112 protein-coding genes and 1 pseudogene (1 of these 113 cut by a window edge) are annotated in these 112420 nt (G+C 66.6%); 63 read left to right on the top strand and 50 right to left on the bottom strand.

The features are described 5' to 3' along the window. Positions 1-209: pseudogene (locus HWX76_RS29045) on the bottom strand (sel1 repeat family protein); the annotation flags it as partial. A gap of 361 nt (positions 210-570) precedes the next feature. Here HWX76_RS29045 and HWX76_RS29050 point away from each other — a divergent pair. From HWX76_RS29050 to atsR, 3 genes are all read left to right on the top strand, one after another. Continuing rightward, positions 571-1443, top strand: coding sequence for a helix-turn-helix domain-containing protein (locus tag HWX76_RS29050; RefSeq protein WP_050017877.1), 873 nt, complete (start codon positions 571-573; stop codon positions 1441-1443). Between the two features lie 69 nt (positions 1444-1512). Next, positions 1513-2016, top strand: coding sequence for a molybdopterin-dependent oxidoreductase (locus tag HWX76_RS29055; protein ID WP_050017878.1), 504 nt, complete (start codon positions 1513-1515; stop codon positions 2014-2016). 1 nt (position 2017) lies between these two features. Beyond that, the gene (gene atsR, locus HWX76_RS29060; protein ID WP_176016716.1) at positions 2018-3838 is read left to right on the top strand and encodes a hybrid sensor histidine kinase/response regulator AtsR; all 1821 of its coding nucleotides are present in this window, start codon (positions 2018-2020) and stop codon (positions 3836-3838) included. Positions 3839-3928: 90 nt separating this feature from the next. Here the strand turns inward: atsR and HWX76_RS29065 are convergent, their stop codons facing one another. Further along, on the bottom strand, positions 3929-4348 hold the full coding sequence (locus HWX76_RS29065; protein WP_050017880.1) for a secondary thiamine-phosphate synthase enzyme YjbQ: 420 nt from the start codon (positions 4346-4348) through the stop codon (positions 3929-3931). A gap of 10 nt (positions 4349-4358) precedes the next feature. After that, positions 4359-4685 carry a thioredoxin family protein gene (locus HWX76_RS29070; RefSeq protein ID WP_050017881.1) on the bottom strand — a complete coding sequence of 109 codons (327 nt, stop codon included), beginning with the start codon at positions 4683-4685 and terminating at the stop codon, positions 4359-4361. A 232-nt stretch (positions 4686-4917) separates the two neighbouring features. Between HWX76_RS29070 and HWX76_RS29075 the strand changes: the two genes are divergently transcribed. From HWX76_RS29075 to HWX76_RS29090, 4 genes are all read left to right on the top strand, one after another. Next, positions 4918-5622, top strand: a complete 705-nt coding sequence (locus tag HWX76_RS29075; protein WP_176016717.1) for a flavin reductase family protein — start codon at positions 4918-4920, stop codon at positions 5620-5622. Positions 5623-5808: 186 nt separating this feature from the next. Next, positions 5809-6141: a DUF2322 family protein gene (locus tag HWX76_RS29080; RefSeq protein ID WP_050017883.1), complete on the top strand. Its 333-nt coding sequence runs from the start codon at positions 5809-5811 to the stop codon at positions 6139-6141. Positions 6142-6251: 110 nt separating this feature from the next. Beyond that, positions 6252-7121 (top strand): PASTA domain-containing protein, encoded by an 870-nt coding sequence (locus HWX76_RS29085; RefSeq protein WP_050017884.1) that lies wholly within the window; start codon positions 6252-6254, stop codon positions 7119-7121. Positions 7122-7269: 148 nt separating this feature from the next. After that, the gene (locus tag HWX76_RS29090) at positions 7270-7902 is read left to right on the top strand and encodes a LysE family translocator (protein WP_124639182.1); all 633 of its coding nucleotides are present in this window, start codon (positions 7270-7272) and stop codon (positions 7900-7902) included. A 34-nt stretch (positions 7903-7936) separates the two neighbouring features. Here HWX76_RS29090 and HWX76_RS29095 read toward each other — a convergent pair whose 3' ends face one another. From HWX76_RS29095 to HWX76_RS29105, 3 genes are all read right to left on the bottom strand, one after another. Next, positions 7937-8611 (bottom strand): YebB family permuted papain-like enzyme, encoded by a 675-nt coding sequence (locus tag HWX76_RS29095; RefSeq protein ID WP_124556758.1) that lies wholly within the window; start codon positions 8609-8611, stop codon positions 7937-7939. A gap of 148 nt (positions 8612-8759) precedes the next feature. Continuing rightward, positions 8760-9329: a hypothetical protein gene (locus HWX76_RS29100; RefSeq protein WP_050017887.1), complete on the bottom strand. Its 570-nt coding sequence runs from the start codon at positions 9327-9329 to the stop codon at positions 8760-8762. A gap of 226 nt (positions 9330-9555) precedes the next feature. Next, positions 9556-10014: an Lrp/AsnC family transcriptional regulator gene (locus HWX76_RS29105; protein WP_039322714.1), complete on the bottom strand. Its 459-nt coding sequence runs from the start codon at positions 10012-10014 to the stop codon at positions 9556-9558. Positions 10015-10139: 125 nt separating this feature from the next. On the opposite strand from HWX76_RS29105, the gene HWX76_RS29110 reads away from it, so the two are divergent. The 3 genes from HWX76_RS29110 (at position 10140) to surE (ending at position 12082) form a co-directional block, all read left to right on the top strand. Beyond that, positions 10140-10874 carry an AzlC family ABC transporter permease gene (locus tag HWX76_RS29110; protein WP_176016718.1) on the top strand — a complete coding sequence of 245 codons (735 nt, stop codon included), beginning with the start codon at positions 10140-10142 and terminating at the stop codon, positions 10872-10874. Then, the gene (locus HWX76_RS29115) at positions 10867-11175 is read left to right on the top strand and encodes an AzlD family protein (RefSeq protein WP_050017889.1); all 309 of its coding nucleotides are present in this window, start codon (positions 10867-10869) and stop codon (positions 11173-11175) included. The genes HWX76_RS29110 and HWX76_RS29115 overlap by 8 nt, the downstream gene beginning before the upstream one ends. Before the next feature lie 127 nt (positions 11176-11302). Then, complete coding sequence (surE, locus tag HWX76_RS29120) at positions 11303-12082, top strand: 5'/3'-nucleotidase SurE (RefSeq protein WP_050017890.1); 780 nt, start codon at positions 11303-11305, stop codon at positions 12080-12082. 63 nt (positions 12083-12145) lie between these two features. On the opposite strand, the gene HWX76_RS29125 is transcribed toward surE, so the two are convergent. From HWX76_RS29125 to HWX76_RS29145, 5 genes are all read right to left on the bottom strand, one after another. Then, the gene (locus tag HWX76_RS29125; protein WP_089489997.1) at positions 12146-12979 is read right to left on the bottom strand and encodes an SDR family oxidoreductase; all 834 of its coding nucleotides are present in this window, start codon (positions 12977-12979) and stop codon (positions 12146-12148) included. 115 nt (positions 12980-13094) lie between these two features. Beyond that, the gene (locus HWX76_RS29130; RefSeq protein WP_124594904.1) at positions 13095-13562 is read right to left on the bottom strand and encodes a cupin domain-containing protein; all 468 of its coding nucleotides are present in this window, start codon (positions 13560-13562) and stop codon (positions 13095-13097) included. A 183-nt stretch (positions 13563-13745) separates the two neighbouring features. Then, entirely contained in the window at positions 13746-15098 is a 1353-nt protein-coding gene (locus HWX76_RS29135) for a pyridoxal-dependent decarboxylase (protein ID WP_050017893.1), read from the bottom strand. A gap of 20 nt (positions 15099-15118) precedes the next feature. Further along, positions 15119-15418 carry a metalloregulator ArsR/SmtB family transcription factor gene (locus HWX76_RS29140; protein WP_050017894.1) on the bottom strand — a complete coding sequence of 100 codons (300 nt, stop codon included), beginning with the start codon at positions 15416-15418 and terminating at the stop codon, positions 15119-15121. Between the two features lie 177 nt (positions 15419-15595). Continuing rightward, positions 15596-16477, bottom strand: a complete 882-nt coding sequence (locus tag HWX76_RS29145) for a LysR family transcriptional regulator (RefSeq protein WP_124556766.1) — start codon at positions 16475-16477, stop codon at positions 15596-15598. 126 nt (positions 16478-16603) lie between these two features. Here HWX76_RS29145 and HWX76_RS29150 point away from each other — a divergent pair, with 126 nt between their 5' ends. Beyond that, a complete protein-coding gene (locus HWX76_RS29150; protein WP_124654333.1) occupies positions 16604-17641 on the top strand; it encodes an aldo/keto reductase in 1038 nt (345 codons plus the stop codon). An 18-nt stretch (positions 17642-17659) separates the two neighbouring features. Here the strand turns inward: HWX76_RS29150 and HWX76_RS29155 are convergent, their stop codons facing one another. After that, positions 17660-18037 (bottom strand): hypothetical protein, encoded by a 378-nt coding sequence (locus HWX76_RS29155; RefSeq protein WP_176016719.1) that lies wholly within the window; start codon positions 18035-18037, stop codon positions 17660-17662. A 98-nt stretch (positions 18038-18135) separates the two neighbouring features. Here HWX76_RS29155 and HWX76_RS29160 point away from each other — a divergent pair, with 98 nt between their 5' ends. Then, positions 18136-18399: a helix-turn-helix transcriptional regulator gene (locus HWX76_RS29160; protein ID WP_089489994.1), complete on the top strand. Its 264-nt coding sequence runs from the start codon at positions 18136-18138 to the stop codon at positions 18397-18399. 2 nt (positions 18400-18401) lie between these two features. Then, positions 18402-19322 (top strand): HipA domain-containing protein, encoded by a 921-nt coding sequence (locus tag HWX76_RS29165; RefSeq protein WP_089489993.1) that lies wholly within the window; start codon positions 18402-18404, stop codon positions 19320-19322. 114 nt (positions 19323-19436) lie between these two features. On the opposite strand, the gene HWX76_RS36980 is transcribed toward HWX76_RS29165, so the two are convergent. Continuing rightward, positions 19437-19568 carry a hypothetical protein gene (locus HWX76_RS36980; protein WP_256975834.1) on the bottom strand — a complete coding sequence of 44 codons (132 nt, stop codon included), beginning with the start codon at positions 19566-19568 and terminating at the stop codon, positions 19437-19439. A gap of 196 nt (positions 19569-19764) precedes the next feature. On the opposite strand from HWX76_RS36980, the gene HWX76_RS29175 reads away from it, so the two are divergent. The 3 genes from HWX76_RS29175 to HWX76_RS29185 all read left to right on the top strand — a co-directional run bounded on the left by HWX76_RS29175 (position 19765) and on the right by HWX76_RS29185 (position 22925). Next, on the top strand, positions 19765-20766 hold the full coding sequence (locus HWX76_RS29175; RefSeq protein ID WP_050017899.1) for a hypothetical protein: 1002 nt from the start codon (positions 19765-19767) through the stop codon (positions 20764-20766). Between the two features lie 222 nt (positions 20767-20988). Next, complete coding sequence (locus tag HWX76_RS29180; protein WP_050017900.1) at positions 20989-21579, top strand: DUF4410 domain-containing protein; 591 nt, start codon at positions 20989-20991, stop codon at positions 21577-21579. A 536-nt stretch (positions 21580-22115) separates the two neighbouring features. Continuing rightward, positions 22116-22925, top strand: coding sequence for a TlpA disulfide reductase family protein (locus HWX76_RS29185; RefSeq protein WP_089489991.1), 810 nt, complete (start codon positions 22116-22118; stop codon positions 22923-22925). A gap of 78 nt (positions 22926-23003) precedes the next feature. On the opposite strand, the gene HWX76_RS29190 is transcribed toward HWX76_RS29185, so the two are convergent. From HWX76_RS29190 to HWX76_RS29200, 3 genes are all read right to left on the bottom strand, one after another. After that, positions 23004-24188, bottom strand: a complete 1185-nt coding sequence (locus HWX76_RS29190) for a porin (RefSeq protein WP_176016720.1) — start codon at positions 24186-24188, stop codon at positions 23004-23006. Between the two features lie 55 nt (positions 24189-24243). Continuing rightward, entirely contained in the window at positions 24244-25038 is a 795-nt protein-coding gene (locus tag HWX76_RS29195; protein WP_089489989.1) for an ABC transporter substrate-binding protein, read from the bottom strand. Positions 25039-25108: 70 nt separating this feature from the next. Continuing rightward, positions 25109-26278 (bottom strand): M20 aminoacylase family protein, encoded by a 1170-nt coding sequence (locus tag HWX76_RS29200; RefSeq protein ID WP_176016721.1) that lies wholly within the window; start codon positions 26276-26278, stop codon positions 25109-25111. A 156-nt stretch (positions 26279-26434) separates the two neighbouring features. Between HWX76_RS29200 and HWX76_RS29205 the strand changes: the two genes are divergently transcribed. Together HWX76_RS29205 and HWX76_RS29210 are read left to right on the top strand one after the other, a co-directional pair. Then, entirely contained in the window at positions 26435-27397 is a 963-nt protein-coding gene (locus HWX76_RS29205) for a LysR substrate-binding domain-containing protein (RefSeq protein ID WP_176016722.1), read from the top strand. Between the two features lie 86 nt (positions 27398-27483). Then, positions 27484-28320: an ion transporter gene (locus tag HWX76_RS29210; RefSeq protein ID WP_124639190.1), complete on the top strand. Its 837-nt coding sequence runs from the start codon at positions 27484-27486 to the stop codon at positions 28318-28320. Between the two features lie 58 nt (positions 28321-28378). On the opposite strand, the gene HWX76_RS29215 is transcribed toward HWX76_RS29210, so the two are convergent. The 7 genes from HWX76_RS29215 to HWX76_RS29245 form a co-directional block, all read right to left on the bottom strand. After that, entirely contained in the window at positions 28379-28759 is a 381-nt protein-coding gene (locus HWX76_RS29215; RefSeq protein WP_176016723.1) for a PIN domain-containing protein, read from the bottom strand. After that, positions 28756-28962: a type II toxin-antitoxin system VapB family antitoxin gene (locus HWX76_RS29220; protein ID WP_050017908.1), complete on the bottom strand. Its 207-nt coding sequence runs from the start codon at positions 28960-28962 to the stop codon at positions 28756-28758. The genes HWX76_RS29215 and HWX76_RS29220 overlap by 4 nt, the downstream gene beginning before the upstream one ends. A gap of 108 nt (positions 28963-29070) precedes the next feature. Further along, positions 29071-29742 (bottom strand): MarC family protein, encoded by a 672-nt coding sequence (locus HWX76_RS29225; protein ID WP_050017909.1) that lies wholly within the window; start codon positions 29740-29742, stop codon positions 29071-29073. 247 nt (positions 29743-29989) lie between these two features. Continuing rightward, complete coding sequence (arsH, locus tag HWX76_RS29230) at positions 29990-30712, bottom strand: arsenical resistance protein ArsH (protein WP_050017910.1); 723 nt, start codon at positions 30710-30712, stop codon at positions 29990-29992. Continuing rightward, the gene (arsB, locus tag HWX76_RS29235; protein WP_089489984.1) at positions 30709-31806 is read right to left on the bottom strand and encodes an ACR3 family arsenite efflux transporter; all 1098 of its coding nucleotides are present in this window, start codon (positions 31804-31806) and stop codon (positions 30709-30711) included. The genes arsH and arsB overlap by 4 nt, the downstream gene beginning before the upstream one ends. Before the next feature lie 65 nt (positions 31807-31871). Further along, positions 31872-32366, bottom strand: a complete 495-nt coding sequence (locus tag HWX76_RS29240) for an arsenate reductase ArsC (RefSeq protein WP_089489983.1) — start codon at positions 32364-32366, stop codon at positions 31872-31874. A gap of 21 nt (positions 32367-32387) precedes the next feature. Further along, on the bottom strand, positions 32388-32735 hold the full coding sequence (locus HWX76_RS29245; protein WP_176016724.1) for a metalloregulator ArsR/SmtB family transcription factor: 348 nt from the start codon (positions 32733-32735) through the stop codon (positions 32388-32390). A gap of 682 nt (positions 32736-33417) precedes the next feature. Here HWX76_RS29245 and HWX76_RS29250 point away from each other — a divergent pair. Together HWX76_RS29250 and HWX76_RS29255 are read left to right on the top strand one after the other, a co-directional pair. Next, a complete protein-coding gene (locus tag HWX76_RS29250; RefSeq protein ID WP_089490028.1) occupies positions 33418-33753 on the top strand; it encodes a SymE family type I addiction module toxin in 336 nt (111 codons plus the stop codon). Continuing rightward, entirely contained in the window at positions 33753-34073 is a 321-nt protein-coding gene (locus tag HWX76_RS29255; RefSeq protein WP_124631449.1) for an XRE family transcriptional regulator, read from the top strand. Before HWX76_RS29250 ends, HWX76_RS29255 begins: the two co-directional genes overlap by 1 nt. A 162-nt stretch (positions 34074-34235) precedes the next feature. On the opposite strand, the gene HWX76_RS29260 is transcribed toward HWX76_RS29255, so the two are convergent. From HWX76_RS29260 to HWX76_RS29270, 3 genes are all read right to left on the bottom strand, one after another. Next, on the bottom strand, positions 34236-34436 hold the full coding sequence (locus HWX76_RS29260; protein ID WP_176016725.1) for a hypothetical protein: 201 nt from the start codon (positions 34434-34436) through the stop codon (positions 34236-34238). A 292-nt stretch (positions 34437-34728) separates the two neighbouring features. Further along, positions 34729-36438: a 2-isopropylmalate synthase gene (leuA, locus tag HWX76_RS29265; RefSeq protein WP_176016765.1), complete on the bottom strand. Its 1710-nt coding sequence runs from the start codon at positions 36436-36438 to the stop codon at positions 34729-34731. A gap of 509 nt (positions 36439-36947) precedes the next feature. Then, on the bottom strand, positions 36948-37202 hold the full coding sequence (locus HWX76_RS29270; RefSeq protein WP_124631451.1) for a hypothetical protein: 255 nt from the start codon (positions 37200-37202) through the stop codon (positions 36948-36950). Positions 37203-37400: 198 nt separating this feature from the next. Here HWX76_RS29270 and HWX76_RS29275 point away from each other — a divergent pair, with 198 nt between their 5' ends. The 3 genes from HWX76_RS29275 (at position 37401) to HWX76_RS29285 (ending at position 39645) form a co-directional block, all read left to right on the top strand. After that, positions 37401-37790, top strand: a complete 390-nt coding sequence (locus HWX76_RS29275) for a fucose-binding lectin II (protein WP_050017095.1) — start codon at positions 37401-37403, stop codon at positions 37788-37790. A 123-nt stretch (positions 37791-37913) separates the two neighbouring features. Then, positions 37914-38735 carry a fucose-binding lectin II gene (locus HWX76_RS29280; RefSeq protein ID WP_089489980.1) on the top strand — a complete coding sequence of 274 codons (822 nt, stop codon included), beginning with the start codon at positions 37914-37916 and terminating at the stop codon, positions 38733-38735. A gap of 175 nt (positions 38736-38910) precedes the next feature. Further along, the gene (locus tag HWX76_RS29285; protein ID WP_050017098.1) at positions 38911-39645 is read left to right on the top strand and encodes a fucose-binding lectin II; all 735 of its coding nucleotides are present in this window, start codon (positions 38911-38913) and stop codon (positions 39643-39645) included. A gap of 90 nt (positions 39646-39735) precedes the next feature. Here the strand turns inward: HWX76_RS29285 and HWX76_RS29290 are convergent, their stop codons facing one another. Then, positions 39736-41106 carry a M23 family metallopeptidase gene (locus HWX76_RS29290; protein WP_176016726.1) on the bottom strand — a complete coding sequence of 457 codons (1371 nt, stop codon included), beginning with the start codon at positions 41104-41106 and terminating at the stop codon, positions 39736-39738. A 277-nt stretch (positions 41107-41383) separates the two neighbouring features. On the opposite strand from HWX76_RS29290, the gene HWX76_RS29295 reads away from it, so the two are divergent. The 4 genes from HWX76_RS29295 to dbpA all read left to right on the top strand — a co-directional run bounded on the left by HWX76_RS29295 (position 41384) and on the right by dbpA (position 46323). Further along, a complete protein-coding gene (locus HWX76_RS29295) occupies positions 41384-42253 on the top strand; it encodes a mechanosensitive ion channel family protein (protein ID WP_050017101.1) in 870 nt (289 codons plus the stop codon). A gap of 530 nt (positions 42254-42783) precedes the next feature. Then, positions 42784-44445 carry a malate dehydrogenase (quinone) gene (mqo, locus tag HWX76_RS29300; RefSeq protein ID WP_176016727.1) on the top strand — a complete coding sequence of 554 codons (1662 nt, stop codon included), beginning with the start codon at positions 42784-42786 and terminating at the stop codon, positions 44443-44445. 286 nt (positions 44446-44731) lie between these two features. Beyond that, the gene (locus HWX76_RS29305; RefSeq protein WP_006483193.1) at positions 44732-44929 is read left to right on the top strand and encodes a hypothetical protein; all 198 of its coding nucleotides are present in this window, start codon (positions 44732-44734) and stop codon (positions 44927-44929) included. Further along, positions 44926-46323: an ATP-dependent RNA helicase DbpA gene (gene dbpA / locus HWX76_RS29310; RefSeq protein ID WP_124556785.1), complete on the top strand. Its 1398-nt coding sequence runs from the start codon at positions 44926-44928 to the stop codon at positions 46321-46323. The genes HWX76_RS29305 and dbpA overlap by 4 nt, the downstream gene beginning before the upstream one ends. Positions 46324-46373: 50 nt before the next feature. Here dbpA and HWX76_RS29315 read toward each other — a convergent pair whose 3' ends face one another. Beyond that, positions 46374-47198: a PhnD/SsuA/transferrin family substrate-binding protein gene (locus tag HWX76_RS29315; protein ID WP_176016728.1), complete on the bottom strand. Its 825-nt coding sequence runs from the start codon at positions 47196-47198 to the stop codon at positions 46374-46376. Between the two features lie 243 nt (positions 47199-47441). Between HWX76_RS29315 and HWX76_RS29320 the strand changes: the two genes are divergently transcribed. Further along, entirely contained in the window at positions 47442-48467 is a 1026-nt protein-coding gene (locus tag HWX76_RS29320; protein WP_176016729.1) for a fatty acid desaturase, read from the top strand. 175 nt (positions 48468-48642) lie between these two features. Then, positions 48643-49845: a benzoate/H(+) symporter BenE family transporter gene (locus HWX76_RS29325; RefSeq protein WP_176016730.1), complete on the top strand. Its 1203-nt coding sequence runs from the start codon at positions 48643-48645 to the stop codon at positions 49843-49845. A gap of 21 nt (positions 49846-49866) precedes the next feature. Here the strand turns inward: HWX76_RS29325 and HWX76_RS29330 are convergent, their stop codons facing one another. The 3 genes from HWX76_RS29330 to HWX76_RS29345 all read right to left on the bottom strand — a co-directional run bounded on the left by HWX76_RS29330 (position 49867) and on the right by HWX76_RS29345 (position 53176). Then, positions 49867-50754 (bottom strand): NAD(P)H-binding protein, encoded by an 888-nt coding sequence (locus tag HWX76_RS29330; RefSeq protein WP_176016731.1) that lies wholly within the window; start codon positions 50752-50754, stop codon positions 49867-49869. Positions 50755-50888: 134 nt separating this feature from the next. Further along, complete coding sequence (locus tag HWX76_RS29335) at positions 50889-51812, bottom strand: AraC family transcriptional regulator (RefSeq protein ID WP_089489976.1); 924 nt, start codon at positions 51810-51812, stop codon at positions 50889-50891. A gap of 410 nt (positions 51813-52222) precedes the next feature. Then, the gene (locus HWX76_RS29345) at positions 52223-53176 is read right to left on the bottom strand and encodes a LysR family transcriptional regulator (protein WP_034203040.1); all 954 of its coding nucleotides are present in this window, start codon (positions 53174-53176) and stop codon (positions 52223-52225) included. Between the two features lie 100 nt (positions 53177-53276). Here HWX76_RS29345 and HWX76_RS29350 point away from each other — a divergent pair, with 100 nt between their 5' ends. The 3 genes from HWX76_RS29350 (at position 53277) to HWX76_RS29360 (ending at position 57204) form a co-directional block, all read left to right on the top strand. Next, the gene (locus tag HWX76_RS29350; protein WP_176016732.1) at positions 53277-54635 is read left to right on the top strand and encodes an NAD(P)/FAD-dependent oxidoreductase; all 1359 of its coding nucleotides are present in this window, start codon (positions 53277-53279) and stop codon (positions 54633-54635) included. Between the two features lie 326 nt (positions 54636-54961). Next, positions 54962-55396: a phosphatase gene (locus HWX76_RS29355; protein WP_050017113.1), complete on the top strand. Its 435-nt coding sequence runs from the start codon at positions 54962-54964 to the stop codon at positions 55394-55396. A 182-nt stretch (positions 55397-55578) separates the two neighbouring features. Further along, positions 55579-57204: a histidine-type phosphatase gene (locus HWX76_RS29360; protein WP_176016733.1), complete on the top strand. Its 1626-nt coding sequence runs from the start codon at positions 55579-55581 to the stop codon at positions 57202-57204. 74 nt (positions 57205-57278) lie between these two features. Here HWX76_RS29360 and HWX76_RS29365 read toward each other — a convergent pair whose 3' ends face one another. Further along, the gene (locus HWX76_RS29365) at positions 57279-57809 is read right to left on the bottom strand and encodes a YcxB family protein (RefSeq protein WP_089489973.1); all 531 of its coding nucleotides are present in this window, start codon (positions 57807-57809) and stop codon (positions 57279-57281) included. Positions 57810-58144: 335 nt separating this feature from the next. Here HWX76_RS29365 and HWX76_RS29370 point away from each other — a divergent pair, with 335 nt between their 5' ends. Next, positions 58145-58453, top strand: a complete 309-nt coding sequence (locus tag HWX76_RS29370; protein ID WP_050017116.1) for a hypothetical protein — start codon at positions 58145-58147, stop codon at positions 58451-58453. 22 nt (positions 58454-58475) lie between these two features. Here HWX76_RS29370 and HWX76_RS29375 read toward each other — a convergent pair whose 3' ends face one another. Beyond that, the gene (locus HWX76_RS29375; RefSeq protein WP_050017117.1) at positions 58476-58772 is read right to left on the bottom strand and encodes a hypothetical protein; all 297 of its coding nucleotides are present in this window, start codon (positions 58770-58772) and stop codon (positions 58476-58478) included. Positions 58773-59197: 425 nt separating this feature from the next. Between HWX76_RS29375 and HWX76_RS29380 the strand changes: the two genes are divergently transcribed. Then, positions 59198-60802, top strand: coding sequence for an EAL domain-containing protein (locus HWX76_RS29380; RefSeq protein ID WP_089490026.1), 1605 nt, complete (start codon positions 59198-59200; stop codon positions 60800-60802). Positions 60803-60820: 18 nt separating this feature from the next. Here HWX76_RS29380 and HWX76_RS29385 read toward each other — a convergent pair whose 3' ends face one another. Next, complete coding sequence (locus HWX76_RS29385) at positions 60821-61180, bottom strand: hypothetical protein (RefSeq protein ID WP_235356287.1); 360 nt, start codon at positions 61178-61180, stop codon at positions 60821-60823. A 221-nt stretch (positions 61181-61401) separates the two neighbouring features. On the opposite strand from HWX76_RS29385, the gene kdgT reads away from it, so the two are divergent. The 4 genes from kdgT to HWX76_RS29405 all read left to right on the top strand — a co-directional run bounded on the left by kdgT (position 61402) and on the right by HWX76_RS29405 (position 66632). Further along, positions 61402-62421, top strand: coding sequence for a 2-keto-3-deoxygluconate transporter (gene kdgT, locus HWX76_RS29390; protein ID WP_050017119.1), 1020 nt, complete (start codon positions 61402-61404; stop codon positions 62419-62421). Between the two features lie 196 nt (positions 62422-62617). Continuing rightward, positions 62618-62857 (top strand): hypothetical protein, encoded by a 240-nt coding sequence (locus tag HWX76_RS29395; RefSeq protein ID WP_244138030.1) that lies wholly within the window; start codon positions 62618-62620, stop codon positions 62855-62857. Positions 62858-62936: 79 nt separating this feature from the next. Further along, complete coding sequence (locus HWX76_RS29400) at positions 62937-65321, top strand: DNA polymerase II (protein WP_176016734.1); 2385 nt, start codon at positions 62937-62939, stop codon at positions 65319-65321. A 180-nt stretch (positions 65322-65501) separates the two neighbouring features. Next, positions 65502-66632 carry a J domain-containing protein gene (locus HWX76_RS29405; RefSeq protein ID WP_176016735.1) on the top strand — a complete coding sequence of 377 codons (1131 nt, stop codon included), beginning with the start codon at positions 65502-65504 and terminating at the stop codon, positions 66630-66632. 51 nt (positions 66633-66683) lie between these two features. On the opposite strand, the gene HWX76_RS29410 is transcribed toward HWX76_RS29405, so the two are convergent. From HWX76_RS29410 to HWX76_RS29435, 6 genes are all read right to left on the bottom strand, one after another. Beyond that, on the bottom strand, positions 66684-67589 hold the full coding sequence (locus tag HWX76_RS29410; protein WP_050017138.1) for a LysR family transcriptional regulator: 906 nt from the start codon (positions 67587-67589) through the stop codon (positions 66684-66686). Between the two features lie 61 nt (positions 67590-67650). After that, positions 67651-68895 (bottom strand): acyl-CoA dehydrogenase family protein, encoded by a 1245-nt coding sequence (locus HWX76_RS29415; protein WP_176016736.1) that lies wholly within the window; start codon positions 68893-68895, stop codon positions 67651-67653. A 38-nt stretch (positions 68896-68933) separates the two neighbouring features. After that, positions 68934-69692 (bottom strand): glucose 1-dehydrogenase, encoded by a 759-nt coding sequence (locus HWX76_RS29420; protein WP_050017140.1) that lies wholly within the window; start codon positions 69690-69692, stop codon positions 68934-68936. A gap of 7 nt (positions 69693-69699) precedes the next feature. Continuing rightward, the gene (locus tag HWX76_RS29425) at positions 69700-70464 is read right to left on the bottom strand and encodes an SDR family oxidoreductase (protein ID WP_050017141.1); all 765 of its coding nucleotides are present in this window, start codon (positions 70462-70464) and stop codon (positions 69700-69702) included. 50 nt (positions 70465-70514) lie between these two features. Beyond that, positions 70515-71546 carry a phosphotransferase gene (locus HWX76_RS29430; protein WP_176016737.1) on the bottom strand — a complete coding sequence of 344 codons (1032 nt, stop codon included), beginning with the start codon at positions 71544-71546 and terminating at the stop codon, positions 70515-70517. A gap of 19 nt (positions 71547-71565) precedes the next feature. Further along, positions 71566-72240, bottom strand: coding sequence for a histidine phosphatase family protein (locus HWX76_RS29435; protein ID WP_124594872.1), 675 nt, complete (start codon positions 72238-72240; stop codon positions 71566-71568). Between the two features lie 172 nt (positions 72241-72412). On the opposite strand from HWX76_RS29435, the gene HWX76_RS29440 reads away from it, so the two are divergent. Together HWX76_RS29440 and HWX76_RS29445 are read left to right on the top strand one after the other, a co-directional pair. Then, on the top strand, positions 72413-72619 hold the full coding sequence (locus tag HWX76_RS29440) for a DUF1737 domain-containing protein (protein ID WP_023474879.1): 207 nt from the start codon (positions 72413-72415) through the stop codon (positions 72617-72619). A gap of 119 nt (positions 72620-72738) precedes the next feature. Continuing rightward, on the top strand, positions 72739-72894 hold the full coding sequence (locus HWX76_RS29445) for a DUF3309 family protein (RefSeq protein ID WP_006483086.1): 156 nt from the start codon (positions 72739-72741) through the stop codon (positions 72892-72894). A 125-nt stretch (positions 72895-73019) separates the two neighbouring features. On the opposite strand, the gene HWX76_RS29450 is transcribed toward HWX76_RS29445, so the two are convergent. The 3 genes from HWX76_RS29450 to HWX76_RS29460 all read right to left on the bottom strand — a co-directional run bounded on the left by HWX76_RS29450 (position 73020) and on the right by HWX76_RS29460 (position 75610). Continuing rightward, the gene (locus HWX76_RS29450; protein WP_176016738.1) at positions 73020-73388 is read right to left on the bottom strand and encodes a BON domain-containing protein; all 369 of its coding nucleotides are present in this window, start codon (positions 73386-73388) and stop codon (positions 73020-73022) included. A 57-nt stretch (positions 73389-73445) separates the two neighbouring features. Continuing rightward, on the bottom strand, positions 73446-74435 hold the full coding sequence (locus tag HWX76_RS29455; protein WP_176016739.1) for a LysR family transcriptional regulator: 990 nt from the start codon (positions 74433-74435) through the stop codon (positions 73446-73448). Positions 74436-74572: 137 nt separating this feature from the next. Beyond that, positions 74573-75610 carry an NAD(P)H-quinone oxidoreductase gene (locus HWX76_RS29460; RefSeq protein ID WP_176016767.1) on the bottom strand — a complete coding sequence of 346 codons (1038 nt, stop codon included), beginning with the start codon at positions 75608-75610 and terminating at the stop codon, positions 74573-74575. A gap of 194 nt (positions 75611-75804) precedes the next feature. On the opposite strand from HWX76_RS29460, the gene HWX76_RS29465 reads away from it, so the two are divergent. Beyond that, positions 75805-76677 carry a LysR family transcriptional regulator gene (locus tag HWX76_RS29465; protein WP_027813897.1) on the top strand — a complete coding sequence of 291 codons (873 nt, stop codon included), beginning with the start codon at positions 75805-75807 and terminating at the stop codon, positions 76675-76677. Positions 76678-76693: 16 nt separating this feature from the next. Here HWX76_RS29465 and HWX76_RS29470 read toward each other — a convergent pair whose 3' ends face one another. Together HWX76_RS29470 and HWX76_RS29475 are read right to left on the bottom strand one after the other, a co-directional pair. Next, a complete protein-coding gene (locus HWX76_RS29470; protein WP_176016740.1) occupies positions 76694-79459 on the bottom strand; it encodes a LuxR C-terminal-related transcriptional regulator in 2766 nt (921 codons plus the stop codon). A 298-nt stretch (positions 79460-79757) separates the two neighbouring features. Further along, entirely contained in the window at positions 79758-81425 is a 1668-nt protein-coding gene (locus tag HWX76_RS29475) for a fatty acid--CoA ligase (protein WP_176016741.1), read from the bottom strand. 360 nt (positions 81426-81785) lie between these two features. On the opposite strand from HWX76_RS29475, the gene hchA reads away from it, so the two are divergent. From hchA to HWX76_RS29535, 12 genes are all read left to right on the top strand, one after another. Further along, positions 81786-82667 (top strand): glyoxalase III HchA, encoded by an 882-nt coding sequence (hchA, locus tag HWX76_RS29480; protein WP_011548634.1) that lies wholly within the window; start codon positions 81786-81788, stop codon positions 82665-82667. 122 nt (positions 82668-82789) lie between these two features. Then, positions 82790-83527, top strand: coding sequence for a response regulator (locus HWX76_RS29485; protein WP_050017144.1), 738 nt, complete (start codon positions 82790-82792; stop codon positions 83525-83527). Continuing rightward, positions 83524-84609, top strand: a complete 1086-nt coding sequence (locus tag HWX76_RS29490) for an ATP-binding protein (RefSeq protein WP_089489966.1) — start codon at positions 83524-83526, stop codon at positions 84607-84609. The genes HWX76_RS29485 and HWX76_RS29490 overlap by 4 nt, the downstream gene beginning before the upstream one ends. Before the next feature lie 189 nt (positions 84610-84798). After that, the gene (locus HWX76_RS29495; RefSeq protein ID WP_124639220.1) at positions 84799-86073 is read left to right on the top strand and encodes a sugar ABC transporter substrate-binding protein; all 1275 of its coding nucleotides are present in this window, start codon (positions 84799-84801) and stop codon (positions 86071-86073) included. Then, the gene (locus HWX76_RS29500; RefSeq protein ID WP_239468949.1) at positions 86057-87016 is read left to right on the top strand and encodes a sugar ABC transporter permease; all 960 of its coding nucleotides are present in this window, start codon (positions 86057-86059) and stop codon (positions 87014-87016) included. The genes HWX76_RS29495 and HWX76_RS29500 overlap by 17 nt, the downstream gene beginning before the upstream one ends. Then, positions 87004-87831 carry a carbohydrate ABC transporter permease gene (locus HWX76_RS29505; protein WP_089437418.1) on the top strand — a complete coding sequence of 276 codons (828 nt, stop codon included), beginning with the start codon at positions 87004-87006 and terminating at the stop codon, positions 87829-87831. Before HWX76_RS29500 ends, HWX76_RS29505 begins: the two co-directional genes overlap by 13 nt. A gap of 10 nt (positions 87832-87841) precedes the next feature. Then, positions 87842-88876, top strand: a complete 1035-nt coding sequence (locus HWX76_RS29510; RefSeq protein ID WP_176016742.1) for an NAD(P)-dependent alcohol dehydrogenase — start codon at positions 87842-87844, stop codon at positions 88874-88876. A 3-nt stretch (positions 88877-88879) separates the two neighbouring features. Then, positions 88880-90073: a sn-glycerol-3-phosphate ABC transporter ATP-binding protein UgpC gene (gene ugpC, locus HWX76_RS29515; protein ID WP_124631466.1), complete on the top strand. Its 1194-nt coding sequence runs from the start codon at positions 88880-88882 to the stop codon at positions 90071-90073. 29 nt (positions 90074-90102) lie between these two features. After that, complete coding sequence (locus tag HWX76_RS29520; RefSeq protein WP_176016743.1) at positions 90103-91038, top strand: AraC family transcriptional regulator; 936 nt, start codon at positions 90103-90105, stop codon at positions 91036-91038. Continuing rightward, positions 91035-92501, top strand: a complete 1467-nt coding sequence (xylB, locus tag HWX76_RS29525) for a xylulokinase (protein WP_176016744.1) — start codon at positions 91035-91037, stop codon at positions 92499-92501. The genes HWX76_RS29520 and xylB overlap by 4 nt, the downstream gene beginning before the upstream one ends. An 82-nt stretch (positions 92502-92583) precedes the next feature. Continuing rightward, positions 92584-93639 (top strand): MerR family transcriptional regulator, encoded by a 1056-nt coding sequence (locus HWX76_RS29530; RefSeq protein WP_176016745.1) that lies wholly within the window; start codon positions 92584-92586, stop codon positions 93637-93639. Between the two features lie 31 nt (positions 93640-93670). Then, positions 93671-93958 carry a barstar family protein gene (locus HWX76_RS29535; protein WP_124654272.1) on the top strand — a complete coding sequence of 96 codons (288 nt, stop codon included), beginning with the start codon at positions 93671-93673 and terminating at the stop codon, positions 93956-93958. Between the two features lie 46 nt (positions 93959-94004). On the opposite strand, the gene HWX76_RS29540 is transcribed toward HWX76_RS29535, so the two are convergent. Continuing rightward, entirely contained in the window at positions 94005-94283 is a 279-nt protein-coding gene (locus HWX76_RS29540) for a hypothetical protein (protein ID WP_176016746.1), read from the bottom strand. A gap of 59 nt (positions 94284-94342) precedes the next feature. On the opposite strand from HWX76_RS29540, the gene HWX76_RS29545 reads away from it, so the two are divergent. Continuing rightward, on the top strand, positions 94343-95299 hold the full coding sequence (locus HWX76_RS29545; RefSeq protein ID WP_176016747.1) for a hypothetical protein: 957 nt from the start codon (positions 94343-94345) through the stop codon (positions 95297-95299). 42 nt (positions 95300-95341) lie between these two features. Next, positions 95342-95779, top strand: a complete 438-nt coding sequence (locus tag HWX76_RS29550) for a GNAT family N-acetyltransferase (RefSeq protein WP_089489961.1) — start codon at positions 95342-95344, stop codon at positions 95777-95779. A gap of 31 nt (positions 95780-95810) precedes the next feature. Here the strand turns inward: HWX76_RS29550 and HWX76_RS29555 are convergent, their stop codons facing one another. The 3 genes from HWX76_RS29555 to HWX76_RS29565 form a co-directional block, all read right to left on the bottom strand. Further along, positions 95811-96641: a peptidyl-prolyl cis-trans isomerase gene (locus HWX76_RS29555; protein WP_176016748.1), complete on the bottom strand. Its 831-nt coding sequence runs from the start codon at positions 96639-96641 to the stop codon at positions 95811-95813. A 287-nt stretch (positions 96642-96928) separates the two neighbouring features. Beyond that, positions 96929-98863 (bottom strand): SMP-30/gluconolactonase/LRE family protein, encoded by a 1935-nt coding sequence (locus tag HWX76_RS29560; RefSeq protein WP_050017155.1) that lies wholly within the window; start codon positions 98861-98863, stop codon positions 96929-96931. Between the two features lie 453 nt (positions 98864-99316). Next, entirely contained in the window at positions 99317-100615 is a 1299-nt protein-coding gene (locus tag HWX76_RS29565) for a dicarboxylate/amino acid:cation symporter (protein WP_050017156.1), read from the bottom strand. A gap of 480 nt (positions 100616-101095) precedes the next feature. Here HWX76_RS29565 and HWX76_RS29570 point away from each other — a divergent pair, with 480 nt between their 5' ends. Both HWX76_RS29570 and HWX76_RS29575 read left to right on the top strand, forming a co-directional pair. After that, positions 101096-102250 carry a glycosyltransferase gene (locus tag HWX76_RS29570; RefSeq protein WP_060733715.1) on the top strand — a complete coding sequence of 385 codons (1155 nt, stop codon included), beginning with the start codon at positions 101096-101098 and terminating at the stop codon, positions 102248-102250. Between the two features lie 103 nt (positions 102251-102353). Then, positions 102354-103088, top strand: coding sequence for a polysaccharide deacetylase family protein (locus tag HWX76_RS29575; protein WP_050017165.1), 735 nt, complete (start codon positions 102354-102356; stop codon positions 103086-103088). Positions 103089-103275: 187 nt separating this feature from the next. On the opposite strand, the gene HWX76_RS29580 is transcribed toward HWX76_RS29575, so the two are convergent. Further along, positions 103276-105357: a hypothetical protein gene (locus HWX76_RS29580; RefSeq protein WP_176016749.1), complete on the bottom strand. Its 2082-nt coding sequence runs from the start codon at positions 105355-105357 to the stop codon at positions 103276-103278. 246 nt (positions 105358-105603) lie between these two features. On the opposite strand from HWX76_RS29580, the gene HWX76_RS29585 reads away from it, so the two are divergent. From HWX76_RS29585 to HWX76_RS29605, 6 genes are all read left to right on the top strand, one after another. Then, positions 105604-106722, top strand: a complete 1119-nt coding sequence (locus HWX76_RS29585) for a helix-turn-helix transcriptional regulator (RefSeq protein ID WP_050017167.1) — start codon at positions 105604-105606, stop codon at positions 106720-106722. Positions 106723-107148: 426 nt separating this feature from the next. Next, a complete protein-coding gene (locus HWX76_RS29590; RefSeq protein ID WP_050017168.1) occupies positions 107149-107535 on the top strand; it encodes an ectoine synthase in 387 nt (128 codons plus the stop codon). A 107-nt stretch (positions 107536-107642) separates the two neighbouring features. Next, positions 107643-108863 (top strand): MFS transporter, encoded by a 1221-nt coding sequence (locus HWX76_RS29595; RefSeq protein ID WP_050017169.1) that lies wholly within the window; start codon positions 107643-107645, stop codon positions 108861-108863. Then, positions 108853-110376, top strand: coding sequence for a class I adenylate-forming enzyme family protein (locus HWX76_RS36545; RefSeq protein WP_200891640.1), 1524 nt, complete (start codon positions 108853-108855; stop codon positions 110374-110376). Before HWX76_RS29595 ends, HWX76_RS36545 begins: the two co-directional genes overlap by 11 nt. Further along, positions 110271-111410, top strand: coding sequence for a class I SAM-dependent methyltransferase (locus tag HWX76_RS36550; protein ID WP_244138032.1), 1140 nt, complete (start codon positions 110271-110273; stop codon positions 111408-111410). Before HWX76_RS36545 ends, HWX76_RS36550 begins: the two co-directional genes overlap by 106 nt. Before the next feature lie 47 nt (positions 111411-111457). Then, positions 111458-112420: the 5' portion of an acyl-CoA dehydrogenase family protein gene (locus HWX76_RS29605; RefSeq protein ID WP_244138033.1), read on the top strand. The gene runs 222 nt beyond the window's last position; the window shows 963 of its 1185 coding nt (coding positions 1-963); the start codon lies at positions 111458-111460; the stop codon falls past the right edge of the window.

Raw genomic sequence — 112420 nt, forward strand, 5'->3', positions numbered from 1 at the left:
TGGGTCTTCGCGGTTTGCTTGAGCGCGGCGATGCGTGGATCGTCCCGGTCTTCCGCATCGTCCCTTTTTTGATAGGAGACCTGATCTTTAGGACGATAGGAACAACCTGTGTCGTCGCAGATCCGTACCGTGCCGGCGGTAACCGACGGATCCTGCGCGCACGCAGCCAGCAGCAACAGCAGCCCCGGTGCGAGTAAACGGCGATACATGGGTACTTTCCTCAAGTTTTATCGGCGCCGCAATGCTTCGAGCTATTCCACCCCGCGAGCTCGTACCCGGTTTGCGCGCGGCGCAGCGGATACAATTCCATCCGCCAACGCCGACACGCATCCCTAGGCTCTCTCAGGCTCTCTTCGAATCGTTCCGTCACTGTTTCATTGCCGCCGCTTTTCGCTGCCCCGACTGTGCCGGCATCGCGCTCCAAACATGACGCGACAAACAATAGTGACGTGGTGAGCAATAATAATGGAGAAAAATGGCATGTCAAGGCCCTTCGCGTGTTTAAAGTTTGCGTGACGCGTCAGCTTTGATATGCTCTTCCTCACCAAAACCCTTGGAGACCCCATCGAGATGTCCACCACCGAGCAGGCCAACGTCGATCTCATCACCGCCAACAAGGTGCGCGATCTCCTGAACCGGAACGGCATTCCGCCGCGAAGTCACAACACGACGATCGCGAACGTGCTCGGCCTGAGCTTCTCGGTCGTCACGCGCAAGATGAAGGGCCTGATCCCGTGGAACCTGTCGCAGTTGCAGGACATCGCGACGCACTTCGGCGTGCCGCCCGCGATCCTGCTCGACGACAAGGGCACGCAGCCGGCCGCGGCCGAGATGATCGACGCGACGTTCGTGATCGAATCGAAGCGCTTGCGCTGCCGCGCGGCAATCTCGACGAAGGCCACCAGCCAGATCGAAACGGACTTCGTCGCGCTGCAGTGGCAGGGCGAATGGATCGTCACCGAACGCCAGCACGCACGCGAGGGCCGCACGTATCCGGTCGACGTGATCGAGCTGCGCTCCGCGCAGCCGAACGTGTATGCGGCGCGGATCGCCGTGGTCGACGATTCGCACGACGTCGCCGAAACGGTCTGTGAATATTTCATCGAGAAAGGCGTGAACGCGATTCCGTACTTCGACGGCGCGAGCTTCCGCAAGGCGCTGGAAGTCGAGGATTTCGACGGCTACATCCTCGACTGGATGCTCGGCGACCAGACGGCCGCCGAACTCGTGCGCGGCATCCGCTCGAGCGAGAACAGCGGCGCGCCGATCTTCCTGCTGACCGGCAAGATCTCGACCGGCGAAGCGAGCGAGGACGAGATCGCGCACATCGTGTCGCACTACAACGCGCGCTGCGAAGAAAAGCCGGTGCGCCTGCCGATCCTGTTCGCGGAAGTCGCCCGCGAGCTGAAGCTCACGCTGCCGGCGGCGACGGCGACGAACTGAGAACCGGGCGCCGGGAACGGCGACCGGCGCGACAACCCGCTACACGCATCACCAGACCGAGGAAAAGACATGCGCGTTTCAACCATCTGGACCAAAAGCCTGCTGACGGCCTGCCTGCTCGGGATGGCCGCCGCGACATGGGCCGCGTCGTCGTTCACGTTCACCGTCGACGGCAAGATCAGCAAGAGCAACCAGCAGGGGAAGATGACCTACGTCTTTTCCGAGCAGGCGCTGATGGCGCTGCCGCAACATACGATCGTCACGTCGACGAGCTGGACGCCGAAGGCCGCCTTCACGGGCCCGCGCCTGTCCGACGTGCTGAAGACGGTCGGCGCGCACGGCACGCAGATCGAATTCCGCTGCATCGACGAATACACGTTCACGATTCCCGTGTCCGATGCGGCCAGGTACGGCGTGATCCTCGCGCGGACGATGAACGGCAAGGTGCTCGGCAACGACAACTACGGCCCGCTGTGGATCATGTATCCGCGCGACCAGTATCCCGACGAGCTGAAGACGCCGCTCGGCGAAGCGAAGTTCGCGTGGCAGATCATCGGTCTGACCGTGAAGTGACATGACGCGGCGGCGATGGAAAAATAGAAAGATCATCCTGATCCTCGGCTCGCTGTGGATCATGGGGTTCGCCGCGTGGGCGTTCCTGCTGTGGGATCTCCTTGCCACCTCGGTCAACGAGGGCGTGCTCGAGGGGCCGCGTGAAGGCGTGTTCTGGACCGCCGCGCAATACCGCAACGTCTATACGCGCTTCGACCGGCAGCTGATTCTCTACGCGACGCGCGAGGACGACGATTTCGATCACGTGCAGATGCAGCTCGACAGCCTGTCGGTGTCGTTCGGGTTCCTGCAGCGGCCGTCCGAAGTGTCCCAATACTGGCTGCGCATCCCGCGCGCGCGCAACGAGATCGACGCGCTCGGCGAATTCATGACGCGCCTGAAGCGCGAGGTGCCGCTGCTGCGCGATTCGCCGAAGCAGGCGCGGCAGGTGATCGACGAAGTCAATGCGTACTGGCCGAAGGTCAACGGCCTCGCGAACTACTTCCGCGCGATCGAAATGGCGCAGCGCGATTTCACGTTCCATCAATTGAAGGACAAGCAGCGCGCGATCCTGATCCTCGGCATCGTGCTCGGTGTGATCCTGTGCGCACTGTTCCTGCTGCTGTTCTATACGATGCGCACGCGCGACGACCTGCTCGAACGGCAGAACGCGGCGCTCGATGCGGAACGCAAGGCGTCCGACCGCGCGTTCGAGATGATCGAGGCCAAGAACGCGTTCCTCGGGATGGTCAGCCACGAACTGCGTACGCCGCTGCAGGCGATTTGCGGATCGATCGAGATCCTGCTCGCACGCCCGCAGTCCGACGCGAACCTGAAGACGATCCGGCGGCTGCAGAATTCCGCGCTGTCGCTGGAAGCGCTCGTCAAGGACCTCACCGACTACATCAAGCTGCGCTCGACGAAACGCGTCGCCGAACTGGATACCGTCGGCATCGCGCCGCTGCTTGCCGAGGCGCTCGAACCGCTGCGCGAGAGGATCGCGACGAAACGGATCACGGTCACGCAGCGCGTCGAGCCGCCCGGCCTCGCGATCCGCTCCGATCGCAAGCTGCTGCGGCAGGTGCTGTCGAACCTGATCGAGAACTCGGTCAAGTACACGGCCGGCGGCTCGATCACGGTGGCGATCACGCTCGCCGATGCGCCGGCCGGCCAGCAGGTGAAGATCGCCGTGCGCGATACCGGCGCCGGCATCGCGAAGCAGCATCTGTCGAAGATCTTCGAGCCGTTCTATCGCGCGAACGACGCGGTCGGGCTGCACGTGGACGGGATCGGCATGGGGCTCGCGGTCGTGCGCGAAATCGTGACGACGCTGCGCGGGCATGTGGACGTGCGCAGCGCGGTCGGCGAAGGCAGCGAGTTCGTCGTGACGCTGCCGGTCGAAGTGCCCGGCGTCGATACGGCCGGCACCGCGACCGGCGACGTGCCCGCGCTGCCGCCCGTGCTGCCGCACCGCGACCGGCGCGCGCTGGTGGTCGACGACAACGACAACGCGCGCGAGACGCTTGGCGCGATGCTGTCGGCGCTCGGCGTCGAGGCCGATCTGTGCTGCACCGGGCAGGAAGGCGTCGCACGCTTCGGTACGGGCCGCTACGACCTCGTCGTGCTCGATCTCGAACTGCCGGACCTGAGCGGATTCGACGTGGCGCGGCGCATTCGCGCGGTGGCGGAGCCCGACGACGACGGCCGGCATCCGGCGATTCTCGGCGTCAGCGCGTATGAATCGGCGGCGCTGCGCGAGAACAAGCGGGCGTTCGACGCGTTCCTGCCGAAGCCGGTTCACCTGCGCGAACTCGGCGCGCTCGTCGAGAAGCTGCTCGCCTGAGCCGCGCGCGGGCGCGGCGTTACGCGTTTCCGTCCGCTTGCGTTTCCGTCCGCTTGCGTTTCCGTCCGCTAGCCCGCTCGCCGGCTTTGCCTACTCGCCGATCAGATGCAGCACGATGTCGCGCCGGTGCGCCGCGCGACGATGCTCGAACAGATAGATTCCCTGCCACGTGCCGAGCACCATGCGCCCGTGCTCGACCGGAATCGACAACTGCACCTGCGTGAGCGCGGTGCGCAGATGCGCGGGCATGTCGTCGGCGCCTTCGGTGTCGTGCTCGTAGCGCGTGTCGTCCTCGGGCGCGAGCGTCGCGAAATAGCGTCCGATATCGCGCTGCACCGACGGATCCGCGTTCTCCTGGATCAGCAACGACGCCGACGTATGGCGGCAGAACACGGTGAGCAGGCCGGTGCGGATCGCCTGCTGGTCGACGAACGCACGCACCTGCTGCGTGACTTCGACGAGGCCGCTGCCGCGCGTATCGACGCCGACGTGCGTGATGGCCTGTTGCATCGTCGTGACCTCAGGCCAGCGCGGCGAAGCCGTCGGATTCGATCTGCTTCGCGTCGGCGGGGCGCACGACGCGCGCGACTTCGACCCCATCGCGCAGGAATACCAGCGTCGGCCACAGCTTCACCCCGAACGAGCGACCGAGCGGACGGCCGGGGCCGTCCTCGATCTTCAGGTGCCGCACGGCAGGATGCGCGGAGAACGACGCCGTGATCGCGGGCTGCGCGCCTGCGCAGATCCCGCACCAGTTCGCGCCGAATTCGATGACGGTTGCGCCGCCCAGTGCGTCGACTTCCGCGCGGGTCGGCGCGTTGGCGGTGTAGCGTTGCTCGGTGTCCATCGGGCCCTCGTGTGCGTTGGCGGAACGTGACTGCGCGCGCCCGCGTGATGCAAAGCGGGCGCGGCCTTCGATTTCTTACTGTAGCGGAAAAGCCCGCGCATTGCCGGCTCGGTCCGGCGCGGCGCCGGCGCCTTTTTGCGCACCGTTCGGAATGACACGACAAGATTCGGAGCGCCGTGCCGCCGCGACGGGATCAGCATGAGAACCGATCCCGTCAACGAAGGACTCGACCATGAATGCGCCTCATTGCGTCACCGAACCGAACATCCTCTACTTCGGCACGCCCGTCGTGCTGGTCAGCACGCTGAACGAAAACGGCACGGCCAATCTCGCGCCGATCTCGTCCGCGTTCTGGCTCGGCTGGCGCGGCGTGATCGGCATCGCCGCCAGTTCGCAGACCACCCGCAACCTGCTACGCACCGGCGAATGCGTGCTGAACCTGCCGTCGTCGGCGCAGGCGAACGCGGTCGACCGGATCGCGCGCACGACCGGCACGTATCCGGTGCCCGACGGCAAGCGCGCGAAAGGCTACGTATTCGAACCCGACAAGTTCGGCACGGCCGGGTTCACCGAGGCCGCGTCGCAAACGGTCGCGCCGCCGCGCGCGCTCGAATGCCCGGTTCATATGGAGGCGGTCGTCGCGGCCACATACGGGATCGGCGACGACATGCCCGACCTGCGCGGCCGCATTCGCGTGTTCGAGATGCGCATCCAGCGCGTGCACGCGCACCCCGACCTGCTGATGGACGGTCATCCGGACCGCATCGATCCGGACAAGTGGTCGCCGCTGATCATGAGCTTCCAGAAGTTCTACGGGCTGGCGCCGCGCCAGATGCATCCGTCGCGGCTCGCCGACATTCCCGAGCACGCGTATCGCAGCCCCGACATCGAGCGCGCGCGCGAGGCGGGTGTGCTGACCGGTACCGGGCGGTCATGACGCCGCACGCGTCGGCACGGCGGCATCGCTGGCGAACGTGACGCGGATGATCGACGCGGTATTCGGCGTCGCGATGCCGGGCGCGCTGTACGACGCGTGCCGCGGCGGCGGCGCGACCAAGCCGATCGGATAAGATACGGCCGGCCACGCACCTTGGCCGATGACCGAACCGACGGAGTGTTTTCAGTGATTCAACCGACTCAAGTATTCAAGGACAACCTCGCGCAACTGCCGGCCATCGACGGCATCGCGCGCATCGATCTCGTCGGCGCGAACGGCGACGTGGTCGCGACCATCGAGAACCAGCCGGGCAAGCAGGGCTCGCTCGCGGTGTACCACTATCTGAAGCAGGCGTTCGGCACGCTCGACGCGAAGTCGGCCGAACACGGCCTCGCGGTGTTCGCCGAGCATACGGCCGACGCACGCAATCGTCCGGGCGCTCACCCGAACGTCGATCGTCTCCTGGCGATCGTCGCGGGCGGCGACGCGCTGCGCATCGACGTCGTCGCGAACGGCTGAGAGTCGGCGGCGGCACGTGGGCGTGCCGCCGGGCGGTGCGCGCGACCGTGACATACGGGCGAAAAAGCGCGATTGTCGCGCCCGTTCCACTTTCCCCGGGGACAGTCTGGGTGTTGCTTTCCATTGCGTCACCGCTCATCCGCCATCTTGCTTCGATCGTTTCGATCGCGGTGTTGGCCAGTGCCACGTTCGGTGGCACGGCATCGGCCGAGCCGCTGCGCACGGGCTCCGATATCGCCGGGGCGTCGCTCGTGCCATTCGGCACGCTGCCGCGCTCGCCTGAAAACGGTTCGCTCGATCCGTTCTGCACGCAATATCGCGCGAAAACGACCACGGCGGCCGGCCGCGAGGTCGCGCAGCGCAACTGGATCGTGACGTCCGAGGCACCGCTCGGACGCTACACGGTCGTCACGTTCGCGAGCGGATTCAGCGCCGGCACGAGCGCGATCTGCTTCGCGCGCAACGGCAATATCGGCGTATTCGACGACACGACGCTCGTCGCGCTCGGCTACACCGCACGCAAGGCCAGCTGGCAGCTCGGCTCGGCCGATCGGCTGGAAAGCGGCGCGCTGCTGATCTGGGGCGGCGACGGCCCGGCGCCGCCCGTCGGCGAGCTGCACGAACACAACGGCGAACTGCGGCTGACCCGCGTCGCCGCCGAAAGCACACACTGCAACGGCCACGCGGTCGTGCCGAACGTGTATGGCAAGCCGCTCGACGCGGCACGCAAGATACTGATCGCGCATGGCTGGCAGCCGCTGCGTCCGCGCGAGAAACCGGACGCGATGGACGGCGCAGCGACGCTCGCGAAGCACGGCATCGTCGAAGCCGAAGCGTGTTCGGGCACCGGGATGGGGTATTGCGCGCTGCGCTACCGGAACGCGGCCGGCGTGCTCGGCGTGACGACGGTGGGCGGCGAGCCGGACCGGCCATCCGCGAATACCGTGATCGACTATCAGGTGGCCTGTCGCAAACAGTGAGGGGGGTGCGGGCCGCGCATGCGCATGCGCGATGCACGCGCCACGCGATCCGTGCCGTCCGGCCATCGTCCGTTCGCTCGATTGACCGGCCTCGCACGCCCTCCTAAACTGGGTTCCCTTTTACGCCGCACCAGCAAAAGGGAATGCCATGATCGACTTTTCCACGCTCGCGCTGTTCTCCGGCGCGTGTCTCGCGCTGACCGTTACACCCGGCCCCGACATGTTGCTGATCGCGTCCCGCAGCGTGAGCCAGGGGCGGCGCGCCGGCTTCGCGACGCTCGCGGGCATCCAGGCCGGCACCTACTGTCACGCGCTCGCGGCCGCGCTCGGTCTGTCGCAGCTCTTCGTCGCGGTGCCGCTCGCGTACGACGCGGTACGTTTCGCAGGCGCCGCGTATCTGCTGTATCTCGCGTGGAAGACATTCCGTTCGGATGCGACTGCGCTGTCGCCCGTCGCGTCGCAACGTCAGCGCTCGACCGCGACGATCTTTCGCCAAGGGCTGACGACGAACCTGCTGAACCCGAAGATGGCGTTGTTCGTGCTCGCGCTGTTCCCGCAGTTCGTGCGGCCCGAACAGGGTTCGATCGCCGTGCAGATTCTCGTGCTCGCGACGGTGCTGAACCTGATCGGCATCGTCGTGAACGGCGCGGTGATTCTGTCCGCGAGCCGGCTGAGCCAGCGGATCGGCGCACGCCGCCGGCCGTCGAAGGTGCCGCAGTATCTGCTCGGGTCGGTATTCGTGGGTCTCGCGGCACGGCTCGCGGTGGCGGGGCGCAACTAACCCCGTCGCGAATGCGTAGTACCCGGCCCCTTGTTCACCCATCCGCCTTGCACTCGCGCGTATCCGCCACGACACGCAACTTGTCGCTCTCGAACAAGCTCGCCGGCGTCACCGTGCGGCGACGCCACGGAATCCGGCCGAAGTACCAGATCCTCCAGAGGCCGAGCGGATGACCGGGATTCCGGCGCAGCAGCATGTCGAAGGTCTCGACGTCGCCGAGCACGATCCGCGTGGCATCGCGCACGATCTCGCGCACGAAACGCGAACAGAACTGCCGGCGCGACGCGAGGTTGAAACCCGTGTCGTACACCACGCCGATCCTGCGCCTCGCCGCGTCGACGAGCCGCCGTCGCTGCGCGGCATCGAGCGGCTGCGTCAGCCGCGCGACCACGCATGCGCCGCAGTCGGAACGCGCGACAAACCGCGACATCGTCGTGACGCGCGATAGCGGAAACGTGCTCTCCGCGATCAGCGCCTCGCCGCCGCGCTCGCCGACGACGATTCCAACGTGATTCGTCCATGAGCGCGTCGCGCTCGCCACTTCGAGAAACGGCCGCACGGTGACGCGGATGAAGACGATGTCGCCGATTTCCGGTTCGACCGGCAACGGCATCGCATGCGATTCGGGCGAACCGAAGGAAAAGCGGCGCCCGCGGCGTGCGCCGGGCGAGCGGACCAGAGACGGCTGGCGGCCGGTGTCGACGACCATACGAGCCTCGCGCAAGTGAACATGGAGCGAGCATGGCAGGCGTTGCCGCGCACCGCATCCGGTTCATGCGCGAGGGTGCGAATCCGCGCCGCCGGGTGGCGGATTTCGATACCGGCACGAGGCGCAAGGCGCCGAAGCGTGGAAGCCGTCAGCGCGTCGCCCCCAGCGCGACGCGCAGCCGCTCCATCAATCGCGTGTAGTGCCGCAGCACGTCGTCCTTCGGCACGACGCTCGCGGTCGCGAAACGCTCGGACCACACCGGCTTCCAGGCATACGAGCCGTGCACGCTGCGGTCGCCGTCGGGCGCCTGGATCAGCGAGCGAATCCGCGCGTCGCGGCCCGGCCCCGTATGCATCTCGAACAGCGCATGAATGAACGTGTGATACGCGTCGTACACGTCGTCGTCGAACAGGTAGCGGTAGATGTGGAACGTGCGGTCGAGGTCGCGCTTCGCGCGGATCACGTCGTCCGGCGAGATGTCCTTCCAGTAGCCGATCCACGTGTAGAAGCACAGCAGCGCATTGAGCTGCGGCGCGACCGTGTCGTACAGCGCGAGCCGCTTTTCGATCAGCCGCTGATTGGTCCACTGCACGAGTTCGAGCCGCTTCAGCCGGCGCGCGACGAGCCAGCCGAGACAGGCGACCGACAACGGCGTCAGCACGCCGAGCACGAGCTTGACGATTTCCAGCGAATTCCACGGCGTATTGAATGGCTGCATGTAGGGCTCGACAGGAAGAAACGCATTCGCGGCGACGCACGACCTGGCGCGCTATGCAGCGCCGTTCGGCCGATCGCGTCGGCATTGACCGTTAGTTGCTTGCACATCGACCGGCGTGCGACCGCACCGGCAATCCGTGCGATGCGACTCACCCCGTCAGTTTATCGGGCGATTGTCACCGTGCCATGACCGCTCGTCGACGCATCGCCGCACGCCCCGCCCCGCTTCAGGTTGGTAGCGCCGACGTGAGCTTGACCTTCTGCATCGGAATGTCGGTCTTCACGCTCAGCACGCCGGGAATACGCGTCAGGTATTCCATCTGGAAGCGCCGGTAATCGTCGATGTCGGCCGCGACGACGCGCAGCAGGAAATCGCAGTCGCCGGCCATCAGGTGGCATTCGACGACTTCCGGCATCTGCTGGACGGCCTCGGCGAAACGGTTCACCGATTCCGCGTCCTGCCCCTTCAGCCATACGCGCGTGAAGATCGTCAGCCCCTTGCCGACCTTCGCCGGGTTCAGCACGGCCACGTATTTCTCGATCACGCCGGCTTCCTCGAGCAACCGCACGCGCCGCAGACACGGCGACGGCGACAGCCCGACCTCCTGCGCGAGCTCCACGTTCTGCATGCGGCCGTCGCGCTGCAGCGCGCTCAGGATTCGGCGGTCGATAGCGTCAAGTTTCATTTGGCATCCGATTCCAAAAAATTCTCATATCACACGTTCAATGCCAAATTCTGAGAAAAATCTGGCGACAACGCAACCCGATTCGAGTCAAAAAAGCAGACAATTCCTCCCCCGAAGGAGGAGTAATGAGCAGTAGCGTTTCAACGTCGTCCGGGCTTCGCGACAGGCCCGCCTATGTCGCCGAGATGGGTCGCGGTTTGCGCGCGGCGCTGCCCGTCATGCTGGGTTTCGTGCCGTTCGCGCTCGTGCTGGGCGCGCAGGCCGCGCAGAAAGGGCTGAGCCTGTTCGAGGTGCCGATGATGACGGGCCTGAACTTCGGCGGCGGCTCCGAATTCGCGGCGATCCATCTGTGGACGTCGCCGCCGCACATCGCGCTGATCGTCGCGATGTCGTTCCTCGTGAACTCGCGCCACATCCTGATGGGCGCCGCGTTCGAGCCGACTATCCGCCGCCTGCCGCGCCGCCGCGCGTTCGTCGCGCTGTTCTTCATGTGCGACGAGAGCTGGGCGATGTCGCTCGCCGACGCGCGCGAGCGCTCGGCCACGCATATCAGCGTGCCCTATTACGCGGGCATCTGCGTGGGACTCTACCTGACGTGGATCTCGATGACGACGCTCGGCGCGGCGGTCGGCCCGACGATCGGCGACGTCGAACAGTACGGCTTCGACATGGCGTTCACGGCCGTGTTTCTGGTGCTGCTGCGCGGGATGTGGAAAGGCGTGCGTGCGAGCCGCCCGTGGTTCGTGAGCCTCGTCGTCGCGGCGGCCACCCATCTCGCGCTGCCCGGTGCGTGGTATGTCGCGGCCGGCGCCTGCGCGGGGCTGATCGCCGCGCTGCTGTGGGAGCCTCGCGATGCCTGAGCTTCCGGATTTCGGCACCGTCGCGACGATCGTGCTGATGGCGTCGACCACCTACCTGTCGCGCATTCTCGGCTACGTGCTGCTGCGCAACCGCACGCTGAGCCCGCGAATGGCGTCGGTGATGGAAAACGTGCCCGGCTGCGTGCTGATCTCGGTGATCGCGCCGGCGTTCGTGTCGACGCGCCCGGCCGACCTGCTCGCGCTCGCGATCACGCTCGTCGCGGCGACACGCCTGTCGATCCTGCCGACGGTCATCGTCGGCGTCGCGTCGGCCGGCCTGCTGCGCTACCTGCTCGGCTGAGCGGGTCCGGACTGCCGCACCGGCACGCACCTTCCACGACACGACGATCCTCGCGCCGGAATGCTAGCCTTGTGGCTTGCGCCACACCGCACCTCCCCTGCCATTGCCCTTCACGAGGATCGCCCCGATGCAAGCAACCCGCCCGCTGTTCGACCGTGTCCTGCTCACCAACGACGACGGATTCGACGCTCCCGGCCTCGACATACTCGAACAGGTCGCCACGCAACTCGCGCGCGAAGTGTGGATCGTGGCTCCAGCCGAGGACCAGAGCGGCACATCGCATTCGCTGAGCCTGCATGAACCGCTGCGCGTGCATCGCAAGGGCGAGCGGCGCTTCGCGGTGCGCGGCACGCCCGGCGATTGCGTCGCGATCGCGGTCAGCCACCTGATGAAGGGCGCGCGGCCCGACGTCGTACTGTCCGGCGTGAATCGCGGCGCGAACCTCGGCACCGAAACGGTGTTTTCCGGCACGGTCGGCGCGGCGATGACGAGCATGCTGGTCGGCGTACCGGCCATCGCGCTGAGCCAGGCCTTCACCGACCGCAACGCGGTGCCGTGGGGCACCGCGCTCGCGCATGCGCCGGACGTCATCCGCCGGCTCGTCGCCGCCGGCTGGGACAGCGACGCGTGCCTCAACGTGAATTTCCCGCCGCGGCCAGCCGACGACGTGCGTGGCCTGAAGGTGACGAACCAGGGCGCCGGCACGCTGCAGGGTGTAGAGATCGTGTCGGGACGCGATCCGCGCGAGATCGACTATCACTGGCTGAAGCTCGCGCGCGCACCGCGCGACGACGATGCGGATTCTGAAACGGTTGCGCTCGGCGAAGGGTATATCTCGGTCACGCCGCTCAAGTTCGAGCGCACGCACGATCAGGCGCTCGCGCGGCTGCGGTCGAACCTCGGCTGATCGCAAGCGCCTTCGAATGACCCGGCTGCCACGCGCGCCATACGTGTCCACCGCCTCAGTGCATCACGTCAGATTCAAGCCGCCGTCGAGCATCACGATCTCGCCCGTCACGTAATCGGACGCGACGAGCATCGCGACCGTCTGCGCGATATCGTCCGGCGTCGCCGCGCGGCGCATCGGCGCACGTTCGCGCCAGAGCTGCTGCGCTTCCGTCCAGTCGGCGGTCAGCGGCGTATCGACGAGCCCCGGTGCGACCGCATTGACGCGAATCGCGGGAGCCAGCGTGCGCGCGAGCAGCCGCGTCGTGTGATTGAGTGCGGCCTTCGCGGCCGCATACGGAATCGACGCGCCCTTCGGCCGCATGCCCGCATGCGAGCTGACGTTCACGACGCACCCGGCCCGCCCGCGCGACGCCGACTCGCGCAGCGCGGCTTCCGCTTCGGCGACCAGCCGGAACGGCGCGATCACGTTGATTTCATGCATCTCGCGCCACACGTCGGGCGTGGCCGCTGAGAGGTCGTCATGCGGAATCACGCGGCTGACGCCCGCATTGTTCACGAGCACGTCGAGCCGGCCGTGCACCGCGAGCGCGTCGCGGATCAGCCGCACGCGTTCGGCATCGTCGGCGAGATCGGCTTGCACGTACGCGCCGCCGAGTTCGCGCGCCATCGCGCGGCCGGCGTCGGCCGAGCTGCGCGAATGCAGGATCACCGCGTAGCCGTCGGCCGCCAGCCGACGCGCGACGGCCGCCCCGATCCCCGACGTCGAGCCGGTGACGAGCGCGACCGGCCGGTGCACGCGCGACGCGCGCGGCTCGCCGGCGGCTTCGGCTTCTGGAGCGGTTTCGGTGTCGGTTTCGGCAATCGGGGCAGAGATCGGCGGCAGCGGCGCGTCCATGGCGTGGGACCCTGTCAGTGGCGTTCCCGCATCATAAGCGCGACGGGGCCGCGGGGAAGCGAATTCATCCTCATTGGCCGAACGGCCTGCTCCGGTAATGACGTGCAATCGACCGTCATGGCCGTTTCGGCAGCTCGACATACTCCTCGAGCTCGCCCGCGATATAAAGCCGCTTGCCGATTCGCGGGTATTCGCACACGTCGTGTTCGAGCCGCTGCCCGCCGACGAGCAATTCGAGCGGCGCCTCGCCGGTGTTCTGCACCGTATGCGCTTCGCCGCCGCGCGGAAAGCCGATGAAATCGCCGGGCCCGATTTCATTCGTGCGCTCGCCGATCGTCACCGAGCCCGCGCCGGACAGCACGTACACGAATTCTTCTTCGTACAGGTGACGGTGATATTCGGCCGATTCGTGACCGGGCATCAGCGTGAGCAGGTGAACGCCGAATTGCGTCAGGCCGGTCAGGTCGCTGAGTTGCCGCTTGAGACGCACGGCATTGGGATTGAGCGAATGCACCGCGCGCGTGGGTTCCATCTTCGCGATATCGGCGGCCTTCAGCAATTCCCGGGGACAGGGAGTCGACATGGGGAGCTCGCAAGCGTGAATGCTTCGGTTGGACGCGGTGCCGGCGCGGCCCGCGCGGAATGGCTATTGTCCGATATTTTCACGCTTGCAGACGTGCCGCGAACCCCACCGGCTGCGCTGCATTGCATCGAATGCCAGAACGTTGCACGCGCAACCATTCAGGCGGCAAACGACGCGTGACGCTCACCCCACGTGCACGCCGCGCAGCTTCGTCAGCAATGCGACGAGGCGATCGATGTGCGCATCCTCGGTGCGCCACGACGACACGCTGATCCGGAACGCCGGCCGCCCCTGCCACACGGTCGCGCCGAACCACACGTCGCCCGACGCCTGCGCGGCTTCGAGGATCGCCGCCGTTTCCTCGTCGGTGCCGGCGCGCACGAGCACCTGGTTCAGCACGACGCGGTTCAGCACGTCGTAGCCGGCCGCCCGCAGGCCGTCCGCGACCCGCGCCGCCTGCGCGCAATGCCGCTCGACCATCGTCGCGACGCCGGCACGGCCGAGCGAACGCAGCGCGGCCCACACGGGAATGCCGCGCGCGCGTCGCGAGAATTCGAGGTTCAGGTTCTTCTGCGCATCCTGCGCGCCGCTCAGATATACGGCGTCGCTGTTCATCGCGGTGGCGAGCGCGGCCGCGTCGCGGCAGATCACCATCGCGCCGTCGTACGGCGTGTTGAGCCATTTGTGACCGTCGGTCGTCCAGCTGTCCGCGCCGTCGACGCCGTCCGTCAGCGCGCGCTTCGACGACGCCCGCGCCCACAGGCCGAACGCACCGTCCACGTGCACCCACGCGCCGGCCGCCTTCGCGGGCGGAATCAATGCCGCGAACGGATCGAATTCGCCGGTGTTCACTTCGCCGGCCTGCACGCAGAAGATCGTCATGTCGTCGAGCGGCGGCAACTGCGCCGGGTCGATCCGGCCGTGCGCATCGACCGGCGCGACGACGATGCGCTTCATTCCGAAGCCGAGCACGCGCAGCGCCTTCTTCACCGTGATGTGCGCGAGCGCGGAGATCACGACTTTCACCTCGGGCGCGCCGATCAGGCCGTCCTCGTCGATCTCCCAGCCCTTGCGCGCGAGCAGCGCGCGCCGCGCGGCCACCAGCGCGACGAGCGTGCAGGCCGTCGCGCTCGTGCCGAAACCGACCGCGCTGCCTTCGGGCAATCCGAGCGCCTCGACGACCCAGCGCGCGGCCTGGCGCTCGAGCGTTGCGGCCACCGGCGAATTCGCGTACGACGACGCGCATTGGTCCCACGCGAGCATCAGCCGCTCGGCCGCCGCCGCGGCCGGCAGCGTCGCGCCGATCACGAAGCCGAAATAGTTCGGGCCGTTCGATGCGACCGTTGCGGGCGTGCCGTGCTCGTCGAGCAGGCGCAGCACGTCGTCGGCCGGGCGTCCCGTATCGGGCAGCGCTTCGTCGAACGCCGCGAGGCCGGCCAGCGCGGCCGCATCGGGAAACGCGCGCCGTTCGTTCGTTGCAGCCAGATACGCGTGCGCGCGCCGATCGGCGTCGGCCAGCAGGGCGAGTTCGTCCATGTCGGTTGCCTCGGTCAGGGTCAGAGTTGCGAGAGATCGCGGCCGAGCTGCTGCAGCGCGCCGTCGATCCGCTTGTAGTACGTGAACTTGCCGACGCGGGTCGCCTGCACGAGCCCGGCGTCCGCGAGGATGCGCATGTGCCGCGTCGTCGTGGCCGGCGCGATGCCGAGCTTCTCGGTGATGTACGTGCAGCACACGCCGAGTTCGTCGAAGTCGCCGTGCGGCTGCGGCGGGAAATGCTTGCGCGGCTGCTTGAGCCAGCGCAGCACGGCGAGACGGCTTTCGTTGGCCAAGGCGCTGATGCGGATCACGTCGTCCATGGGGTTCGGCTTCGTTTGACGTTTTGAATATTAGCTAAATGACGAAATGTGGGCAATGGGCTTGAACAGCGGTTTCAGCCTGCGATGCCGCGCGCCCGCACGCACCGTCGCGCATTCGATGCGATCGCGGCGAGATCGCCGTCGCAACGTCTCGCCGGCCGCGCGGGCAACGTGCTGTTACGCGAGCGCCTCCGCCAGCCTGTCGATCAACGCGCGCACACGCCGCGGCTGCGCCGCACTCCCCGGATAGACGATCTGCAGATCCACGTCGCCGGGCGAGAACGCGCCGAGCACCTCGACGAGCGCGCCCGACGCCAGATCCCGTTCGACGTCGACCAGCGATTTCAGCGCGACGCCGTGCCCCGCGACGCACCACGCGCGCACGAGCGCCCCGTCGTTGGCGACGCGCCGGCCGCGCACCACCACGCGCTTCAATGCGCCGTCGATACTGAACGGCCATTCGGCATACAGCTCCTGGCCGAAGCGCATCACGATGCAGTCGTGCGCGGCAAGTTCGTCCGGGTGCATCGGCGTGCCACGTGCGGCGAGATACGCGGGCGCCGCGCACACCACACGCCGCGCACGGCCGAGCGAACGGCTGCGCAACGAACTGTCCGCCAGCGTGCCGCGACGGATCGCGAAATCGAGCCCCTGCCCGACGAGGTCGACATACCCGTCGCCGAGATGCAGGTCGACCGTCACGCCCGGATGCTCGGCCAGGAACGCGTCGAGGACCGGCACGACGCGCTCGCGCCCGAGATCGGCCGGCGCACTCAGCCGCACGGGCCCCGACAGCGTCTGCACGCCCAGCCGCACACGGCTTTCGAGTTCATCGGCCTCGGCCAGCAGGCGTCGCGCACCCTCCGCCAGCGTGCGCCCCTCGTCGGTCAGGCTGATCGCGCGCGTCGTGCGCGTGAGCAGCGCCGCGCCGTAGTGGCGCTCGAGCGCCGTCAGCCGCTCGGACACCGTGGCCGGCGACAGGCCGACTTCGCGGCCCGCCGCGGCCAGCCCGCCCTTCTCCACGATGCGCAGGAACAGCGCGAGGTTGTCGAGCAGCATTGTTCGCTCCTTCCGAAGGATATTTTCGTCGCCTTCTGGATTATCCGGGAAAGCCGCAAACGGTACATTGGTCGCCTGACGATCGACGCGCGGCCGCGCCGCGCTCACACGACGAGAGAAACGCTCATGGAATATCGTACGCTCGGCCGCTCCGGCCTCAAGGTCCCTGTCCTGAGCTTCGGCGCCGGCACGTTCGGCGGCGCCGGCCCGCTGTTTAGTGCCTGGGGCAATACCGGGGTCGACGAAGCACGCCGCCTGATCGACATCTGCGTCGAAGCCGGCGTCAACCTGTTCGACACCGCCGACGTGTATTCCGACGGCGCGTCCGAGCGCGTGCTCGGCGCCGCGCTCAAGGGGCGCCGCGACCAGGTGCTGATCTCGACCAAGACGGGCCTGCCGACCGGCGACGGCCCGAACGACGCGGGCACGTCGCGCGCACGGCTCGTGCGCGCCGTCGACGACGCGCTGCGCCGCCTCGACACCGACTACATCGACCTGCTGCAACTGCACGCGTTCGACGCCGGCACGCCGGTCGAGGAAGTGATGTCGACACTGGACGATCTCGTGCGCGCGGGCAAGCTGCGCTATATCGGCGTATCGAACTTCGCCGGCTGGCAGATCATGAAATCGCTCGCGGCGGCCGACCGGCACGGCTGGACGCGCTACGTGGCGAACCAGGTGTACTACTCGCTCGTCGGCCGCGACTACGAATGGGACCTGATGCCGCTCGGCGCCGACCAGGGCCTCGGCGCGCTGGTATGGAGCCCGCTCGGCTGGGGCCGGCTCACCGGCAAGATCCGGCGCAATGCACCGCTGCCCGAAGGCAGCCGCCTGCATGAAACGGCCAGCTACGGGCCGCCGGTCGACGACGAACGCCTGTACGACGTGGTCGATGCGCTCGACGCGATCGCGGAAGAAACCGGCAAGACGGTGCCGCAGATCGCGCTGAACTGGCTGCTGCAGCGGCCGACCGTGTCGTCGGTGATCGTCGGCGCGCGCAACGAGGAACAGTTGCGGCAGAACCTCGGCGCGGTCGGCTGGGCGCTGACCGATGCGCAGGTTGCGAAGCTCGATGCGGCAAGCGCGGTGGAAGCGCCGTATCCGTATTTTCCGTATCGCCGGCAGGCGGCGTTCGCGCGGTTGAATCCGCCGATGCGCGGGTAAGCCGCGAAGGCATCGGCATCAGGCCAGCACGCGCGCGTGGCCGAGCAGCACGACCTTGTCTGTCGAACCGTACATCGCGCGGGCGCGCGATACGCTGACGCTCGCCACCGGCAGTTTCAGTCCGCGCTCGCCGACCGTCGTGCGAAACCCGTCCCGCAAGCCGTCGATGAACGGCAGGATCGTGGCCTTCGCGGCCGCGTCGTGCAGGCGCTGCGCATCGCGTGGGCGGCCGGAAAAACCCGGGACCAGTTCTGACCGCGCCCCGTCCTGAAAAGGCCCGCGACATGAACGGGGCCTGACCGTACGCGCGGTCCGGGAACAGGACCACCGCCAATGGCTGTCGCCGCAGAACGGCCACAGTAGCCACAGGGATACAAAATCATCCTGTCGGTTCAATTTTGTAGCCCTGCGGACACCAATTTTACATGCGAATTTGTAGCACAAGGGCTACAATATCAGTCAATGTGAGGACTTTTGACGCCCTGGGGCTACAAATGACAACCTTGGCCGATGTTGGAGAGATGCTGAGAGCGGTCCGCCATTCAGCAGGACTTTCTCAGAAAGAGCTGGCCGCGCACGCCGGTGTCGCACGCACGACGCTCGCACGGATGGAGACACTCGCGCGAGGCGACATGAGCGTATCTGCGCTCGTTCGGCTGCTGGAGGCTGCTGGCTATGACTTGCGCGTGGTGAAGCGCGGGCATGGGCGCACCCTCGATGACGTGCTGGCCGAACAGCGCACGATGGGAGACGCGTGACCATGCGGCTTCATGTGTACGTCAAAGGCAAACTCGTTGCGCATCTCTATCGCCAGGCGGACGACTATGCATTGCGCTACACCGCAGACGCACTCGATGCCGACTTTGCCAGTTTGACCATGCCCGTTCGCGAAGATGCCTGGATTTGGCCGCGCGACCTGCATCCCTTCTTCCGGCAGAATCTGCCCGAAGGATTTCTTTTTCAAGTGATTCGCGAGGAGTTCGGCCCTTATCTCGACGGAACCGACCTTTCGCTCCTGGCCGTCATCGGCGGCGCCGGCCTGCTTGGCTTGCCGCCGCACGAGAAGTACCGTCCGTCGACCGAACAGGTTCTCAACGCGACAAAGCCCTACATCGGTCCTGCCAATTGGCGGCGGGAGGCCGAACAACTCGGCTGGCAACTCATCACCAACTACGTCGTGCGCAACGCGGACTGCCACGCGAAGAACATCGCACTCCTCTACTCGAACATCGACGACGTCATCTACACACCTGCCTATGACATAGTCACCACGGAGGCTTATCCGCGCTTTGCGAACAATCCGCCGGGGCTGAGCATCGACGGTCGAAAAACGTGGGCCCCCGGGAAGACGCTGGAGCGTTTTTTCAACACGCGTCTCGGCATCCCGCCGAAGCAATACCGCGAGATGGTCGAAGCACTGTGCGACTCGGCCGTATCGACGGGAAAAGATATCGTCGAAGCAGCAAGGAACGAGACGCGCTGGCATTGGACCGCGAAGCAGATGCTGCATGCATGGAACGAAGGCATGGGATCACTCCGCAGCGCCAAGCCGCAGGTCGCATTCAAAGCGCTCACGCCAGTCATCGAGGCCGCCGGTTTTTCAGACGCCGATCAGGCCGGCAACGCGAAAGCGATCATTGGTCGCTCGGAATTGCTGGCCAATCACGACAAGAAACCCTGACGTCCGTCCGATTCAATCCCCCGGACCCGACCCCGGCCCCACCCATCCCAGCGGCCGCGCCTTGATCCACAAAAACAGCGGCACGCGCGCCCACTGCCTGGGACCTGCTCACGCTCATAACGGGCTTGCGCTGGCCGCGTCGCGCACGCGACCTTCGCCACAGCCAATCTCCGGCTTGCCGGCCCAGCCGATCCATTGGCCGGCAACCCGCGCCCAGTGTTCGGCAATGGCTTTCGTATCGGTCATGCGCCCGCCCTCCCGCTCGATATGCGTCCTTGGCTCAGGATGCACATCGTAAGCGAAGCGGCGAACGGCGTGCACCGATTACCCCATTCGGCCAGTTTCCGTTTCCGGTCACGACGTTCTACAGTTACGACACCGTCATCCGTGCCGCCGCACATCGCCCCGCTCGACGATGCGCGCCCCGATTCCGAGGAAAGCCATGCCGAGTATCTTCGCCGCGCCCGCCGATGCCCCGCCAAGCCCCGTCGCGGCGGAAACGCGCATGGTGCACGACGTAGCAACGCTGAAGCCGTCCGACTACCGGTCGGCGGACGGCGCGTCGTGGGTCATCTCGACCATCACGCCGGCCGCTGACAGCGGCGCGAACGTCACGGGCAAGACGTATTTCGACACCGCCAAAGGCCGGACCGTCCCGGTACCCGACGCGCGCCGCCGCTATGCGAATCGCGGCACGTGGCAGGTCGTCGCGAGTTCGAGCGCTGCCGTCCCCGCGACGGGCCGCTACGACTGGCTCACGCTCGCGTGGCTGCCCATCAACCGGCGGCCGCTGCCGCAAACGCCCGAGCACCTGTATTCGCCGTTCATTCGCGGCGGCACGATCGTCTATCGGTGGAATCCGGCCGCGGAAGGCGGCGAGCAGTTCGGCAACGTGCGGATGATTTTTCCGGAATGGACGCAGCACGTGGCCGATGCGTTGCGGTCTCCGCCCGCTGCGGGGCCGGACGGCGCGTCGTCGGCCCCGCCTGCGCTCGATCGCCTGAAAACAGACATGAACCCGATGGCCGCCGTGCTCGACTTCGACGACGCGCTGCGTGAGGAACCAGTGGGCCCGATCGTTGCGCGACTGCCCACGCTGCTGCGCGGGAAGGACCTGCACGAACTGTCGGCGATCGTGTTCCTGTGCCTGTCCGCAGCGCGCGAAGAGGACCGGCCGCGCTTCGTCGAAACGATCGACGCGACGATCGCGGGCACAGATGACCGCGAACGTCTGCTGGCGATTGCGTACGGGGCGTTCGCCGCGGGGCGGACGCGACCGGTTCCATTCCGCGATAACGCGCTGAACGCACTCATCAACGATGTATTCGGCGCGCTGAAACAGCGCACGACGGCACTCGGCGTGCCGGTCGAGCAAGGGTCGCCGTGGTACGAGTTCTTTACCGCGTATCGGCTCGGTGAAGCACGGGCGGGCAACGGCCAGTAATCGCCCGCGAAGCGATGTCATCGCGAAAGCAGGAGCAAATCTCCAACGCCGCTCATCACTCGCCGCACATTGTCTCGGCGCTTCCTCGGTGCAAACCCGCCGCGCCGTCCCAATACCGAATCGATTTCCCCCGCTATTCGGCGATTTGAATCGGATCGCGCCGTGCTAAATTCCCGCTCGGCCACAAGGCCCATTCAAATAAACTCAATCAAAGACCAAATCATGAAATCTCTTATCCGCCATGCCGCACTGGCATTCGTGACGATCGGCTTCCTGTCGGGCTGCGCCAGCAGCGTGACGCGCGACGCCCGCGATCCGGCAGGGGCCACCGTGACCGCATCGACGCCCCAATTCGGCAAGAAACCCGTGATCGTGAAGGTCACGCTCGACAACGCCGCGCAGGAAGCGTTGAAAGACAACCTGAAGTTCGATGCGAAGAAACTGCAGGAAAAAATCGAACAGGCACTGGACGCACGCAAGCTGCTGGCCAAAGCGGATGCAACCGATGCGATGCACCTGAATGTCGAAGTCACCGGCATTCGCGTGCGCTCGAGTTTCTCGGCCGTCATGTTCGGCTTCATGGCCGGCAGCGATTACGTCGACGGCACCGTCACGTTCGCCGATGCCGACAATCATCCGCTCGACCACTTCAAGGTGTCGGCGTCGTATGCGCTCGGCGGTATCGCGGGCATCGACAGCATGCGCATGGACTGGCTGTACGAGAAATTCACCGAGAAGACGATCGCGACGCTCGATCCGGCGACCGCGGCAACGCAAGGCGACGCGGCATCGACGGCGTCGAAGAAGCTGTAAGACCCGGCGCCCGACGGCTCGTGGATGCGCGGCCCGTCGGGCCATGGCGGCAGCCCTGTGTCGCCGCCAACGAGCGGCCGCGCCAGCCGCCAACCGGGTGCCAGGCAATGCGTAAGTGAATGCCTAGCGCTCGCATCTTGCAGCGTTCCCATCCCGCTGAACCAGCCGATATGCATCGGATGCCGCCGCGCCCACCGACCGCCACAAGATACTCATGCCCGCACGCACCACGCTAAGCACGACGCTAAAAAAGCGGCCGCTCGCGAGCGGAGCGGCCGTCAAGGAGAGATCCCTGTGCGGGATACCGGCGGACACCACACCAGACCGATCTGATTCGCTGCACGTCGGCGTGCACATCACGCAGTCCTGAGCTGCCCCGGGCGCCTGTCGCGATCCGCAACACGCCGTTACGTTCGCGGAGGGAACCCCCATGCGCGGCAACCGGTCGAAACGCCGCACGACCGTCGACCGCTTCATCGTCGCGGCGGACCATCCCGTCTTCTGTCCCGCTCGATCACGTCCATTCTTCCTATTTCATGTTGAGCATCGGTCCCTTCTCGATCCGCGTCGTCGCGGTCGCCGTCGCCGCGCTGCTGGCGTGGCTCGTCGCGCGTGTCATCCAGCGTCGCCCGCCGGACGGGCATCACAAGACCGCGTCAGGCCTGATCCTCGACGCGCTGCTGCTCGGGTTGATTGCCGCGCGTGCCGGTTACGTCGCGCAATGGTGGCCGGACTACGCGGCGTCGCCGCGCGCGATCGTCGCGCTCGGCGACGGCGGCTTCGACGCGCGCATCGGCATCGCGGCCGCGCTGGTGTTCGCCGGCTGGCGTCTGCGCCGCCTGCCCGCGCTGCGTCGGCCGGTGCTGGCCGGCATCGTCGCGGGCCTCGGCGCGTGGGGCATCGCGCAAGGCACGCTGGCGACGTTGCAGCGCGGCGCGCCGCCGCTTGCAACGATGCCGCTCCAGGCGCTCGATTCGACGCCCGTATTGCCCGCGGGCTTCGTCGGCAAGCCGGTCGTCGTGAACCTGTGGGCGACGTGGTGCGCGCCGTGCCGCCGTGAGATGCCGATCCTCGAACAGGCGCAGCGTGACCATCCGGGCATCACGGTCCTGATGCTCAACCAGGGGGAAAACGCGCAAGCCGTGCGCGCGTTCCTCGAACAGCAGAACCTGCGCTTCGATCACGTGCTGCTCGACCCTTCGCTGCACGCGATGCACGCGTATGGCTCGCGCGGGCTGCCGACCACGTTGTTCTTCAATGTGAAAGGCGAACTCGTCGAATCGCATATGGGCGAGCTGACCGCCGCGCGGCTGAAGGATGCCGTCACGCAACGCTTCGGGCAGTAATGACCGGCGACCCCACGCGCCGGGCACGCAGTGCGCGCCCTGCACGATGCCGGCCGCCGGTCTTCCCGCGTCACGCACTCAGAACTTGTGCCGAATCCCCGCATGCACCATCAGTTGCTTCGACGTCGACGATAGATCCGCCGCCCCCGGGATATAGGCCTGATCGAGCGACGAGCCGGTCGCGTCGCCGGCAATCCGCTGGTACGCGCCCATCAGGTAGACGTCGGTGCGCTTGGACAGGTTGGTGTCGGCCATCAGCCCGATCGAATGGATCTTCGGTTTCGCGCTGCCCGTGGTCGCGTCGTAGCGCACGGTCGTGTACACGTACTGCGCGCCCACAAAGAACGCCGGCGTGAACTGATACCTGCCGTTCACTTCGAAGTTCTGGTACTTGATCGCCGTGACCGCGCCGCCCGCGAGCGGCCCTGTCACCGGTTCGATTGTCTCGTCGCCGAACAGGTAGCCGACGTTCGCGGTCGGCCGCGTGACGTTGCTGTTCGTATACGCGAACCCGACCGTCGCGGGCCCTGCGGTGTAGTTGATGCCCGCGCCGAAAATCCGCAATCTCGCCGACGCGAAGTTCGCATCCGCGCCGACCGACCCCGCGCCCGCGATCGCGCCGCCGGCCGTCGCGCCCGGGTTGTCCGCATTCAGGAACGCGGCGCCGACGAGCAGGCCGCCCTGCTCGTACTCCGCACCGACGCTCCATTGCCGGTTGTTCGCGAACCCGGTGTCGTTGCTGAAGCTGTACGTGCCGCCGAACGAGAAGCCGGCAAAATCCGGGCTCGCGTACTTGACCGTGTTGTTCACCCGGAACGTATTGCCGGTGTTGTCGTTGTCGAGCGGATGCGAGAACGGATAGACGCCCCAGCTGCCGTTCGCGGTCGTCGGCGCAAGGAAATCCACGACTGCGTCGTATTGCCGGCCGAGCGTCAGCGTGCCGAAGCGCGTGCTGCCGAGCCCGACGTAAGCCTGCCGCCCGAACATCCGGCCGCCCTGCGCGAGCGTGCCGCTGTTCACGTTGAAGCCGCTCTCGATCTGGAACAGCGCACTGTAGCCGCCGCCGAGATCCTCGGTGCCCTTCAGCCCCCAGCGGCTGCCCTGCGCGAAGCCGCTCGCCATCTGCCACGCGCCGTGCCCGCCGACGTTGTTCGTATAGTCGATGCCCGCATCGATCAGCCCGTACAGCGTGACGCTGCTCTGCGCGAACGCCGGCACCGCACAGAGTGCCGGCATCACGACGAAAAACAATCTCCAGTTCATTCGCCTTCCTTATTGATTTGATTATCCCCACCCGCTCGCTATGATGCGGTGCCGCTTACTTCGCGCCGTAGATGTCGAAGTCGAAGTACTTGCGGTTGATCCGCTGATACGTGCCGTTCGCGAGGATCGTCGCCAGCGCGCGATTGAATGCGTCGCGCAGGTCGGTGTCCTGCTTGCGCAGCCCGAGGCCGTCGCCCTGCCCGAAGTATTTCGCGTCGTCGATCGCCGCGCCGACGAACATGAAGTCCTTGCCCTGCGGCTTCTTCAGGAAGCCGTCGCTGGCCGCGATCGACGCCTGGAACGCCGCGTCGAGCCGCCCCGTCACGAGATCGGCGTACACCTGGTCCTGGTTCTGGTACGACTCGATCTGCACGCCGGCCGGCTGCCAGTTCGCGATCGCATAGTCGGCTTGCGCGGAGCCCTGCTCGACGCCGACGCGCTTGCCCTTCAGCGACGCGGCCGTCGGCAGCAACGGCGAACCCTTGCGCGCGACCAGCCGCGCCGGCGCATTCGAGATCCGGTTCGTGAACGCGATCTGCTGCATGCGTTTCGGCGTGATCGTCATCGACGACGCGATCACGTCGAACTTGCGCGCGAGCAACCCCGGAATCATCCCGTCGAAACTCGACTCGACCCACACGCAGCGCGCATGCAGCTCCGCGCACAACGCGTTGGTGATGTCGATCCCGAAGCCCGTCAGCGTGCCGTCCGGCTGCTTGTATTCGAGCGGCGGGTACGTGGGATCGACCGCGAGGCGAATCTCCTTGCCCGTCCAGTCGCCCGCGTGCGCGGCGCCTGCGATCGTCGTTGCCGTCAGCGCCATTGCGAGCGCGGCCATCCATGGTTTCATTGCCTGTCTCCTTGTTTCCGTCGTTGAAGGTGAATCGAATCCGTATGTCCCGCGTGTCCGCCTGTCCGGCTCACGCGAGGTAGCGCTCCGCGAGCGCGATCCAGTAGCTCGCGCCGATTGCAAGGCACGCGTCGTTGAAATCGTAGCCGGGGTTATGCAGCCCGCAGCCGGCCGCGCCGTCGCCGTTGCCGATCGACAGGTAGCTGCCCGGACACGCGTCGAGCATGAACGCGAAATCCTCGCTCGCCGCGATCGGCCGCAGATGCGGGATCAGCGCGTCGTCGCCGCCCCATTCACGTGCGACGTCCCGCGCGAATGCCGTTTCCGCTGCATGGTTGACCAGCACCGGATAGCCGTAGCGATAGTCGATCTCGGCCATTGCGCCGTAGCTGTCGGCCTGGCCGTGCACGATCGCGCGGATGCGCCGTTCGAGCAGCGCGCGCACGTCCGGCGACAGCGCGCGCACGCTGAGTTCGATATCCGCATGAGGCGGAATCACGTTCGATGCGGTGCCCGCGTGGATCGAGCCGGTCGTCACGATCGCCAGCTCCTGCGGATTCACGTTGCGCGACACGATGGTCTGCAGCGCCATCACGATCGACGCGCAGACCACCACCGGATCGATCGTCGTGTGCGGCGCCGCACCGTGGCCGCCGCGCCCGATCACGCGCACGCGCACCTCGTCGGCCGACGCCATCGCGGGACCGTCGCAGAAGCCGAGCACGCCGGCCGGCAGGCCCGGCACGTTGTGCATCGCGAACACGGCATCGCACGGGAAACGCGTGAACAGCCCGTCGTCGAGCATCCGCTTCGCGCCGCCGAGCCCTTCCTCGGCCGGCTGGAAAATCAGGTTCAGCGTGCCGGTGAAGCGCCCGCGCTCGGCCAGGCACCTAGCCGCTGCGAGCAGCATCGCCGTATGGCCGTCGTGGCCGCACGCATGCATCACGCCGTCGTGCAGGCTTGCATGCGGCAGCCCGGTTGTCTCGCGGATCAGCAACGCATCCATGTCGGCGCGCAGCCCCAGGCGCTTCCCGGCGCCCCGCGCGAGCGTGCCGACCACGCCGGTGCCGCCGACGCCGCGCGTCACCTGATAACCCCATGTTGTCAGGCAGTCGGCGACGAGCGCGCTCGTCGCGTGTTCCTCGAACCCCAGCTCCGGATGCGCGTGCAGCCGGCGGCGCAGCGCGATCATCTCCGCCTCGATAGCCGCCATTTCAGGCGAAATTCGTGCTCGATCCACCCTCGATACTCCTCGATACGTGCCGGTTTCCGATCGCCGGAATGGCGGATCGTGGCGAAATCGTAGGCAGCGAAAAAACCGGCGAACAGCCGCAGTTTCGTTATGATGACAACCTTTCGTTGTCGGCATTCATCCCCTCTCACACCATCCCGCACCATGAGCACGATCAAGCTGCATCAGTTGCAGGCGCTCGTCGCGAGCGCGGAAGCCGGGAGCATCCGTGGCGCGGCGCGCACGCTGGGGCTGTCGCAGGCGGCCGTCACGCGCGCGCTGCGCGAGCTGGAGGCCAGCGAGCGCCTGCCGCTGCTGGTTCGCGCCCCGGAAGGCATCGGCTTCACCGACTACGGGAAGACGCTGCTCACGCACGCGAAGCTCGTGCTCAAGCAGCTCGAGCATGCGCAGAGCGATCTCGAACGGATGCGCGGGCGCGTCGAGGGGCGGCTGAGTGTCGGCGTCACGCCGTGGCTGACGATGACGTTCCTCGCGGAGACCGTGCTGCAGTTTCGCGAGCGGATGTCCGACGTGCGCCTCGAACTCTATGAAGCGCTGATGGCCGTCGCGCAGCCGCTGCTGCGCGACGGCAGCATGGATTTCGCGCTCGGCCACGTGCAGCCCGGCAGCGGCGCGCGCGAATTCGCGTTCGAGCCGCTGCTGCGCTACGACACGTCGGTGATGGTGCGCGCCGGGCATCCGCGCGAGCGCGCGACGTCGGTGCACGATTTGCTCGATTGCGACTGGGTGCTGAATTCGTCGGCCGACGGCCAGGCCGCGCTGATCGACTACCTGTTCACGCGGCACGGCGCGCGGATCGACGAACGGCGCATCGTGCGCGCACAGTCGGTCGCGATGTTGCAGACGATGCTCGAGCAGGCCGGCATGTGCACGTGGTGCCCGACGATCCTCGCCGCGGTGCCGCCATTCGGCGAGCGGATGCGCGTGCTGCCGCTGAAGGAGACCTTCGAGCCGAGCGAACTCGGCATCGTCACGCGGCGCAGCAGCACGCTCGGCGATGCGGCGCGTTGCTTCATCGACTGCCTGTTGCACGTGATCCGCCAGCATGCGCGCTCGGCGCGCAAGGAGGATCTCGCGCTGTTTCACACGCTCACGCTGCTGATCTGACCGCTAGCGCGGCGGCTGGATGCCGCCCGGCTCAAATCAGACATGTCCGATAGGCCCGGCGATACGCGGTCCGTACACTCGGATCCATGATTTCGCTGATCCAGTCCTCCTTCGATACGGCGCGCGATGCCGTCACGCAAGTCGCGCGCCGCCCTTCGTTCCTGCGCAAGCTCGACATCGCGGTGCTCGTGCTGATCGTCGCGAGCGTGCTCGTCGTGATGGCCGACAGCGTGCAGGAGCTGCACCAGCAATACGGCCACGCGCTCTACGCGGCCGAATGGGCGTTCACGCTGCTGTTTTCCGCCGAGTATCTGCTGCGCCTCTGCGCCGCGAAGAAGCCGGCCGCGTATGCGCGCAGCTTCTTCGGCATCGTCGATCTCGTGTCGGTGTTGCCGACCTATCTCGCGTTCTTCTTCCCCGGCCTGCACGCGCTGATCGACGTGCGGCTGCTGCGCCTGCTGCGCGTGTTCCGCATCCTCGGGCTGTCGATCTATCTCGAGGAAGGGCAGTTGCTGATGCGGGCGCTCACGCGCGCGCGGCGCAAGATCTTCGTGTTCATCGGCGGGATGTTCGTGCTCGTCGTGATACTCGGCACCGTGATCTTTCTGGTCGAAGGGCCGGAGCACGGGATCACGAGCATTCCGGTCGGCGTCTACTGGGCGGCCGTGACGATGAGTACGACCGGCTACGGCGACCTGACACCCGTCACGCCGCTCGGCCGGCTGATCACGTCGTGCGCGATCTTGCTCGGCTACGGGATCATCGCGTTTCCGACCGGGATCATGGGCGCGGAGCTGGTTGCATCGGCGATGGAGCGCAAGCGCCCGAATGCTGATACGGATACACGCTGCTGCCCGAACTGCGGCGCGGCGGTTCCGCCGCCCGAGCCAGTTGACGCTGCCGCGCCACGACGACCAGAGTAGGCCCTGTTCTATTCCGATTCCTTCCCTGCGGCCGACGCCGGCGCATGCCGTCTTTAGCTCACTTTGAAGTCGGACGGAATTCGACCGAGAAACGATCCGCCAACGCTGCAAGACGACGATCCAGGGTCCAGAAGCGCGCCCCCGGCGTGATCAACGTGGACGCCAACAAGGTCAGATCGACGAGACCGCACCGCATCCCGTAGAGCTTCTCGCGCTCCACGAATGCCATTACCTCAGACATGCTGGCCTGATTGCATTCCTGAAGCAATCCGAGGTCGTTCAGCGTTCGCAGTCGTGGCGCCGGCGGCGTCCCGCAAGCAAGTTCACCCAGCACCATCGGATGCATCAGTACGGCATCGAGCGCAAGCAGCTCGAAAAGTGTCTGATTTCTGTTTCGAAAGTGATCAACCCAGACTGACGTGTCAATCAACACATTCATTGCGATTCCGGTTCCTGGCGACGTCGCGGAATATCTGCCATGCCGGACATGGATCCGCCCAGTGCTGCCAGGCGTTTGGCGGCCTGGACACGTACAAACGTCTTGATTGCCTCCCTGAACAAGTCCGCCTTATCCATTCCGGGCTCGGCCATTTGGAGGGCCTTCGTGTAGAGCTCGTCGTCGATAGTGACCGTGGTTCGCATTGCCTACCTCCATCAAAATTGATGCGATAACGCACCAATTTTATCACCTTACTCAGTTATAGACGAGCAAACACTTCATGCACGAACGGTCGGCGCCTATGCCATCGGTCACCCCGTCTGCCCGCCCAGCATCTGCACAAACGCGGCGAGTCCCGTCAGCATGATCTGCACGCCCACGCACAGCAGCAGGAACGCGGACACGCGCATCGCGACCTTCGTCCCTTCGCTGCCGAGATAGCGCGCGAGCGTCGTCGCGCGGCTGTAGATCTGCCAGATCGTGAACGCGACGAGCGCCGCGACCGCCACCGACACGATGCCCGACAACACGTAATCGCTCGCCGTATGCGCACGGTTCGCATGCAGCGCGATGCCGGCCGCGATCGAGCCGGGGCCGATGGTCAGCGGGACCGTCAGCGGAAAGAACGCGCGCGACATCAGCTTCGGCAGATCGTCGCCGTGCGCGGCGACATCGCCGCCGGCCGGTACGTCAGGCGCATTCAGCATCGACCAGCCGGCCACCGCCACCGCCAAGCCGCCGCCGATGCGCAGCGCCTCCATCGAGATTCCGAAGAAGTTCAGCACCGGCGCGCCAACGAAAAAGATCACGAGCAGCGTGAAGAACACGTTCGTCGCGAGCTGCTTCGACAGGATCGCGCGCTCGGCTTCGGTCAGCGATTGCGTGCGTTCGAGAAACACGAACGCCATGCCGAATGGATTGATGATGCCGATCAGGCCCGTGAAGCCGAACAGGATTTCAGGGATCAGGCGGTCGAGCTGCATCGCGATCGTGCTCTCCGGTAGCGAACGGGAATAAAAAAGCGGCCAGTCGAGAAGACCGGCCGCAAAAAGGAGATGTCTCCATGATCCGGCACACGGTGTATGCCGGGCCGCAGAAACTGAATTGTCGGGAATCTGAGTCGGGATGGAAATCAGTCGAGTCTGATTTTGCTGAGCGCCGGACAATTCGACGGGCACGCGTAAGGCCGCATGCGCGGCGGGCGACGTCGCCCCCGGCTCGTCAACGATCTCAGATGCTGCGCTGATTGACCCGCTGTGACAGCGCCTCCGCGCTTTCCTTGCGCTCGCTGTACCGGTCGACCAGATAGGGGCCGACGTCGCGCGTCAGCAGCGTGAACTTCACCAGTTCCTCCATCACGTCCACCACGCGGTCGAAATACGCGGACGGTCTCATCCGCCCCGCTTCGTCGAATTCCATGAACGCCTTGGCCACCGACGACTGGTTCGGGATGGTCAGCATGCGCATCCAGCGCCCGAGCACGCGCATCTGGTTCACCGCGTTGAACGACTGCGAGCCGCCGCTCACCTGCATCACCGCAAGCGTCTTGCCTTGCGTCGGCCGCACGGCGCCCGTCGACAGCGGAATCCAGTCGATCTGCGCTTTCATGATCCCGGTCATCGCGCCGTGCCGTTCCGGCGAGCACCACACCATCCCTTCCGACCACATCACGAGCTCGCGCAGCTCGACCACTTTCGGATGACTGTCGGGCGCATCGTCCGGAAGCGGCAATCCGCTCGGATTGAACACGCGTACCTCGGCGCCCATCGCCGTGAGCAGGCGTGCAGCTTCCTCGACCAGCAAGCGGCTGAACGAACGCTCGCGCAGCGACCCGTACAGGAGCAGGAGCCGAGGCGGATGGGTCGATGGCGCGGCAGGCCGCAGTTGCGTGGCGTCCGGCACGCGGAACAGCGTGGCGTCGAGTTGCGGCAGGTCTTTCAGGGAGTCGGTCATGGAGCGCTTCTCTCGTGATCTCGAGCCCGGCGCTCGTACCAGCCCTTCGACCGGTTGACGATGCGCACGACCAGCAACATCACCGGCACCTCGACCAGCACGCCGACGACGGTGGCCAGCGCTGCGCCGGAATGGAAACCGAACAGGCTGATCGCGGCCGCGACCGCCAGCTCGAAAAAGTTGGATGCGCCGATCAGCGCCGACGGGCACGCGATGTCATGCTTTTCGCCGACCGCGCGATTGAGCCAGTAGGCGAGCGCGGAATTGAAGAACACCTGGATCAGGATCGGCACCGCGAGCAGCGCGATCACCAGCGGCTGCTTCAGGATCGCTTCGCCCTGGAACGCGAACAGCAGCACGAGCGTGGCCAGCAGCGCGGCGATCGACCATGGGCCGATCTGCGTCATCGCGGCATCGAACGCGGCCTGACCCTTCGCGAGCAACCGCTTGCGCAGGATCTGCGCGACGATCACCGGAATGACGATGTAGAGCACGACCGACGTGAGCAGCGTCGCCCACGGCACCGTGATGGCCGACATCCCCAGCAGCAGGCCGACCAGCGGCGCGAACGCGATCACCATGATGCTGTCGTTCAGCGCGACCTGCGACAGCGTGAAGAGCGGATCGCCGCCTGTCAGCCGGCTCCACACGAACACCATCGCCGTGCACGGCGCGGCAGCCAGCAGGATCAGCCCGGCGATATAGCTGTCGAGCTGATCCGCCGGCAACAGCGGTGCAAACAGATGGCGGATGAACAGCCAGCCGAGGAACGCCATCGAGAACGGCTTGACGAGCCAGTTCACGACGAGCGTGACGCCGATGCCCTTCACGTGCTGACGCACCTCGTGCAGCGCGCCGAAGTCGACCTTCACCAGCATCGGCACGATCATCACCCAGATCAGCAGCCCGACCGGCAGATTGACCTGCGCGTACGCCATCCGGCCAATCGCGTGAAACAGGCCGGGCAGCGCCTGGCCGAAGGCAATGCCCGCGACGATGCACAGCGCCACCCATACGGTCAGGTAGCGTTCGAAGAAGTTGATGGCGGGTTGCGTGACCGCCGTACCGGGCGGCGCGACATTGGGCGTATTCATCGGACGAGGTTCCGTCTTGAAGTCATGAGCGGCCGCTCGTTTCGCGCACATCGCGCTGCGCGCGGTCAGTGTTGTGCAATCTCGATCAGCGCCGCGTGAAGTGCGTCGTCGCTCATGCGATCGAGCGGCAGCGCCAGCAACTGCAGCATTCGATAGCCGATCGCTTGCCGAGTCAGTTCGAAGGCGAGACGCTTGCCTGCTTCGCCGCCCGTCGCGTTCGACGGATCGGCGTAGCCCCAATGCACTTTGACCGGGCTGCCGGGCCAGTACGGGCACGTCTCGGACGCCGCGCTGTCACAGACCGTGATGACGACGCGCATCTCGGGCGCGCCGTCGCCGACGAATTCGTCCCAGCTTTTGCTGCGAGCGTCGCCGACGTCGACACCGGCGTTCGTCAACGCTTCCAGCGCGAACGGATTCAGACGGCCGCTCGGTGCGCTGCCGGCGCTGTAGGCATGCACATCCTTGCCGAGTTTCGCGGCCCAGTGATTGAGCATGCCTTCCGCGAGCACGCTGCGCGCCGAGTTGTGGGTGCAGAGGATCAGGACGTTCGTGGTCATGGGCGAGCACGCGAATGCGCGTCAGGATTGACGGGAGCGGTCGATTTTTGCGGAAGGCGAGCAGCCGGACACCGGCGAGCACGGATTGCCGCCGCAACAGTTCTCCGTGAGATAGCCGAGCAGCCCGTTCATCGTGTCGAAGTTCGCGCAATAGAACACGAAGCGGCCGTCCTGACGGCTCGTCACGAGCTGCGCGTGCGCCAGCTCTTTCAGGTGAAAGGACAGCGACGAAGGCGGCACGGCGAGCAACGTGGCGATCTGGCCAGCCGGCATGCCTTGCGGCCCGGCCTGCACGAGCGCGCGAAAGACCGCGAGGCGGGATTCATGCGCGAGCGCCGCGAGTGCGGCAATGGTTTCGTTCGCTTCCATATTTCTATAATAGTCGAAATATGGAAATAGGGGAAGCGATGCCGAGGCATGGCATCGCCGGGGCGGTCTGTCGGTCAAAACGAGGCGTGATATCGAACACGTGTTGCCGCGCGCGCCGGCTCGCCACCATACGGCCGGTGTCTCGGTCCGAAACGACAGTCGGCCTGATCCTACCCGCGCCCGTGCAGTCGAACGGACAGCGCCTTCCGTACGGCCCCTGCGTCGACCCCTCGCGCCCTCGCCTCGTCGGTCGACCGTTCAATTGCCGCGATACGTCGACACGTGCCGCGGCGAACACAGCAACGGCGCGTGATGAACGAGATACTCGTGCGGTACGCGGCCGGCTGATCGAAGCCCGTCTCTGAAACGCTTTCTGACACATCGTCCATGACGTGGCGATGCGTCCAGCCAATGCGAATGTCGCGGAATCGTTGTGCAGCAAGCATTCGAAGCATCGGCCAAATGGCCAATGCCGATGAATTCGTACATGACCGGTGCCTGACGCCGGATGTTCTCCGCTACAGTGGTTGCACGTTTTCGCGAAGCGTCTCGGGCTGCTTCGGCATGCGATGCATGTAATGGAATGGCGCTCGAAACTCGCTGCGTAAACGAGCGCGGCCCGTAGGTGAAACAGCACCTGCAGGCCGCTGACCATAACCAACTCCACACAGGAGAGTTAACCATGGCTGGCGCGAATCATAACGCACCGACGTATTTCCGCGATTGTTTTGTCTCCCCTCGCTCGTCTCTTCAATCTGGCCGCATCGTGCCGCACATCCGGCTCACCGACATGGCGCCGCCTGTCATGTGTGTGTGGATGAAGCTGTCCGGCCGGTGGATCGAGGCAGCAGGCTTCGATCCCGAGCAGCGCCTGCGAATCGAGGTGTCGCACAAGCGGCTGGTGATCACGCCGATGGACGACGCGGATTGCGCTTCGGTCGAGAGCGCGGGACTCCCCGATATCGATCGCGGAACCGGGCAGCAGCGGCGCCTTTCGATGATGACGGAGGAAGCGTAATGAACTACGACGCATCGAATCAACGCACCGACAAGGTGCCGGACGATTTCGACTACTACGACGTCGGTGAACTGACGGCCAAGTCCGTCCTCGTACTGAAGCTCAATGCGCTGATGGTGTCGCGCGGCCTGACCGAAGAAGAGGCTGCAGCGCTCTCCGAAATGGCCCGGCCGGTCGTCACCCCCGAACAGCGCGAGCGGCTCCGGAACGTGACGCTGGACCAACTGATGCTGACGCTGGCGTCGTTCGGCCAGCATGTGGAGATCGTGGTGCGGCCGGCGGGGGGATCTGGGCCGGCGGGCATCACGGTTTCGGTCTGACGGGCCGGAGCACGGCTTAAAGAAGTGTGTTGCAGCCGGAAGCGCATCAGCGCTCGCATGAGGCAGCGTCAGGAGTAGGTGCTATCGAATTACATAGCATGACTACAGCCGGGCCCAACGGCCGCCGCCGAAGCGGCTCCGGCGCCGCCACACCCGATCAATTTAACGTGGCGGATTGTTACAGCCAATCGGACCAGGCTGATTCTGCGAAAGCAGCGCACGGAGCGCGGCGAATTCTTCCTCCAACTGATCGTACGCAGCCTTGACGGCCGAATCCGCGAGCAGGCGTGCAGTGTCCGCCGCGGTGTGCCGCACCAGCACGTACCGATCCTCGTAAACGCTTGTACCGCGAGCCTTGGTCATCGTTGGCTTCCTCCTTCAATGGCCCATTGGCGATGCCCTCTGAGCCAGGTAAGTGAAGTTCGAACGATAACTGCTGCACACGCTCGACACAAAAAGAAAAACTGCTGCCGTCACAAACGGCAGCGGCCTACCCCGGCTGGTGTACCCGCCGCGCCGGCATCTCGATGCGAAAACGCGCGCTTGGGTGGACTTCATGAAGCAGGCGCTACAGGCGGCACTCGGCGGGCCATGCAGCGCCCTGTCGGCGACGCGGCCGCACCGGAGAATTCCGGCGCGACCGCCCCTGCCGCAGTTACGCCACGGCCGTCACCGCGCGCTCCGCGTCAAAGAACGTTGCCTGCGCAACCTGATCCGCACGCGCATACGCGCGGTTCACGCCGCTGATCACCGCACGAATCGACGCGGTCGTCAGGTTCGCATCGACGCCGACACCGAACGCACTGCCGCGCACACCCGTGCCGGCCAGCTCGGCGATCGCGATCGCCTTCGCATCGGCGCCCTGCGACAGCGCGCGCTCCTCGTAATGCTGGATCCGCAGCGGCGTGTGCAGCGCATGCATCAGCGCGTCGAGCGGGCCGTTGCCCTCGCCGCGCAGCACGCGGCGCTCGCCGTGCACGTCCGCGGTCAGCACGATCGTCTCGCGGCCGTCGCGTTCGGTCAGCTCATGGCCGACATAGCGCAGCGGCGTATCGCTTTCGACGTATTCCTGCTGGAACAGCGACCAGATCTGCGCGCTCGTCACTTCGTGCCCGCTGTCGTCGGTCAGGCGCTGCACGGCCGCGCTGAAATCGACCTGCATGCGGCGCGGCAGCGCGACGCCGTAGCCCTGTTCGAGCAGGTACGCGATACCGCCCTTGCCCGACTGGCTGTTCACGCGAATGATCGAATCGTACGTGCGACCGAGGTCGTTCGGATCGATCGGCAGGTACGGCATTTCCCATACGGCGTCGGCGCGCTGAACCGCGAAGCCCTTCTTGATCGCGTCCTGGTGCGAACCGGAGAACGCAGTGAACACGAGATCGCCGACATACGGATGGCGCGGGTGAATCGGCAACTGCGTGCATTCCTCGGACGTACGCGCGATTTCGTTGATCCGCGAGAAATCGAGGCCCGGATCGACGCCCTGCGTGTACAGGTTCAGCGCGAGCGTCACGAGGTCGACGTTGCCCGTGCGTTCGCCGTTGCCGAACAGGCAGCCCTCGATCCGGTCGGCGCCCGCCATCACCGCGAGCTCGGCCGCCGCGACCGCGGTGCCGCGGTCGTTGTGCGGGTGGACGGACAGGATCAGCGAATCGCGGCGCGCGAGATTCCGGTGCATCCATTCGATCTGGTCCGCATAGTAATTCGGTGTTCCGATTTCCACCGTGGCCGGCAGGTTCACGATCGACTTGCGCTCGGGCGTCGGCTGCCATACGTCGAACACCGCATCGCAGACTTCCTTCGCGAAATCGAGTTCGGTCGCCGTGAACGTTTCCGGGCTGTACTGCAGCGTGAATTGCGTGTCGGTCGCCGCATCGGCGCACCGCTTGATCGTGCGCGCCGCGTTCACCGCGAGCTGCTTCACGCCATCGCGATCGAGGCCGAACACGATCTTGCGGAATTCCGGCGCGGTCGCGTTGTACAGGTGCACGATTGCGCGCTTCGCACCGCGCAGCGATGCGAAGGTGCGCTCGATCAGGTCGTCGCGCGCCTGCGTCAGCACTTCGATCGTCACGTCGTCGGGAATGTGACCGCCCTCGATCAGCTCGCGGACGAAGTTGAAATCGGTTTCGGACGCGGACGGGAATGCGACCTCGATCTCCTTGAAGCCGATCGCGACCAGCGTCTTGAACATCCGCATCTTGCGCGCGGCGTCCATCGGTTCGAACAGCGCCTGGTTGCCGTCGCGCAGGTCGGTGCTCATCCAGATCGGCGCCTGCGTGATCGTGCGCGACGGCCACGTGCGGTCGGGCAGGTTGACGGGCGTGAACGGTCGGTATTTCGTCGCGGGGTTCTTCAGCATCATGATGTCGGTCCTCGGTCTGTTTGTCGGTGAAGCGCGGCGCGGCAGCCATCGGCGTCAGGAGCCAGCGACGCACGCAGCGGAAAAAACGGCAAGAAAGCGGCACAACGGCAAAGCGGTACGGCAAACGACAGCCTTGACGGTTGAGCGACCGGGACGGAGCGGAGTGATGACGGAAAAAAGACGAACTCAGGCGCCGGTCGACAACCGGGGCCAGGTCGGTGATGCGGGGAAAATCTGGCGCTTCAGGAACGAAGCAGATGGAAAGCGCGCAGCCGCAGACCCAGCCCGGAGAAGCGGGCTAGTAGTCGTAGCGAGAAGAGGAACTGGGCGGCGTGCATGGCCGGCATCAAATCACAGGGTGACCACGGCTGTCAACCGGGGACGGCTGCGCCTTCCGTCCCGCCCGATCCCGCGATACGCGCGTTGACGCAGAATCAGTCCCGTCCGATAGCCGACGGCGTCCGTCGTCGATATGCTTCACGGGTGCGGCGCCGGTGAGGCCCTATTCATGTTCGGAGTGAGTCGGTCCATCCTCTTCGCCGGTCGCCGCACACCCCTCCCTTGCGATCGGGCTTCGGCGCGGGCGTTCGACGGTGGCCGGTGGGCGCGGCCACGACCGAGATGTCGATGTTGAAACGAAACGCTGCCATATGCGAACGCCGAGCGTCTGCTCCGAAGTCCGATTGCGCCCCCCTCTCTCGCTTCGCGTTGCGCGCTCGCGCATCATTCAGGAAATCGATACACGCATCGATATAGTTCATCGAATATATCGAAATCCCCTTCATTAATCACATTTCAGTAAATCGATTAGCGCCGCCTTTCGATTTAATGAACAATAACCATTCTCGCCCGAATATTTTTTTATTTATTTTTCGCCATGCTTTGTACGTCGCGTTTCAAACGGCAAACGTTTGCGCGACAAGGCTCGCGCCTTATCCAATACCTATCAGGAGGCAAGCATGGCCGACTCTCAAACGTCATCCAATCGCGCCGGCGAGTTTTCGATTCCGCCGAATACCGATTTCCGCGCGATTTTCTTCGCGAATGCAGCCGAGCAACAGCACATCAAGCTGTTTATCGGCGACAGCCAGGAACCCGCCGCGTATCACAAGCTGACGACGCGCGACGGCCCGCGTGAAGCCACGCTGAATTCCGGCAACGGCAAGATCCGTTTCGAAGTGTCGGTGAACGGCAAGAAGTCGGCGACCGACGCGCGCCTCGCGCCGATCAACGGCAAGAAATCGGACGGCTCGCCGTTCACGGTCAACTTCGGGATCGTCGTGTCGGAAGACGGCCACGACAGCGACTACAACGACGGAATCGTCGTGCTCCAGTGGCCGATCGGCTGACCTGACGCGCGATCGACGGTCGCCCGCTGCCGGCCGCTTCCATGGCGGCCGGCGGGTTTGCGCCGGGTTCCGCGGACCCTCGCGCCCCATCCAGAACAAACCGCCTCATCACCGGAGACATCCATGCCGCTTCTTTCCGCTTCGATCGTCAGCGCGCCCGTCGCGACGTCGGAAAGTTACGTCGACATCCCGGGCCTGTATATCGACATCGCGAAGGCCGGGATTCGCGACGGGAAACTGCAGGTCACCCTCAACGTGCCGACGCCTTACGCGACCGGCAACAACTTCCCCGGCATCTATTTCGCGATCGCGACCGACAAGGGCGTCGTCGCGGACGGCTGCTTCACCTATTCGTCGAAGGTGCCCGAAAGCACCGGGCGCATGCCGTTCACGCTCGTCGCGACGATCGACGTCGGCAGCGGCGTCACGTTCGTGAAGGGCCAGTGGAAAAGCGTGCGCGGCAGCGCGATGCATATCGATTCGTACGCGAGCCTGTCCGCGATCGGGGAAACGGCCGCGCAGTCGTCGTCGCAAGGCGGCGGCAATCAGGGCGGCGAAACCGGTGGCGGCGGATCGGGCAACATCGGCGGCGGCGGCGAACGTGACGGCACGTTCAACCTCCCGCCGAACATCAAGTTCGGCGTCACCGCGCTCACCAACGCGGCGAACGACCAGACGATCGACATCTACATCGACGACGACCCGAAACCCGCGGCGACGTTCAAGGGCGCCGGCGTGCAGGACCAGAACCTCGGCACGAAGGTGCTCGACTCCGGCAAGGGCCGCGTGCGCGTGATCGTGATGGCGAACGGCAAGCCGTCGCGCCTGGGCTCGCGGCAGGTCGACATTTTCAAGAAGTCGTACTTCGGGATCGTCGGCTCGGAAGACGGTGCCGACGACGACTACAACGACGGCATCGTGTTCCTGAACTGGCCGCTCGGCTGAGCGGCTGAGCGGCGGCGGTCGCGAAACATCGCAACGGCGACCGGCCCGCCCTGCATTGCGAATCGTTCGAGCAGTCATTTGCAGTCCCACGTTCCACGCTCGGCGCCGCGCGCGGCCCGGTGCAATCCGTTCACCGGCCGCGCGGCGCGAGACTTTCCATCAACACGAGGACGACATGTCACAACCCTTTACCCACGACGATCTGTACGCACTGCTGCAACTCGCGGGCAACGACGCCACCGCCGTGCAGGCCAGCGGCGATCAGGCCGTGCTCGACCGGATGCGTCAGTTCATGACCACGCAGCTCGTCGAGAAACTGCCGCAGTACGACGTATTCGTCGATATCGCGACGATCCCGTACAGCTTCGACGTCGGCAGCTGGCAGAACAAGGTGAAAACCGATGCGGCCGGGCAGGTCGTCGCGTGCACGGTGACGTGGGCCGGCGCGCCGGGCGTGTTGCCCGGCGCCGCGGCGAAGTTCGGCGTCGGCGCGGTGGTCAATTACTTCTCGAAAGCGACGCCGCAACCCGTGCAGCCGGAGCCCGTGCCGACCGGCGGCGGCGAACGCGACGGCGTCTTCAACCTGCCGCCGAACATCGCGTTCGGCGTGACCGCGCTGGTCAATTCGTCCGCGCAGCAGACGATCGAGGTCTTCGTCGACGACAACCCGAAACCGGCCGCGACGTTCCAGGGCGCCGGCACGCAGGACGCGAACCTGAACACGCAGATCGTGAACTCGGGCAAGGGGAAGGTTCGCGTGGTCGTGACGGCGAACGGCAAGCCGTCGAAGATCGGCTCGCGTCAGGTCGATATCTTCAAGAAGACCTACTTCGGGCTGGTCGGCTCGGAAGATGGCGGCGACGGCGACTACAACGACGGCATCGCGATCCTGAACTGGCCGCTGGGTTGAACCGCAGGAGCCTGACGGTCGTCGCCACGCCGCCCGGCGTGGCGATTGGCCGGTGTGCCTCGGCCCTCTGCAAGCGCAGCCCCGCACCGATCACCCCGCCTGCGGCGCGACAGCCGTCGACATCGCCACGGGCTGCGCGAACGCGGCCGACGCCAATTGAGTGCGCGCGTCACGCGCCACGCGGTTGAACGCCACGCGCTGCGCGCCCTTCAGTTTCGCCGCCTTGGCTGCATGCACGAGTTCGATTGGATCGACGAGGCGGGCATGCCGGCGAACCTCGAAGTGCAGATGCGGGCCGGTCGCCGTGCCCGTGCTGCCGACCGCGCCGACGCGTTGACCGCGCACGACGCGCGCGCCGGTGCGCAGCGTCGGCTCGAACGCCGACAGGTGCGCGTAGTACGACGCATAGCCGCCGTCATGCCCAATCACCACGTACTTGCCGTAGCCGTTCGGCTCGGTGCCGATGAACGTCACGACGCCGCGCTCCGACGCATGCACGGCGCGGCCTGCGGGCGCCGCGAGATCGACGCCCGAATGCACGTGACGCGCCCCGCTCACCGGATGCACGCGCGTGCCGAATTGCGAGCTGACGCGCGTCGCGGCGACCGGCATCGCGAAGCGCGTGCCGGCAAGCGGCATGCCGTCGAGTTCGTAATAGGCACCCGGCGAGCCGGCCTGCGGCGCGAACCACACGGCCGCGACGCGCTGCCCACGAAAGCGGACGTCGAGCGCCGTCACGCGTGCGCGGCCCGGCCGCACTGCGTCGTGGTCGGGCTCGAATGCCACGCGGAACGTATCGCCATGCGCGCCGCGCTGCTTCGGATCGACGCGCCCGGCCAGCATGCGGACGATCTGCTCGGCGACGCCGGTCGGCAGATCGGCGCGCGCCAGCGACGCGCGCAGGCTGCCGACGATCGCGCCGGCGCGCGTGCCGCGATCCGGCTGCGCGAGCGTGAACGGCTCGGCGGATGCCAGATCGACCGCGCCTCGCGCGAACGCCGGCTGCGCGCCCGTCGCGGGCAGCGCCGACGCCAGCCCGTAATGGAACCGCGACGCATAGCCGCGTTCGACCGCATCGCGCGCGGTCTCGCACAGCACGCGATACGCGACGCAGGCGCCGAAGCGCGCCACCGGATCGCCGCGCCCGGCGCCGGTCGACACGTTCAACGCGGGCGACACGTATGCGACGTCGAGCGGCGCGGACGATGCATGCAGGCCGCCCCACGTCGTACGCGCGGCATTGAAGAAAGGCACGTCGTCAAGGTCGGTGGTTTCCGCCGTCGCGGGCGCGAGCTGCGCGGCGTCGTGAAACGCCTGCGCTGCCGCGCCCTGTGCGCCGGCCACGCAGGCCGCCGCGACGATGCCGCGCAGTAACGCGCGGCCCATCGGGAAACGGTGAACGCCGCGCGGCGCGGGTTGACCTTGCTCGCGTGCGACACGGAAACGCAGGTCTGACCGCATGACGTCGTCACTCGCTATTCAATGAAAATCGGGAAAAAACCGGGCATCGCAGAGGAACGATCGTCGCGATCCGGCTACTCGAAAGCGAGTGTATCGGCGTGGTCGAAACGGCTAAATAGGACTTGTCTTATTTTCTTGAAAAGATGATTAATACTCGTACTAAATCGACGCAACCGGTCGCCGCGCATCGCGCGAAGCCCACGCCGCCGTGTACAGTCGAGGGCTGCCGGCGCGCGACACGCGCCGCGCACTGTGTGTTCAAAACCGGAATCCCGTCATGTTTCTCGATCATCTTCATCCGGAACGCTGGACGTTCCTGTGGAACGCGTTGTCCACCCTCTCCATCAAGCTGTCCGCCGGCCTGGCGCTGCTCGTAGCAGGCTGGTGGCTGTCGAAGCGCGTCGGCAACTGGCTGAACCGGCTGCTCTCGAACAAGGAGCGCGTCGACGACACGCTGCGGCCGATCCTCTGCGACGTCGCGGTGTGGGGCATCCGCATCGTCGCGATCGTCGGCGCGCTGTCGCAACTCGGCATCGAAACCGCGAGCATCGTCGCGGTGCTCGGCGCGGCCGGCCTCGCCATCGGGCTCGCGCTGCAAGGCACGATGCAGAACATCGCCGCCGGCATCATGCTTCTGCTGCTGCGGCCGTTCAAGGTCGGCGACTACATCGACGGCGGCTCGGGCGTCGCGGGCACCGTCGACGAGGTCGGGCTCTTCATGACGCGCCTCACGAAGCCGGACGGTATCTGCGAATACGTGCCGAACAGCGCGCTGTGGGGCAGCGCGATCCGCAACTACACGCGCAACCCGACGCGCCGCCTCGATCTCGAAGTGGAAGTGTCCGTGCATGACGATATCGAGCGCGCGCTCGAAGCGCTGCGTGCGCTGGCCGCGGCCGATCCCGACGTGCTGGAGGACCCCGCGCCGGACGTGATGGTGATGCGCTTCGACGACAGCACGGCCGTCGCGAACATGCGCGTGTGGACGCATACCGACACGTTCTGGGCGCTGCGCTGGCGCCTCGCGCGCCAGGTCCGCAAGACGCTCGCCGATGCGGACTGCGCGCTGCCGATCCGCACGCGGGAATTGCATATCGTGCACGATGCGGAGCGCCGTGCGGACGATGCGCGCGTGCGCGTTTCGTAAGGACCCGATGAAACGTTACTCTCCCGCCGCGTCGTTTGCCGCCGCGATGGCCTGCGTATTCGTCCCGGTGTAGCAGCATGTCCATCACACCCATTCCGCCCTGCTGATCCGCATCGATTTTCCCGCGTCGCGCACCGTCATTCCGGAAACCCGGACGCACAAAAAACCCCACGAAAACAGGGATATTCGTCGTCTGCGACACATTGTCCGAGTTCGGTTATATTACGCGCCCCTTGCCACCCCGCCCCCGCAAAACGCGTCGCGCGCGGCCTCGGTCAACGCAGCCTGAAGCGCCGTCCGCTCAGGCTTGCCGCCAGAGCCCCGGCGCGTGGCACACCGTCGCGACGCAGGCGCTTGCCTGCTCTCGGGAAGCCGATCCGAAGGTGTCCTTCCGAATGGCTTCGCGTGCGCAAATGCAACGGCGCGCAGCGCCGGTCCGGAATTCCGGATTCGCGATCCGGATCTCCGGACCCGTGTTTCGGCGCAACGGAACCGCACGCCGGGCGGCATGGCAAACCGATGCATCCAAGTTGAAAAAGGGATCTGCTGTGATCAAAACGTTACGGGTAATACTGTCGGCGCTCGCGCTGTGCATCGCGACAACGTCCGCGCACGCCGCCGATACGAAGAAGGTCGATGTCCTGCTGGTGGGCGGCGGCATCATGAGCTCGACGCTCGGCGTCTGGCTGCACGAACTCCAGCCCGACTGGTCGATGACGATGGTCGAGCGCCTCGACGGCGTCGCTCTGGAAAGCTCGAACGGCTGGAACAACGCCGGCACCGGCCATTCGGCGCTCGCCGAGCTGAACTACACGCCGGAGAAGGCGGACGGCAAGGTCGACATCTCGAAGGCGATCGAGATCAACGAATCGTTCCAGATCTCGCGTCAGTTCTGGGCCTGGCAGGTGAAGCAAGGCGTGCTGAAGAACCCGCACTCGTTCATCAACTCGACGCCGCACATGAGCTTCGTGTGGGGCGACGACAACGTCCGCTTCCTGAAGAAGCGCTACGAAGCACTGCAGGCGAGCCCGCTGTTCCGCGGGATGCAGTATTCGGAAGACTACGACCAGATCAAGCAATGGGTGCCGCTGATGATGGAAGGTCGCGACCGCAGCCAGAAGGTGGCCGCGACGTGGACGCCGATCGGCACCGACGTGAACTTCGGCGAGATCACGCGCCAGTTCGTCGGCTACCTGAAGACGCAGCCGAACTTCACGCTGTCGCTGTCGAGCGAAGTGCGCGAGATCTCGCGCAACGCCGACGGCACGTGGCACGTGTCGTGGGTCAAGCTGCATTCCGACGAACCGGCGCAGTCGGTCGACGCGAAGTTCGTGTTCATCGGCGCGGGCGGCGGTGCGCTGCATCTGCTGCAGGCGTCGGGCATCCCCGAAGCGAAGGACTACGGCGCGTTCCCGGTCGGCGGCTCGTTCCTCGTGACCGACAACCCCGAAGTCGTGAAGCAGCACCTCGCGAAGGCCTACGGCAAGGCGTCGGTCGGCTCGCCGCCGATGTCGGTGCCGCACCTCGACACGCGAATTATCGACGGCAAGAAGATCATCCTGTTCGGGCCGTTCGCGACGTTCTCGACCAAGTTCCTGAAGAACGGCTCGTACTTCGACCTCGCGAAGAGCACCAACCTGCACAACGTCGCGCCGATGATGCGCGTGGGCGTCGACGAATTCCCGCTGGTGCAGTACCTCGCCGGCCAGTTGATGCTGACCGACGACGACCGCTTCAACGCGCTGAAGGAATACTTCCCGAACGCGAAGAAGGAAGACTGGCGCCTGTGGCAGGCCGGCCAGCGCGTGCAGATCATCAAGCGCGACCCGGTCAAGGGTGGCGTGCTGAAGCTCGGCACCGAGATCGTCGCATCGCAGGACGGCAGCATCGCGGGCCTGCTCGGCGCGTCGCCGGGTGCGTCGACGGCCGCGCCGATCATGCTGAACCTGATGAAGAAGGTGTTCAAGGACAAGGTCGCGACGCCCGAGTGGCAGCAGAAGATCCGCCAGATCGTGCCGAGCTACGGCACCAAGCTGAACGACAGCCCGGCGAAGGTCGTCGAGGAATGGACGTACACCGCCGACGTGCTGCAACTGTCGCCGCCGCCGAAGATCGACCTCGGTGTGCCGTCGCAGGCCACCGGCGCCGCACCGGCCCGTCCGGCGAAGGCGTCGGCCGACATGGCGCTGTAACGCGCCCGACGCCGCGCAACACCGCGCGCGGCCCCCGCGGCACCGTTATGCCGCCCGACACGGCCGCCCTCCGGGGCGGCCGTTTTTCCTGGTGCGCGCCGGGCGGAGGCACCGGCTTCCGCTAGAATTGCGGCACGCGCGACCGCGTCGCCGCCCGATCCATCACCCGCATCGACACAACCCGAGCCACCGCCGGTGCGGCCCGCGCCCGAGCCGCGCGAGCGCCGCTCGCCGTGGCCGCGCCCGCCCGGGCGCGCCATCAACCGAATTCAGCTGGAGAAAGACCGTGTTTACCTGCCGAAACCAGAGCTGCGGCACGCAGTGGGAACAGTCCGACGTCGTCATCAAGGACGAAGGCCAGGGGCTGCTGTTCCGCTGCCCGCTATGTGGCGCCCGCAACTATCTCGAACGTTTCGAGGACGACGAAGGCAACGTCGTCTACGAGCAGATGGAAGGCCGCCCCTACCTCGGAGACCTGTCTTGACCCAACCGACCGCCACGCCGTTCAGCGCGCTGCCGCTGACGCCCGCCACGCTCGCGAACCTCGCGCAGCTCGGCTATGTCGACATGACGCCGATCCAGGCCGCGAGCCTGCCGATCGCGCTGGCCGGCCAGGACCTGATAGCGCAGGCGAAGACGGGCAGCGGCAAGACCGCGGCGTTCTCGCTCGCGCTGCTCGCGCGCCTCGACGTGCGCAGCTTCGACGTGCAGGCGATGATCCTGTGCCCGACGCGCGAGCTCGCCGACCAGGTCGCGCAGGAAGTGCGCCGCCTCGCGCGCGCCGAGGAGAACGTGAAGGTGCTGACACTGTGCGGCGGCACGCCGATGCGTCCGCAGGCGCAGAGCCTCGAGCACGGCGCGCATATCGTCGTCGGCACGCCGGGCCGCATCATGGATCACCTCGATCGCGGCAACCTGAAGCTCGACGCGCTGAACACGCTGGTGCTCGACGAAGCCGACCGGATGCTCGACATGGGCTTCTTCGACGACATCGCGAAGGTCGCGCGGATGTGCCCGACGACGCGCCAGACGCTGCTGTTCTCCGCGACCTATCCGGACGGCATCGCGAAGCTGAGCCAGCAGTTCCTGCGCAATCCGAAGGAAATCAAGCTCGCGGAACGCCACGACGACAGCAAGATCCGCCAGCGCTTTTATGAAGTGACCGAGGACGAGCGGCTGCATGCGGTCGGCCAGTTGCTGAATCACTACCGGCCGGTGAGCACGATCGCGTTCTGCAACACCAAGCAGCAGTGCCGCGACCTGCTCGACGTGCTGCACGCGCAGGGCTTCCACGCGCTCGCGCTGCACGGCGAGCTCGACCAGCGCGAGCGCGACCAGGTGCTGATCCAGTTCGCGAACCGCAGTTGCTCGGTGCTGGTGGCGACCGACGTCGCCGCGCGCGGGCTCGACATCGCGCAGCTCGAGGCGGTGATCAACGTCGACGTGACGCCCGACCCGGAAGTGCACGTGCACCGCATCGGCCGCACGGGCCGCGCGGATCAGGACGGCTGGGCGCTGAGCCTCGCGAGCATGGACGAGATGGGGCGCGTCGGCGCGATCGAGCAGGCGCAGAAGCGCGAAGTCGAATGGCATCCACTCGCCGAGCTGAAGCCGGCGGATGACAGCGTGCTGCTGCCGCCGATGGAAACGCTGCAGATCCTCGGCGGGCGCAAGGACAAGATCCGCCCGGGCGACGTGCTCGGCGCACTGACCGGCGACGCCGGGTTCGACGGCAAACAGATCGGCAAGATCAACGTGACCGAGTTCTCGACCTATGTCGCGATCGAGCGCGGCGTCGCGCGCGACGCGCTGCGCAAGCTCAATGCGGGCAAGATCAAGGGCAAGCGGGTCAAGGTCCGGTTGATGGACGAGGAGTAAGCGGCGCGCGGCGCGGGCGGTCGCGGCACCGTCGCGCGCCGCCCCGTGCGTCACCTGAGTTCGGGATAGCCGTGCGCGGCGGCTGCCTGCGCGAACCGCGCAATCGTGTCGTAGTCGACCTGCGCCAGCCGGTCGAACCCCTTCAGCCTCAGCACGCGGGCCCGCTCCGCATCCGCGGCGACCGCGCGATCGAGCCCCTCCTGCAACGCGCCCACCTGCGTGTCCGTCAACGCCCGCGATGCGACGAACGGCAAGCCCGGCGCGGATGCCGTCGCGCCGATGATCCGGATGTCCTTCAGCAGATCGGGCAACGCGTCGCGCACATACGCGAACGTCACGCAATCGATCGCCGCGCAATCGGCTTCTCCCGATGCCAGCGCACGCAGCACGTTCAGGTGCGACCCGAACGGCGTGACCGAGCCGAAGAACCGTCCGTCGTGCGCATGCGGCGCGACCGCGTGCCGGAAGGCGTTCATCCCGCTGTGCGAATCCTCGCCGTTGAAGGCGGCCCGCAACCCGCGGCAGGCAGCGAGCGTCGTCGCGCCGCCCGCATGCACGCGCGCCGACACGACCAGCACGCTGCTGTAGCGCGCACCGTCGCAACCGTCCGCGTCGAAAATCGGGGTTGCAACCAATCGCACGACGTCGCGCAAGCCGAGCATCCGGTACGGGTAGCCGCAGGTCTGCGACAGCAGCAGATCGTCGCGCCGCCACAGCGCCTGCAGGTCGTCGAACGGCGCGTCGGGCAGCATGACGTCGGCAGGCCCGCCCGCGTTCACGAACGCATCGAGTGCATCGCGCAGCAGCGCGCGCCACAGCACGGCGTGGCGCGGCGTCACGTTGTACATCGGCAGGACTGCGATCCAGGGTTTCATGCGGGGATTTTACGCGTCGGCGGCGGCCCGGATGCTTATCGGCCGCAACGCGATAAGCAAATGCGAATCGATTGGTTGGCGTAGCCGCGCCGCCTCGGTACCGTTCGAATGCCTGCCGGCGCGCCGTCGTGCGCGATGCCGGGCGGGCCGACCGTGATCCGCGAGACACCAGCGCACCCGGGCCGAGCGCCCCGGTTCCATCGCTCGTTCCCCGCACTGCCCGATCCATCCTGCCTCAACGCCATGGCCGAATACTTCGACGTCGACCACGCGCGCGCGATCGCCGCGCTCGACGCCCGCTTCACCGCCCGCACCGAGTGGCCGACCTGGCTGCTGGTCGTGGTCATCTACGGCGGCTGGCTCGCCGTGCTGCTGCTCGTGCGCGAAGGACACCTGTCGCTCGTCGCCACGACGCCACCGCTGATCCTGCTCGGCGCGTGGCACCTGTCGCTGCAGCACGAGCTGCTGCACGGCCACCCGACGCGTTCCGCGTTCGTGAACAAGCTGCTCGGCTATCCGCCGCTGACGGTCTGGTATCCGTACACGCTGTATCGCGACACGCACCTCGAGCATCACCGCGACGAAGACCTGACCGTGCCGGGCATCGATCCCGAAACGAACTATGTGACACGTGAACGCTGGGCGCGGCTGCCGCGCTGGCGCCGGGCGCTGACGGTCGCGCGCAAGACTTTCATCGGACGCATCGTCGTCGGGCCGCCGCTCGCCATCGCGGCGACGTTCCGCGATGCGTTCGCCGCGTTCCGGCGAGGCGACTTTCGTTATCTGCCGATGTGGTTGACTCACGTTGCCTGCGTGGCCGCGCTGCTCGCGTGGCTGCAATGGGCGATCGGCGTGCCGTGGTGGTACTACCTGCTGGCCGTCACGTGGCCCGCGCTGTCGCTCGCGATGATCCGCTCGCTGTACGAGCATCGCGCCGCGCCGCATCCGAAGGCGCGCATCGCGATCAACGAAGCCGGCTTCGCGATGCGACTGCTGTACCTGAACAACAACTATCACCTCGTCCATCACGACCTGCCGAAGCTGCCGTGGTACGACCTGCCGCGCGCATACCGGATGCGACGCGACGCGTATGCGCGGAAATGCGGCGGCTTCGTGATCCGCGGCGGGTATCGCGCGCTGCTCGCGCGCCATGCGTGGACGCCGACCGATCCGCCCGTGCATCCGTTCGACGAGGGTACGGCATCGCTGTCGACGGGCAGCGGGATCAAGGTGGCGGTGGTCGACTGGGTGTTGCAGATCAGTACCTGACGTCAGAAGTTTCCGCGTTTCGGCACCCATCCTTACGAAAAGCCGACAACGCCGATCGTCGTCCGCGAATTGCCAATTGCGCCGGCAATGCGCAGAATGGCGGCTCATCCGGGGCTTCCGACCATCATTCGTCCCGGCTCCGCCGCACGGCCGCGCGCCGCCTTCCCCGACGACGATGCAACCCAACACCCCACCCGGCGCGATCCGCGCGCTCGGCAACGACTGGTCCGTTTCCGCGATCACCGCAGGCTTCCTCGCGGTCCTGATTTCCTACGCGGGCCCGCTCGCGATCTTCTTCCAGGCTTCGCAGGCCGCGCATGCGACCAACGACATGGTGTCGTCGTGGGTCTGGGCGATCTCGATCGGCGCCGGCGTGTCGGGTCTGTTCGCGAGCTGGAAGCTGAAGGTGCCCGTCGTCACCGCGTGGTCGGCGCCGGGCACTGCGCTGCTCGTCGGCCTGTTTCCGCAACTGACGCTCAACCAGGCCGTCGGCGCTTACATCACGGCCGCGCTGATCATCCTGGCGATCGGCGTGTCCGGCTATTTCGACCGGCTCGTGCGCCACATCCCGCGCGGCATCGCGTGCGGGATGATGGCCGGCATCCTGTTGCCGTTCGGCATGCATGCGTTCTCCGCCGCGACCGCGCAGCCGGTGCTCGGTTTCGGGATGATCGCGGCGTACGTGATCTTCAAGCAGCTGCTGCCGCGCTACAGCATCGTGCTCGTGCTGCTGACGGGCGCCGCGCTCGCGACACTGCTCGGGATGACGGATCTCGGCAACGTGTCGCCGAGCCTCGCGCGGCCGATCTTCATCGCACCCGAATGGACGCTCGGCACGACGCTCAGCCTCGCGCTGCCGCTCGTCGTCGTCAGCCTCACCGGACAGTTCCTGCCGGGGATGACGATCCTGCGCGTGTCCGGCTATCACACGCCGGCGCGCCCGATCATCACGGCGACCAGCGTGATGTCGCTGGTGGTCGCGTGCTTCGGCGGAATCACGATCGTCGTCGCGGCGATTACCGCGGCGCTCTGCACCGGCAAGGACGCGCACGAGGATCCCGCGCGGCGGTACGTCGCCGGGCTCGCGAACGGCGCGTTCTACCTGATCGGCGGGCTCTTCGCGGGCACGATCGTCACGCTGTTCTTCGCGCTGCCGAAGGCGTTCGTCGCGATTCTGGCGGGGCTCGCACTGATCGGTGCAATCGGCGCGAACGTGCATGGAATCTTCGAGGATGAGAACCATCGCGAAGCGTCGGTGATCACGTTCCTCGCGACCGCGTCGGGGATGACGTGGCTCGGGCTCGGGTCGGCGTTCTGGGGGATCGTGATCGGGTCGGTGGCGTATGGGGTGTTGAACAAGATGCGCAGGCCCGCGTGATGCGCGCCGCGCCCCCTTCACTCAACGCGCATGCTTGCGCACCAGTTGCGCAAGCGCTTCCTCCAGCGTCGTCGTCCCGTACACCCGCTCCGACACGTCGGCCTCGACATCGATCCGCCCGGCGTTGTGCACGTCGTACAGATCGACGATCAGCTGTGCATGACGCTCGCTGAGCCCTGCGCGCAGCAGTGTCGCGTTCCACGTGTCGCGCGGCAGCTCGCGCGCGACGATCGCGCGGCCCGCCGCCGCGCCCAACGTATTCGCAATCGCGGTCACGCTCACGCGACGCGGCCCTTCGACGCTGACGATGCGCGGCGCGCTCCCGCCTTCCGGTGCATCGAGCAGCAGCCGTGCCGCGACGACGCCCACATCGGGCGCCCAGACCGTCGGAAATACCTTGCCGACCGGATGGTGAAAGCTCGGCAGCACGCCGGTGGCGAGCGCGACCGGCAGCACGCGCGCCCAGTTCTGCAGATGCTCGGCCGAGCGCAGCAGCGTAAGTTGGGTGGGGATCGTCTTCAGCCGCTCCTCGAAGTCATGAAACAGACGCGTGATACCCGTATTGCCTTCAAGCTCCGCGCCGTAGTCCGACAACGCGAGCAGCGCCGGCGGCGGGTTCGCGGCGAGCGCGGCGGTCGCTGCATCGATCGTCCGTGTCATCGTCGCGGCCGGATCGAGATCGGCGGCCGGCACCGGGCACAGCATCTGCACGGCCTGCGCGCCGTCGATCGCCGCGGCGATCGCATTCGCGTCCGTCAGGTCCGCGATCGCGACATCGCAGCCGAGCTGCGCAAAACGTTCGCGATGGCGTGCATCGCGCAGCACCGCACGTACGGAATGGCCTGCGTTGCGCAAGGTCGTCACGGTCGACAGGCCGACGTTGCCGGATGCTCCGAAGATCACGAACACGATTCGCTCCTGGGGGATGAAAGTGCTGTGATTGTCGGCAGGCGCGACCGGAAAGGCGCGCACGGAGGGATGAATCGAGCAGGAAAGGATGACGGGATGCGAGCGCGGGTACGGCCCGCGCGTCCGTCCGCGCGCTAGCGACGTGGAGGCTTCGTGCCATCCTCGCCGTCATAGGCAAGCCGCAACCCGCCCCGCGCACCCGACCGCGCGATCTCCGTCGGCGTTGCGCCGAGCACGCGGTTCATCCAGTTCGCCATGTGACTCTGATGCGCGAACCCGGCCTCCAGCGCGATCTGGCTGATGCTGAGCCGGCCTTCGAGCAGCAGCGCCTTCGCGCGCTCCACCCGGCGCCGCACGACGTACTGGTGCACGGGCATCCCGAGCGTTTCGCGGAACAGCACCTTGAAATGCGGCACGCTGATCGACACGAGCGCCGCGAGTTCGGCCAGCGTCATGCGCCGGTCGAGATTCGCCTCGACATAGTCGATCACGCGCGCCGCGGCCTTCGGCGCCAGCGTGCGCCGGCGTTCGCGAAACGCAGGCTGGCCGTCGACCAGCCGCGCGACGAGCGCCGTGCACAGGCTTTCCGCGTAGAGCGGATCGGATGCGTCTTCCGCTTCGAGTTCGGCGGCCATCGCCCACGCGATGTGCTGCAGCCGCGGGTCGCGCACCTGCAGCCGCCGGCGGATCTGCGCGCGCGACGGCTTCAGTTCGAGCTGTTCGACGGTGCGCCGCACGAACGTGTCGCTGAGCGCGATGTGCAGGATCCGGCAGTCGGCGCTGTCGGTCCACTGGCCGGGCAGGCCGGCCGGAATCACGTCGACGTCGCCGTGCGCCTGGATGCGCGACACGCGCTCGCCGTCGCACACGCAATCCGCGCGCACCGGCGCGCCGATATGCACGCCGATCCGGTGATGCTCGGCCGCCGGAATCCGGTACGTGCCCGCGCGAATTTCCAGCAGCGACGCGCCGAAGCCGCGCCAGCCGAGCCCGCGGCTGGAGCGCAGGCTGACGGGGACGCCGTTGTCCGTCGGCGCGGCAAGAATCGGATCGCTCATTGATGGTCTCCACCAGATCAGGTGCCGAACGCGCATTGTGACGCGTTTCGGGCCGGCGTGCCGGCCCTGCGCGGCCGCCGCCGAATCGAGCAGAAAAAGATCATCCGTTTCTGCTCGAGACGATCCTTGCGTGCGCGCCGGCGGGCGCCGCGAAGCCTACGATCGCCTCATCCGACACCTACGGAGCCCCGTCATGCCCCATTACTGCCCGCTACGCGCGACGTTCATCGCGCCCTCGCCTTCCGCCGCTCGCGCTCCATCCGGCCCCGACTCCCCCAACGGTCGCACCGCCATCGCCATGTGGTGCCTGCGCGTCGTCGGCTGGTACCGGCTCGAACGGCTGCTCGCGTCGATTCCCGACAGTAACGACGACTTCGGGCTCGTCTGACCGGCCGGTCGATACACTCCATCTATTTGCGTCGCCGCTCGTGCGACGCCACCGTCGCGCCGTCGATCACCGGCGCGCCCTGCTTGATCAGGAAGTCGCGGAACAACCCCGTCACCTGCGAGATCCGCCGGTCGGCGAGCGTGACGACATACCATTCGCGCTCGATCGGGTTGCCGGGAAACGGCAATTGCCCGAGCAGCCCGGTGCGCAGTTCGAGCGCACACGCGTGCAACGACAGGAAGGCGACGCCGAGGCCCGCTTCGGCCATCTGCTTGATTGCCTCGTTGCTGGACAGTTCGGATCCGACATGAAAGCGATAGCCCGCGTTCTTGAACAGGCTCTCGACGGTCGAGCGCGTACCCGCGCCGCGTTCGCGCACGAGCAGGTGCGCGGATTCGAGATCCTTCAGCGCGACGCGCTTGCGCTGCATCAGCGGATGGCCGGGCGCCGCGACGAACACCATCGGGTGCTTCGCGAACTCGACCGCGTGCGTGCGCAGCTCCTTCGGCGCGCTGCCCATCACCGCGAGATCGATTTCATGCGTCGCCAGCATACGGATGATGTCGTCGCGGTTGCCGACCTTGAAATACGTCTTCACGTGCGGACGCGTCGCGGTGAATTTGACGAGCAGCGGCGGGATCAGGTATTCGGCCGTCGTGATCGCGCCGATCCGCAGCGTGCCGCCGAGATCGCCGGTCAGCGCGGCCACTTCGTCGCCGGCCTCGCTCCACAGGTGCAGGATCTCGCGCGCGTAGCGCGCCACGATCTCGCCGGCGGCGGTCAGCTGCACGCCGCGTCCCACCCGCTGCAACAACGCGGCGCCCACGGCCTCTTCGAGCAGGCGAACCTGCAGCGACACGGCCGGCTGCGTCAGGTTCAGCTCCTCGGCCGCGCGCGACACGCTGCCGAGCCGCGCGATCATGTCCAGCGCCTTCAACTGCCGGAACGTCGCGGTCTTTCCTATAAGTGAATACATATGAGTCGCTTATAAACATTAAATTGTTCGACTGGGTACGAAACTATATCGTCGGTTCTTGAGCAATGTCATCCGAATCGTCATTCAGCGGGAGCCCAACATGGACAACACCACGCCCACCCTTGCAATGGACCGCGCACCGCGCCTGCCGCACATCGTGATCGTCGGCGGCGGCGCCGGCGGCCTGCAGCTCGCGACGCGTCTCGGCGATACGATCGGACGCCGCGGGCAGGCCGAGATCGTGCTCGTCGACCGCTATCCGACGCACTTCTGGAAGCCGCTGCTGCACGAAGCCGCATCGGGCCATCGCGATCCGGCGTCCCACACGATCGAATACGCAGCGCAGGCGAAGCGCCACGGCTTCCGCTTCGTGCAGGGCGCGCTGCAGTGGGTCGACCGCGCGGCGCGCACGGCGACGATCGCGGCCGTGCACGATGCGGACGGCACGGAAATCCTGCCGCAGCGCTCGCTGGACTATGACGATCTCGTGCTGGCGGTCGGCAGCGTGACGAACTTCTTCAATGTGCCGGGCGCCGAGCGCCATGCGCTGCCCCTCGAAAACCTCGATCAGGCCGAGGATTTCCGCCGCAAGTTCCTTGCCGCCTGCACGAAGGCGAATCACGTCGCCGAGCAGCAGCCCGCACGGCGCGCGGCGCCGATCTGCATCAACGTGATCGGCGCGGGCGCGACGGGCGTCGAACTGGCCGCAGCGCTGCGGCACGCGGTCCAGCAATTGACGACGTACCGCTTCAAGGCGCTGGTGTCCGCGCGCGACGTGCACATCCGGCTGATCGAAGGCGGCCCGCGCATCCTGCCGGCGCTCGACGAACGGCTGTCCGGCAAGATGCACGCGCAACTGCGCGCGCTGAACGTCGACGTGCTGACCGACACGCGCGTGGCGGAAGTCGGCGCGGACGCCGTGACGACGGCGACCGGCGAACGCCTCGCGAGCGACATCACGATCTGGGCGGCCGGCGTCGCGGGCCCCGCGATGCTGCGAAACATCGGCGACATCGCGCTCAACCGGTCGAATCAGGTGATCGTGACCGACACGCTGCAGACGCCCGACGATCCGCACGTGTACGCGTTCGGCGACTGCGCCGCGTGCCCGTCGACCGGTGCAAGCGGGTGCCTGCCGCCGCGTGCGCAAGTCGCGCACCAGCAGGCCGTGTATCTGGTCAACGCGTTCGCGCGCCGCATCGCCGGCAAGCCGGTGGCCGGCTTCACGTTCCACGACGCGGGCACCGTCGTGTCGCTCGGGCAGGCGGGCGCCGTGTACCAGGCGGACATCGGCGTGCGCTCGCGCTCGCTGATCGTCGACGGGCTCGCGGCGATCGGGCTGTACAAGTTCCTGTATCGCAAGCACCTGTTCAGCGTGGTCGGCGCGAAGCGCGCGCTGTTCCAGTCGCTGAGCCACTGGCTGCAAAGCCGTAACCAGCCGTCGATCAAGCTGCACTGATCGCACCTGTTCGCACGCACCATCGCAACGCGGCATATCGGGCGAGCGTCGCTCGATATGCCGTTTCTTTATATGTATATGCGCGATGCATCCGGAATGTGCGCCATGCTGGTGCATCCCCTTGAAGGCCATCGAGACGATGCCATTCGCGCGTGAAATGCCGCGCGACACGTGTCCCGCGCCCGCTCTGGCTTGCCGCCCCATTCATTAGTCGAATCGTATGAGTCGACTAAAAATATTAATTGGTCGCGTTTTCCGGATCGACGCTAAGGTGTGTGGCATTCCCGTCGGCGAACGGATCATCACGTTTCTGAAAAGGAATCACCGTGGTCATCGAAGCCATCGTCACCCGTCTCGACGCAGCATTCGCCCAGATCGAAGCAACCCCGGATTCGCGAGAGTCGCGCCATCAGCGCGATGCAATCATCCAGTGGCTCGACCGCGCATCGGAAGAAGGCTATCGGCTCGGCCTCGTCACGACGCTGCCGGCCGCGCGGCTCAACGACATGTTCGAAGGCCAGTTCGGCCGCGCGAACCTCGACCGCTTCTCGGTCGTCGTCACGGACACCAATCAACAGGACTCCCGATCGAATCAGCATCCGTTCGATGTCGCGCTACAAGCGCTCGGCGTGCCGCGCGAGCGCGCGGTCGGGATCGCGAGCAGCGAACCGGAACGCCGTGAAGCCGAGCATTTCGGGCTGTCGCGCTGCGTGAACATCACCGATACGGTGCGCTCGATCGCATCGGCCGGGCTGCACTGAACGCCCGCACACGGGCCGGCCGTGGCCGGCCATCATCGTCGATTCGGCGGCAATCCGACAATTGTCCGACCGCATTCTGACATTCTGCTGTCAAAGTCGCTTGCAACACTTCGGGGTTCGACCACATTGCCCCGGAGACGGCGCGACGCGCATGCGCATCGTGCCGTCCGTTGCCCGCCACGATGACACGCCCGACCCGCACCACCACCGCCCTCGCGATTGCCTGCCTGTTGCTCGCCGCTTGCGGCGGGGATGACTCGACGCCGCCCGCCACGTCGGCCGACAACAACGGCACGGCGCCCGCACCGCAGCCGCAACCTCAGCCCACGCCGACTCCGGCACCCGCGACCTACTACCAGACGAAGACGCCGTACCGCCCGCAGCAGGACGCCGCGACGTACGAAGCGCCGCCGGCCGGCTACGCGCCCGTCTATACCGAACTCGTCGCCCGTCATGGCTCGCGCGGGCTGTCGGGCTTCAAATACGACGGCGCGATCTACGCGATGCTGGTCAAGGCCGAGGCCGACGGCGCGCTGACGCCGCTCGGCGTGCAGCTCAAGGCCGACACGTACGCGATGATGAAGGCCAATGCGCTGCTCGGCTACGGCGTACAGGGCATCTCGACACCCGGGTACGGCAACCTCACGCAAACCGGCATCCGCGAACATCAGCAACTTGCCGCGCGTCTCGCGCAGCGGCTACCCGCGCTGTTCGCGGCGGGCAACCGGCAGGTGGTCGTCGTCAACTCGGGTCAGGATCGCGCGGTCGACAGTTCGACGTATTTCTCGGCGGCACTGGTTGCCGCGCAGCCGGCGCTGGCGCCGGCCATCACGCTGCCGGCCGCGCCGGCCGGCTATCCGGCGAGCGCACCGGTCGCGCAGCCGGCCGGCACCAACCGCTTCCTGCTGTATTTCCATTCGCTGAAGCCGGCCACCGATCTCGTGACCGACACGAGCGATCCGTACTACGCGACCTATCAGGCGAGCCAGGCGTACCAGACCTATGCAAACGACGCGACGGTGGCCGCGAAGCTGAAGGCGATCAAGGCCGCGCCGCAGGCCGCCGACGTCGCGCAAACGGTGCTGTCCGCGCTCGTGTCGCCGGCCTTCATCGCGAAGCTCGGCGCCGACGGCTACACATTCGCGAACACCGGCACCTATGCGTTCACGTCGACGGATGGCAAGTTCACCAACACGCTGAAAGGCGACGGCAAGACGAAGATCGCGACCGCCGTCGATGCGGTGAACGTGCTGTACAACCTGCTGCAGGTGGCGCCGGCCATGACCGCGGAAACCGGCGGCGTCACGATGGAAAAGTACATCGGCGCGGAGCAGGCGCAGTATCTCGCGTATCTGCAGGATGCCGAGGACTACTATCAGAAGGGGCCCGGCATCCAGGAAGCGAACCCGGTGACGTACCGGATGGCGAAGGTGCTGCAGGACGATTTCTTCGGCGAAGTCGACGCGATCGCGCGCGGCGACCTGACGCACGCCGCGAAGCTGCGCTTCACGCATGCGGAGATCGTGATTCCGTTCGCGTCGATCATGAACCTGAAGAACGTGTTCGTGCCGACGCCTCAGGCGCAGACGTACACGTATGCGAACAATCCGTGGCGCGGCGACCAGGTGTCGCCGATGGCCGCGAACATGCAGTGGGATGTCTATCGCAACGGATCGCGCCTCATCGTGAAGATGCTGTACAACGAGCGCGAGACGGATTTCCAGGCCGCGTGCGACGGCGCGAAGATCGCGCCGGACAGCCACTTCTACGACTACGCGGGGTTGAAGCAGTGTTACGGGTATCAGTGATGGGATGCGCGGGGCCTCCTGGCCGCAAGCGCGCGTCGAAACCCGGACGGCGCAGGCCGTCCGGCCACGGCCCGCTAGACTTTGTGCACGCCGTTCTGAAGCAGCACTCGATACAGGAATGCCACTTGTCCGTCGTTCAGCACGCGCTTCGGTACCACGCGGAACATCACCGATGACTGATACAGCAGGATCATTTGACGATCCTCGCTCCAGTGAATGAGATCCGCGTAGTGAATTTCGTCGCGCGAAGTCGGCGTTTCGACAATGAACCGGTCGCCTTGGAAAATGACCGTGTGAACCTGATGAAGCGTCCTTTGCTGGTCGTAAATCTTGCGACCTGCGCGCGGCAGTATCAGATGATTCAGGATGGGCACGCCGATCGCGACGACAGCCGCGATTCCCGCGGCCATCCAGACATAGCGCCATTCCGGAAAATGTCCGCTTGCTATCCGGACGCCGCCGACCAGCAGGACGATGTACACGATCGCACCGATCGCAAATGACTTGAGCAGGTATTTCCAGTTGTACCTGCGCCAAAGATGCAGGCGGTAGGCGTGGACGAGATCGTCCGCGGTTATTTGAAAAACGACTTCGGTATCGCTCATGGGCGGGCTCGGAACGCTCTCTGGTTCTTGTAATTGCTCTGGACGCTTCGCCGCGAGCACCGCGCTCGGGCGGGTTGGCAGTGCGCGCGCACAGAGACGTGCAAACGAAGCGGCGCGATATCGCCGGCCGATCGATGCACGGCGACAATATACATGCGTGGAACGACACCCGTGCGGCGAGTCGCCGCGGCAGTGGTGCGGCCTGCGGCGAGCGGCAGACGCGGACGGCCGGCATTGTACGCGGCCAGCAGTCTGTTCGGGGAAGTGACTCGCATGTTGCGCCCACGAACTCACGGCGGCTCGCATGGTCGAACGTGCATCGCCGGAGAACCCTCATGAAACGCGTCGCCCTTGCCGCTGCCCTGACCCTGTTTGCCACCATCGGCGTGTCCGCGCCGGCCTTCGCCGGTGCGTCCTCCGGCATCGCGCCGGTTCCGGTTCAGGCCTACGCGAAAAATTGCGTGCCGTCGCGGGATGCCGCGCAAGGCGCCCATTCGCCGTCCAGCGCGCCGCCGATCCGCGTCTGCGTCGGCGATTCCGATACGCAGTTGAACCTGCCGTGGTTCGTGACCGATGTCCTCACCGCCGTGGACACGCACCAGTCGCCCAGCGGCCTGCTCCACAAGATGCGCAACGACTTCTGACGCGCCGCCGGCACCGCATCGTTCATGGCTCGTCGGGGCGCGTCAGCACCTGGATGAACGTGCCGACGATGCCGGCCCACATCGCGGGGTCGGCGATGCGCGCCAGCAACCCCCGCAATTCCCGTCGCTCTCTTTCCGACAGCACGCCGTGCGCGCCGCGGATGCTGTCGTAACGCGGCGTACCGCGCGACGCGAGCGCGCGATCGAGCGAATAGTCGCGGGCCTCCCCGTCCACCGAAATCCGGATCCACAGCGAACCGCCGTCCGCCGCGGCGGCGCCATCGGTCACGATGACCGTCGGTGTGGCATTTTCTTTCATCGCAACGCTCCGGTTTGACGCGCTGGCGGCAAATTGCCGACCACGGCGCCCTATTGAAATGTTTCTTTTCGAGACGCAATCCCGAAACATCATCAATTTTTAGACAACGATATTACGTAATGGCGCGCCGCATCTTATACTTGCCACGCACCATCCTCGTGCCAAGAGACGGTGTCTTTTGTCCCGGCTGCACGCACCGTGCGGCCGGGGCTTTTTTCGGTACGTTACATCGAGATACATGCCGAATGTGCGCATGTTCTTAAGGAATGCTGCCAGATGAATGGCTGATCGCGACTGGCCGAGCGGATGCCGTCGCGACGCCCGACTCGATCGGCGTCCCGAAACCGGCGCGCAAGCCGCATGGTCCGAATCAGGCATGCGGCTTGCGCGCCGTCGGCGCACCGACCGGTTCGACTTGCCACGCCATGCGTACAACACCAAAGGCAACCGCGGGATTACGGGCGCTCCCGCCCGGCTCGACGCATCTTTTCCACCGCGGCGGCGCGTGGCCGCGCGTCGTCCTTTTCGCCGCCGTGATCATTTGCGTGCTCGTGCCCGCGTTCGCGATCGTGCTGGCCGACCGCTACGCCCGCGATACCGTCACCGCGCATGAGCGCGCCGTGGCCCACGACATCGTGGCTTCCGTGGACCGCATCCTGGACGGCGTGCGCCTCCGCCACGCGGACGAGCTGACCGCGCTGGTCGGACAGCCGTGCGCGACGGTGTTCCGGACGCTGGCCGAAGTGGGCACTCGCCTGCGCTATCTGCGTGCGGTCGCGCTGGTGAACGACGGCCGCGTCATATGTTCGTCGGCGCTCGGCTCGATCGACGTGCCGCTCGTCAAGTATGCGCGCGAGCCCGAACCGGGATCGATGACCGTCACGCTGCTGCGCCAGACGGCGTTCCAGCGCGGCATTCCGGTGCTGTACGCATTCCGCGCCACTGCGCGCGGCGCGGGCGTCCTGTACCTGATCGAAGGCGACTACGTGGCCGACGCGCTCGCCCTCGGCACCGCCAACGGGGCGGAAACGGCGACGCTGTCGATCGCGGGGTCGGGCCGCCTCGATCAGCACGGGACGTTCGCGCCGGACACGGACGCCGGCCCCACGGGCGGCAGCACGATTGCGTCGCAGCGCTGGCCGTTCAAGGTGTCGGTCGTCGCATCGGCGCGCTACGCGTCACAGGTCCAGCGCCACGACCGGCTGATTTGCGCGACGATCGTCCTGCTGGCCGACAGCCTCGTGATGGCCGCCTACCTGCTCGCGATGGCGCCGCGGCGGCTGTTGCTGAAGGCCGTGCGCCACGCGCTCAGGCGCAACGAATTCCATGTCGTATACCAGCCGATCGTCGACGTGCAGACGCGCAGGACAGTCGGCGTCGAGGCGCTGCTGCGCTGGCACCATCCGAAGTGGGGGGCCATCAGCCCGGCCGTGTTCATCCCGCAGGTGGAATCGAGCACGCTGCTGCCGAAGGTCACCGAATTCGTGTTGCGCACGGCGGTGTCCGAGCTGACCGCGCTGACGCCGTCCGCGCCGCTGCGCATCGCCGTGAACGTGGCGCCGCGGGATCTCGAGCGCGCGCGGTTCGTGGCCGTCGTCGAGGAAACGATCCGCGCGCTGCCGCCCGGCTTCACGCTGGTGCTCGAAGTCACCGAGCGCATCCTGCTCGAGAAGAACGCGCGCACCACCGAGATCTTCCAGGCGCTGCGATCCAAAGGCGCGAAGTTCGCGATCGACGATTTCGGCACGCATCACAGCAATCTCGACATGCTGTCGCGCTTCCCTTTCGACTACGTGAAGATCGATCGACAGTTCGTCTCGCAACTGGACAGCGGCAGCGAGAAGCTGATCGAAGGGATCGCGACCGTCGCGCACCACTACGGCATGAAGATCATCGCGGAAGGCGTGGAGACGGAAACCCAGCATCGCGCGCTGCATGCGGTCGGGATCCAGTACGCGCAGGGATACCTGTACCAGCGGCCGCTGCGCGCGAAGAACCTGAAGCGCGACGTCGCATGGGCGACGGTGTAGCGGCGACGCCGAAGGCGACTACTGCGCGCCGTATTGACCGCCGACGCGCACGCGATCCTGCTCGACCCATCCTTCGACGTCGTCGCCGGTCTTGCCGTTCACGTACATGATGTTGTACCAGCGCCCGTGCGACTTGTAGACGGTCACCGAATCGCCAGGAACGATGAAGGTACGCTTCGTGATGCACTGCGCGTCGGGCGCAGAGTAGAAATACGCGCGCCCCGTGCCGACGACCGTGCCGGACGCCGGCGGCCGGAAGTTGTCGTCCGGGCCGCTCGTGGCCGCGTCGAGCTTCCCGCAATCGACCGCGCTCTTTGCGTGCGCGCCGTTCGCGCCCACGCTCGCACCGACCACCAGCATCGCGATGCCGATGCGCATCGTCGTTTTCATCTTCATCATTCGCCCGCTACGCCCTATCGTTTTCTCGGTTTGCCGGTTCGCGGCCGGCACTCGCTCAATCCTGCGCGACGGTCGTCGCTTCCGGATGATACGACGACCATCGAAACGCATAAAAACGGACCACCGTTCCGAATCATGTCCTATAGTCAGTCAGCAGACATCATTCGACAACGGGACGCATCGACGTCCACGGAGGAGACGTGAAGCTGAAACAGGCCATCGACCGCATTCCGGGCGGGCTCATGCTGGTCCCGATGCTGCTGGGCGCGTGCGTGCACACGTTCGCCCCGAACGCCGGGAAGTACTTCGGCTCGTTCACCAACGGCCTGATCGCGGGCACGGTGCCGATCCTCGCCGTCTGGTTCTTCTGCATGGGCGCGACGATCGACCTGCGCGCGACGGGCGTCGTGCTGCGCAAATCGGGCACGCTGCTCGCGACGAAGATCGTGGTCGCATGGCTCGCGACGCTGATCGCCGCGCGGTTCATCCCCGACGACGGTATCCGCACGGGCCTGTTCGCGGGCCTGTCGCTGCTCGCGATCACGACGTCGATGGACATGACCAACGGCGGCCTCTATGCGGCCGTGATGCAGCAATACGGCACCAAGGAAGAAGCCGGTGCGTTCGTGTTGATGTCGATCGAATCGGGGCCGCTCGTCAGCATGCTGATTCTCGGCGCGGCCGGCGTCGCGGTGTTCGAGACGCGGCTTTTCGTCGGCGCGGTGCTGCCATTCCTGATCGGCTTCACGCTCGGCAATCTCGATGTGCAGCTGCGCGACTTGTTCGGGCGCTGCGTCCATCCGCTGATCCCGTTCTTCGGCTTCGCGCTCGGCAACGGCATCGATCTGAACGTGATCGCGAAGAGCGGGCTGCCGGGTATCGCGCTCGGGCTCGCGGTGATCGTCGTGACGGGCGTGCCGTTGATTCTGGCGGACAAGTTCCTGGGCGGCGGCAACGGGACGGCCGGGCTGGCCGCGTCGTCGACGGCCGGCGCCGCGGTCGCGAACCCGGCGATCATCGGCGAGATGATCCCGAAGTTCAAGCCGATGGTGCCGGCGGCGACGGCGATCGTCGCAACCGCGTGCCTCGTGACGGCGATTCTCGTGCCGATTCTGACGGCGATGTGGGCGAAGCGGGCGGCGAGGGTGTCGGGGGTGCCGATGCAGGTCGCCGCGCGCTCGTCGCCGGGACGGGCGATCGAGCATGAGGGGCATGTTTGAGGGGGCGCCGGTTCGAGTCTGGCCTCAGGCACCGCACATCCTGGCGTCTGCCAGCCATGATCCCGCAAACGCTCACCTTCATGTAGGCTCCGGAAGCCGGCTCACGTCGCCCAGGCCGGCGTTTTCCGGAGCGCTTTTCACGCCCACTGCCGTCCTGCTGCGGACAAACCATTCGCACCTCTACCCGGGCAGCATCGTGACGCTCGACCGCGATGCGCCGCGCACCGCCCAGCCGCATCCCGCCGTCATCGAATTCGCGGACGGCTCCGGCGCCGCCGCGACACTGTCCCGCGTCGGCGACGATACCCTTGAACTCGCGGTAGACGGATACGTCACGCAGAAGCGCAATACGATCGCCGCGCGCCGCTGGTTGCTGCAGCCGATCGATGCGGCCCAGACGGGATGGCGCGTCGCGCTCCGCCTTCCTGCCACCTGATGCCAGACGGCCGCCGCCGGCGCGAAGCGCTTCCAGGCGCTAAAATCCGCCGCCTGAGCATCCACGACGAGCAAGCGTTTTGACGGCGTTCGAGCAGGGTTTCATCCTCACCCGCCACTGGCGGGACACCGCATCCGGCATCGAGATCGAGTTCTGGCTGGCAACCGAACACGGTCCGCGCCGCGTACGGTTGCGCCCGCAGGAAGCCGTCGCGTTCATTCCGGCCGAACAGCAGGCGCTCGCCGAACGCACGCTGGCCGGCGAGCGCGAGGCCGAGTTGCGCCCGCTCGCGCTGCGCGACTTCCGGCAGCGCCCCGTCGTCGGCCTCTATTGCAAGCGCTATCGCCATCTGTCCGGGCTGCAGAAGCGGCTCGCCGCCGCCGGTGTCGACGTCTACGAAGCCGACGTGCAGCCGCCCGACCGCTACGCGATGGAGCGCTTCATCACGGCGTGCGTGCAGTTTCGCGGGCAACCCGGCCCCGACGGCACGCTCACCGGCGGCGAGCTGAAGCCCGCAACCGGCTATCGCCCGGCGCTGCGCTGCGTGTCGCTCGACATCGAAACCAGCGTCCACGGCGAGTTGTACTCGATCGCGCTCGAAGGCTGCGGGCAACGACAGGTCTACATGCTCGGGCCGCCGAACGGAGGCGACAGCGACGCAGCAAACGCCGTCGACTTCAACCTCGACTACTGCGACAGCCGCGCCACGATGCTCGCGCGGCTCAACGACTGGTTCGACGAGCACGACCCCGACGCGGTGATCGGCTGGAATCTCGTGCAGTTCGACCTGCGCATCCTGCACGCGCACGCGGAGCAATACGGCGTGCCGCTGAAACTCGGGCGCGGCGGCAGCGTGCTCGACTGGCGCGCGCACGGTCAGCAGCCCGACCACTTCTTCGCGGGCGCGGCCGGCCGGCTGATCCTCGACGGCATCGACATGCTGAAATCCGCGACGTGGACCTTCCCGTCGTTCAGCCTCGAATACGTGTCGCAATCGCTGCTCGGCGAAGGCAAGTCGATCGACAATCCGTACCAGCGGATGGACGAGATCCAGCGCCGCTTCGATCACGACAAGCCCGCGCTCGCGCGCTACAACCTGAAGGATTGCGAGCTTGTCACGCGCATCTTCGACAAGGCCGACCTGCTGTCCTTCGCGCTCGAACGCGCGAGCGTCACGGGGCTGGCTGCCGATCGCACCGGCGGGTCGGTCGCGGCGTTCACGCACCTGTACCTGCCGCGCATGCATCGACTCGGCTATGTCGCGCCGAACCTCGGCGACGTGACGGGGCAGAACAGCCCCGGCGGCTTCGTGATGGATTCGCGCCCCGGGCTGTACGACTCGGTGCTCGTGTTCGACTACAAGAGCCTCTATCCGTCGATCATCCGCACGTTCCTGATCGATCCGGTCGGCCTGATCGAGGGGCTCGCGCATCCCGGCGACGACGCATCGGTGCCCGGTTTTCTCGGCGCGCGTTTCTCGTGCACCGCGCACTGCCTGCCCGACATCGTGCGGCGCGTGTGGGAAGGCCGCGACGACGCGAAGCGGCAGCGCAACGCACCGCTGTCGCAGGCGCTGAAGATCATCATGAATTCGTTTTACGGCGTGCTCGGCTCGACGGGCTGCCGCTTCTTCGACCCGCGCCTCGCGTCGTCGATCACGATGCGCGGCCACGAGATCATGCACCGCACGCGTCAACTGATCGAAGCTCAGGGTTACGAAGTGATTTACGGCGATACCGATTCGACGTTCGTGTGGCTCGGCCGCGCGCATGACGACGACGAAGCCGGCGCGAAGGGCCGTGCGCTCGTCGAACACGTGAATCGCTGGTGGCAAGCGCACCTGCGCGAACAGTTCGGACTCGACAGCGCGCTGGAGCTGCAATACGAGCGGCATTACCGCCGCTTCCTGATGCCGACCGTGCGCGGTGCGGAAGAAGGCAGCAAGAAGCGGTACGCCGGCCTCGCGGCGACGGCCGACGGCGGCGAGGACCTCGTGTTCAAGGGGCTCGAAACGGTGCGCACCGACTGGACGCCGCTCGCGCAGCAATTCCAGCGCGAGTTGTACCGGCGCGTGTTCAGGCTCGAACCGTACCAGGATTTCATTCGCGACTACGTACGCCGCACGCTGGCCGGCGAATTCGACGATCAGCTCGTGTACCGCAAGCGCGTGCGCCGGCCGCTGCGCGAATACGAACGGAACGTGCCGCCCCACGTGCGCGCGGCGCGCATCGCCGACGAGTTCAATCATGCGCAGGGCCGGCCGCTGCAGTATCAGCGCGGCGGCTGGATCAGCTACGTGATGACGACGGCCGGCCCCGAGCCGCTTGAAACGATGCGCTCGCCGATCGACTATGCGTTCTACCTGAGCCGCCAGCTTCAGCCCGTCGCCGATGCGATCCTGCCGTTCCTGCGCGACGATTTCGAACGCGTGATCTCCGGGCAGGGGCAGTTGTTCGGCGACTGACGGGCCGATGGGCCGAACGGTGCACCGGGCGCGGATTCCGGCGCGCTGGCCGTGCCCGCCGTGAAGCGCCGACGCGCCGCCGATCGCTGCGGGGAAGCACCCCATTCCGCGCCGCCCCGCAGGCATGCGGCTAAAATACCGGCCTGCCGCGCGTCCCGCCGCGGCCGGAGGACACTCATCATGACCGCACGTCGCGGTGCCGCGGTCGCCATCGCACCCGGCCACGAGACAGCCAGCCTGTCGAAAGCCCAGCAAACCTTCAATGCGCTCGTCGAGCAGATCGAGGCGCGGCGCGAGCGGCTCGGCGCATGGGACGCGGTCATGCCGGCCTTCCAGAAAAAGTTCGTCGACGCGCTGCTGCCGCTCGAACAGGCGTCGACGGCGTTGCGAATCCGGTTGCTCAACCTGCTCGACGACGCGTTCCTGCAGAAAGGTCTGAGCAAAGCCGAGCAGCGCGCGCTATCCGCGCTGATCGCCGACATGGCGCGCGACTTGCTCGGCGTCAGCGACGACGCGACGTTGAAAATCATCTACAACCGGCACTGCCCGTCCGACGACGACGACGGCGCCGCAGCGACGGCCTCCGCACGGACGAAGCCGGAACCGGAAACGGAACCCGCCGCCGAACCAGCGGACGATCTCGACACGCTGTCGCCCGACGAACTCGCCGCCCGCATCCAAGCCGAATTCGACGAACAGTACACGCGCGACATGGCCGCCCACGAGGCCCGCGAAGCCCAACGCGCGAAGCGCAAGAAAGCGCCCCGGCAATCGGCCGCGCAGGCGCGACGCGAAGCCGAGCAGGCCGAATCGAGCAAGTCGCTCCGCGACGTCTATCGCAAGCTCGCCAGCGCGCTGCATCCCGATCGCGAAACCGATCCCGAGGAACAGGCGCGCAAGACCGTGCTGATGCAGCGTGTCAACCACGCGTATGCGAAAGGCAACCTCCTGCACCTGCTGGAGCTGCAACTGGAGATCGAACAGATCGACCGGCGCGCGATCGACGGCCTGAGCGAAGCGCGGCTGACGCACTACAACGGCATCCTGGAGGAACAGCTCCGCGAGCTCGACCAGGAGATCGGGCACGTCGAGAACGATTTCAGGCGAACCTACGGCATCGCGTCGTCCACCAAGGTCGCGCCCGATACGGTGATGCGCATGCTGACGCGCGACATTGCCGGCATGCAGCGCAGCAACCACGACCTGACCGTCGCGCTGCGCGAGTTCGACGATCCGGACAGGGTCCGCGACTGGCTGAAGGACCTGAAGCGCCGGCCCGCAGCGTCGCGCTTCGACGACGATTCGTATTGAGCCATCGAGCCGGCAAGCGCGGGCGAACTTGCGACGCGCACGCCCCACCGTTCACCGCACCTCGCCGATCCCGCCCATCAGCGCCATCAACTGCCCGCGCAGCCACTGGCTGCCCTGATCCTGATCGGCGCTGCGATGCCAGTAGCAGAAGTAATCGAGTCCCGGCATCTCGAACGGCAGTTCCAGAATGCGCGCCGGATAGCGCTGCAGCAGCCGCAGCGGCGCCGTCAGCGCGAGATCGCCGCGCATCGCGATCAGCGGCGCGACCATGTAGTGCTGCACGCGCATCTGGATGTTGCGGCGCAGCCCGAGCCGCGTCAGTTCCGCGTCGACGTGCCCGCTGCCCTTGCGGCGGCTCGATACGTGGATGTGCCCCATCGACAGGTAGTCGTCCAGGGTCAGCGTGTCGCCCTTGAACGGATGATCGTCGCGGATCATGCACGCGTAGCGGTCCTGCACGAGCAGCGCCTGGTGCAGATGCGGATCGCCGATCAGCGGCGCGTCGATCGCGATGTCGACCGAGCCGTTCGCGAGCGCGGTCGCGACCTCGCGGCGGTCCATCGTGTAGCTGCGCACGTGCATGCCGGGCGCATGCGTCTGTAGCAGCTCGCCGAGCGCCGGCAGCAGCAGCGCTTCGGTCAGGTCGCTCATGCTGAGCCGGAACACGCGCTCGGACGAAGCCGGATCGAACACGTCGCCTTCGTGCGCGCTCGAATCGAGCAGTTGCAGCGCCTCGCGCACGCGGCCGACGATGTTCTCGGCCATCGGCGTCGGCATCATCCCGGCCGGCGTGCTGACGAACAGCGGATCGTTCAGCGTCTTGCGCAGCCGCGCCAGCGCGTTGCTGACGGCCGGCTGCGTGAGGTTCAGCACCTCGGCCGCGCGCGTCAGGTTGCGCTTGTTGTAGATCGCCTCGAATACGACGAACAGGTTCAGATCAATCTTCGAAAGGCGCATCGCCGGATCTCCTTGCCGAGATCTTACGGCGGGCGCCATTCGTTCGTCCATGTCGCCCCGCTCAGCCGCGCGGCGGCGGCGTCAGGTACGGCGCGGTCGAGCCGAGTTCGCCGTCCTTGATCTCCATCCGCGCGATCGCCTGCAGGTGCACCTCGTCCGGGCCGTCGGCGAAGCGCAGCGCGCGGCCCCAGGTCCACAGGTCGGCGAGCGGCGTATCGGGGCTCAGGCCCGCTGCGCCGAATACCTGCATCGCGCGATCGCACACGTCCGTATAAACGGTCGGCACGAGCGCCTTGATCATCGAGATCTCCTTGCGCGCGGCCTTCGCGCCGACCTTGTCGATCATCCACGCGGCCTTCAGCACCAGCAGGCGTGCCTGGTCGATCTCGATACGCGAGCGTGCGATCCATTCGCCGACGGTGCCGTGCCGGTTCAGCGGCTTGCCGAACGCGACGCGCGACTGCGCGCGGTCGACCATCAGCGCCAGCGCCAGCTCGGCCGCGCCGATCGAGCGCATGCAGTGGTGAATGCGGCCCGGCCCGAGGCGCGCCTGCGCGAGCGCGAAGCCGCTGCCTTCCTCACCGAGCAGGTTGCGCGCCGGCACGCGCACGTTGTCGAACGTGATCTCGCAGTGCCCTTCCGGCGCGTGGTGATTGACCACCGTGATGTTGCGCACGACCGTCACGCCCGGCGTGTCGCGCGGCACGAGGATCATGCTCTGCTGCTGGTGCGATTCGGCGTCGGGATCGGTCTTGCCCATCACGATGAAGATCTTGCAGTTCGGATGCGCGGCGTTCGTGATGAACCACTTGCGGCCGTTGATCACGTACTCGTCGCCCGCGCGCTCGATGCGCGTCGTGATGTTGGTCGCATCCGACGACGCGACGTCGGGCTCCGTCATCGCGAACGCCGAGCGGATTTCGCCGCGCAGCAGCGGCAGCAGCCACTGTTCGCGCTGCTCGGGCGTCGCGAACATGTGCAGCAGCTCCATGTTGCCGGTGTCCGGCGCATTGCAGTTGAACACTTCCGACGCCCAGCTCACGCGCCCCATGATTTCGGCGAGCGGCGCGTATTCGAGGTTCGTCAGGCCCATGCCGGGCTCGTCGTCCTTCAGGTGCGGCAGGAACAGGTTCCACAGCCCCTCCGTTTTCGCGCGCTCCTTCAGTTCCTCCATGAACGACACCGGATACTTGCCGGCGTGCACCTCTTCGTTCCACTGGCGGATACGCGGCACGATGTGCGCATCCATGAATGCGCTCACGCGTTCGCGCAGTGCTTCCACTTTCGGGGTGTAGCCAAAGTCCATGATCGACTCCTCGAGATTCCGTATTCCGTTCGTTCGGTTCAGAAGGCCGAGACGCCGCCGTCAACGGCGACGGCCTGCCCGGTCAGATACGTGTTTTCCTGCGCGCACAGCATCAGCATCGTCGCGACGATTTCGTCGGGCCGGCCGAGCCGCTTCATCGGCGAGCCCTGCGCCAGAAAATCCTGGCGCTCGCCGATCTCGCTGTCGGTAACCATCGGCGTCGTGCTGTAGAACGGGCACACCGCGTTCACGCGGATGCCGTGGCGCGCGTATTCGAGCGCGGCCGTCTTCGTGAGCCCGACCACCGCATGTTTCGACGCCGCATACGCGGCCAGCTTCGGCGCGCCGCCGAGCCCGGCCATCGACGCGACGTTCAGGATCACGCCCTCGCGCTGCGCGAGCATCTGGCGGATCTGGTGCTTCATCCCGAAGAACACGCCTTTTGCATTCACCGCGAAGCTCAGGTCGAGATCGGCTTCGTCGGTGTCGATCAGCGCCTTCATCGGCGGGGCGATGCCCGCGTTGTTGATGCCGACGTCGAGCCGCCCGAAGCGCGCGACGGCCTCATGCACCAGCGATGCGACGTCCGTTTCGACGCGCACGTCGCAGTGCCGCGCGACGACGTCAGCGCCGGCCGCGCGCAGCGGCGCGGCCACGCGTTCGAGCGCATCGCCGTTCAGGTCGCCGAGCGCGAGCCGCGCACCCATCGCGGCGAGCTCGCTCGCGAGCAGCGCGCCGAAGCCGCTCGCGGCGCCGGTGATCATCACGGCCTGGCCGGCGTAGCTGTCGAGTCTCATCGTGCGCTCAGATCGTCAGGCCGCCGTCGACGACGATGCATTCGCCGTTCGTGTAGCTCGCCGCGTCCGACACGAGATACAGCACGGTGCCGGCCATTTCGCGCGGCTCCGCGTGGCGGCGCAGCGGGATCTTCGTCATCCACGCGTCGTAGATGTCCTTGTCCGCGAACAGCGCACCCGCGAACTTCGTCTTCGTGAGCCCCGGCAGCAACGCGTTCACGCGGATGCCGAGCGGCCCGCATTCCTTCGCGAACGCCTTCGTCATGTTGACGACGGCCGCCTTCGTGATCGAGTAGATGCCTTGCCGGTCGCCCGGCTGCAGCGCATTCACCGATGCCGTGTTGACGATCGCGCCGCCGCCGTGTGTCTTCATCAGCTTGCCGGCTTCGACCGACATGAAGAAGTAGCCGCGGATGTTCACGTCGACGGTCTTCTCGTACGCGGCGAGATCGGTATCGAGGATGTGCCCGAAATACGGGTTCGCGGCCGCGTTGTTCACGAGGATGTCGAGGCGGCCGTGCTTGCCGCGGATGTGCTCGAACGTCGCGGCGATGTCCTCCAGGCGCCCGACGTGGCACGCCAGCGCCTCGGCGCGGCCGCCCGCCGCGACGATCGCGTCGGCCACGGCCTGGCAGTCGTCGAGCTTGCGGCTCGACACGATCACGTACGCGCCCTGCTCCGCGAGCAGCTTGGCGATTTCCTCGCCGATGCCGCGGCTCGCGCCCGTCACCAGCGCGATCTTGCCCGTCAGGTCGAACAGGTTCGTTGCCATGTTGCTGTGCTCCTCCATTGATTGAGTTGTCGTGTCGCCGCGTGGCGATATCAGCGATGCGCGTCGATCACGCCGACGGCCAGTTCGGCCAGCCGGCCGGCCATTTCGCCGACGCGCAGCGCCTGCTCGCTCGATGCGTTGCCCTGCAACGCGCGCGCCTTCACGCCCTGCGCGATCGCCGCTAGCCGGAAGAAACTGAAGGCGAGGTAGAAATGCCAGTCGCGGATCGGCGCGATGCCGCGCAGTTCGCAGTAGCGCGCGACGATCGCCGCTTCGTCCGGAATGCCGAGTTCGGCACGATCCTGGCCCGCGAGCCCGCGCACCTGGCCGCCGGACGGTAGCCGCAGGCACATGCAGAAATACGCGAGATCGGCGAGCGGGTTGCCGAGCGTCGACAGTTCCCAGTCGAGCACGGCCTGCACGCGATAGCCGTCCCGCGCGAACATCAGGTTGTCGATCCGGAAGTCGCCGTGCACCAGCGCCGGCCGGCCCGTGTCCTCGGGGCATGCCTTCGGCAGCCAGTCGATCAGCGTCTCCATCGCGTCGAGGCGCCCGGTTTCGGCCGCGCGATACTGCTTCGTCCACACGCCGATCTGCCGCTCGAAGTAGTTGCCCGGCCGGCCGTAGTCGGCGAGGCCCACCGCGTCGACATCGACGTCGTGCAGCGCGGCCATCGTCTGCAGCAGCGCGTCGTAGCAGGTCGCGCGCTCGGCCTTCGGCAGTTCCGGCAGCGCGGGGTCCCAGAAGATCCGGCCGTCCTCGAAACTCATCACGTAGAACAGGCTGCCGATCACGTCGCGGTCAACGCAGAGGTGATACGGACGCGCGACCGGCACCGCGGTGCCCGACAACGCGCTCAGCACGCGGAATTCGCGGTCGACCGCGTGCGCGGACTTCAGCAGTTCGCCCGGCGGCTGGCGGCGCAGCACGTAGCGGCCGCTCTTCGCATTCAGCAGGAAAGTCGGATTCGACTGGCCGCCGGCAAACTTCTCCGTGTCGACCGGGCCTTCGAAGCCCGGCACGTGGGTTTCCAGATAGCGCGTAAGGCGGGCTACGTCGAGTTGCTGGGAAGGATTCGTCATCGTCGCGATCGTTCGTGGGTCAGCCGTAGGTGCGCAGCGCGTGTCGTTCGGGGTCCTCCAGATGCGGGATGCCGTTGAACGACGCGAGGTGAAACGCGTCGGCGTTGAAGAAAAACTGCGAAAGACTGCTGTTGCGGATCTGCAGGTTCAGCGCGATCGCGCTCGACGGCGGCGCGGCGAGCACCTGCTGCACGGTGACCGCGATCGGGCCGCCGGAACTCACCGCGAGCACGCGCTGGCCGCCGCCCTCGCGGATCGCCGCGCGCGCGTCGGCCACGCGCTGCTGGAAATGGGCCCAGGTTTCGGGGGCCGCCTCGCCGAGCTTGTCCTCGGTCCACAGCTGCAGCACCTGCCGGAGCGCGCGGAAGTGTTCCTTCATCGAGCCGGCCGAGAGCCGCGCGATCTCCGGATAGTCGCTGGCGGCTGCCGCGAACAGCCCGTGGAAATCGTATTCGTTCAGGCCCGGATGGCGATCGACCACGACGCCTTCGCGGCCCATCCCGCGCAGAATCGCGGCGACCGTCTGCGCATGGCGGTTCATCGTGCCGCAGATCACGCGGTCGAACGTCAGGCCCTGCCGCGCGAAGTATTCGCCGAGCCACACGCCCTGCTGGTCGCCCGCCGCGGACAGCCGGTCGTAGTCGTCGGTGCCGAACGACGCCTGCCCATGCCGTACCAGAAAGAGTTCAGCCATTGCATGCCCGCCTGAGTGAAGGATTCAGCATAGCGAGCGGACGGCCATTTTTAAAATTTATTTGTTGAATGAGGGAGCATTCACGAGGTAAATGCCCACCCTGGTTTCGTAGATGGCGTGGGTTTGTCCGACTTATACTGCCCGATCCGCCCCCTTCACAGGAGTCCCGCCCATGTCGTCTTCCCCGCCCAACGACCTGCCCCGCTATCGCTTGCTGACGGGCAAGGACGACGCCACGTTTTGCCACCGTGTGTCGGATGCGCTGGCGCTCGGCTATCGCCTGTACGGCTCGCCCGCCGCCACTTTCAACGGCGATCACGTCGTCGTCGCCCAGGCCCTGCTCTGGCCGGACACCGCCGGCACGGAGGCCGGCGCGTAATCCCGGTCGCCCCCGCGCACCGTCCGATGCGACAGCGGCGCCCTACGGAACGATCGGCCCCCTGCGGCACGCGAATTGCGTCAGCCCACCCCGTGTCGAATAAATCCAGGAGGGATGCGATGCTCGGTACGATCCTCATCATCGTTCTGATTCTGCTGCTCATCGGAGCATTTCCTGCATGGCCGCATAGCCGAAGCTGGGGCTACTGGCCGTCGGGCACCGTCGGGCTGATCGTCGTCATTGTCGTGATACTGGTACTGCTCGGTCGCATCTGACGCCCCTGCCACCGGCGGGACGCGTCGCAGCCGGCACGGGTGCGTGCCTTCCCGAGCCTTCGCCGTGGATTCTTTACACGACGAGACCCGCAAAGACATGCACCCGATGCCGTCAACCCTACCCGTTACTGGCCACCCTCCAGGCGTAACTGGAGCTTGCTCTTCACCGACGTCACGCCCGGTACCTGGCGGGCCGCGTCCACCGCGGCCCGGTCCTGCGACTCGTCGGCGATCTTCCCGGCCAGTGTCACGTCGCCCGTCTTCGCCTTCGCGAACACGGTGACCTGCGCATTGCCCACGCCGGGCGCCCTCACGATGGCCTGCCGAACCTTCTTCGCGAATGCGCGGTCGGTCGCGCGTTCGGCCTTCTTCGCCACTCGCGGCGACGCGGCCGCCTGCTCGGCGGGCGCGGTGGGTGCGGCGGACTGCGCGTGACCGGCCAGCGGCGACAACGCAACGAAACCTGCAACGACGATTGCAAAACGGGACTTCATCGGATTCTCCTCGACAGGAACGAACGGGTACAACGGGTACGACGGATGGGCCGGCCGTCAGGCCGTGACACCGGCCACCGCACGGGCACGGGCACGCTCGCGGCCGCGCGGCGCCGCGAGCGCGTCGAGCGCGCGGGCGTCGGCTTTCAGCGCGGGCGACAACCCCAAGCGCAGATGCTCGACGAAGGTGCGGACCTTCGCGTCCACGAAGCGGCGCGACGCAAACATCGCGTACACGTCGAGCATCGTCAACCGGTAGTCCGGCAGCACGCGCACGAGCCGCCCGCTGCGCAGGTCGTCGATCGCCGAATAGATCGCCAGCGAGCCGATGCCCAGCCCCGCGCGCAGTGCGATCGACAGCGCCTCCGGCGCATTCGCATGGAACGGTGCGGCCGTGACCGCATGCGACGCGGTCTGGCCGCCGGGACCGTGCAGCAGCCATTCGTCGTTCGCTTCGGCCGGCGTATCGAGGCGCAGGCAGGTATGGCGTGCCAGGTCGGCGGGCGCGGACGGCACGCCGTGGCGGGCCAGGTAGGCCGGCGACGCGACCAGTACGCTGAACGACGTGCCGCATGAATGCGCGATGCAGGCGGAATCAGGCAGGCTCGCGGCCGTGACGACCGACACGTCGTAGCCTTCCTCGACGAGATTGGGCATCCGTTGCGAATAGGTCATCTCGATGGCGACTTCGGGAAAGCGCGCCCGATAGGCGACAGCCAACGCGGTCACATGGCTCTGCCCGAGCCCCGGCATCGTATGCACGCGCAAGCGTCCGTACGGGCGGACCAGCGCGTTCCGGGCCTCGGCATTCGCCTGGTCGACATCGCCGAGGATCGATTGCAGACGCTCGAAATAGCGGCGCCCGCTGTCGGTCAGCGCGATTTTCCGGGTGGTCCGGTTCAACAGACGAATCTGCGCATACGCCTCCAGGCTCGCGACGGCCCGCGACACCTGCGCGGTCGCGACATCGGTCTGCTTCGCCACGGCGGAGAAGCTGCCGGCCTGCACGACGCGAACGAACGTCCGCATGTTCTCGAGCATGTCCATTTCGACTCATCGTCCAGTCCGGTGCTGCATCCACGCGACGCGCCGGCGGGGCGCGGCGACGCATTCGGTGCCCCGATTGTCGGGCCATCCCCGCCGCGGCTTCAGCCCCCCGACCGGGGGGCTGAAGCGTCCTCGGATCATGTGGAATGCTTGGCGTTTGCGTCGATGGCAGCCCGAAGCGCACGATCCGCGGCCGGCGTCGCCAGCACGATCTTGCCGATATGCCGTCCCGAATCCATCAGCTCGTGCGCCGCGCGCGCGTCGCGCAAATCGAACAGCCGATAGACCTGAGGCTTGACCGTGCCTTGCCGGATCAGCGGCCACACGGCCTCCTCGAGCTCGCGAATGATCTGCGCCTTCTCCGCGTAAGTGCGCGAGCGCAGCGTCGAGCCGATGTGCGTGAGCCGCTTCGTCAGCATCGGAAACAGGTCGAGCTCCTTCGCGGGGCCATTGATCACGCCGATCTGCACGATGCGCCCGTTCATCGCGGCCGCCGCGAAATTGCGCGCGACGTAGTCGCCCGCGATGATGTCGACGATCACGTCGACGCCCTTGCCGCCCGTGAAGCGCGCGACCGCCTCGACGAAATCCTCGCTGCGATAGTCGATCGCGAGATCCGCGCCGAGCGACATGCTCGCGTCGCGCTGCGCGTCCGACCCGACGGTGGTGATGATCGTCGCCGCGCCGAACGCCTTCGCGAGCATCGTCGCCGTCGTACCGATGCCTGACGCGCCGCCGTGGATCAGCACGCTTTCACCGGGGGAAAACCGGCCGCGCTGGAACAGGTTCAGCCAGACCGTCATGAAGGTCTCCGGCAGCGCCGCTGCCTCGGCCATCCCGAGGCCGTCGGGAATCGCGAGCGTGTTGCTCTCGTTCGCCACCGCGTATTCCGCATAGCCGCCGCCGGGAATCAGCGCGCAGACGCGATCGCCGACGGCGAACCGCGTGACGTCGCGGCCGACCGCGACGACCTCGCCGGCGATCTCGAGGCCGGGAATGTCGGACGCGCCGGGCGGCGGATCGTACAGCCCCTTGCGCTGGAATACGTCCGGGCCGTTGACGCCGGCCGCGTGAATCCGGATCAGCACGTCGCCGGGGCCCGGCACCGGTACGGCGCGGGTCGCCGGCACGAGCACGTCGGGGCCGCCGGGCCGCACGATTTCGATCGCGGTCATGTGGGTGGGCAGGGGGTTCGCGTCATCAATCACGATATGATCCTCAACGTTCGTCGATGCGCGGCCGATTCGCAGGCCATCCCCGAATCGCGGCATCGCCATGTAGGTGAAGCCAGTCTATGGGCGATGCCGCGCGCGGGCACGCAGCGAATTACCGGTCGGGGAATGCAAAAATGCATCAGTCGGGACACACGATGAACTGGGACGACGCGCGCGTCTTTCTCGCGATCCATCGCGAACGCACGCTGCGCCGCGCGGCGCAGACGCTCGGCGTCGATCAGGCGACGGTCGGGCGGCGGCTCGCGACGCTCGAGCACATGCTCGGCGCGACGCTGTTCCTGCGTTCGTCGAAAGGCTATCTGCCCACGCCGGTCGGCGAACTGGCGCTGCGCGCCGCCGAGGCGATGGAGCAGCATGCGCACGAGCTGGTGCGGCTGACGCAGGGGGTCGACCGGCGGCTCGCCGGAGAGGTGAAGATCACGACGACCGACGCGCTCGCGATCGAGTTCGTGATGCCGTCGATCGCACGGCTGCACGCGAAACATCCCGACGTCTCCGTCGCGCTGAACACGTCGACCCACATCCTGAATCTCGCCAAACGCGAAGCCGATATCGCCATCCGCACGGTGCGGCCCGAGAACCCCGATCTGGTCGCGCGCCGGCTGGCGTGCTGGGACATGGGCCTGTTCGCGTCGCCCGACTATCTGCACCGGCACGGCGAGCCCGAGCGCGGCCGCGCGTTCGCGGGCCACGACCTCGCCGTCTACCAGCCGTACATCGACGCCAGCCGCAAGCCGACCCTCGCCGGCGAACCGATCGACGGTGGCCGCATCGTCACACGGACGAACTCGAACCTGATGCTGCGTGCGGCGCTGCGTGCGGGCCTCGGCGTCGGCGAGATTCCGGTTCACATGGGCGAGCGCGACGGGCTCGCGCGGATCTGGCCGGACCGCATGCGGGCGTCGCCGTACGAGGTCTGGCTCGTCACGCACCGCGACCTGCGCCACACCGCGCGCATCCGTGCGGCGATCGACGAGATCGTGGCCGCGTTCGCCGCGCACCGCTGACGCGGGCGGCAGCGCGTCATTCGTCGTCGCGCCGCACTCGTGACGGATCGAGCGCCAGCCCGCTGCGCACCGCCTGGATGCGCGACGTCACGTTGAGCTTCTCAAAGATGTTCTTCAGGTGCCACTTGATCGTCTCCGGCGCGACGCGCAGCGCGCGGGCGATTTCCTTGTTCGACAGGCCACGCGCGACGTAGTCGAGGATCTCGAGCTCCCGCGCGCTGAGGTTGCCGGTCGCACCCGGCCGCGTGGCCGGTGCCCCGCCCGACGCCCGCTGCGCGTCGAACGCACGGGCCAGGTCGCGCAGATACCACGCGCCCACTGCCGGAAAGCGGTCGGCACGCTTCTGCATGCGCGCCAGCAAGCGCTCGGCCGCCGCGCCTTCGTCGACGAAGGTACGGACGAGTCCGTTGCCCTGGCCGTATTCGAGCGCACGCGCGAACGCCGCGAGCGCCGCGCTCTCGTCGCCCGCGTGGTCGAGCGCGATCGCATGCAACACGGCGGCCTGCGCCGCGAACCAGTCGAACCCGCGCGCGGCCAGCACCGCGTGCACGGTCGCCATGCGCTGCGCGGCTTCGTTCGCGCGTGCATCGGCGAGCAGCAGCCTTGCCTGCGCGGATTGCGCCATCTGCCACGTCTCGACGTGGCTCGACGCTTCGTCCGGCGGCACGGGCGACACCAGCGACGCCAGCGCGCGCCCCACACGGTGGGCTTGCGTCGGCTGGCCAGCGTCCAGATGCAGCCGGATACCGGTCGCCATGCACGCGACGCGCAGCCGCAGCCATTGCCGGCTGCACGCGATGCGATCGGCTTCGTCGAGCATGTCGTGCGCAACCGCGTCGTTCCCCGACCGGAATTGCAGCAGGGCGGCGGTCTGCATGAACCTCAGCAACGGCCCGAGCGAACAGGCCTGCATCGCGATGTCGAAGCGGTCGGCCTGCGCGTCGCGCACCTTCGCCCAGTCGTTCCATTCGTAGTAGATCGCCGACAGATAGCCGGCCGACAGCGCCGTCGCCGCCGACAGGCGACCCGCCGAGCGTTCGGCGGCGCGCAACGCCGTCTCGAACGTCTTCGACGCGTCGTGCAGCCGTCCGGCGACGAACTCGGCCAGGCCCGACATGTTCTGGCGGTACACGTTCGCGTAAAGCGGCTCGTGCCCCGACGCCGCGTGTTCCGCGCGCGCGCCGAGATCCCGCACGTCGCCGAGGCGGCCCGCGTAGCCGAGCCCGAAGATCAGCGTCGTCTGCCCGATCTGCTCGACCCACGAACCGGCCGGCGGCGCGGCCGCGAGCACGCGCTCGCCGAGCTGCAGCGATTCGATGCTGTGATCCGACAGCCCGGCGATCAGCGAGCGGACGGCCAGCAGTTCGGTCGCCGTAACCGTGTCGGTATCGAGCCGCCCGGCCGCGATGTCGGCTTCCAGCGCTTCCAGCGCACGGCGCGCATCGACAATCTGCATCGACAGCGCGAGCGCCCACGTATGCGCGATCCGCAACCGCAGGCGGCCCGTCAGCGCCTGCGCGGGCAGGCGCGACACCCAGTCGAGCACGGTACGCACGTCGCTCGACGCGATGAGCTTCATCGCGCACGCCTCGACCCAGCTGGCGGCCGCATCGAAGTCGCCGGCCGCGAGCGCGTGCCTGACGGCGTCCGGCCATTGCCGCTCGGCCGCATACCACGCGCTCGCACGGCGATGCAGCGTGGCCACCGCGCCGGGCTCGCGCAGCGCCAGCTCCTCCCGCAGGTATTGCAGGAACAGCGCGTGATAGCGGTAGCGCCGGCGGTCGCCGTCGATCGACCGGATGAAGAGGTTGTGCGCGGTTAGCCATTCGAGGCAGTCGAGCGCATCGTCGCGGCCGGTCAGCGCATCGCACAGCGCCGGCGTCATCCGGTCGAGCACCGCCGTATGCAGCAGGAAGTGGCGGATCGCGTCCGGCACCTGCGTCATCACGTTCTCGTTCAGGTACGCGGCGATGCCGGCACGCGCGTGGCTGACCTGCTCGGCCACGCGCGCCGCGTCGCTGTCGTCGTGCAGCGCCAGGGCCGCCAGTTGCAGGCCCGACACCCAGCCTTCGGTCGCCGCGCGCAGACGCCCGACGTTGTCCGCATTGAGCGGCTTGCCGGCCACCCGCTCGAAGAACGCGCGCGTCTCCGCGTCGTCGAAACGCAGGTCGTTCTCGTCCACCCGCACGAGTTCGTCGCGCGATTCGAAATAGCTGAGCGGCAACGCGGGCGCCGAGCGGCACGACAGCACGACATGCAGGTTCGACGGCGCGTAGCGCAGCAGATCGAACATCGCGTCGTGGATGACCGGCGACGCGAGGCGATCGAAGTCGTCGAGCATCAGGAACAGTTCGACGCCCGCGCTGTCCAGTTCGTTGAGCAGTTCGTCGAATACGGTCTTCAGCGGAATCAGCGCGCGATCGCGCAACAACTGCTGCGCGCGGGCGCCGACACCGCCGGTCGTGTCGGCGATCGCGGCGACCACGTAGGACGCGAAGATCGACGCGTTGTCGTCGTCCTGGTCGAGACTCACCCACGCGACCTTCACGCCCGACGCCACCAGCGCATGGCGCCACTCGGCCAGCAGCGTGGTCTTGCCGTAACCGGCCGGCGCGCTCACGAGCGTCAGCCGGCGGTCGAGGCCGCGCCTGAGCCGGCCGAGCCGCGCGATGCGCGCCACGATGCCGCGGGCCGACGCCGGCGCCAGCTTGGTGCGCACCAGCACTTCGATCGCATCGGGGTCCGGCGGGCGAACCGGTTGTCTGCTGTCCATCGGCGCCATGCTGTTCGTGTTCTCCTCGCGCTGATCGCGTGTCCGCCGGCCCGCCGGCCCGCCGGCGAAGCCGCCGACCGGGCCCGGTCTCGCCGTGCGCCGAAAACAGCATAACGATTCGACGCCGGCCGTCAAAAGTAGGTGATGTCCGTACCGGCGTGGGCGCGCACAGCGCGTATCGGTCCGCGACACGGGACCCGCATTGTTCTCGAACCGGCGCGCGATGTTCAGCCCCCCATTCGGGGGGTTACCCCGGGCGGGGAGCCGCGTGGCCCTGGCCCTCGGCGTCTGGGCTGCCGGGCACTCGTCAGTCGGGCTGGTAGCGCTCGCGCAACGCGCGCTTGTTGATCTTCCCGACGCTCGTCTTCTCGATCGCGTCGACGATCAGCAGCCGTTCCGGCACCGCATAGCGCGAGATCAGCCCGCGGTCGGCCACTTGCTTCACATGCGCTTTCAATTCCTCCGGCTCGACGCGGCCAGCCTGTTCGTCGGTCAGCACGACTAGCGCGAGCGGACGCTCGCCCCAGCGTGCATCCTTCACGCCGATCACCGCCGATTCGCGCACGGCCGGATGACGCGACAGGATGCTCTCGAGTTCGAGCGACGAGACCCATTCGCCGCCCGTCTTGATCACGTCCTTGATGCGGTCGGTGATCTGCAGCCGGCCGTCGGGATCGATCACGCCGATGTCGTTCGTATGCAGATAGCCGCCGGCCCACAGCGCCGCCGACGCCGACGCATCGCCGAGATAGCCTTGCGTCGCCCACGGCATCCGCACGACGACCTCGCCCGCCGACCGGCCGTCGTGCGGCACGTCGCGAAACTGCGCATCGACGATGCGCAGGTCGACGAGCGGCAACGGCAGCCCCGCCTTGGTCCGGCGCGCGATGTCGTCGTCGGCCGATGCGCCGCCGGCCGCGCGCGGCGGGTCGATCTGCGCGATGGTCATCAGCGGGCAGGTTTCCGACATCCCGTACCCGGTGTAGACCTCGATCCCGCACGCGAGCGCCGCCCGCGCCAGGCCGTCGGACAGCGGCGAGCCGCCGACGATCACCTTCCACGCCGACAGGTCGGCCGCCGCCGACGCCGGGCTGTCGAGAATCATCGCGAGCAGCGTCGGCACGCAATGCGAGAACGTCACCGCTTCGCGCGCAATCAGCGCGACCAATCCGTCCGGCGAATAACGGCCCGGATAGACCTGCTTGAGCCCGAGCGCGGTCGCGATGTACGGCATTCCCCATGCGTGCACATGGAACATCGGCGTGATCGGCATGTAGACGTCGTCGCGATGCACGCGGCCGCGATCGCGCGCGCTCGACAACGCCGCCATGCCCGCGAGCGTGTGCAGCACGAGCTGCCGATGGGTGAACGCCACCGCCTTCGGCAGGCCGGTGGTGCCGGTCGTGTAGAACGTCGTCGCGAGGGTCTGCTCGTCGAAATCGGGGAACGCGAAATCGGGCGAACCGGCCGCGACGAGCGCCTCGTATTCGTCGGTGAAACCGTCCGGCAAACCGGCTTCGTCACCGTCGGCGATCAGCACGACGTGCCGCACGGTGTCGAGCCGGTCGCGCATGCCCGCCCACAACGGCAGGAAGTCGCGGTGAACCAGCACGATGCATGCGCCCGAATGGTTGAGCGTATACAGCAACTGGTCGGGCGACAGCCGGACATTGGCGGTCATCAGCACCGCACCCATCATCGGAATCGCGTGGTAGCACTCCAGGTAGCGATGGCTGTCCCAGTCCAGCACGGCGACGACGTCGCCCGCGCCGACACCGATCGACGACAGTCCGCTCGCGAGTTGCCCGATGCGATGCCGGAACGTCCAGTAATCGTGCCGAACCCGGTCGCCGTACACGATCTCCTGCTCGGGCCGCGTCGCCAGCGGCGCATGAAGCAACTGCTTGATCAGCAGCGGATACGCATGGCCGGACGGCGCCGGTTCGTCTTGCGGGTACGGGTATGACGAATGCATGAAAGTCTCCATGGGCGACTGGTCGGGTCGTCGAGCGTGCGGCCACGATACCGGACCGGCCGGCTTTCGCGTCCCCCCTGTCCGGGGGGAGCGAGTCTCTGTCGAAAGCGGCGGCGAGCCGTCCGGACGCGTATCACGGCGATGGGTACGGGATACCCACCCGTTCGGGGAGGCGTTCGCCGCGGAACGGCGTTGTAGGATTCATCGCAACACGCATCGTCCCTGCGAGATACCCGTCCGCACGACCGGGACATGACCGGAACGCCAGGTCGCCGCCGCGGAATCGCCGCGACGACTCACGCAGACGCCCACCGGCCACGCCCGCCCCATCCGAACCCATCCCCCGAGCAAGGAGCAGCCATGACTTCCGACACGACGCAGACGGACCGCACGCCCGCCGCCGACCCGGCGGAGAACAACGCGTATTTCCCGTCGCCGTATTCGCTGTCGCAGTACACGTCGTCGAAGACCGACTTCGACGGCGCCGATTACCCGAATCCGTACACCGGCGGCAAGTGGAAGGTCCTGATGATCGCGACCGACGAGCGCTACATCCTGATGACGAACGGCAAGATGTTCTCGACCGGCAACCATCCGGTCGAGATGCTGCTGCCGATGCACCACATGGACAAGGCCGGCTTCGAGATCGACATCGCGACGCTGTCGGGCAATCCGGCCAAGCTCGAACTCTGGGCGATGCCGAGCGATGACGAGGCCGTGCAGAGCACCTACCGCAAGTACCTGCCGAAGCTGAAGACGCCGCTCAAGCTGTCCGACGTGCTCGACCAGCATCCCGGCGCCGATTCGCCGTATATCGCGGTGTTCATTCCCGGCGGCCACGGCGTGCTTGCCGGCATTCCGCACAGCAAGGACGTCAAGCGCACGCTGCGCTGGGCGCTCGACCAGGACCGGCACATCATCACGCTGTGTCACGGGCCCGCATGCCTGCTGTCGGCCGCCGTCGACGAAGATCCTGAGGACTACCCGTTCAAGGACTACGAGCTCTGCGTGTTTCCGGATGCGCTCGACACGGGGCCGAATCTCGACATCGGCTACATGCCGGGCCCGCTGCCGTGGCTCGTCGCGCAGAGCCTCGAAAAGCTCGGCGCGCGCGTGCTGAACAAGGACATGACCGGCCGCTGCCATCAGGACCGCAAACTGATCACGGGCGACAGCCCGCTCGCGTCGAACGGCATCGGCAAGCTCGCGGCCGCCGCGCTGCTGAAGGAAGTCGGGCACTGACGGTACGCGCCGCCCTGGCGCGGCGTCTCGCCGGGGCGTGGCCGCCCGTCTCCATTCGACCGCCAGAGCCGTACGGTAGTATGGCGATTCGATGGAACCCCGCTGAATCCGAACGAGTGGCCATGCCCGAATTTCCCTCATCTCCCGGCGCCGGCCAAGGCGCGCAAGCGCTCATCCTCATCGCCGAGGACGAACCCGAGATCGCCGAGATCCTGACCGCCTATTTCGCGCGCAACGGCCTGCGCACCGTGCACGCCGCCGACGGCCGCCGCGCGCTCGAACTCCACCTGTCGCTGAAGCCGGACCTCGTGTTGCTCGACGTGCAGATGCCGCACGTCGACGGCTGGAAGGTGCTCGCCGAGATCCGCCACCGCGGCGACACGCCCGTCATCATGCTGACCGCGCTCGACCAGGACATCGACAAGCTGACCGGGCTGCGCATCGGCGCCGACGACTACGTGGTCAAGCCGTTCAACCCCGCCGAAGTCGTCGCGCGCGCGCAGGCGGTGCTGCGCCGGTCGATGGCCGGCTCGCGCCAGGAAGAGCAGCGCGTGCTGCGCGCCGCGCCGTTCGAGATCGATCTCGAGCACCACGAAGCGACGGTCGAAGTCGACGGCGCGCGCCACACGCTCGTGCTGACGCTCACCGAATTCAAGCTGCTCGCGCAACTCGCGCGCGCGCCGCGCCGCGTGTTCAGCCGCGCCGAGCTGATGGCGACCTGCCTGCCGGAAGGCGATGCGCTGGAGCGCACGGTCGACAGCCACGTCAGCAAGCTGCGCAAGAAACTCGACGATCTCGGCGTCGCGGGCGTGCCGGCCAGCGTGCGCGGCGTCGGCTACAAACTGTGGAGCGGCGAGTGAGACTAGACGGCCTGAGCCGCCAGATCGCGCTGACGATGGGCGCGATCGCCTTCGGCGTCACGGTGCTGATCGTCGTGACGGCCTACGCGTTCTACTACCTGCTGTACCAGTACTCGCCGGAGTCGTTCAAGCCGGAAAGCTGGCTCCCGAGCGGGCCGGAGTGGGTGTGGATCACCTCGACCACACTGGTCGGCCTGCTGATCGCGGTCATCGTCGCGATCAACCTGTCGCGCCGCATCCTCGTGCCGCTGAATTCGGTGACGGACAGCATCCGCCGCGTCGCGCGCGGCGATCTCGGCGCGCGCGCGGTCGCCGGCGACCGTTCGTTGAAGGAGGCAGCGCTCCTCGCCGACAACTTCAACGCGCTCGCGAGCGAGCTGCAGCGCGTGACCGACGAGCAAACCTTCTGGAACGCGGCGATCGCGCACGAACTGCGCACGCCGGTGACCGTGCTGCGCGGCCGCTTGCAGGGGCTCGCCGAAGGCGTGTTCACGCCGAGCGACGCGCTGTACCGCAGCCTGCTCGCACAGGTCGAAGGGCTGACGCGTCTGATCGAGGATCTGCGCGTGGTCAGCCTCGCCGACAGCGGCCACCTGAGCATCGAGATCCGCGACACCGATCTCGCCGCCGACGTGCGCGCGGTGGTCGACGTGTTCGCGCACGCGCTGCAGGCCGCCGGCCAGCATCCGGAACTCGATCTCGACCCGCGGCGCATGCGCTGCGACCCGGTCCGCATCCGCCAGGCGTTGCTCGCACTGCTGGAGAACGCGCGCCGCCATGCGGCGCCCGGCGCGATCCGGATCCAGACGCGCATCGAAGACGGCATGTGCCGGCTGCGCGTCGAGGACGACGGCCCCGGCATCCCGGCCGAGTTCGCGCCGCACGTGTTCCAGGCGTTCCGGCGCGTCGACGAGTCGCAACCCGGCGGCACCGGCCTCGGGCTCGCCGTCGTCGCGGCGATCGCGCATGCCCATCGCGGCGAAGCGCTGTGCCTGCCGACCGGCGCGGGCGGCACGCGGTTCGAGGTGCAGTGGCCCGACGATCTCGTGCCGACGCCCGAAGGCGAGCGCTTCGCGGCGTAACGCGCGAGCCTCGCCGCTGACGCGCGCGGTTTGCGCCCGACCACCACATTTTGTGCATCGCACGACCAACCCTGAGCAAAAAGTATCGGTTCCCGAACTCTTTTGATGTGGTGATCGCCTCGCCCGCGTCACACCATTGTTCCTGCCGCCATCGGTGGCATTCGAACAAGCAGAATCAAGGAGACACGGGTGAACAAGATGCGAATCGTCGCAGCCGGCGTGCTGCTCGGCGCCTGTCTGCCGGGCATCGTGGCCGCGCAAACCTGCAAAGTGCCGACCCTTCGGGTGCTCGCGCAGAAGAGCCTCGGCCTGTCGGTAATGGAAAAGTCGCTGGCCGACTACGAAAAGAAGAACGGCACGAAGGTCGAGATCAGCTATTTCGGCGAGAACGACCGCCGCGCGAAATCGCGGCTCGACGCGTCGACTGGCGCGGGTTCCTACCAGATCTACTACGTCGACGAGGCGAACGTCGCCGAATTCGCGTCGGCCAACTGGATCGTGCCGCTCCTCAAGTACTACCCGAAGGACTACGACTACGACGACTTCCTGCCCGGCCGCCGCGCGGTCGCGAGCTACAACGGCGTCGCGTACTTCGCGCCGCTGATCGGCGGCGGCGACTTCCTGTTCTATCGCCGTGACCTGCTCGACGCCGCGCACATTCCGGTGCCGAAGACGCTCGACCAGCTCGTCGCCGCGATCAAGCAGCTCAACGCGCCGCCGAAGCTGTACGGCTGGGTCGCGCGCGGCCAGCGCGGCTCGGGGATGAACGTGTGGCGCTGGTCGCCGTTCATGCTCGGCATGGGTGGCACATGGACCGACAAGGGCGGCCAGCCCGCGTTCAATTCGCCGGGCGCGGTGAAGGCCACGCAGCTCTACAGCGACCTGTTCAAGTACGCGCCGCCGGGTTCGGCGACCTACGACTGGAGCAACGCGCTCGAAGCGTTTCGCTCGGGCAAGGTCGCGTTCATGATCGAATCGACGCCGTTCGCGGACTGGATGGAGGATACGAGCAAGTCGAGCGTGGCCGGCAAGGTCGGCTACACGCGGCCGCCCGCACCGCTGCCGTCGGCCGCGTATGGCCACGGCTTCGCGATCTCGGCGGTCGGCGCGAAGGACGACTGCACGCGGATGGCCGCCGGCCGCTTCATCGCATGGGCGACCAGCAAGGATCAGGAACAGGCGCGGCTGCGCAACGGCGTGTTCAGCGACTACAACCGCTCGAGCACGATCGGCAGCCCGTACTTCAAGCAGCACGTCGCGCCGCAGATCCAGGCCGGGCTGAACGACACGAATCCCGTCACGCAGGTGACGATCTGGCGTACGCCGCAGTGGCCGGATATCGGCGACAACCTCGGCATCGCGCTCGAACAGATGTTTACCGGCACGCAGACGGATATCCGCGGCACGCTCGACGACGCGGACCAGTACGCGAAGGACGCGCTCGAACATGGCGCTCGCAAATGACGGCGCCGGCGGACGTGCGCTCGGCGTCCGCCCGGCCTCTCCCGCACCGTCCACCCGGCGCGGCCGCGCGCGCCGCGACCGCACGAGCCTGCCGTGGGTGTTCCTCGCGCCGACGCTCGCGCTGCTCGCGGTCCTGAGCCTCGTCCCGACGATCGCCGCGATCAACCTCGCGCTGCGCAACCGCGTGCTGCGCTACCCGGACAGCGAATTCGTCGGCCTGCGCAACTTCGTGCGGCTCGCGTCGGACCGGCGCTTCCTGAACGCGATCGAGGTGTCGGTGCTGTGGGAGGTCGTCACGGTCGCGGGCGCGGTGCTGGTCGGGATCGCGCTCGCGGTGTTCCTGTTCGAGCGCGTGCACGGCCGCTGGCGCCGCTTCGCGTCGCTGGTGCTGATCATGCCGGTGCTGCTGCCGCGCGTGTCGGCCGCGTTCATCTGGAAGTTCATGTATGCGCCGCTCACCGGCATCCTGAGCTGGCTGCTCGGCGCGCTCGGCGTCGAACACACCGCGTTTCTCGCCGATCCGCATCTCGCGCTGTACGCGGTCGCGCTCGTCGACGTGTGGCAGTGGGGGTTGTTCTTCGCGGTCGTGATCCTGAAGCTGCTGGAGACGCTGCCGCCCGAGCCACTCGAAGCCGCGCGGCTCGACTACGCGACGACGTGGCAGGTGCATGCGTACATCGCGCTGCCGATGCTGAAGGCGCCGCTCGTGAGCCTCGTGTTCATCAAGATGGTCGAGTCGCTGCGCTCGTTCGACCTGATCTACGTGATGACGAAGGGCGGCCCGGGCATCGCGACCGAGACGCTCGATCTCTACGCGTACCAGCAGGGCATCGGCCTCGCCGGCAAGGTGTCGTATGCGTCGGGCATGGCCGTGCTGATGATGGTCGCGACCACGCTCGTGTTCACGCTCATCTGGAAGAGGGTCAACAAATGGGACGACTGATGGCCCGGCGCGGTGCCGCCAATGTTTCCACCGTCGCGATCGCCGGCGCGATCCTGCTCGTCGCCGCGTTCCCGCTGTTCTGGGCCGTGCTCAATTCGCTCAAGCACCTGCTCGACATCGTCACGCCCGTGCCGCGCTTCTTCTTCACGCCGACGCTCGCAAACTACGAGCAGGTGTTGTCGAGCCCCGAGGTGCTGATCGGGCTCGGCAACAGCATCGCGATCGTCGGCGCGGCCGTGCTGATCGGCGCGGTGCTCGGCGTGCCGGCCGCGTATGCGATCGCGCGCTATCCGGTGCGCGGCAAGCGCGACATCCAGTTCTTCCTGCTGTCGCTGCGCTTCCTGCCGCCCGTCGCGGTCGCGCTGCCGCTGATCGCGATCTGGGTCGATCTCGGGCTGTACGACACGAAGCTGTCGATGATCGTCACGTACCTGCTCGTCACGCTGTCGACCATCACGTGGCTATCGATTCCCGTGTTCCGCCGGCTGCCGCGCGAGATCGAGGAAGCCGCCGCGCTCGACGGCTACGGCCCGTACGCGGTGTTCTGGCACATCGCGCTGCCGGTGTGCGCGAGCACGCTGCTCGGCGGCATCGTGTTCAGCTTCGTGCTGGTGTGGAACGAACTGATGATCGCGCTCGCGCTCACGTCGTCGCGCAGCGCGACGCTGCCGGTGGTCGCGTCCGCGTTCACGTCGCTCGGGCAGGAAGTACCGTGGGGCGTGATCAACGCGTCGACGGTGCTGCTCGCGCTGCCGCCGCTCGTCTTCGTCGGCATGCTGAGCCGGCTGCTCAATTCGATCGTCAAGGGAAAATAAGGAGAACACGTTGAAAGCACTCGTCCTCGAGCGCACGCGCGAACTCGCGCTGCGCGACATCGACCTGCCGCAAGCGGTCGGCCCCGGCGACGTCCGGATCAAGGTGCATACGGTCGGCGTCTGCGGCAGCGACGTGCATTACTACGTGCACGGCGGGATCGGCCCGTTCCGCGTCGACGCGCCGATGGTGCTCGGCCACGAAGCGTCCGGCACCATCGTCGAGACCGGCGCCGCCGTCACGCACCTGCGCGTCGGCGACCGCGTGTGCATGGAGCCCGGCGTACCGCGCCTCGATTCGCCCGCGACGCTGCGCGGGCTCTACAACCTCGATCCCGACGTGCGCTTCTGGGCGACGCCGCCCATCCACGGCTGCCTGACGCCGTTCGTCGTGCATCCGGCCGCGTTCACGTACCGATTGCCCGACAACGTGTCGTTCGCCGAAGGCGCGATCGTCGAGCCGCTGTCGATCGGCCTGCAGGCCGCGAAGAAGGCGGCGATGAAGCCGGGCGATCTCGCGGCCGTGATCGGCGCGGGCACGATCGGCGCGATGACGGCGCTCGCCGCGCTCGCCGGCGGCGCCGCGCGCGTGATCCTCGCCGACGTCGTGCCGGACAAGCTCGCGCTGTTCGCCGACAACCCGGCCGTCACGACCGTCGACGTGCGTACGCGGCCGCTGGCCGACGCGGTGGCCGAGGCATCCGGCGGCTGGGGCGCGGACGTCGTGTTCGAGGCGAGCGGCAGCACGAACGCGTACGCGGGCCTCGTCGGCCTGATGTGCCCGGGCGGCTGCGCGGTGCTGATCGGGATGCCGGTCGCGCCGGTGCCGCTCGACGTGGTCGCGCTGCAGGCGAAGGAAGGCCGCATCGAATCGGTGTTCCGCTACGCGAACATCTTTCCGCGCGCGCTCGCGCTGATCGCGTCCGGCGCGATCGACGTGAAGCCGTTCATCTCGCGCACGTTCCCGTTTTCCGAAGGCGTGCGCGCGTTCGAGGAAGCGGCGAGCGGCCACCCGCGCGACGTCAAGATTCAGATCGAAATGGATTGAGCCATGGCCCAGATCACCTGCAAAGGTTTGTCGAAGCACTACGACGGCGGCCCCGCCGTGCTGCATCCGCTCGACCTCGAGATCGCCGACGGCGAATTCATCGTGCTGCTCGGCCCGTCCGGCTGCGGCAAGTCGACGATGCTGCGGATGATCGCGGGCCTCGAGGCGATCACCGGCGGCGAGCTCGTGATCGGCGACGCGGTCGTCAACGACCTGCCGTCGCGCGAGCGCAATGTCGCGATGGTGTTCCAGAACTATGCGCTGTACCCGCACATGACGGTGTACGACAACATCGCGTTCGGCCTGCGGCGGCTGAAGGTGCCGGCCGACGAGATCGACCGCCGCGTGCGCGACGTCGCGCGCACCCTGAGCCTCGACGCGCTGCTCGACCGCCGCCCGCGCGCGATGTCGGGCGGCCAGCAGCAGCGCGCGGCGATCGCGCGCGCGATGATCAAGACGCCGGCCGTGTTCCTGTTCGACGAGCCGCTGTCCAACCTCGACGCGAAGCTGCGCACGCAGTTGCGCGGCGACATCAAGCGGCTGCATCGGCAACTGAAGACGACCACGCTGTACGTCACGCACGATCAGCTCGAAGCGATGACGCTCGCCGATCGCGTCGTGCTGATGCGCGGCGGCCACATCGAGCAGATCGGCACGCCGGCCGAACTGTACGGCCAGCCGCACACGGTGTTCGCGGCCGGGTTCGTCGGCACGCCTGCGATGAACTTCGCGGACGGCACGATCGAGCGGGTCGGCGCGAACGTGTGGGTCGACTGCAACGGCGCGCGCTGGCCGCTCGCGTCGTCGCGCTTCGCGCGGCTGCAGCACGGCCAGCAGGTCAAGGCCGCGATCCGCCCGAATCACCTGCGGCTCGTCGCGGAAGGCGATCCGCCCCCGGGCACGCTCGCGCTGACCGGTACGGTCGAGCTCGTCGAGTTGCTCGGCGCCGAGGCGCTCGTCACGCTGGACTGGCGCGGCCAGCCGTGCGCGGCCCTCGTGCCGGCCCCGATGGCCCCGGCGCCGGGCGCCGTGGTAGCGTTTCGCTTCGACGAAGAAGCGCTGCATCTGTTCGACGCCGGCACCGAGCGCAACGTCACGCTGCCGGACCCGAACCCGATCGCGCACGCGGTGCCGCCGGCGGCCGCGACGCGCGCCACGCCGCCTGCCGCGACGAGCTGGTCGATGTCCCGTCCGTAGCGCGCCGGCACGCCCCGACGGAGCACACGATGAACCCGGATCTCGAGATCGTTCCCACCCACCGCGACGAATCGTTCCGCGCGTGGGTCCACGACTATCCGCATTCGGTCGCGAAGTGGCACTTCCATCCCGAGTACGAGATTCACCTGATCCAGGCGTCGCGCGGCAAGGTGTTCGTCGGCGACCACATCGGCGACTTCGCGCCCGGCAACCTGATCGTCACCGGGCCGAACCTGCCGCACAACTGGGTCAGCGAGCTCGCCGACGGCGAACGCGTACCGTCGCGCGACGTCGTGCTGCAGTTCTCGCGCGATGCGATCGAAAAGATGGTCGGCGCGTTCAGCGAGCTGCAGCCGGTGATCGACCTGATCGACGACGCGGCGCGCGGCGTGCAGTTTCCCGACCGCGTGGGCGTCGAGGTCGCGCCGCTGATGCTCGAACTCGCTGACGCGCACGGCTGCCGGCGCGTCGAGATCCTGATGTCGCTGTTCGACCGGCTGTCGTCGTGCCGCGAGCGGCGCGTGCTCGCGGGGCCCGGCTACCGCAGCGACGCGCAGCACTACATGTCGTCGACGATCAACCAGGTGCTGTCGTACCTGCAGCAGAACCTGCCCGGCATGCTGCGCGAAACCGACGTCGCCGCGTTCGCCGGCATGAGCGTCAGCACCTTCACGCGGTTTTTCCGGCGTCACACCGGCTCGTCGTTCGTGCGCTACCTGAACCGGTTGCGCATCAACGAGGCGTGCGAGCTGCTGATGTTTTCCGACCTGACGGTGACCGACATCTGCTACCGGGTTGGCTTCAACAACCTGTCGAACTTCAACCGTCAGTTTCTCGCGATGAAGCAGGTGCCGCCCTCGAAGTTCCGCGCGCTGCACCGGCTCAACGAACCGCACGGCCGCGACGACGCGCCGCCCCCGCGACGCGTGCCGCCGCGCGCCCCAGACAGGATGCTTCATACGTGACATATCTCGGCATCGATCTCGGCACGTCCGAGGTCAAGGTTCTGCTCACCGATTCCCGATCGGTCCCCCTCGCGACCGGCTCGGCCAGCCTGTCGATCAGCCGGCCGCGTCCGCACTGGTCCGAACAAAGCCCCCAGGCGTGGTGGCACGCGATGCTCGACGCGATCGCGTCGGTGCGCGCCGCGCATCCGGCCGGCTTCGCCGCGCTGCGCGGCATCGCGCTGTCCGGGCAGATGCACGGCGCGACGCTGATCGACCGCGCGGACCAGGTGCTGCGCCCCGCGATCCTGTGGAACGACACGCGCGCCGGTACCGAATGCGTGGAACTCGAGGCGCTGGTGCCGGAATCGCGCGCGATCACCGGCAACATGGCGATGCCCGGCTTCACCGCACCGAAGCTGCTGTGGCTCGCGAAATACGAGCCGGCCGTGTTTCGTGCGGTGCACAAGGTGCTGCTGCCGAAGGACTACCTGATCTGGCGCCTGTCTGGCGAATTCGTGTCCGATATGTCCGACGCGTCGGGCACGCTGTGGCTCGACTGCGCGCGCCGCGACTGGTCCGACCGGATGCTTGCCGCGACCGAGCTGTCGCGCGCGCAGATGCCGCGCCTCGTCGAAGGCAACGCGGCCGCCGCGCAGTTGCGCGACACGCTGCGGCGCGAATGGGGGATCGCCGGGCCCGTGACGATCGCCGGCGGCGCCGGCGACAACGCGGCGTCCGCGATCGGCATGGGCGTCACGGGCGCCGGCAGCGGCTTCCTGTCGCTCGGCACGTCGGGCGTGCTGTTCGCGGGCAACGACCGCTTCGCGCCGAACCCGGACGCGGCCGTGCACGCGTTCTGCCACTGCGTGGAAGGGCGCTGGCACCAGATGAGCGTGATCCTGTCGGCGGCCGCGAGCCTCGACTGGCTCGCGCGCGCGCACGGCACGACGCCCGGCGTGCTGGCCGCCCGCGCCGAGCACGCCGATCCGGCCCGCGCGCCGCTGTTCCTGCCGTATCTCGGCGGCGAGCGTACGCCGCACAACGACGCGCATGCGCGCGGCGTGTTCTTCGGGCTGTCGAACGAACACGATGCGGACGATCTCGCGTATGCGGTCATGGAAGGCGTCGCGTTCGCGATGGCCGACGGCTACGGCGCGCTACGCGCGGCCGGCACGACGCTCGACGCGGTGTCGTTCATCGGCGGCGGCTCGAAAAGCGCGTTCTGGGCGCGGTTGTGCGCGAATGCGACCGGGCTCGCGATGCAGCGCCATGCGGATGGCGCGGTCGGCGCGGCACTTGGCGCCGCGCGGCTCGCACGGCTGGCTGCGACGCACGACAGCCTGGAAGAAGTCTGTGTCGCGCCGCCCGTCACGGAGACGGTGGCGCCCGATCCCGCGTCGGCCGATCTGCTGGCGGGCCGGCTCACGCGCTATCGACGGTTGTATCGCGCGCTGCGCGACGAGTTCGCGGCCGGCGACTGAGCGTTGGAGCGATCGCGCTTGACCCGACCCTTGGGACTGCCTTTATGCTGACCGCAACGAATCGACAGCAAAGAGGTGACGGATGGGTACGGACACACTCCGCTTGAACGCATCGGCCGCCGCCGCGCGGCTCGGCATCTCGATCAAGGCGCTACGGCTATACGAGCGGCACGGCCTCGTCATGCCCGAACGGACGCCGGCCGGATACCGCGCGTACGGCCCGGACGATCTCGCCCGCGCCGCCGACATCGCGGCGCTGCGCAAGCTCGGCCTCGGTCTCGCGCAGATAGCGAACGTGCTCGGCGGCGACGCGCGCAGTCTCGATGCCGCGCTGGCTGCTCACGAAGCGGCGCTCGATCGCGGGATTCAGGATCTCGTTGGCAAGCTCGACAGCGTGCGCGCGATGCGTGCCGGCCTGGCACGGGGACGGATGCCGACAGACAGCGAACTCACCCGGCTGGTCGACCCTGGCAGCGCGGGCGTCGCGTTCGACCTGCCGTGGCCGTGGGGCGGCGAACGGTTCGAGTGTCGCGATATCCGGCCGTTGAACTACATCATCGGTTCGCTCGGGAGCGGCAAGACGCGGCTCGCGCTTCGGCTGGCCGATGCGTTGCCGGGCACCGTGTTCGTCGGCCTCGATCGACTGGACGACGACTGTGCCGCGGCATTCGATGCATTGCGTGCCGATCCGGAACTGAAGTCGCGCGTCGACCGCACCGCGGCGTTGCTCGCCGGCAATGGCGCGGCGCCGTCGGCGGCGCTGACCGCCTTGCTCGTCAGCCTCGAAGCGGCAGGTCCGCGCGTACTGATCGTCGACATGATCGAACAGGATCTTGATCAGGCCACGCAACGCGCGTTGATCGCGCATCTGCGCGCATGCGCGGCCGCCGGCATGCGGCCGCTGTTCCTGCTGACGCGCTCGGCGGCGATCCTCGATCTCGCGGCGGTCGGCCCCGACGAAACCATCCTGTTGTGCCCGGCCAATCACAGCCCGCCTGCGCGCGTGGCGCCTTACCCCGGCGCGCCGGGGTACGAGGCCGTCGCGACGTGCCTGGCGGCGCCGGCGGTCCGGGAGCGGATTGCGCGGCCGCCGGAAGCGCGCGCTATGATGCTCGGTACGGCGCGCGAAATGAATTGAATGTTTCGCGACCGGTCCGTCGGAGAACATGATGGCACGCGACACGCGGGTGGAAATCGAGCTCGACGATATCGAATCGACCGAACAGTTGCACGTACGGCTGATGAAGCAGTTGAGTTTCCCGGATTGGTATGGAAGAAACTGGGATGCGTTCCGGGACGCCATTACCGCGCTGGTCGATATGCCGCTCATTCTTCGGCTGAAAGGCTGGTCGGAATTCGAACGCCGCTTTCCGCGCGACGCGAGGCTGATGCGCAACTGCCTGCAGGACATGGCTCGGCACTATCCGGCCTTCGCATCCCGTGTCGAGTACGATTGATCGAACTCGCCGGGAGCCGCACGATCGCGCGACCCTTCTTTCGGGGCTAGCCTTTTTCCCGCACGGCGAGGAATTGCTCACCGTTCAATTGGCGTTGCATTGCCTCGATCTGCGTGCACAGCGCTTCCAACTGATTCATGGTCGCAGCAACCGGAAATGGATTCGCATCCGGATCCCGCCGCGCCCTCCTCGGCGCCATCGCTGCGTTCACCGCATGCACGGGACCGGACAAGTTCGTTGCTTGCCGGGCGCTATCGGGACCTGTCGAAAAACCGTCTTGTCCAGACGGCCAAATCGCCTGCAAACAGTCATTCGCGTTCAACATGAAGGGCATCCGGAAGCGTTCGTTTCGGGTATCGTCCCCCTCTCCTGCCAGCACTCGACATGACAGCACGCAATGGAAACAGTACCGCCCCGGCCGAAATCGGCCCCTTCGACGCGATGAGCCGATTTCGCGTGACGTACGACGGGCCCACGCTCGATTCGTCCGAGATGGACGTGCGCGAACTCGCGCCCGCGCTGCTGGCGTTCGGCGATTTGCTCGACGCGTCGACGCGCGCACTATGCGGCGATCGGGTTCGGCCGCAGGTCAACGTGCGCGGCAGCTTCAAGACCGGCAGCTTCGGCATCGACTTCACGCTCGCGACGTCGCTGCTCGGCCGCATGCGCGACATGCTGAGCGGCAACGAAGGCACGGCGCTCGCCAATGCGGTCACGATCCTGACCGCGCTCGGCATTGCCGCACCCAAGGCGAGGAAGGGGCTGTTCGCCGTCCTCAAATGGCTGCGCGGACGCGAAATCACGCATGTGCGGATGCAGGACCACACCGCGGTGCTGGACGTCGACGGCGACATACTCGAAATCGACCTGCCCGTGCTCACGCTGCTGCGCGACGTCCGCGTTCGCCGTGCCACCGCGCAAGTGCTGGCACCGCTCGCGCGCGAAGGCATCGAGATTTTCGCGGCCGGCACCGACACCGAGGTGTACGAGACGGTCGCCCGCAACGAGATCGCATGGTTTCGCGCGCCGGAGCCAACCGATGCGCTTCTGCTCGACGAACATCGCAAGATGGCGTTCTCGATCGTGTCGCTCGCGTTCAAGGACGATAACAAGTGGCGACTGTACGACGGCACGTCGACGATTCACGCGACGATCTCGGATGCCGGCTTCCTGTCGCGCGTGAACAACAGCCAGATCAGTTTCAGCAAGGGTGACGTGCTGTTGTGCAATGTCCGTATGCAACAGTGGCAAACTTCGGACGGCGCAAAAACCGAATACGAGGTCACCGATGTCCTCGAACATCGCCCGGCCGGCCTGCAGATTCCGTTGTCGGGCCTGTGATCCACGCCGTGGCCTCGCGCCCGACGCAACCGTTCATCACTCATGAAACCGGCGATCCATCTGCGTGCTGCTTCCCAGGAAGATCTCCCGTTCCTGCTGACGCTCCGTCGACTGACGATGACCGAGCACCTGCAGCGCGTCGGCGCGCCGACCGACGATGACGCGCACGACCGGCGCATCCGCACGAACTTCGACGATGCGATGATCGTCTGCGAAGGCGCCGACGCGATCGGCCTGCTGAAGGTGACGCGCGACGCCGGCGAATGGCACGTCCATCAGATCCAGATCCTTCCCGCGCGCCAGGGCCACGGAATCGGCGAGGCCGTGCTGCACGCATTGCTGACCAACGCCGCACGCGCGCACGTGCCGGTGTCGCTCAGCGTGCTGCACGGCAATCCGGCGCGGCGACTCTACGAACGACTCGGCTTCCGCGTCGCGTCGGAGACCGACACCAGCGCGAACATGATCTGGCGCGCGTGACGCGCGGCGATTCGACACCGCCGCATTACCGTTACTGCGTGATCTTCGCGTCCCTCAGCAGATTGCCGATCATCTGCGCACTCGCCTTCTCGGCCGCGATCGCCTGCAACTGCTGCTGAAGCGTCGGCTTCGCGGTTTCGAAACCCGGCACCTGCGTCGGCCGCTTCGCATCCAGCTTCACGATCGCGCGCGCGCCATCGACCGGAATCGAATCCTTCGTCACCGCGCCGACCGGCAGTTTCTCGAGCGCCTGCGCGACCGGCAGCGGCAGCCCGGCCGTCTTGCCTTCCGCGGCCGGCGTGTTGAAGCTCACCCACGGCAGCTCGCCGCCGGTATCGCGGCTCGGCGCCAGGCTGTACTGGCGCGCCAGCCCGTCGAACGACTTGCCCGCTTTCAGCTCGCTCAGCACGGTCGCCGCCGCCACCGGATCCTTGACGACGATCACGCGCGGCTTGTACTCGTTCTTGCCGAGCGCCGCGACGAGTTCGTCGTAGCGCGCCTTGACCTGCTCGTCGGTGACCGGCTCCGGCTTCACGTTGTCGCGCAGGTACAGCTGCACCTCGGCCGTCACCTTCGCCTGCTGCATCGCCGCCTTGACCTCGGGCTTGTCCGCGTAGTTTGCCTTCTCGGCCGCCTGCTGAACCAGCACGCGCGTGATCAGCTGATTCTTGATCGCCTGACGGATCTGCGGCGAATCGGGCTGCCCGGACGCGCGCAGCAGCGTATCGACGTCGGCCTGCGTGATCGGCGTGCCGTTGACGGTCGCGACGGTCGCCGCCGTCTGCGCGTGGGCAGCGCCGCTCAGTGCGCCGGCCAGCGCGACGATCGTCAACAGGCGATTCGGTGTCGTTTTCATCTTCATCGGTTGGGTCGCTTCGAGCATAAGAAACGCGGCAGGGGTAGCCGCGCCGGTTCATCGTGCACGCCCGCACACCGTCTGCGGGAGTCGCTGCCATTGTGCACGGAACCGCATTTCCACGTCGGGAGGTTCGGGAAGCGGGTCCGACACGGCGCCGCGCGCATGGTGCCCGCGGTTCATTGCGTGCGCGTTGCGCAACAATCCCGCGGAATCGCATCGATTGCGCGCACGATTGCTTTCACGACTTCGCGACTACGGCCGCTGCCCAAGGCGGCCGCACGTTCAAACCGTCACGGCGTCCACCGGTACACGGTGATGCTGTTCCCCTTCACGTTGTTCTTCATCACCACGTATTCGCCGTTCGAGCGGCGGTACGCGCGGATGCTGTACATCGCATCGATCGCGCTGCTGGTATCGACGGTCGCGGGGCTCGCGTTGACCAGCGTCGTGTCGAGATTGCCGGTGTTGAGGTTGAACGCGTCGACGTTCGGCCACAGCGGCCCGCTGCTGCTGAACCAGTAGCCGACGAACAGGTGGTTGCCCGCCGCGTCGATCGATTTCGCGCCGCTGTGCGGCAGCGTGATCACCGGGTCCGGCTTCGTCGTGTTGCCCGCGCGCCAGCCGTGATACACCTCGATGCGCGTGCCGATCGACGTCCAGTCGTTGGTCCCGACCGCGCCCTGCGCGAGCACCATCGTGTCGCTGTCCGCGAGATAGACGATGCGCGTGAGCGGCAGGATGCTGGCCGGAATCCGGGTCGCGACGCCCGGCCCCCACGACGGCTTGCCGTTCGCGTCGAAGCCGGTCAGCGGGTAATGCGTGATCGCGCCGGTCTTGTCGAGCCCGGCCCATACGCCGCCCTGGCTGTCGACGCTGAAGCCGCCCGTCACGCGCTGCGTGGTATTGAACGCGGGGCCCGGAATCGAGCCGTCCGGAATCGCGACGTAACCGTTCGCCGCGTTGAAGTGATAGAAGTAGAAGACCGGCGGGTTCTGGCCGGCCGCGACGAGAATCCGGTTCGCACCGACCGACGTGAGCAGCCCGAAGTGTTCGTCACGCTGCGTGTCGCTCATGTTGATGCGCGGGTCCGACGGATACGTGAACGGATCGACGGTGTTCGCGACGAACTTGCCGCCCGCGCTGCCGCTGTAGATGTGCGTGCCGCCGTAGAACAGCGCGCCGTCCGTGACCGGGTCCGGCGCGGCGATGCCTTCGAAGTTCAGCGACTGCAGCGTCCAGCGCAAGTTGCCGCTGCTGCCGTACGCATGAATGTCGGTCGCGCCGTTGCGGCCGAGATCCCAGCTGCCGCCCCACGGGTTGTTGAGCACGTAGAGGTTGCCGCCGGTGTCCTTGCCGATCCCGGCGATGCGCGTGAAGCGTTGCGCGCCGACCTGGCCCTTGATGCCCGTCGTCGTGTCGAGATAGCCGCCGCGCACACCGAACGTGCCGGCGAGCGCCGGCCGGCCCGAGATCGAATAACGCTTGATGTTCTGGTCGGGGCCTTCGTCGCCCACCAGCAATTGTCCGGCCGCCGCATCGACATACAGCGCCGACGGATGCGAGCCGGCCGGCATCCGGATCGTATTGAGCAGCGCGCCGGTCGGGCTGAAGCCGACGATCGAGCCGGCGCTTTTCTGCGCGACCCACACGTTGCCCGCGCCGTCCACCGCGAGCGCGCCCGGCGCCGACACGGCGATGTCCCGCTGCCACACGCCATCGGTCGTGAACACGCGCACGCGATTGCCGTAGAAGTCGCTCGCATAAAGCAGCGAGCCGGCCGTCGCGAGCCCGGTGACGACGTCGATGCGCGGCTGGTTGGTCGCCGCGCTGATCTGGATCACGAGGTCGCGATACTTGGTCGCGCGGTTGTAGCGCCCCACCGCGCCGCTGCCATACGTCTTGCCCGGCTGCAGCGCGACGAACAGCGACGTTGCATTGCCGGTGATCGCGCTGCCCTGGAATTCCGAATGCGCGCCGATCGAGCCGAGGCTCTTGCCGTTCTGGTAGATCGCGACGCCGCCTTCATCCTCGTCCCACATCGATGCGGTGTAGATCACGCCTTCGGGCGCGACCCACATCGCGCGCGCGACGTTGCCGACGTGCGCCGCGAGCGTGCCGTACGTGTTCGCGATCCAGTCGGTGGTGTTGGCTGCGTGCGTAGGAGGCGCAAATGCGGCGATTGCCGCGGCGACAAGCGCGGCCCGGATTCGTTGTCTGGCGACCATGACGGATGCTCTCCTGAACGGGGCAAACATTCACATAAGGGATCGGCCGGCCAGATGGCTTGAAGTCCGCGAGATGTAAATTCTTCCCCGAATCATCCGGCGCGGTCGGTATGACGTACGGCATGCATTCGAAAATGCGCAGGGCGAGAATAGCGTTATATAAATCGAAAAAAATTGCGAATCGCCCGCGCTTGCGACGAGCGCGACTATGCGTCAGTGAATGGTCACTTCCGCGGCGGATCGGGAATCGGGAAAATCAGGCACTTGCCTGACGGAATATCGCCGCCAATTTGACGTCGATCAATTGAAACGGCGAATGCCATTTCGGAAGTATCGAAAAAGCTACTGCGCCCAACGCAAATCGCCAGCCTGAATCCGTATCGAATCCAGGCCGACGCATATCATGTGTCGCGGGTCGGGCAACGCGGCGTTGCACCGCCGCGTTGCAGTGCATCATGCCGACGTTTCACGCACCTTCACTTCGGCTACGCGCGCGCCGTCCGATTCGTCGTCGTCGCGCGGCGCGTCGAGCTGCCCCTCCCATTTCGCGACCACGGCCGCCGCGATCGAGTTGCCGACCGCGTTGGTGGCCGAGCGCCCCATGTCGAGGAACATGTCGACGCCCATGATCAGCAGCAACCCGGCTTCGGGCAGGTTGAACTGGTTGAGCGTCGCCGCGATCACGACCAGCGACGCGCGCGGCACGCCGGCCATCCCCTTCGACGTCACCATCAGCATCAGCAGCATCGTGATCTGCGTGCCGAGCGGCAGATGGATGCCGTACACCTGTGCGATGAACAGCACCGCGAACGTGCAGTACATCATCGAGCCGTCGAGGTTGAACGAATAGCCGATCGGCAGCACGAAGCTCGAGATCTTGCGGTTCACGCCGAAACGGTCGAGTGCGTCCAGCAGCTTCGGATATGCGGCCTCGGAGCTGGCCGTCGCGAACGACAGCAGGAACGGCTCGCGAATCAGCCGGAGCAGCGTGAACGCGCGCTTGCCGAGGAACGTCACGCCGGCGAGCGTCAGCACGGCCCACAGCAACGCGAGCGCCAGATAGAAGCTTGCCATGAACTTCGCGAACGTGAGCAGGATGCCGAGCCCTTCGGTCGTGATCGTCGACGCCAGCGCCGCGAACACCGCGACCGGCGCGAACCCCATCACCGCGCCCGTCACCTTCAGCATCACCTGCGCGAGATCGTCGATCACGCCGGTCAGGCGCTTGCCCGCTTCGCCGAGCGCGGACAGCGCGGTGCCGAAGAAGATCGAGAACACGACGATCTGCAGGATTTCGTTGTTCGCCATCGCCTCGGCGATCGACTTCGGCACCAGGTGCACGACGAAATCCTTCAGCGTGAACGCGCCCGTCTTCAGGTTGAGCGCCGCATCGGACGGCGGCAGCGGCAGGCTCAGGTGGCTGCCCGGCTGCAGGATCGTCGCGGTCAGCAGGCCGAGCAGCAGCGACGTGAACGACGCGATGACGAACCAGCCGAACGCCTTGACGCCCACGCGGCCCACCGCGCCGCCATCGCCCATCTGCGCGATGCCGACGGTCAGCGTCGCAAACACCAGCGGCGCGATGATCATCTTGATCAAGCGCAGGAATATGTCGGACAGCAGCGATACGTAGCCGGCGACTTCCTTCGCCATCTTCGGGTCGGGAAACGCGCTATGGCACGCGTAACCCACGGCAATACCAAGCATCATCGCGACAACGATGTACTTGGTAATGTTGTGTTTCTTCTTCATTAGTCGTCCAAATTACAAAGCGTATGTTGCTAACGGCGGGCCAATCATTCGCGTCCGGCTGCGAATCGAAACCTGTGTCGACATGCCGGCGATCTGTCCGCTGCGGGCGGTCTCCGGCGGTCACCCGGGCGGACAGGGGGGGCATTCTAACGCAAATGGCGCACCAGCTTTCAATTCCGAAAGCCGCGCCGGTTGATTTGCGTCCTGATGTCGTCGGGAAAGGAGTCTCGTCGCGCACGACGCGACGCGACGCAGCGATCGCGACACATTCTCACAAAGATGCGCAGACATCGACACTACGACACGTAACCGATCTGTAATATTTGGAAATGATTCGCGTTGACGCCGGCGCTTGACGCCAACACGCAATCTCGAGCCGGAAACGCGGCACCGCGTTCACGTCATTGCTTCCATCAGGTCGAGTCATTCATTTCATCAGCAATCCTTCGAAATGAATGACCGAAAAAAAGCGGCATCGTGATGAACATTCTGTACACCAACTTCCACGGCGATTACGGCGGCGGCCAGGACACCTACGTCCGCGATCTCGCGGTCGCGATGAGCCGCCATCATCGCGTGACCGTGGCGTCGCCGGAAGGCAGCCGCCTGTCGCGACTCCTGCAGGACAGTCCCGACGTGGCGATCTTCGACATGGAATTCAAGCCGCGCTGGAACCGGCTGTGCCGGGAGATTCTGCGGCTGCGCCAGCGGATCGCCGGCGAGCGCTTCGACGTGATCCACGTGAACGGGTCCGCCGATCACCGGCAGGTGATGCTCGCGCTGCTCGGCTGCCGGTATCGGCCCGCGGTCGTGCTGACCAAGCACAATACCTATCGCGCCGACAGTTTCGGCAACCTGCTGCGCGCGCGGCTCGCCACCGACCATACGATCGCGGTCAGCGACTACGTCGCGAGCATGCTCGCGCTGCGCTCGCCGTACGGAAACGTCACCGTGGTCAAGCACGGCGTGCGCCGGCCGGCTGCCGAACGACTGGCGGCCGACGAGATCCGCCGCCGCAAGATCGCGCGGTTCGGGGCATCCGGCGCGGACGCGATCGTGCTGGGCAGCAGCGCCGGCACCGCCCCCGAAAAAGGCTGGATGGACCTGATCGCGGCGCTCGGCCGCCTGCCCGAAGCCGAGCGCGAGCGGTTTCGCGTGCTGCTGGTCGGCGCGGAGCCGTCCCGCGAGCAGCGCGAGCAGCTCGCGCGGCACGGCATGGCGTCGCGCACCGCGTTCACCGGGCGCCTCGACGATGTGCGGGCGCCGTTCTCGATCATCGACGTGTCGTTCGTGCTGTCGTACCACGAAAGCCTGTCGTATGCGTGCCGCGAAGCGATGTCGCTCGGCTGCCCCGCGATCGTGACGCGAGTGGGCGGGCTGCCCGAAAACGTCGAACCGGGCGTGGACGGCTGGGTCGTCCCGCCGCGCGAGCCCGCGGCGATCGAAGCGATCCTGCGCGCGATCGTGCAGGCGCCCGGTTGCATCCGGGCGATGGGGCGCAGCGCGCGGCTGAAAGGCCGCCGCGAATTCTCGTTCGATGCGTTCATCGACGCGACCCTCTCCGTCTATCAGAAATCGGTTCGACACAACCCGTCGCGCTGGGTGACCCCGTTGAGAACCACGAAATGGCCATGAATATCTGGAAGAAGTACTGGGACCTGCGCACGCAGGAGTGCGACTTCAAGACCCTGCGGATTTTCCGCAAGGCCGCTTAATCCCGCCTTCCTGCGATCCACCCATGCTTGCGCGCACCTCACGCTATCCGATCCTGATGTATCACCAGATCCGCCCGCTGCCGCCGCCGACCGACCGGCTGCGCGGCCTGAGCGTCGCGCCCGACGCGTTCCGCCGCCAGATGACGCTGTTCAGGCGGCTCGGCTACCGCGGCCTGAGCGTGCGCGAACTGCAGCCGTACCTGCGCGGGGAGCGGCAGGGCAAGGTCTTCGGCATTTCGTTCGACGACGGCTTTCTCAATGTGCTCACGCATGCAATGCCCGTGCTCGACGCGCTCGGGTTCACCGCGACGTGCTACTTCGTCGCCGGCCGGTTCGGCGGCGCGAACGACTGGGATGCGGGCGCGCCGACTGCGCGCTCGCCGCTGATGACGTGCGCGGACATGCTCGCGTGGCGCGATCACGGTCATGAAATCGGCTCGCATACGCTCGATCACGTCGCGTTGTCGTATGTGCCGTCGCCTGTCTCGGACTTTCAGCTTACCGAATCGAAGCGGAAACTCGAAAGGCTGAGCGGCCAATGCGTCGAATCGTTCTGCTATCCGTACGGTGATCTGGATGCGCGCGTGCGCGATCAGGTCATCGCTGCCGGTTACGGCAATGCGACGACGACCCGGCGCGGATGTGCCGGTGCGAACGACGATCCGTTTCTGTTGCCGCGGATTCCGGTCGCGGGTGGGGTCGGCGCCGTGAGGCTGGGGTTCAAGTGTCTGAAGGCGCGGGTGGCGGCGGCCTGGTAGCGCGCATCGTCGCCGGGGCATGCGCCGCAGCGGCTCATCCGCCGACATCCCGATACCCGTCCATGCCGTGTGGGCGCACGGACGGGCTCCGCCATCACGCCAAGGCCGGCGAGCGGAAACGCGCCGACGGGATCGCGAATCGTCCCGCCGGCCGCGCGTTCGCCGCACGCATCGGCCCGGCTGCCCGTTACCGGTCGTACTCGAAGGACTCGGTGAAAGCCGTGTCGCCCGGATCGGACCAGCTCAGGCTCACGAACGAGAAGTCCGTGTTGCCGCCCCAGCCGGCCACCGACGGGAACGCGACGCCCTGATCGCCCGGCACGTTGAGCGTCACCGCCGCACCCGGCTGGACGAGCGGCGCCGATGCGGTACCGTTGACGAACGTCGCCGTTGTCTGCCCGGTCGCGGTTGCGCGAATCTGCACGTTGCCGCGCTTGACGAACGGCAGCCCCGCTTTCGACGTCCACGCCAGCGGGAAGGTCGCGCCGCCCGCGAACGTGGCGGCAGAGCCCGGCGTCAGCTTGTCGCGCGTGGACTGCGCGAGGTCGTGCCACGCGTACTGACGCAGCGCATCGGGCGACGGCGACGGCGTGCGCAAGCGCACCGTGTAGTGCCTGGCCGGCGTCGACGTGTTGCCGTTCTGGTAGACGTCGATCGTATAGGCGCTGAACGGCTTGATGTCGGCCAGCTCGGCGGCGCTCAGTTGCGGCTTCGCCCACGCGGTATTGTTGCGCGGTGCGTCGCCGGGCCACGTGAACAAGCCCTGGTTCGCCGGGTCCTGCGCGACGCCGGCCAGGCGGAAGTTGTTGCGGCACTGCGCACTTTTCGCCAGTGCGGCGAGCTGCGCCGGCGTCTGCCCGCTGGCGATCTGCGCGCGGATGTTCAGCGTGTCGCAGGTGCCGCTCGACGGCTGGAGAAACACGCCGTTGCGCAAGCCGGGGCCGTTGACGATCGCGAAGTCCACCGCGGTGCCGGACGCGTCGACGGCGCCCACCTGCAGGTTGAGCGAATCGACGAACGCGTGGGTCCCCGTCGACGGATTGGCCGGGTTCAACCAGTCCCACTTCTGCGCGTTCGCGTTGACCTTGCTCAATACCGCGCGCTGGTTGCCGATCACGCGCCAGCCGGTATCGCCATTCGCGAGACTGCCCGGCCGCACCGCGAGCTGCACGTGTTGCTGCATGCCGTCGCGAATGCCGTCGCTGCGGGTCCACGCGAGCTTGATCCACATCGTGTCGCTCGCGACGACGCGGATGACTTCCGGCAGGCTGAAGCTGGCGTTGTTCATCGCATCGTCGGCCACGATGCCCGGCGTGCCGCCGGCCGGCGCACCGAACTCCTGGTCGACCGACATCCCGTTGTTCAGATACGCGGCGGGCACGCCTGCATTCAGCGCGCCGGACGCGACATCGTCGACGAAGATCTGGCCGCACGCCGATACGCTGCCGCCCGTGCGCGCAGCGCCGGTCGACCCGGCGAAACACTGGTTGAGCGCGCGCTGCAATGCCGCCAGATCGCTGGCGCTCGGCAGGTTCGACACCACCGCGCCATTGATCGTCGCGGCAGCAGGCAGGCTGGCCTTGTCGCTCGCCTGCGGCGCGACGCCGGGCGCGAGCTGAAGCTGCACCGGCGTATCGCTGGACGCGCCCGCCACCGAGCTGATCTGGATGCCGCCATCCGGCAGCACGTTGATCTTCACTTGGTCGAGCAACCGGTCGAGCCCCGGCGCACCTGCGGTCAACGGGCCGGAAATCAGGTCGACGCCCGTATTGCCGGTGGCGGCGAGCAGGTCGGCCAACACCGTCGAATACGCCTGCACCGTGCCGGCAACGGCCTGGGCCGTGACCTTGCTTTGCAGCAAACCAGTGTCGGCCAGCAGCTTCGTCGGGTCGCCGCCGACGATCGTGGCCGCGATCGCGTTCGTGATCGGCGTGATGTTGATCGTCTGCGTGCCCGCCGTGGCGCTGAGCGCGATCAGCGTGGCCTGCGAATCGGCGACGTTGCCGTATGCGGACAACGCAAAAGGCGCGGTCAAGCCGGTCACCGCGCAATGAAACGCGCCGGTTGACGCATCGGCCGGGCAGTCGACCGTCTTGCCGTTCGCATCGACCAGCTTCACGGTGGCGGCCTGCATCGCAGCGCCGGCCGCCGCGACGCCGCTGACCGTCTGAGCCGCCGGCTGCCCGGGCGGTGGCGAAGAACTGTCGCTACCACCGCAAGCCGACAGGACGAGCGCTGCAATACCGGATACGACAGGCGTGAGTTTCATTGCGTTTCCCCCGACATCCTTCTGGTTGATGCGTGTCATATGCACCGCTCATGCACGCTGGATGGCAGGGATTCTCGCAAAGCCGATTTTCGCGATCATCATTCACGTGGATGAAAATCGGCAAATAACACCGCATGAAACGCAAACAACCTGTGTTAGCCTGAAAAAAATCCTGAAAATTCGGTATTCGAAGCAATATCGTCAGACAAAAACCACATACGAAGATCGCGAAGCGACGGGGGAAGCATGCAACGGGACCAACTCATCGGGGACCTCTATGAGGCCGCGCTGCAGCCGGACGGTTTTCTCGAAGTTTTTCATCGGGTATCCGAATCGCTCGGCGCAAACGTTTTTCACATGTTTAGTTGGGACGCCGCGCGCAATGCCCCGCAATTCTCGATCTATTCGCCGCGCGCGGAATTCGACGAGATCATCGCCCGCTACGACCAGTATTACGGTGCGCTCGATCCACGCCGCGGCTTCGTCGAGAACGCGCCGCTCGGCGAATTCGTTTGCTGTCAGGATCACCTCACCGACCGCGACGTCGAGCGCAGCGAGTTCTTCCAGGACTTTCAGATTCCGTCGGGATTTCGCTACCTGATGGGGATTCGCTTCGCGCGCCCCGGCAGCGACAACATTCTGCTCGGGCTACTGCGAGCGCATGGCCGCGCGCCGTATTCGCCGGAGGAACGCGCGACGCTGACCGGTATGGCCGGGCATCTGCAACGCTCGATCAACCTGTGGCGAGACGCGCGCGTGCTGCATCGCGACGCCACGCTCGGCGCCGAACTGATGGAGGAGCTGGGCCTCTCCGTCTTTGCGCTGGACAGGCACGCGCATGTCGTCTTCGTCAACCGGGCGGCAGAGTCGATGCTGCGCGTCACCACCTGCCTCAAGCTCGAGAACGGCTACCTGAGCGCGACGAGCGCGCCGCAGAACGATGCACTCAAGGCGGCGTTGACACGTGTCGCGAAGACTCGCAAGAGCGAGAGCGTTGCGCTTTCGGGCACGCTGGTGGCCGCGCATGAAGTTTTTCTCAGCATCGCGGCGCTGTCCGGACAGGCGCTCCATGCGACGTTCGGCGATGCGACGCTGCTGGTCACGGTCAGGCGACGCGGCGCGGCGCCGCTCGTCGTCGCACAACAGTTGCGGCAGTCGTTCGGTTTGTCGAGCGCCGAAGCGGCGGTGGCTGAGGCACTGATCAACGGCAAGACGCCTGATGAGTGTGCGGCCAGCGCGGGTGTGTCGCTAGCGACGGTGCGTACTCAATTGCGGGCGATCTATGAAAAGACCCATTCGCGGAATCAGGCCGAAGCGGTCGGACGGATGCTTTGGGTACTGCCGCAGCATAAGTGCAAGGATTGAGACGGCGCAGGGCGGGTAGTTGTAGCCGGGTCGTGATCAGCGATCAATTCGATAATTAGAGGATCACGCGACTCGCAAAAATGCCGGGTTTAATACATCCATCGAAGATAGAACATTCAACCCTTCCCAAACTATGAAAACACCCCTCATCAAGACAGCTTTGAAAGTCAGGCAACCCACGGATATGTAGAAAAACTACATCGCCCCTCTCCAGCGCAGCCCCCAACACCATCAAGACAGATTTACGTAATCACCATAAATTCCCTCATATTCCGCGCTTGACCAGCTACGCCGCCAGCGGTTAATGTTGAAAAACTACATGATTTAGCCGGCCATCCTGTTACGGGCACTGGCTTGCTTTTTCGTGGCTTCGCTTCCACCGAGAGCAGGACAATAATTTCTTACATAAAAGAAAGGAGTGCGAATATGTTCGTCAGGAACCTGAGAGATGTCGAAAAAGATGGACTGCTTGTCGAATGGGGATCCGGCACAAGCCATCGCTTGTTGACGGAAAAGGACGGCATGGGATACGGCGTGTGCCATACGGTGGTGCGTGCGGGTACGGAATCGCTACTGCAATACCGCAACCATCTCGAAGCCTGTTATTGCATTGCGGGCGAAGGCGAGGTCGAGGACATGAACGGGAACGTCTTTCCGATCCGCCCGGGCACCCTCTACGTGCTCGATCAGCACGACCAGCATTACCTGCGCGGCGGCAAAGACGGGGATCTAGTGCTTGTCAGCGTCTTCAATCCCCCGCTCAAGGGACACGAACGGCATAACCTGGCGTCTGCAGAAGCATCCGCTTACTAAGGCTCGATACGCTCATTCCGGGAGGCCCCGGGGTAGCAGCCCTCCCGGCAACGTCCGCAGGAGCGCGCATGCATCGCGTGCTCCGCGCAAAAGAAAGGTGACCGTTCGTGCGCGCCCAGCATCAAGCCTTTTTCCATTCGCTTTTCCTTGCCCGCCTCGCCGACCAGATTCTGTTGTTTCTCGTGCCGCTGGTCATCTTTCAGATGACAGGACGCGTGTCCTGGTCGGGCATCGCGTTTTCGCTCGAAACACTGCCGAGATACCTGTGCTTCCCGTTTCTAGGCGCGCTTTGCGACCGGTATTCGCCCACGAAGCTGATGCGCGTCAGTCAGATTCTCCGCGCGGCGGTATGCGTCGCGGGCGTCGCCGCCTACGACCTCGTCGGCGGCATCGGATGGCTGATCGCGCTGTCCGCGTTGTGCGGCATGCTGACGAGTCAGGGCATCGTTGCGCGCGAGGTGATGCTGCCGCAGATATTCAGCAGCCATCGCTTCGAAAAAGTGCTGTCGTATTCGCAATTGGCCGACCAGCTTGGCCTGGTGCTCGGCCCCATGCTCGCGGCGATCCTGCTGTCCTGGTGGCGCTGGGAATTCGTCGTCGCGGCCGCCGCCGTGCTGTTCGTCACGGCCGACGTCGCGCTCGCCTATTGGCAAAAGGCCAGCGCGTTCGAATTCGTGATGCCGGAAGGCACGCACGGCACCTGGTTCAAGCCGATCAGGACGGCCTTGTCTCACGTCGTCCATCTCCCGGGCCTCAAGTCCGTCATCATGCTGGCTGCCGCGGAGAACCTCGTGATCGGCGTCACGCTCGCGACATCCGCCGCGATGGTCACCGGCTTTCATCACGAAAGCGGACGCTATTACGCAGGACTGCAAACGGCAGGCGCGTGCGTGACGATCGCGATTCTGCTGATGACGGCGAGGTTGCATGTCCCGCGGCGCATCCTCGGCCTCGTCGGCTTCGGTTCGATCTGTGTCGGCGGCGTTATCGCGGCAGCCAGCCCGGGAATTGCGGGATACGTTTTCGGCTTCCTGCTGATCGTCGGGTTCGACAAGATGTTCAACGTGTACATCCGGAGCACGCGGCAGAAGATCATCCCCGCGCGTGACTACGGCAAGACGACGGGCGTCGTCATCCTCCTCAACAACATGACACAGCCGCTCGCGGGCGTCGCGGTAGGCGTGTTCTCGACGCGTTTCGGACCAGACACGGTGATCATGGTGCTGTCCGTGTGCATGGGTTGCCTCGGGTTGCTGGTCTCGCTCGCGCCCCGCATTCGAAAAGACCACAGCCCCTCGTCGGCCTCGGCGTCCTCGCATGAAGGCTGATGCCATGATCGAACGACTCCCGACATACTTCGAGCGCAGCGCGAGCAGCCGGCGAGACAAAATCGCGCTGGCGGTCGACGGACGTTCGGCAACCTACGGCGAATTGCTGGACGTGATGTCGACGATAGCCGATACGCTTCGCCGTCTCGGCATTCCCGCCGGCGCGCGCGTCGCGCTCTATTCGGAGATGTCCGTGCATGCGGTGGCGGCTGCATTCGGCATCCTGAAGGCGGGATGCATCCTGGCATGCATCAGGCACACGATCGACACCGCCGAACTGGAGCAGCAGATCGCGGATTGCGGCGCCAGCGCGCTCGTGGCATCGCGATCGACCTCGCCGCGCATCGCGTCCCGTCATCGCGCGGTCACAATCGACGCGACCCGCGGCGACCTGTCGGACTATGTCGTCTGCTTCGCGACCGACGGCGCATCCGAAGCGGTCAATCCCTCCGTGGATGACGCCGCAACGATCTTCTACACATCCGGCTCGACCGGCGATTCGAAGGGCGTGCTCGTCACGCACCGGAACATGATTGCCGCATTCCGCTCCGTCTCCGGCTATCTCGCCAATAGCGAACGCGACATCGTGCTCAGTTTCTCCCCGGGCTTGAGTTCGGACTACGGCTTTTACAACACGGTCATGCCGCTGCTGTTCGGGGGCCGTGCCGTGGTCGAGACGGCGTTGCCCGCGTCGGGCGCCGCCATCGTCGACATCATTGAGCGACACGGCGTAACCGGCCTGCACGTCTTTCCGCCGGCGCTTTTCCGTCTGTGCGAATCGGGCGACCTGCCTGCCTCGAGACTGCAATCGCTGCGGTATGTCTCGACCAGTGGACAGGCGTTGCCCGGCAAGTACATTCGCCTGCTCAGGCGTGCGCTACCGGCTGTCCTGATCTACTGCAACTACGGTTCGACCGAGTGCAAACGCATCGCCTACCTGCCGCCCGCCGAACTCGATAGACGTATCGGCTCAGTCGGCAAAGCCATTCCGGGCATCAGGACCTACCTCGTCGGCAACGACGATGCGCTCGTGGTCCAGCCCTGGCAGGTCGGTGAACTGGCGGTAGCCGGCGATCTGCTGATGGAGAAATACTGGGAGCGCGAAAGCGATACCGCCCGCGTCATTCGCAAAGGATGTTTCGGTGAATCGCGCGTGTTCATGACCGGTGATCTGTTCGCGATGGACGAGGAAGGATTCCTGTTCTTTCAATGCAGGAAAGGCGACCTGTTCGATCGAGACGGCGTGCCGGTGAATCCGCGCGCCGTCGAGCGGGTATTGCTCGACCACGAATCCGTTGCGGAGGCGCTCGTCGTACCGGTTTCCCGATCCGACGGCGCACACGTCCCCAAAGCCTATGTCGTTCCCGCTGCGACATCTGCGGCCAATGCAATCGAACTGCTCGATCATTGTCGCCGCCATCTGGATTCCGCTGCGGTTCCGGCAAGCATCGACTTTCTGCGAGCACTGCCAAGAACGTTCGGCGGCAAGGCGTCCGCCCAGGGTTTGAACTGATACCACATGCAAAGAGGTCAACCATGACGTCAAGCGGAATCGAGGACGGCGCGGAGCAGTACCTGGAAAGCGCGCCGATGATCCGGATGGCAAGTTATTTTCACAGCCTGGCGACGGGCGCGACGCAGGTGCCGAAGCAATCGGTCGCGAGCCGCATCCGCCATTTGCTGCGCGATCCGGACGTGCTTGCCTATCACGACCTGATGGTCGCCGAAGCCGGGCCGCTGTTCACGCATTTCCTTGCCAGCGTGCCAGCCATACTGGAGGAAATGTCGCGCGTCGGCGTCGCGCTCACGCGGTATTCCGAACGTCGCAGGCAGCACGCGGATCAGCACTTCGAGTTTTACGAGGTCGATGCCTTCGACGGCACCAACGGCAGAACGCTGGCAAAACGATCGAACGGCCTGATCCGCACGTTCACGAACTCGCCCAATCCGGCCAACGAAACGACGTTCAACCGGTTCGCCAATCACGACTTCTCGGCGTTCCACCCGCAGGCATTCGCCCACGTCACCCCTCGGCTGTTCCGCGAACATGCGCGCCTCGACCGCTTCTCCGGCACGTTCGACTACATCTACGAGACTGCCGCATTTCAGTTCTATGGCGTGGATCGCGCGGACCAGATTCGTCACGTCGCGCGCCTGCTCAAACCGAACGGATTGATCTTCTTCCTCGAGAAGCTCAACTGCGATTCGCTCGACGAGTATGACAAGCGCGAACGCGTCAAGGACGAACTGCACAAGCGCCATTACTTCAGCCGCGAGGAAATCGACTGGAAGCGCAACCAGATGCTGTCGCAGATGCAAAACGGGCAGGTGACGTTCGATACGCTCGTCGCGTCGATTCACGAGCAATTCGAACATGTCTATCTGCTCTGGAACGGGACGAATTTTCACGAGTTCGTCGCCTCCAACGACGCACGATCGATCGAGGCATTCGTCTCGCTGCTCGGCGAACCCTGCATCGAGCCCGTGTTCTGCTTCGAGCACCCCGTACCGCGCAGAGTAGCCGGGCCGCGAGGAGACGCGACGTGATGCAGCTGCATGATGACCTCCCGTCAATGGATACGATCCGGTCATGCGTGGACGGGCTCGAACTCGAGCGCACGCAGATCGGACGACGCATCGAACAACTGCTCCCGCACTGGCAGGCTCGCGCACAGGCGGCCGATCAGCTCGCGCGCCTGTCGCCCGAGACCATGGCCGAACTGCACGATACCGGGCTCCTCCACCTGCTGACGCCGCGCCGCTACGGCGGATTGCAGCAGGACTTCCCGACACTCGTCGAAGCTGCCCGGCTCGCGGCCACCGCATGCGCGTCCACGGCCTGGATGTTGAGTGTCGTCGGCGGACATGTGACGACTGCGGCGCGCCTGCCCGCCGGCTGTCAGGACATCATCTTCGCGAACGGGCCGCGACAGCTGTTCGCGACGGCCACGGTTCAGAACGGCACGTTCGTCAGGGACGGCAGCGGATTCCGGTTGAACGGCATCTGGCGCTACAGCTCGGGCATCGATCACGCAACCTGGGTAATCGTCTCGGCACGACTCGGCGGGACGGACGCACCGGAGGCCCAGGAGATCTTCAAGGTCGTGGTTCGACGCGAAGACGTCCGTGTGCTCGACACGTGGCACGTGTCCGGGATGCGCGCGACAGGCTCCAGGGATATTGCATTCGACAAGCTGTACGTGTCGGACGAGTGGGTGTTCGCTCGTTCGAACTATTTTGGCCCGCATCCCGCCGGCGCCGACCTGCATCCCGACGCGTATCTGTACGACGTGCCGCTCATCCCGTACAGCACGACGTGGATCATCGGACCGATTCTGGGCTGCGCACAGGGCGCATACCGGCACTGCATCGATACGCTCCGCAGCCGCGGTAGAAGCGGCGACGCGGTGCTTTGCGGGCACATCGCGAAAAGCGACGCGGAGCTCGCCTGCGCCGGTCGTCTCTACGACGCGCTGGTCCGCACCTTGCACACGGCCGGCATCGCGCGACGCGCGGTGTCGCCTGCCGAGACGGTCCGCATCAGGCGTGATCGCGCG

Origin of the sequence: Burkholderia sp. BCC0398, from assembly GCF_902833245.1 — a bacterium.
Lineage (GTDB): Bacteria > Pseudomonadota > Gammaproteobacteria > Burkholderiales > Burkholderiaceae > Burkholderia > Burkholderia sola.

Bases quoted from the DNA above. Each gene is read 5' to 3' on its own strand.
- HWX76_RS29245 (WP_176016724.1), bottom strand. From the start codon at position 32,735: ATGGAAGCGAACGAAACCATTGCCGCACTCGCGGCGCTCGCGCATGAA.
- HWX76_RS29240 (WP_089489983.1), bottom strand. From the start codon at position 32,366: ATGACCACGAACGTCCTGATCCTCTGCACCCACAACTCGGCGCGCAGC.
- HWX76_RS29560 (WP_050017155.1), bottom strand. From the start codon at position 98,863: ATGGTCGCCAGACAACGAATCCGGGCCGCGCTTGTCGCCGCGGCAATC.
- HWX76_RS29575 (WP_050017165.1), top strand. From the start codon at position 102,354: ATGCTTGCGCGCACCTCACGCTATCCGATCCTGATGTATCACCAGATC.
- HWX76_RS29220 (WP_050017908.1), bottom strand. From the start codon at position 28,962: ATGCGAACCACGGTCACTATCGACGACGAGCTCTACACGAAGGCCCTC.
- HWX76_RS29115 (WP_050017889.1), top strand. From the start codon at position 10,867: ATGCCTGAGCTTCCGGATTTCGGCACCGTCGCGACGATCGTGCTGATG.
- HWX76_RS29425 (WP_050017141.1), bottom strand. From the start codon at position 70,464: ATGGCAACGAACCTGTTCGACCTGACGGGCAAGATCGCGCTGGTGACG.
- HWX76_RS29065 (WP_050017880.1), bottom strand. From the start codon at position 4,348: ATGCAACAGGCCATCACGCACGTCGGCGTCGATACGCGCGGCAGCGGC.
- HWX76_RS29290 (WP_176016726.1), bottom strand. From the start codon at position 41,106: ATGCGGTCAGACCTGCGTTTCCGTGTCGCACGCGAGCAAGGTCAACCC.
- HWX76_RS29460 (WP_176016767.1), bottom strand. From the start codon at position 75,610: ATGACCGCGATCGAAATCGTGCGGCCCGGCGGCCCCGACGTGCTCGTG.
- HWX76_RS29325 (WP_176016730.1), top strand. From the start codon at position 48,643: ATGCAACCCAACACCCCACCCGGCGCGATCCGCGCGCTCGGCAACGAC.
- HWX76_RS29160 (WP_089489994.1), top strand. From the start codon at position 18,136: ATGACAACCTTGGCCGATGTTGGAGAGATGCTGAGAGCGGTCCGCCAT.
- HWX76_RS29440 (WP_023474879.1), top strand. From the start codon at position 72,413: ATGTCGTCTTCCCCGCCCAACGACCTGCCCCGCTATCGCTTGCTGACG.
- HWX76_RS29135 (WP_050017893.1), bottom strand. From the start codon at position 15,098: ATGGACGAACTCGCCCTGCTGGCCGACGCCGATCGGCGCGCGCACGCG.
- HWX76_RS29175 (WP_050017899.1), top strand. From the start codon at position 19,765: ATGCCGAGTATCTTCGCCGCGCCCGCCGATGCCCCGCCAAGCCCCGTC.
- HWX76_RS29555 (WP_176016748.1), bottom strand. From the start codon at position 96,641: ATGAAGATGAAAACGACACCGAATCGCCTGTTGACGATCGTCGCGCTG.
- HWX76_RS29500 (WP_239468949.1), top strand. From the start codon at position 86,057: ATGGCGCTCGCAAATGACGGCGCCGGCGGACGTGCGCTCGGCGTCCGC.
- HWX76_RS29320 (WP_176016729.1), top strand. From the start codon at position 47,442: ATGGCCGAATACTTCGACGTCGACCACGCGCGCGCGATCGCCGCGCTC.
- HWX76_RS29360 (WP_176016733.1), top strand. From the start codon at position 55,579: ATGACACGCCCGACCCGCACCACCACCGCCCTCGCGATTGCCTGCCTG.
- HWX76_RS29475 (WP_176016741.1), bottom strand. From the start codon at position 81,425: ATGCATTCGTCATACCCGTACCCGCAAGACGAACCGGCGCCGTCCGGC.
- HWX76_RS29315 (WP_176016728.1), bottom strand. From the start codon at position 47,198: ATGAAACCCTGGATCGCAGTCCTGCCGATGTACAACGTGACGCCGCGC.
- HWX76_RS29270 (WP_124631451.1), bottom strand. From the start codon at position 37,202: ATGAACTATATCGATGCGTGTATCGATTTCCTGAATGATGCGCGAGCG.
- HWX76_RS29420 (WP_050017140.1), bottom strand. From the start codon at position 69,692: ATGAGACTCGACAGCTACGCCGGCCAGGCCGTGATGATCACCGGCGCC.
- HWX76_RS29225 (WP_050017909.1), bottom strand. From the start codon at position 29,742: ATGCAGCTCGACCGCCTGATCCCTGAAATCCTGTTCGGCTTCACGGGC.
- HWX76_RS29375 (WP_050017117.1), bottom strand. From the start codon at position 58,772: ATGAAAGAAAATGCCACACCGACGGTCATCGTGACCGATGGCGCCGCC.
- HWX76_RS29550 (WP_089489961.1), top strand. From the start codon at position 95,342: ATGAAACCGGCGATCCATCTGCGTGCTGCTTCCCAGGAAGATCTCCCG.
- HWX76_RS29110 (WP_176016718.1), top strand. From the start codon at position 10,140: ATGAGCAGTAGCGTTTCAACGTCGTCCGGGCTTCGCGACAGGCCCGCC.
- HWX76_RS29570 (WP_060733715.1), top strand. From the start codon at position 101,096: ATGAACATTCTGTACACCAACTTCCACGGCGATTACGGCGGCGGCCAG.
- HWX76_RS29370 (WP_050017116.1), top strand. From the start codon at position 58,145: ATGAAACGCGTCGCCCTTGCCGCTGCCCTGACCCTGTTTGCCACCATC.
- HWX76_RS29565 (WP_050017156.1), bottom strand. From the start codon at position 100,615: ATGAAGAAGAAACACAACATTACCAAGTACATCGTTGTCGCGATGATG.
- HWX76_RS29365 (WP_089489973.1), bottom strand. From the start codon at position 57,809: ATGAGCGATACCGAAGTCGTTTTTCAAATAACCGCGGACGATCTCGTC.
- HWX76_RS29405 (WP_176016735.1), top strand. From the start codon at position 65,502: ATGACCGCACGTCGCGGTGCCGCGGTCGCCATCGCACCCGGCCACGAG.
- HWX76_RS29180 (WP_050017900.1), top strand. From the start codon at position 20,989: ATGAAATCTCTTATCCGCCATGCCGCACTGGCATTCGTGACGATCGGC.
- HWX76_RS29430 (WP_176016737.1), bottom strand. From the start codon at position 71,546: ATGACGAATCCTTCCCAGCAACTCGACGTAGCCCGCCTTACGCGCTAT.
- arsB (WP_089489984.1), bottom strand. From the start codon at position 31,806: ATGAATACGCCCAATGTCGCGCCGCCCGGTACGGCGGTCACGCAACCC.
- HWX76_RS29050 (WP_050017877.1), top strand. From the start codon at position 571: ATGTCCACCACCGAGCAGGCCAACGTCGATCTCATCACCGCCAACAAG.
- ugpC (WP_124631466.1), top strand. From the start codon at position 88,880: ATGGCCCAGATCACCTGCAAAGGTTTGTCGAAGCACTACGACGGCGGC.
- HWX76_RS29260 (WP_176016725.1), bottom strand. From the start codon at position 34,436: ATGACCAAGGCTCGCGGTACAAGCGTTTACGAGGATCGGTACGTGCTG.
- HWX76_RS29130 (WP_124594904.1), bottom strand. From the start codon at position 13,562: ATGTCGACTCCCTGTCCCCGGGAATTGCTGAAGGCCGCCGATATCGCG.
- HWX76_RS29590 (WP_050017168.1), top strand. From the start codon at position 107,149: ATGTTCGTCAGGAACCTGAGAGATGTCGAAAAAGATGGACTGCTTGTC.
- HWX76_RS29145 (WP_124556766.1), bottom strand. From the start codon at position 16,477: ATGCTGCTCGACAACCTCGCGCTGTTCCTGCGCATCGTGGAGAAGGGC.
- HWX76_RS29150 (WP_124654333.1), top strand. From the start codon at position 16,604: ATGGAATATCGTACGCTCGGCCGCTCCGGCCTCAAGGTCCCTGTCCTG.
- HWX76_RS29540 (WP_176016746.1), bottom strand. From the start codon at position 94,283: ATGTTGAACGCGAATGACTGTTTGCAGGCGATTTGGCCGTCTGGACAA.
- HWX76_RS29410 (WP_050017138.1), bottom strand. From the start codon at position 67,589: ATGCGCCTTTCGAAGATTGATCTGAACCTGTTCGTCGTATTCGAGGCG.
- HWX76_RS29505 (WP_089437418.1), top strand. From the start codon at position 87,004: ATGGGACGACTGATGGCCCGGCGCGGTGCCGCCAATGTTTCCACCGTC.
- HWX76_RS29255 (WP_124631449.1), top strand. From the start codon at position 33,753: ATGAACTACGACGCATCGAATCAACGCACCGACAAGGTGCCGGACGAT.
- HWX76_RS29090 (WP_124639182.1), top strand. From the start codon at position 7,270: ATGATCGACTTTTCCACGCTCGCGCTGTTCTCCGGCGCGTGTCTCGCG.
- HWX76_RS29165 (WP_089489993.1), top strand. From the start codon at position 18,402: ATGCGGCTTCATGTGTACGTCAAAGGCAAACTCGTTGCGCATCTCTAT.
- HWX76_RS29520 (WP_176016743.1), top strand. From the start codon at position 90,103: ATGAACCCGGATCTCGAGATCGTTCCCACCCACCGCGACGAATCGTTC.
- HWX76_RS29380 (WP_089490026.1), top strand. From the start codon at position 59,198: ATGCGTACAACACCAAAGGCAACCGCGGGATTACGGGCGCTCCCGCCC.
- HWX76_RS29535 (WP_124654272.1), top strand. From the start codon at position 93,671: ATGGCACGCGACACGCGGGTGGAAATCGAGCTCGACGATATCGAATCG.
- HWX76_RS29070 (WP_050017881.1), bottom strand. From the start codon at position 4,685: ATGGACACCGAGCAACGCTACACCGCCAACGCGCCGACCCGCGCGGAA.
- HWX76_RS29275 (WP_050017095.1), top strand. From the start codon at position 37,401: ATGGCCGACTCTCAAACGTCATCCAATCGCGCCGGCGAGTTTTCGATT.
- HWX76_RS29055 (WP_050017878.1), top strand. From the start codon at position 1,513: ATGCGCGTTTCAACCATCTGGACCAAAAGCCTGCTGACGGCCTGCCTG.
- HWX76_RS29250 (WP_089490028.1), top strand. From the start codon at position 33,418: ATGGCTGGCGCGAATCATAACGCACCGACGTATTTCCGCGATTGTTTT.
- HWX76_RS29545 (WP_176016747.1), top strand. From the start codon at position 94,343: ATGACAGCACGCAATGGAAACAGTACCGCCCCGGCCGAAATCGGCCCC.
- HWX76_RS29210 (WP_124639190.1), top strand. From the start codon at position 27,484: ATGATTTCGCTGATCCAGTCCTCCTTCGATACGGCGCGCGATGCCGTC.
- HWX76_RS29585 (WP_050017167.1), top strand. From the start codon at position 105,604: ATGCAACGGGACCAACTCATCGGGGACCTCTATGAGGCCGCGCTGCAG.
- leuA (WP_176016765.1), bottom strand. From the start codon at position 36,438: ATGCTGAAGAACCCCGCGACGAAATACCGACCGTTCACGCCCGTCAAC.
- HWX76_RS29485 (WP_050017144.1), top strand. From the start codon at position 82,790: ATGCCCGAATTTCCCTCATCTCCCGGCGCCGGCCAAGGCGCGCAAGCG.
- HWX76_RS29455 (WP_176016739.1), bottom strand. From the start codon at position 74,435: ATGGACATGCTCGAGAACATGCGGACGTTCGTTCGCGTCGTGCAGGCC.
- surE (WP_050017890.1), top strand. From the start codon at position 11,303: ATGCAAGCAACCCGCCCGCTGTTCGACCGTGTCCTGCTCACCAACGAC.
- HWX76_RS29205 (WP_176016722.1), top strand. From the start codon at position 26,435: ATGAGCACGATCAAGCTGCATCAGTTGCAGGCGCTCGTCGCGAGCGCG.
- HWX76_RS29335 (WP_089489976.1), bottom strand. From the start codon at position 51,812: ATGAGCGATCCGATTCTTGCCGCGCCGACGGACAACGGCGTCCCCGTC.
- HWX76_RS29195 (WP_089489989.1), bottom strand. From the start codon at position 25,038: ATGAAACCATGGATGGCCGCGCTCGCAATGGCGCTGACGGCAACGACG.
- HWX76_RS29470 (WP_176016740.1), bottom strand. From the start codon at position 79,459: ATGGCGCCGATGGACAGCAGACAACCGGTTCGCCCGCCGGACCCCGAT.
- HWX76_RS29190 (WP_176016720.1), bottom strand. From the start codon at position 24,188: ATGAACTGGAGATTGTTTTTCGTCGTGATGCCGGCACTCTGTGCGGTG.
- HWX76_RS29580 (WP_176016749.1), bottom strand. From the start codon at position 105,357: ATGAAACTCACGCCTGTCGTATCCGGTATTGCAGCGCTCGTCCTGTCG.
- HWX76_RS29295 (WP_050017101.1), top strand. From the start codon at position 41,384: ATGTTTCTCGATCATCTTCATCCGGAACGCTGGACGTTCCTGTGGAAC.
- HWX76_RS29350 (WP_176016732.1), top strand. From the start codon at position 53,277: ATGGACAACACCACGCCCACCCTTGCAATGGACCGCGCACCGCGCCTG.
- HWX76_RS29285 (WP_050017098.1), top strand. From the start codon at position 38,911: ATGTCACAACCCTTTACCCACGACGATCTGTACGCACTGCTGCAACTC.
- HWX76_RS29100 (WP_050017887.1), bottom strand. From the start codon at position 9,329: ATGCAGCCATTCAATACGCCGTGGAATTCGCTGGAAATCGTCAAGCTC.
- arsH (WP_050017910.1), bottom strand. From the start codon at position 30,712: ATGACCGACTCCCTGAAAGACCTGCCGCAACTCGACGCCACGCTGTTC.
- HWX76_RS29415 (WP_176016736.1), bottom strand. From the start codon at position 68,895: ATGGACTTTGGCTACACCCCGAAAGTGGAAGCACTGCGCGAACGCGTG.
- HWX76_RS29105 (WP_039322714.1), bottom strand. From the start codon at position 10,014: ATGAAACTTGACGCTATCGACCGCCGAATCCTGAGCGCGCTGCAGCGC.
- HWX76_RS29125 (WP_089489997.1), bottom strand. From the start codon at position 12,979: ATGGACGCGCCGCTGCCGCCGATCTCTGCCCCGATTGCCGAAACCGAC.
- HWX76_RS29465 (WP_027813897.1), top strand. From the start codon at position 75,805: ATGAACTGGGACGACGCGCGCGTCTTTCTCGCGATCCATCGCGAACGC.
- HWX76_RS36980 (WP_256975834.1), bottom strand. From the start codon at position 19,568: ATGACCGATACGAAAGCCATTGCCGAACACTGGGCGCGGGTTGCCGGC.
- HWX76_RS29385 (WP_235356287.1), bottom strand. From the start codon at position 61,180: ATGCGCATCGGCATCGCGATGCTGGTGGTCGGTGCGAGCGTGGGCGCG.
- HWX76_RS29075 (WP_176016717.1), top strand. From the start codon at position 4,918: ATGAATGCGCCTCATTGCGTCACCGAACCGAACATCCTCTACTTCGGC.
- HWX76_RS29445 (WP_006483086.1), top strand. From the start codon at position 72,739: ATGCTCGGTACGATCCTCATCATCGTTCTGATTCTGCTGCTCATCGGA.
- HWX76_RS29435 (WP_124594872.1), bottom strand. From the start codon at position 72,240: ATGGCTGAACTCTTTCTGGTACGGCATGGGCAGGCGTCGTTCGGCACC.
- HWX76_RS29215 (WP_176016723.1), bottom strand. From the start codon at position 28,759: ATGAATGTGTTGATTGACACGTCAGTCTGGGTTGATCACTTTCGAAAC.
- HWX76_RS29140 (WP_050017894.1), bottom strand. From the start codon at position 15,418: ATGGACGACGTGATCCGCATCAGCGCCTTGGCCAACGAAAGCCGTCTC.
- HWX76_RS29450 (WP_176016738.1), bottom strand. From the start codon at position 73,388: ATGAAGTCCCGTTTTGCAATCGTCGTTGCAGGTTTCGTTGCGTTGTCG.
- HWX76_RS29280 (WP_089489980.1), top strand. From the start codon at position 37,914: ATGCCGCTTCTTTCCGCTTCGATCGTCAGCGCGCCCGTCGCGACGTCG.
- HWX76_RS29095 (WP_124556758.1), bottom strand. From the start codon at position 8,611: ATGGTCGTCGACACCGGCCGCCAGCCGTCTCTGGTCCGCTCGCCCGGC.
- HWX76_RS29345 (WP_034203040.1), bottom strand. From the start codon at position 53,176: ATGTATTCACTTATAGGAAAGACCGCGACGTTCCGGCAGTTGAAGGCG.
- HWX76_RS36545 (WP_200891640.1), top strand. From the start codon at position 108,853: ATGAAGGCTGATGCCATGATCGAACGACTCCCGACATACTTCGAGCGC.
- hchA (WP_011548634.1), top strand. From the start codon at position 81,786: ATGACTTCCGACACGACGCAGACGGACCGCACGCCCGCCGCCGACCCG.
- HWX76_RS29530 (WP_176016745.1), top strand. From the start codon at position 92,584: ATGGGTACGGACACACTCCGCTTGAACGCATCGGCCGCCGCCGCGCGG.
- atsR (WP_176016716.1), top strand. From the start codon at position 2,018: ATGACGCGGCGGCGATGGAAAAATAGAAAGATCATCCTGATCCTCGGC.
- HWX76_RS29185 (WP_089489991.1), top strand. From the start codon at position 22,116: ATGTTGAGCATCGGTCCCTTCTCGATCCGCGTCGTCGCGGTCGCCGTC.